This window comes from Streptomyces sp. SYSU D01066-1 (assembly GCF_054956795.1).
Genome location: NZ_JBUDHV010000031.1, coordinates 1 through 85774 on the forward strand (window position 1 = coordinate 1; position 85774 = coordinate 85774).

The following is an 85774-nucleotide window of genomic DNA, read 5'->3' on the forward strand; positions in this document are numbered from 1 at the left end:
ACCGGCGCGACCCGCGTCCGCCCGTTCCTCACAAGCCCTCCCCGCCGCTCGCCGGCGTGAGGCCGGAGCGTTCCTGTTCCGCCCGGCGCCACCGTTCCTCCAGCGACGCCCCGCGTTCCACACTCACGGCCGTCCAGCCGGACTCGCGCAGCATCCGCAGCCGCTCCTCGTGGTGGCCCGAGGGGCCGGGGGCGTCCGCCGGCTCCCGCAGCCAGGCGTCGCTGTCCAGGACGAAGGCGAGGGCCCCGCCGCGCCGGCCCATCTTGGCGGCGACCGCCGCCTGCTCCTCGTCCAGGTCGCCGAAGAACGCCACCAGCAGCCCCTCGTTGCCGCCGCGCAGCAGGTCGTAGGCCCGGGACAGGCCCGTTTCGTCGGAGTGGTCGATCACCGCGAGGGTGTCCATCATCAGCCCGGCCGCGTCCGCCGTCTCCTGGGTGACGCCCGCTGGACCGTCGGCGCCCTCGCCCGGCACCGAACGGCCGGTGTCCGTCAGCAGCCGCACGGAGAAGCCCCGTTCCACCATGTGCACCAGGACCGACGCCGCGCCCGACACCGCCCACTCGAAGGCCGAGTCGGGCCCGGCCCCCTCGTAGGCGACGCCCCGGGTGTCCAGCAGGACCGTGCAGCGGGCCCGCTGCGGCTGTTCCTCGCGGCGCACCATCAGCTCGCCGTAGCGGGCGGTGGAGCGCCAGTGCACGCGGCGCAGGTCGTCGCCGTAGCGGTACCCGCGCGGGATCACGTCGTCCTCGCCCGCCAGGGCCGGTGAGCGCTGCCGCCCGTCGCCGTACCCCTTGGCCTGACCGCCCAGGCGTACCGGGGGCAGCGGTTCCACGCACGGGGTCACGGTGAGGGTCTCCCGCGCCGTGAAGGACCGGGTCAGCTCGCACATGCCGAACGGGTCGGTCAGGCGGAGCTGGAGCGGGCCCAGGGGGTAGCGGCCGCGCAGGTCGGAACGGACCCGGTAGGAGACCTCCCGGTGGCCGCCCGCCTCGACGCGGTCGAGCACGAAGCGGGGGCGGGGGCCGAGCACGTAGGGCACGCGGTCCTGGAGCATCAGCAGGCCGGTGGGCAGCCGCGAGACGTTCTCCACGCGCAGGTGGACCCGGGCCTCGCCGGTGGCCGGTACGCGCGTGGGGGAGAGGCGGCGGCTGCCCGCGACCCGGTACCGCGTGCGGTACAGCACCGTCGCGCACACCAGCGGCAGCACCGCGAGGAGCAGCCCGACCCGGAGCAGATCGCTCTGCCCGAGGACGTACGCGCAGATCGCCGCGGCCACGCCGGCGGCCAGGAAGGAACGGCCGCGGGTGGTCAGACCGGCCAGCGCGGTCCGCAGGCCGCCCCCGTCCCCCCGCTCGCCCTCCGCCCGGTCCGTCCCCCCGGCGGTCATCACAGGCTCCGCGGCGGACGCCGGCCGTACGCCGGTCCGTAGCCGCTCGGCGCCCGGCCGTCGGAGGGCACCGGGGTGCGCTGCAGGATCTCCCGCACCACCTGCTCGGACGTACGGCGGTTGAGCTGGGCCTGGGCGGTGGGCAGCAGCCGGTGCGCCAGCACGGCGACGGCGAGCGCCTGCACGTCGTCCGGCAGCGCGTACTCCCGGCCGCCGAGGGCGGCGGTCGCCTTCGCCGCGCGCAGCAGGTGCAGGGTGGCGCGCGGCGAGGCGCCGAGTCTGAGGTCGGGGTGGCTGCGGGTGGCGGCGACCAGGTCCACGGCGTACCGCCGCACCGGCTCGGCGACGTGGACGCCGCGGACCGCCTCGATCAGCTTCAGGATCTCGTGCGCGTGCGCCACCGGCTGGAGGTCGTCCAGCGGGTTCGGCCCGCCGTGCACGTCGAGCATCCGCAACTCGGCCTCGGCGCTGGGGTAGCCGATGGAGACCCGGGCCATGAAGCGGTCGCGCTGGGCCTCGGGGAGCGGGTAGGTGCCCTCCATCTCCACCGGGTTCTGCGTGGCCACCACCATGAAGGGGGCGGGCAGTTCGTAGGTGCTGCCGTCGATGGTGACCTGCCGCTCCTCCATCGACTCCAGCAGCGCGGACTGGGTCTTGGGCGAGGCGCGGTTGATCTCGTCGCCGATCACCACCTGGGCGAAGATGGCGCCCGGCTTGAACTCGAAGTCCCGGCGCTGCTGGTCCCAGATGGACACCCCGGTGATGTCGGACGGCAGCAGGTCGGGCGTGAACTGGATGCGCCGCACCGAGCAGTCGACGGACCGGGCCAGCGCCTTGGCCAGCATGGTCTTGCCGACCCCCGGGACGTCCTCGATCAGCAGATGTCCCTCGGCGAGCAGCACGGTCAGGGAGAGCCGGACGACCTCGGGCTTGCCCTCGATCACGCTCTCCACCGACTCGCGCACCCGCTCGACCACAGCGGTCAGGTCAGTGAGACTCGCTCGGTCGTCATAGGTGGTCACCCGGTCCTCCTCGGCCTTTCCCCTTGCCCCCGTAGGAGCCCCCGGACCACGGACACCCCGCGGAAGGGGCCCCGCGCGGCACCGCTCCCCGCATTCTTGCTGCCGTTACCGATTCGTGTCACTCGCCTGTGGACAACTGCCCGCGATATGTCTGACCTTGTGGTCCTTCGGGCGTCCTGTCGGTTCGCTGTCGCCGGGGAGGGGCCGGGTCAGGCGGGGTCGATCTCCCGCAGCCGACCGGTCCGCACGTCGAATACAAAACCGCGTACGTCGTCGGTGTGCGCCAGGAACGGGGAGGTGCGCACCCGCTGGATCGACTGCCGCACGTCCTGGTCGACGTCCCGGAACGACTCCACCGCCCAGACCGGGCGCTGGCCGACCTCCGTCTCCAGCTCGGTGCGGAATTCCTCGGTGAGGGTCTCCATGCCGCAGCCGGTGTGGTGGATGAGGACCACGCTGCGGGTGCCCAGCTTGCGCTGGCTGACGGTCAGGGAGCGGATCACGTCGTCGGTGACCACACCGCCCGCGTTGCGGATGGTGTGGCAGTCGCCGAGGTTCAGCCCGAGCGCGGCGTGCAGGTCGAGCCGGGCGTCCATGCAGGCCACGACCGCCACGCGCAGGACGGGACGGGCGTCCATCCCGGGATCGGTGAAGTCGGCGGCGTAGCGCGCGTTCGCCTCGACGAGACGGTCGGTGACGGTGCCGGGAGCGGCGTCGGAACCTGCGGGAACGGATGCAGAAGTCGTCATATCCCTGACGTTACTGGTCACCCGCCCGCCCGGCCCGCTGTGAAGAGGGACAAAGAACACCAGGGAGCTTTGGTGTGAGTTAACCCACAGGAGTGGTGACCTCACCTCCGTACGGGTGAAGTGTCCCTGTTTCCCGCTTCCTCCGCCCCCGGGCCCGCGACGCGCAGGCCCGTTGATTGACCGGGAGACAGGGTGGACTAAAGTGGCGCGAAGCGGGAGGCGAGGCTCTCCCCGCTGGACTGAAACCCCGGAGACCTGGGCGCGCGGTGCCCGTTCTCCCCACGTGCGCGGCGCGTACGTACGGCTCGGCCCCCTCCCGCTCCCGGCCGGCTGACGCTTCCGGCGCCGGCCGGCCCCCCCGGCACCGGGGGTCCCCCGCCCCGCCGGGAGCGGACGGGGACCCGGCGGTGCGTGACGCCGCGCCGGATCCGAGAGGCCGACCCCCCTTGAGCCAGAGTCGACACGTCCCGGTGATGCTCCAGCGGTGCCTGGACCTGCTGGCGCCCGCCCTGGCGGAACCGGGGGCGGTGGTCGTCGACTGCACCCTCGGCCTCGGCGGGCACAGCGAGGCCCTGCTGGAGCGCTTCCCCGGGGTCCGGCTCGTCGCCCTGGACCGCGACAAGGAGGCCCTGCGCCTGTCCGGCGAGCGGCTCGCCCCCCACGGCGAGCGCGTCACCCTGGTGCACGCCGTCTACGACGAGCTGCCCGACGTGCTCGACCGGCTCGGCGTCCCCCGCGTCCAGGGTGTCCTGTTCGACCTCGGCGTCTCCTCCATGCAGCTCGACGAGGCCGGCCGCGGCTTCGCCTACGCGCAGGACGCCCCGCTGGACATGCGCATGGACCAGACCACCGGGATGAGCGCCGCCGAGGTCCTCAACACCTACCCGCCGGGCGAACTCGTCCGCATCCTGCGCGCCTACGGCGAGGAGAAGCAGGCCAAGCGGATCGTCTCCGCGATCGTCCGGGAACGGGAGAAGGAGCCGTTCACCAACAGCGCCCGGCTCGTGGAGCTGATCCGCGACGCGCTGCCGCAGGCCGCCAAGCGCACCGGCGGCAACCCGGCCAAGCGCACCTTCCAGGCGCTGCGCATCGAGGTCAACGGCGAGCTGTCGGTCCTGGAGCGGGCGATCCCGGCCGCCGTGGAGGCCCTCGCCGTCGGCGGACGGATCGCCGTGCTGTCGTACCACTCGCTGGAGGACCGGCTGGTCAAGCAGGTCCTGGCGGCGGGCGCGGCCAACACGGCCCCGCCGGGGCTGCCGGTGGTCCCCGAGCGGTACGCGCCCCGGCTCAAGCTGCTCACCCGCGGTGCCGAACTTCCCACCGAGGAGGAGATCGCCGAGAACCGGCGGGCGGCCCCGGCGCGGCTGCGCGGCGCGGAGCGGATCAGGGAGTCCACCGAGTGAACCGGGTCAGGGCCGAGCGGCGGGGACGGTGCGGGCGCGGCCCGGGCCGGGGAGGGGAGGGGCTGTGAAAGGCGCACCGGAACTGAGGGGCAGGGCCGCCCGGCTCACCCGGCTCCTCCCGGACGGCGGCGGGGGAGGGCAGGCCGCGCGCACGCCGTTCGTCGTCCTGGTCGTCCTCCTCCTCGGCGGCGGCCTCATCGGGCTGCTGATGCTGAACTCCGCGCTGAGCGAGGGGTCGTTCCAGCTCGACGACCTGGAGCAGCAGACCAAGGAGCTCACCGACGAGGAGCAGGCCCTCCAGCGGGACGTCGACGCCTACTCCGCGCCCCAGGCCCTCCAGCGCCGGGCCCGTGAGCTGGGCATGGTGCCCGGCGGCGACCCGGCCTTCCTCGCCCCCGACGGCACGGTCAAGGGCTCCCCGAGCCCCGCCTCGGGGGCGACGCCCCTGGTCCTCGCCCCCGAGGCGTTCACCCAGCCCACCCCGACGACCCCGACCCCCGGCAGGTGACGGAAGTGCCCGACGACTTCGGCAGGCGACCGACGCGCCGCCGGGTACCAGGCCCCGCCCGGCCCGCCCGCCCCGGCGGCACGCGGCAGACCGGCCCCGGCGCCCGTCCGGCCCGCCGCCCGGCCCCGCCCCGCGGCCCCGCCCCGCGGACCATCCGGCTCGGCAGCCCCCGTCCCCGGCTGCGCCTGGTCGGGTTCGCCCTGGCCCTGGTGCTGATCGCCTTCGTCGTACGCCTGCTCCAGGTGCAGGCCGTCGACGCCGGCACGTACACCGCCAAGGCCGAGCTGAACCGGTACGTCGTCCACACCCTGGCCGCCGCGCGCGGCGGCATCACCGACCGCAACGGCGTGGCCCTGGCGACCACCGTGGACGCCTACGACATCACCGCCGACCCCACGATGTTCACCCGTGAGCAGCTCGGGGTCGACGACGGGCCCGAGCAGGCGGCGGCCCTGCTCGCCCCGATCCTCGGCGAGGACCAGGACGAGCTGGCGAAGGCCCTGCGCCCGGACAACAAGCAGTTGCGCTACGTCCGCCTGGCCCGCGCCCGCACCCCGCAGGAGTGGAACCAGATCCAGGACCTGAAGACCGCCCTGGCCAAGAAGGCGGAGACGGACGGCTCCGCCGTCAACGTCCTCGCCGGCGTCTTCGCCGACCCCAGCAGCAAGCGGATCTACCCCAACGGCGACCTCGCCGCCGGGGTGATCGGCTGGGTCAACTCCGAGGGCGAGGGCAGCGGCGGCCTCGAACGCCAGCTCGACAAGGTGCTGGCCGGCCAGGACGGCGAGATCCGCTACGCCCAGTCCGGCGGCCACCAGGTCCCCACCGTCGGCCACAACGAGACGCCCGCCGTGCCCGGCAGCGACGTCGAGCTGACCATAGACCGCGACATCCAGTGGGCGGCGCAGGACGCCATCACCGAGCAGGTGGAGGAGTCCAAGGCCGACGGCGGCTACGTCATCGTCCAGGACACCCGCACCGGCGAGATCCTCGCCATGGCCAACTCGCCCGGCTTCGACCCGGGCGACCTGGCCCACGCCGACCCCGACGCGCTCGGCAACGGCGCCCTCCAGGACGCCTTCGAGCCCGGCTCCACCGCCAAGGTGATGTCGATGGCCGCCGTGCTGGAGGAGGGCGTCGCCACCGCCGGCACCCACGTCACCGTCCCCAACCGGCTGCACCGCGGGGACCGGCTCTTCAAGGACGACATCGACCACCCCACCTGGTACCTCACGCTCAACGGCGTGCTCGCCAAGTCCAGCAACATCGGCACCATCCTGGCCACCGGCGAACTCGGCGAGACCCAGGAGGAGGCCAACCGGGTCCTCTACTCCTACCTGCGCAAGTTCGGCCTCGGCGGCTACAGCGGCCTCGGCTTCCCCGGCGAGACCAAGGGCATCCTCGCCGAGCCCGGCCAGTGGTCCACCTCGCAGCAGTACACGATCCCTTTCGGCCAGGGCGTGTCCGTCAACGCGCTCCAGGCGGCCTCCGTCTACTCCACGATCGCCAACGGCGGCGTACGGATCGAACCGACGCTGGTGAAGGGGACGAAGGACGCCGAGGGCGGGTACACACCCGCCGAGAAGCCGAAGAAGACGCGGGTGATCAGTGAGAAGACCGCGAAGACCCTGTCACAGATGCTGGAGTCGGTCGTCGACGACGAGGAGGGCACCGGCACCAAGGCCCGCATCCCCGGCTACCGGGTGGCGGGCAAGACCGGTACGGCCAACCGAGTGGATCCGGCCACCGGCCAGTACAAGGGGTACACCTCGTCCTTCGCCGGGTTCGCGCCCGCCGACGAGCCCCGGGTCACCGTCTACTGCGCCATCCAGAACGCCACCGAGGGCAGCTACTTCGGCGGCCAGATCTGCGGCCCCGTCTACAAGCAGGTCATGGAGTTCGCCCTGAAGACCCTCCAGGTCCCGCCGACCGGCACCGACCCCGCGAACCTCCCGGTCACCTTCACACCCTGACCCGTTTCCGACGCAGTACCGAGCCACCAGGAACCACCCCGTGACAACGATCACCCCCGATCCCGGGAACCAGAACCGCCCCCGCCCCTCACTTCGCGGGCAGGCGGGTGCGCCCGGTACGCTCACCGCCGTGCCACAGCCTGATCAGTCCCAAACCACCCAGAAGGGCCACCCCGTGACCTACCCGGGACCGCCCCGGCCGGTGCGAGTCCCCGCCACACCCCTCGCGGAACTCGCCGGCCAGCTGGGTGTCACCGCCCCGGAGGGCGACGCCGCGGTCACGGGCATCACCCACGACTCGCGTGCCGTCCGCCCCGGTGACCTGTACGCCGCCCTGCCCGGCGCCCGTGCCCACGGCGCCGACTTCGCCGCCCAGGCCGCCGGCCTGGGCGCCGCCGCCGTGCTGACCGACCCGGCCGGTGCCGGGCGCGCCGCCGCCACCGGACTGCCGGTGCTGGTGGTCGAGGACCCGCGCGCGGAGATGGGCGAGCTGGCCGCGACGATCTACGGCCGGCCCGGCCGCGACCTGCTCCAGATCGGCATCACCGGCACCTCCGGCAAGACCACCACCGCCTACCTGGTCGAGGGCGGCCTGCGCACGGCGCGCTCCACCGGCCTGATCGGCACGGTCGAGATGCGCATCGGCGACGAGCGCATCAAGTCCGAGCGGACCACCCCCGAGGCCACCGACCTCCAGGCGCTCTTCGCGGTGATGCGCGAGCGCGGCACCGAGGCGGTCGCCATGGAGGTCTCCAGCCACGCCCTGGTGCTCGGCCGGGTCGACGGCTGCGTCTTCGACGTCGCCGTCTTCACCAACCTCAGCCCGGAGCACATGGAGTTCCACCGGGACATGGAGGACTACTTCCAGGCCAAGGCGCGGCTCTTCACCCCGGAGCGCAGCCGGCTGGGCGTGGTCAACGCCGACGACGAGTACGGCCGCCGCCTCGCCCGCGAGGCCACCGTCCCGGTCGTCACCTACTCGGCCGAGGGGCACCCCGACGCCGACTGGCGGGCCGAGGAGGTGAAGGTCGGGCCGCTGGACTCGACGTTCACCGCGGTCGGCCCCCAGGGGGAGCGGATCACCGCCCGCTCGCCGCTGGCCGGCCCGTTCAACGTGGCCAACACCCTCGCCGCGATCGTCGCGCTCGCCGTCGCCGGCCTCGACCCCCAGGACGCGGCCGACGGGGTCGCGGCGGTGCCGGGGGTGCCGGGCCGCCTGGAGCGGGTGGACGCCGGGCAGCCGTACCTCGCGGTGGTCGACTACGCGCACAAGACCGACGCGGTCGAGTCGGTCCTCAAGGCGCTGCGCAAGGTCACCGAGGGCAGGCTGCACGTCGTCCTCGGCTGCGGCGGCGACCGGGACACCACCAAGCGGATGCCGATGGGCGCCGCCGCCGCCCGGCACGCCGACACTGCCGTACTGACCTCCGACAACCCCCGCTCCGAGGACCCGCTCGCGATCCTCGCCACCATGCTCCAGGGCGCCGCCTCGGTGCCCGCCCACGAGCGCGGCGAGGTGCAGGTCTTCGAGGACCGGGCCGCCGCCGTCGCCGCCGCCGTCGCCCGGGCCGAGCCCGGCGACACGGTGCTGGTCGCGGGCAAGGGCCACGAGCAGGGGCAGGACATCGCCGGGGTGGTGCGTCCCTTCGACGACCGGCAGGTGCTTCGCGCGGCCATCCAGGAGAACCAGGCCCTCCGGCGGGACCGGGCCGCCCGGGAGGACCAGCCCCTCCGGCAGCCCCAGGCCTCCCGGCAGCCCCAGGCCCCCCAGCAGACCCAGGCCATCCAGAAGACCCAGGGATGAAATCCCGCATGATCCAGGGGATGTACTTGTGATCGCCCTCTCTCTCGCCGAGATCACAGAAGTCGTCGGCGGGCAGATGCACGACATACCGGATCCGTCGGCCGAGGTCACCGGACCGGTCGTCCGGGACTCCCGCGAGGCGGGACCCGGCAGCCTCTTCGTCGCCTTCGTCGGCGAACGAGCGGACGGCCACGACTTCGCGCCGGCGGTCGTGGAGGCGGGAGCGGTGGCCGTGCTCGGCTCCCGGCCCGTCGGCGTGCCCGCGATCGTCGTGGACGACGTCCAGGCCGCCCTCGGCGCCCTCGCCCGCCACGTCGTACGGCGCCTGGGGGCCACCCTGGTGGCGCTCACCGGCTCGGCGGGCAAGACCAGCACCAAGGACCTCATCGCGCAGGTGATCGGGCGCAAGGCGCCGACGGTGTTCACGCCGGGCTCGTTCAACAACGAGATCGGGCTGCCGCTGACCGCCCTGACCGCCACCGAGGAGACCCGTTTCCTCGTCCTGGAGATGGGTGCCCGCGGCATCGGCCACATCCGGTACCTCACCGGCCTGACCCCGCCGAAGATCGGCCTCGTCCTCAACGTCGGTTCCGCGCACATCGGCGAGTTCGGCGGCCGGGAGCAGATCGCGCAGGCCAAGGGCGAACTCGTGGAGTCGCTTCCGGAGGACGGCGCCGCGGTCCTCAACGCCGACGACCCCTACGTACGGGCCATGGCCGCCCGAACGAAGGCGAAGGTGATCCTTTTCGGAGAGTCCGGCGAAGCGGACGTTCGCGCCGAGAACGTGCGACTAACGGACACCGGACAGCCCGCGTTCAGGCTTCACACACCCTCCGGTGCAAGCGATGTGACGATGCGCCTGTACGGTGAGCATCACGTGTCGAACGCGCTCGCCGCGGCCGCCGTCGCCCACGAGCTGGGCATGTCCGCAGACGAGATCGCCACCGCGCTCTCCGAGGCGGGCTCCCTCTCCCGCTGGCGGATGGAGGTCACCGAGCGCCCGGACGGCGTGACGGTCGTCAACGACGCCTACAACGCGAACCCCGAGTCCATGAAGGCCGCGCTGCGCGCGCTGGTCGCGATGGGCAAAGCCGCACAGGCGAAGGGGGGCCGTACGTGGGCGGTGCTCGGCAAGATGGCCGAGCTCGGGGACGAGGCGCTCGCCGAGCACGACGCGGTCGGACGGCTCGCCGTCCGGCTCAACGTCAGCAAGCTCGTCGCGGTCGGGGGCAGGGAAGCCCGCTGGCTGCAACTGGGCGCATACAACGAGGGTTCGTGGGGTGAGGAGTCGGTGCACGTGTCCGACGCACAGGCGGCGATCGACCTGTTGCGCAGCGAGTTGCGCCCGGGGGACGTCGTGCTCGTGAAGGCGTCCCGTTCGGTGGGTCTGGAGAGGGTCGCCACGGCGCTCCTGGAGGCCGGCGCCGAGGGTGAGGTCGCTGCCCGATGATGAAGCAGATCCTGTTCGCGGGAGTCATCGGTCTCTTCCTGACACTGGTCGGCACCCCGTTGCTGATCAAGCTCCTCGCCCGCAAGGGCTACGGCCAGTACATCCGTGACGACGGTCCGCGCGAGCACGCCAGCAAGCGCGGTACGCCGACGATGGGCGGTATCGCCTTCATCCTGGCGACGGTCGCCGCGTACTTCCTGGCCAAGGTCATCACCAGCTACCTGGACCCGCAGGCGGACGCGGCGCCGACCTTCTCGGGCCTGCTGGTGCTCGGCCTGATGGTCGGCATGGGCCTGGTCGGCTTCCTGGACGACTACATCAAGATCGTCAAGCGGCGTTCGCTGGGTCTGCGGGCCAAGGCGAAGATGGCCGGCCAGCTGATCGTCGGCATCGCCTTCGCGGTGCTCTCGCTGCAGTTCGCGGACAACCGCGGCAACACCCCGGCCTCCACCAAGCTGTCGTTCATCAGCGACTTCGGCTGGACCATCGGCCCGGTGCTGTTCGTGGTCTGGGCGCTGTTCATGATCCTGGCGATGTCCAACGGCGTGAACCTGACCGACGGTCTGGACGGTCTGGCCACCGGCGCCTCCGTCCTGGTCTTCGGCGCCTACACGTTCATCGGCGTCTGGCAGTTCCAGGAGTCCTGCGCCAACGCCACGACGCTGACCAACCCGGGCGCCTGCTACGAGGTGCGCGACCCGCTCGACCTGGCGGTGGTGGCCTCCGCGCTGATGGGCGCCTGCCTGGGCTTCCTGTGGTGGAACACCTCGCCGGCCAAGATCTTCATGGGCGACACCGGTTCGCTCGCGCTCGGCGGTGTGCTGGCGGGGCTGGCGATCTGTTCCCGCACCGAACTGCTGATGGCCATCCTCGGCGGCCTGTTCGTCCTGATCACCATGTCGGTGGTCATCCAGGTCGGCTCGTTCAAGATGACCGGCAAGCGGGTCTTCCGGATGGCGCCGCTGCAGCACCACTTCGAACTCAAGGGCTGGTCCGAGGTCCTGGTCGTGGTCCGTTTCTGGATCATCCAGGGCATCTGTGTGATGGTCGGACTGGGCCTCTTCTACGCGGGATGGGCAGCGGACAAGTGACCGACTCGGTGTTCTCGGACTTTCAGGGCAAGCACGTCACCGTCGCCGGACTCGGCGTCTCCGGAGTACCGGCGGCCAAGGTCCTGCACGGCCTCGGCGCGCGCGTCACCGTCGTCAACGACGGCGCGGACGAGCGCGCGCGGGCGCAGGCGGCCGAACTGGAGGCGCTCGGCGTCACCGTGCGCCTCGGCGACGGCGACTCCCTGCCCGAGGGCACCGACCTGATCGTCACCGCCCCCGGCTGGAAGCCCGCCAAGCCGCTGTTCGCGGCGGCCGAGGCGGCCGGCGTCCCGGTCTGGGGCGACGTCGAACTGGCCTGGCGGCTGCGGGGCGAGAACGCCGCCCCGTGGCTCGCGGTCACCGGCACCAACGGCAAGACCACCACCGTCCGGATGCTCGCCTCGATCCTGACGGCGGCGGGCCTGCGCACCGCCGCAGTCGGCAACATCGGCGTCTCCCTGCTGGAGGCGGTCACCGGTGAGGAGGAGTACGACGTCCTGGCCGTGGAGCTGTCCAGCTACCAGCTCCACTGGGCGCCCTCGCTGCGCGCCCACTCGGCCGCCGTCCTCAACCTCGCCCCCGACCACCTCGACTGGCACGGCTCCATGGCGGCGTACGCCGCCGACAAGGGCCGCGTCTACGAGGGCAACCGGATCGCCTGCGTCTACAACGCCGCAGACAAGGCCACCGAGGACCTGGTCCGCGAGGCCGACGTCGAGGAGGGCTGCCGGGCCGTCGGCTTCACCCTGGGCACCCCGGCGCCCTCCCAGCTCGGCGTCGTCGACGGCATCCTGGTGGACCGCGCCTTCGTGGCGGACCGGCAGAAGAACGCCCAGGAACTGGCCGAGGTCACCGACGTGAACCCGCCGGCCCCGCACAACATCGCCAACGCGCTGGCCGCCGCCGCCCTCGCCCGCGCCTACGGGGTGCCCGCGGCGGCCGTCCGGGACGGGCTGCGCGCCTTCACCCCGGACGCCCACCGCATCGCGCACGTCGCCGACGTGGACCAGGTGGCCTACGTGGACGACTCCAAGGCGACCAACACCCATGCCGCCGAGGCGTCCTTGGCGGCGTACGAGTCGGTCGTGTGGATCGCCGGCGGGCTGGCCAAGGGCGCCACCTTCGACGAACTGGTCACGGGGGCGGCGAAGCGGCTGCGCGGCGTGGTGCTGATCGGCGCCGACCGCGCGCTGATCCGCGAAGCTCTCGCGCGACACGCCCCCCAGGTCCCGGTCGTCGACCTCGACCGGACCGACACTGGGGCGATGCTCGCGGCCGTCCGGGAGGCGCGGCGGCTCGCCCGGCCGGGCGACACGGTGCTGCTGGCCCCGGCCTGCGCTTCCATGGACATGTTCACCAACTACAACAAGCGCGGTGACGCGTTCGCACAGGCCGTTCGCGAACTCGGCGCCTGACCCGGCCTGCCGCGCCGGGTGACCACGGGAGGGACACGTGGGACGGTCCAGGCCGACGTACAGCGGAGGCTGCGATGCCCGTTAGTCCCGGCAGCCGTACCGGACGGCCGCCCGCACAGCGGACCGCCGGACGGCCCGCCCCCCGGCGCACGACGCCCGAGAACCCGTTCCTGCGCCTGTACAGCCGGCTGCAACGGGCCTGGGACCGGCCGCTGACCGCCTACTACCTGATCGCGGGCGGCAGCGCGCTGATCACCGTGCTCGGTCTGGTGATGGTCTACTCGGCCTCCCAGATCACCGCGCTCCAGCTCTCGCTGCCGGGCTCGTACTTCTTCCGCAAGCAGTTCCTGGCGGCGGCGATCGGCACCGCGCTGCTGTTCGCCGCCATGCGGATGCCGGTCAAGCTGCACCGGGCGCTGGCCTACCCGATCCTGGCGGGCGCGGTCTTCCTGATGGCGTTGGTGCAGGTGCCGGGGGTGGGGATGTCGGTCAACGGCAACCAGAACTGGATCTCCGTCGGCGGCCCCTTCCAGCTCCAGCCCAGCGAGTTCGGCAAGCTCGCCCTGGTGCTGTGGGGCGCCGACCTGCTCGCCCGCAAACAGGACAAGCGGCTGCTGACCCAGTGGAAGCACATGCTGGTGCCGCTGGTGCCGGTCGCCTTCCTCCTCCTCGGGCTGATCATGCTCGGGGGCGACATGGGCACCGCGATCATCCTGACCGCCATCGCCTTCGGGCTGCTGTGGCTGGCGGGGGCGCCCACCCGGATGTTCGCGGGCGTGCTCTCGGTCGCCGGGCTGCTCGGTGTGATCCTCATCCAGACCAACCCCAACCGGCTCGACCGCTTCGCCTGCATCGGCGCCACCGAGATGACCCCGGAAGGGGCCTGCTGGCAGGCCGTGCACGGCATCTACGCCCTGGCCTCCGGCGGACTGTTCGGTTCCGGACTCGGTGCCAGCGTGGAGAAATGGGGTCAACTCCCCGAAGCGCACACCGACTTCATCTTCGCCGTCACCGGTGAGGAACTGGGCCTGGCGGGGACACTGTCGGTGCTCGCCCTCTTCGCGGCTCTAGGCTATGCGGGTATCCGCGTGGCCGGACGCACGGAGGACCCCTTCGTCAGGTATGCCGCGGGAGGCGTGACCACCTGGATCACGGCCCAGGCCGTGATCAACATCGGCGCGGTCCTGGGACTGCTGCCGATCGCCGGCGTCCCGCTCCCGCTGTTCTCCTACGGGGGTTCCGCGCTGCTGCCGACCATGTTCGCCATCGGGCTGCTGATCGCCTTCGCGCGTGACGAGCCCGCTGCGCGGGCGGCGCTTGCGATGCGGCAACCTCGCTTTGGTAGAAAGCGGGGGACCGGGGGCACCGGGTCCAAGCGGAGGCCCCGGAGTTGGAACACGATGCGACGGCGTGCCTCGGCGGCACGCTCGTCCGGAGAGCGGTGAATTTCGGTGCATGTCGTACTCGCCGGCGGAGGAACCGCGGGCCACATCGAGCCCGCGCTCGCCCTCGCGGACGCCCTGCGCAGGCAGGACCCGACCGTGGGCATCACGGCCCTGGGCACGGAGCGCGGCCTGGAGACCCGTCTCGTACCCGAACGCGGGTACGAACTGGCGCTGATCCCGGCCGTACCGCTGCCGCGCAAGCCCACCCCCGAGCTGATCACCGTCCCGGGCCGGCTGCGCGGCACCATCAAGGCGACCGAGCAGATCCTGGAGCGCACCAAGGCCGACGCGGTGGTCGGCTTCGGCGGCTACGTCGCCCTGCCCGGCTACCTCGCGGCCAAGCGCCTCGGCGTGCCGATCGTCGTCCACGAGGCCAACGCCCGCCCCGGCCTGGCCAACAAGATCGGCTCCCGGTACGCCGCCCAGGTCGCCGTCTCCACCCCGGACAGCAAGCTGCGCAACTCCCGCTACATCGGCATCCCGCTGCGCCGCTCGGTGGCCACCCTGGACCGGGCCGCCGCCCGCCCCGAGGCCCGCGCCCTGTTCGGGCTCGACCCCAACCTGCCGACGCTGCTGGTCTCCGGCGGTTCACAGGGCGCCCGCCGCCTCAACGAGGTGGTCCAGCAGGTCGCGCCCTGGCTCCAGCAGGCCGGCATCCAGATCCTGCACGCGGTCGGCCCGAAGAACGAACTGCCGCAGGTGCACCAGATGCCGGGTATGCCGCCGTACATCCCGGTAAGTTATCTGGACCGGATGGACCTCGCGTACGCCGCGGCCGACATGATGCTCTGCCGCGCGGGCGCGATGACCGTCGCCGAACTCTCCGCCGTCGGGCTCCCGGCCGCCTACGTCCCGCTGCCCATCGGCAACGGCGAACAGCGGCTCAACGCCCAGCCGGTGGTCAAGGCCGGCGGCGGGCTGCTGGTCGACGACGCGGAACTCACCCCCGAGTGGGTCCAGCAGAACGTGCTGCCCGTGCTCGCCGACCCGCACCGGCTGTACGAGATGTCCCGTGCCGCCGCCGAGTTCGGCCGCCGGGACGCCGACGACCTGCTCGTCGGCATGGTGTACGAGGCGATCAGCGCCCACCGCGCACAGCACTAGCCGCATCCGACGGAGGGCAGGAAGCGTGGCCGGAGCGACCACCGCAGAACGCGGCGTGGACCGGCGGGAGCCGTCCGGCCCGCCCCGCGTCCGGCGCTTCAGGCGCCCCCGTCTCCGTACGGTCGTCATCCTGGCCGTCCTCCTCGTGACACTGGGCGGGGCGGCCGGCTGGCTGCTCTACGGGTCCTCCTGGTTCCGGGTGGCGGAGGTCTCGGTCTCCGGGACCGGGGTCCTGACCCCCGGGCAGGTGCGCGAGATCGCCGACGTCCCGGTCGGGGATCCGCTCATTTCCGTCGACATCGAGGCCATCGAAGCCCGTTTGGCAGAGAAATTGCCCCGAATTGACGTGATTGAGGCGGACCGTTCCTGGCCTGACGGAATCGACCTAAAAGTGACAGAGCGCACCCCGGTTCTGTTGGTGCAAAACGGCGGCAAGTATGTGGAAGTGGACGACGACGGCGTCCGATTCGCCACGATTTCCCGCGCGCCCAAGGGTGTTCCCCTGCTGGAATTGGCGGTCTCCCGTTCGGGGTCGTCCGCCGCGAGTCTTCGCCGCTTCGGCGAGGACCGGCTGGTGCGGGAGGCGGTCCGGGTCGTCGGCCGCCTGCCGGACCCGGTCGCGCGCGACACCCGGCTGGTCAAGGCGGGTTCCTTCGACGACATCTCGCTGGAGTTGACCGGCGGGCGGACCGTCGCGTGGGGGAGCGGTGAAAAGGGCGCTGACAAGGCGCGCGCGCTCACCGCGCTGATGAAAGCCGCGCCCGGTGCGCGGCACTTCGACGTAAGTGCTCCCACCGCCCCGGCATCCTCAGGGAGTTGACGGGCATCGACGCAGGCCAGCACCCTGGTTGGGCAGCGCTATGGCTGATCACATAGGGTGAAAAGAAAAACGGGAGGTTCGGCGTGTTCGTTGAACGCACGCCGCTTGTCGACTTAGTGTCCTGTTCGGAAGACTCCAGGGAACAGACATACTGGTAACCCTAAACTTCAGGGTCAGGGTTCGGGTCGGCGCTACGGACCGTCCCATTCGGCATCAGTCGTCGGGTCGCGGGGCAGCAGTGCTCCAGCGGCTCGACGACACGTAACTCGAGGCGAGAGGCCTTCGACGTGGCAGCACCGCAGAACTACCTCGCAGTCATCAAAGTCATCGGTGTCGGCGGCGGTGGTGTCAATGCCATCAACCGGATGATCGAGGTCGGTCTCAAGGGCGTCGAGTTCATCGCCATCAACACCGACGCGCAAGCTCTGTTGATGAGCGACGCCGACGTCAAGCTGGACGTCGGCCGCGAACTCACCCGCGGACTCGGCGCCGGAGCCAACCCGGCCGTCGGCCGCAAGGCCGCCGAGGATCACCGCGAGGAGATCGAGGAGGTCCTCAAGGGGGCCGACATGGTCTTCGTGACAGCCGGCGAGGGCGGTGGCACCGGCACCGGCGGCGCGCCCGTGGTGGCGAACATCGCCCGCTCGCTGGGTGCCCTCACCATCGGCGTGGTCACCCGCCCGTTCACCTTCGAGGGACGGCGCCGGGCCAACCAGGCCGAGGACGGCATCGCCGAACTGCGCGAAGAGGTCGACACCCTCATCGTCATCCCCAACGACCGGCTGCTGTCCATCTCGGACCGCCAGGTCAGCGTGCTGGACGCGTTCAAGTCCGCCGACCAGGTGCTGCTCTCCGGTGTGCAGGGCATCACCGACCTCATCACCACGCCCGGTCTGATCAACCTGGACTTCGCCGACGTCAAGTCGGTCATGTCCGAGGCCGGTTCGGCCCTGATGGGCATCGGCTCGGCCCGCGGCGACGACCGCGCGGTGGCCGCCGCCGAGATGGCGATCTCCTCGCCGCTCCTGGAGGCGTCCATCGACGGCGCCCGGGGCGTGCTGCTCTCCATCTCCGGTGGTTCCGACCTCGGCCTGTTCGAGATCAACGAGGCCGCCCAGCTGGTCAGCGAGGCCGCCCACCCCGAGGCCAACATCATCTTCGGCGCCGTCATCGACGACGCCCTCGGCGACGAGGTCCGGGTCACGGTCATCGCGGCCGGCTTCGACGGGGGCCAGCCGCCCGCCAAGCGGGACAACGTCCTCGGCTCGTCCTCCGCCAAGCGCGAGGAGCAGCCCGCCCCGCCGGTCCGGCAGCCCGAGAGCCGCCCGTCCTTCGGCTCGCTCGGCAGCGTCAAGCCGAAGGAGGAGCCGGAACCGGTCGCGCCGGAGCCGGTCAGCGACCTGCCGCCGGTCGCCCCGCCGCCGGTCCCGCCGTCCCGGACCTACTCGGACAGCGCGGCCGAGGAACTGGACGTGCCGGACTTCTTGAAGTGACAGGACAGCGCGACACCGCGAGCGGCGCGCACTTCGCCTTCACCGACCGGTGGGGCGGGGTGAGCGCCGTTCCGTACGAGGAGCTCAACCTCGGCGGCGCGGTCGGTGACGACCCCGACGCCGTGCGGACCAACCGGGAGAGGGCGGCCGGGGCACTGGGCCTGGACGCGGACCGGGTGGTCTGGATGAACCAGGTGCACGGGGCGGACGTCGAGGTGGTCGACGCGCCCCGGGGCGCCCGGCCGGCACCGGAGACCGACGCGATCGTCACCGCCGAGCGGGGGCTCGCCCTCGCCGTGCTCACCGCCGACTGCGTACCCGTCCTGCTCGCCGACCCCGTCGCGGGGGTCGTCGCCGCCGCCCACGCCGGCCGGCCCGGCATGGTCGCGGGGGTCGTCCCCGCCGCCGTACGCGCCATGACCGGACTCGGTGCCGACCCCGCCCGGATCGTCGCCCGCACCGGCCCCTCCGTCTGCGGCCGGTGCTACGAGGTGCCCGAGACGATGCGCGCCGAGGTGGCCGCCGTCGAACCGGCGGCGTACGCCGTGACGAGCTGGGGCACGCCGGCGGTCGACGTGGCCGCTGGGGTGCACGCCCAGCTCGAACGGCTCGGGGTGCGCGACCGGGCGCGTTCGCCGGTGTGCACGCTGGAGTCGAAGGACCACTTCTCGTACCGGCGCGACCGCACCACCGGGCGGCTCGCCGGCTATGTCTGGCTGGACTGATGGGGCATGACGGAACGTAAGGACGAACTCGCCGCCAATCTGGCGAAGGTGGAGGAGCGCATCGCCGCCGCGTGCGCCGCCGCCGGCCGGGCCCGCGAGGAGGTGACCCTGATCGTGGTCACCAAGACCTATCCGGCGAGCGATGTGCGCGCCCTGGCGGAGCTGGGGGTGCGGCACGTCGCCGAGAACCGGGACCAGGACGCGGCGCCCAAGGCCGCCGCGTGCGCGGATCTGCCGCTCACCTGGCACTTCGTAGGCCAGCTGCAGACCAACAAGGTACGATCCGTGGTCGGTTACGCGGATCTCGTGCAGTCCGTCGACCGCTCCCGGCTCGTCACCGCCCTGTCCAAGGAAGCGGTACGGGCCGGGCGCGAGCTCGGCTGCCTCGTCCAGGTCGCCTTCGACGCGGGGGCGCACGGTCGGGGCGAGCGGGGCGGCGTGGCACCCGACCGGATCGAGGAACTGGCCGGCCTCGTCGCCTCGTCGCCCGGGCTCCGGTTCGACGGGCTGATGACGGTGGCCCCCCTGACCGGGGAGTACGCGGGGCGTCAACAGGCCGTGTTCGAGCGTCTCGTGGATGTGGCGACCGGCCTGCGCCGCGCCCATCCGGCTGCGAACATGGTCTCGGCAGGGATGAGCGCGGACCTCGAACAGGCCGTGGCGGCCGGAGCGACACATGTGCGCGTCGGCACCGCGGTACTCGGTGTCCGTCCCAGGCTCGGGTAACGTCGCCAAGAAGTCGGACCACAGCAGAAAATATGGTCATTACCGCCGAAAGGTGGAAACAACGACCTCGTGGATCGCGGGCAGTTGGCAGTCGTCAGCCGATCCACCACAGAGCGGAGGACTCAGAGCATGGCCGGCGCGATGCGCAAGATGGCGGTCTACCTCGGCCTCGTGGAGGACGATGGGTACGACGGCCGGGGTTTCGACCCCGACGACGACTTCGAACCTGAACTCGACCCGGAACCCGAACGGGATCACCGCAGGCATGAACCGGCGCATCAGGGGCATGGTTCGCATCAGTCACAAAGGGACGAAGAGGTACGAGTCGTACAGCCGCCCGCGCCCCGCGAACCGGTGGCCCGGCCTGCTTCGCCACCCGCGGAATCCGGGCGACCCGCCCGGATCGCGCCCGTGGCATCCATCACACAAGAACGCGCGAGCCTGGAAAAGAGCGCACCGGTCATCATGCCCAAGGTCGTCTCCGAACGAGAGCCCTACCGGATCACCACGCTTCACCCACGGACCTACAACGAAGCCCGTACCATCGGGGAACACTTCCGTGAGGGCACTCCGGTGATCATGAATCTCACGGAGATGGACGACACGGACGCGAAGCGACTTGTCGACTTTGCCGCTGGTCTGGTCTTCGGTCTTCACGGCAGTATCGAGCGGGTGACGCAGAAGGTGTTCCTGCTGTCTCCTGCTAACGTCGATGTCACGGCGGAGGACAAGGCCCGCATCGCAGAGGGCGGGTTCTTCAACCAGAGCTGAGACGTAACACCGGTGAGTCGGGTCAGGGGAGAGGGAAGCAAGGGTCGTGAGCGTGGTCCTGGATGTCGTCTACATCGCGCTGATGTGCTTCCTCATCGTGCTGATCTTCCGGTTGGTCATGGACTACGTCTTCCAGTTCGCCCGCTCGTGGCAACCCGGCAAGGCGATGGTGGTCGTACTGGAGGCCACCTACACTGTCACCGATCCACCGCTGAAGCTTCTGCGGCGGTTCATTCCGCCGCTGCGTCTCGGGGGCGTGGCGCTCGACCTGTCCTTCTTCGTACTGATGATCATCGTCTACATCCTGATCTCGATCGTGAGCCGGCTGTGAGCGATGAGAGAGATACGGGCTTGCCGAATGCCGACGACTACGTTGAGGTGAAGAGATGCCGTTGACCCCCGAGGACGTGCGGAACAAGCAGTTCACGACCGTCCGCCTCCGAGAAGGCTATGACGAGGACGAGGTCGATGCCTTCCTCGACGAGGTCGAAGCCGAGCTGACCCGTCTGCTCCGCGAGAACGAGGACCTGCGCGCCAAGCTGGCCGCGGCCACGCGCGCGGCCGCGCAGAACCAGCAGAACATGCGCAAGCCCCCCGAGCAGCCGCAGGACGGGCAGCAGGGCGGTGGCGGCGGAGGCATGCACCAGCAGGGCGGGATGCCCCAGCAGGGTGGAATGCCGCAGCAGGGTGGAATGCCGCAGCAGGGCGGGATGCCCCAGCAGGGCATGCGCGGTCCGGGCGCTCCGGTGCCCGCTGGCATATCGGGCCCGCCGCAGCAGCAGATGGGTGGCCCCATGGGCGGTCCGCCCCAGCTGCCGAGCGGCGCCCCGCAGCTGCCCGCCGGTCCCGGCGGTCAGGGCGGCCCGCAGGGTCCCGGTCCGATGGGCCAGGGTCCGGGGCCGATGGGTCAGGGCCCGGGTCCGATGCAGGGCCAGATGGGTCCCGGCCCGATGGGCGGCCCCATGGGCGGCCCGCAGGGTCCCGGCGGCCCCGGCATGCCCGGCCAGGGCGGCCCTGGTGGCGACAGCGCCGCGCGCGTTCTGTCGCTGGCCCAGCAGACCGCCGACCAGGCGATCGCCGAGGCCCGTTCCGAAGCCAACAAGATCGTCGGCGAGGCGCGTTCGCGTGCCGAGGGCCTGGAGCGGGACGCCCGCGCCAAGGCCGACGCCCTGGAGCGGGACGCGCAGGAGAAGCACCGCGTCGCGATGGGCTCCCTGGAGTCCGCCCGCGCCACGCTGGAGCGCAAGGTCGAGGATCTGCGCGGTTTCGAGCGCGAGTACCGCACGCGGCTGAAGTCCTACCTGGAGTCCCAGCTGCGTCAGCTGGAGACCCAGGCCGACGACTCGCTGGCACCGCCGCGGACGCCCGCCGCGGCCTCGCTGCCGCCGTCCCCGGCGCCCTCGATGGCCCCGGCCGGTGCGAGCGCGCCGTCCTACGGCGGCAACCAGTCCATGGGCAGCGGGCCGGGCGCGTCGTCCGGACCGTCGTACGGCGGTCAGCAGCAGATGTCGCCGGCGATGACCCAGCCGATGGCGCCGGTGCGGCCGCAGGGACCGTCGCCGATGGGACAGGCGCCCTCGCCGATGCGCGGGTTCCTCATCGACGAGGACGACAACTGAGCGGTGTTGAACGGTAGTACGGCGCCGTAGCCGGCGGTGTTCAAGGCGGGCCCCGGGTTCTCGAACCCGGGGCCCGCCTCGCGTCGTTCCCGCGAAAGGGCGCGGACGGTACGCGAGAGGCCCGGCTCCCCGGTGCGTCGCGGGAGCCGGGCCTCTCGTGCCGTCTACGCCTTGCGGAGGCGGAACGTCAGGGACAGGCCCGCGTCCGTGAAGGCGTCCCCGTACGTGCCGTCCGCCTCGCCCTCGGCGAAGTCGGTGGCCAGCACCTCGTCGGCGATCAGGGCCGAGTGCCCGGTCAGGGCGGCGACGACCGCCGGGTCCGTGGCCGTCCAGCGCAGGGCGATGCGGTCGGCGACGTCCAGGCCGCTGTTCTTGCGGGCCTCCTGGATCAGGCGGATCGCGTCCCGGGCGAGGCCCGCGCGGCGCAGCTCCTCGGTGATCTCCAGGTCGAGGGCGACCGTGGCACCGGAGTCGGAGGCGACCGACCAGCCCTCGCGCGGGGTCTCCGTGATGATCACCTCGTCGGGAGCGAGGGTGATCGTCTCACCGTCGACCTCCACCGAGGCCGTGCCCTCCCGCAGGGCGAGGGAGAGCGCCGCCGCGTCCGCGTCCGCCACGGCCCTGGCGACGTCCTGGACGCGCTTGCCGAACCGCTTGCCCAGCGCGCGGAAGTTGGCCTTGGCGGTGGTGTCGACCAGGCTGCCGCCGACCTCGCTGAGGGAGGCGAGGGACTCGACGTTCAGCTCCTCCGTGATCTGCGCGTGCAGTTCGGGGGAGAGCGCGTCGAAGCCCGCCGCCGCGACCAGCGCACGCCGGAGCGGCTGGCGGGTCTTGACGCCGGACTCCGCGCGGGTGGCGCGGCCCAGTTCGACCAGGCGCCGGACCAGGACCATCTGCTGCGACAGCTCCGGGTCGACGGCGGTGAGGTCGGCCTCCGGCCAGGCGGACAGGTGCACGGACTCCGGGGCGCCCGGGGTGACCGGCACGATCATGTCCTGCCAGACCCGCTCGGTGATGAACGGCGTCAGCGGGGCCATCAGCTTGGTGACCGTCTCGACGACCTCGTGCAGGGTGCGCAGCGCAGCCTTGTCGCCCTGCCAGAAGCGGCGGCGGGAACGGCGTACGTACCAGTTGGACAGGTCGTCGACGAACGCGGACAGCAGCTTGCCGGCGCGCTGGGTGTCGTAGCCCTCCAGGGCCTGGGTCACCTGGTCGGTGAGGGCGTGCAGTTCGGACAGCAGCCAGCGGTCCAGGACGGGGCGGTCGGCCGGGGCCGGGTCGGCCCCGCTCGGCGCCCAGCCCGAGGTGCGGGCGTACAGGGCCTGGAAGGCGACCGTGTTCCAGTACGTGAGGAGCGTCTTGCGGACGACCTCCTGGATGGTGCCGTGGCCGACGCGGCGGGCCGCCCACGGGGAGCCGCCGGCCGCCATGAACCAACGGACCGCGTCGGCGCCGTGCTGGTCCATCAGCGGGATCGGCTGGAGGATGTTGCCCAGGTGCTTGGACATCTTGCGGCCGTCCTCGGCGAGGATGTGGCCCAGGCAGACGACGTTCTCGTAACTCGACTTGTCGAAGACCAGGGTGCCGATGGCCATGAGGGTGTAGAACCACCCTCGCGTCTGGTCGATGGCCTCGCTGATGAACTGCGCCGGGTAGCGGGACTCGAACAGTTCCTTGTTCTTGTACGGGTAGCCCCACTGCGCGAACGGCATCGAGCCCGAGTCGTACCAGGCGTCGATGACCTCCGGCACGCGCGTGGCCGTCTTGCCGCAGCCGTCGTGGCGGCAGGCGAAGGTGACCTCGTCGATGTACGGGCGGTGGGGGTCCAGGCCCGACTGGTCGGTGCCGGTCAGCTCGGTCAGCTCGGCGCGGGAGCCGACGACGGTGAGGTGGTCGTCCGCGCAGCGCCAGACGGGCAGCGGGGTGCCCCAGTAGCGGTTGCGGGAGAGCGCCCAGTCGATGTTGTTGTTCAGCCAGTCGCCGTACCGGCCGTTCTTGACCGAGTCGGGGAACCAGTTGGTCTTCTCGTTCTCCGCGAGGAGACGGTCCTTGACCGCCGTGGTGCGGATGTACCAGGACGGCTGCGCGTAGTAGAGCAGCGCGGTGTGGCAGCGCCAGCAGTGCGGGTAGCTGTGCTCGTAGGGGAGGTGCCGGAAGAGCAGGCCGCGGCGGTCGAGGTCCTCGGTGAGCTGTTCGTCGGCCTTCTTGAAGAAGACGCCGCCGACCAGGGGGAGGCCCTCCTCGAAGGTGCCGTCGGGGCGGACCGGGTTGACGATCGGCAGGCCGTAGGAGCGGCAGACCCTGAGGTCGTCCTCACCGAAGGCGGGGGACTGGTGGACCAGGCCCGTGCCGTCCTCGGTGGTGACGTAGTCGGCGTTGACGACGTAGTGGGCCGGCTCGGGGAACTCGACCAGCTCGAACGGGCGCCGGTAGGTCCAGCGCTCCATCTCGGCGCCGGTGAAGGTCTGCCCGGTGGTCTCCCAGCCCTCGCCGAGGGCCTTCGCCACGAGGGGGGCGGCGACGACGAGCTTCTCGGCGCCGTTCGTGGCGACGACGTAGGTGACCTCGGGGTGGGCCGCCACCGCCGTGTTGGAGACCAGGGTCCACGGCGTGGTCGTCCACACCAGGAGGGCGGCCTCGCCGGCCAGCGGGCCGGAGGTGAGCGGGAAGCGGACGTAGACGGAAGGGTCGACGACCGTCTCGTAGCCCTGGGCCAGCTCGTGGTCGGACAGGCCCGTGCCGCAGCGGGGGCACCAGGGGGCGACGCGGTGGTCCTGGACGAGGAGGCCCTTGTCGAAGATCTTCTTCAGGGACCACCAGACGGACTCGACGTACTCCGGGTCCATCGTGCGGTACGCGTCGTCGAGGTCGACCCAGTAGCCCATGCGGGTCGTCAGCTCGGTGAAGGCGTCGGTGTGGCGGGTCACCGACTCGCGGCACTTGGCGTTGAACTCCGCGATGCCGTACGCCTCGATGTCCGGCTTGCCGCTGAAGCCCAGCTCCTTCTCCACCGCCAGCTCCACGGGCAGACCGTGGCAGTCCCAGCCGGCCTTGCGGCCGACGTGATAGCCGCGCATGGTGCGGAAGCGGGGGAAGACGTCCTTGAAGACGCGGGCCTCGATGTGGTGGGCGCCCGGCATGCCGTTGGCGGTGGGCGGACCCTCGTAGAACACCCATTCGGGGCGGCCCGCGGACTGCTCCAGGCTCTTGGCGAAGATCTTCTGCTCGCGCCAGAAGTCGAGCACCGCGTGTTCGAGCGCGGGCAGGTCGACCTGGGCGGGTACCTGGCGGTACAGCGGCGGCGTATTCAACGCGTTTCCTCCGGCGGACGTGCTGCCTTCCGTCGGAGGGACGAGAGCGTCGTGCTCCCGCGGTACCACCCTCCTTGGCTCCCGGTGCGCCCTGTGCGCCGGTGAGCCCCCTCATTGGGGTCGCGATGCCGGGTCTACTCGCCGCGCCCGGTCCGGTGCGGCTTTCTTCCGGCGGCTCCGGGGTGATCTTCGCGTCGGGCTCGCCCCCGGGCTCACACCGTCCCCGGGTCGCTCTGGGCTGCGTACGCCGCTACTCGTCCCCATCCACGCTTTTCGCTCCGCCCAGTGTACGGCGCCCGGCGGACAGCGGCCGACCGGTTTCCGGACCGGCATACCCGGCGGGGAGCTGGGCACAACGGATGCAGGCCCGCCGAGCGGGGCGGTACGCCCCGTTGCCGCGGGACTCAAGTCGATTTATCGTCCCAGCACGATTCGCGTGCAAGATCATGGTTTGTGAAGGGGCCGCGGCATGGTGGCGAAGAAGACCGCCGTACGGCACTCGGGGTCCGGCGGACCCGCTCGTGCCCCGGCCCCCGGAACCCCCGGCTCCGCCGATGGGATGGGGGAGGGGGCGGGCGGGAAGAGGAGCACGCGGGGCGGGGGGAAGGCCGGGGTGAGGAGGACGGCGGAGGGGACGGGGGCCGGGGCGGGCGGTGAAGCGGGCGGCGGAGCGGGGGGTGCGGCGTCGGCCGGGGAGGCGGTCGCTGGGAAGGGCGCGGCGAGGAGGACGGCGGCGAGGAGAACCGCGACGAGGACGACTGCGGAGAAGACAACGGAGACGGCCGCGGAGAAGACGGCGGAGACAACGGAGACGGCTGCGGAAAAAACGGCGGAGACAGCGAAGACGGCCGCGGAGAAGACGGCGGAGACAGCGAAGACGGCCGCGGCGAAGGCCGCCGCTGCCGAGAGGACCGCCGCGGGGAGGACCGCGGCCGGGAAGACCCCGGGGAAGAAGGTCGCGGCGGCGCCGGGTGGCGTGGCGGGGAAGAGCACGGCCAAGAAGGCGGGCGCGGCCGAGGCCGCGGAGCAGACGGGAGCCACGACGGTGGTTGCGAAGAAGACCCCTGACACGGCCACGGCGGCCACGACGGCGGTACCGAAGGCGCGGGGCGGCGCGGTGGAACCCGGCGACCTCGCGGTGCGCCCCGGCGAGAACCCGTGGACCCCCGAGGAGGTCGAGGAGGCGCGCGGGGAGCTGCGGTCCGAGGAGGCCCGGCTCCGCGCCGAGCTGGACTCCTCCGAGCGGGCGCTGCAGGGCCTGATGCGGGACCCGGGGGACGGCGCGGGGCACGACGAGGCGGACACCGGCACCAAGAACATCACGCGCGAGCACGAGCTGGCGCTGGCCGCCAACGCCCGCGAGATGCTCTCCCAGACCGAGCACGCCCTGGAGCTGCTGGAGGCGGGCACCTACGGGCTGTGCGAGCACTGCGGCGAGCCGATCGGCAAGGCCCGGATGCAGGCGTTCCCCAGGGCCACCCTGTGCGTGGAGTGCAAACAGAAGCAGGAGCGCCGCTGAGGCGTGCCGTAGTCTCTTCCCCAGTCAGGTACCTAGGTCGAGGGACTCACGTGGCAGAGGCGGAGCGCATCATCGGTACGCCGGACACCCCGGACGAGACGGGGGACGGGCAGCGGGAGGCCGCCGGCGCCGAGCGGCCCCGGGGCAGGCGGCGGATCGCCGTGCTGTTCGCGGTGGCCGTGTCCGCGTACGTCCTGGACCTGGTCAGCAAGATGATCGTGGTGGCGAAGCTGGAGCACCACGAGCCGATCGAGATCGTCGGGGACTGGCTGCGGCTGGTGGCGATCCGCAACGCGGGGGCCGCCTTCGGCATCGGCGAGGCGTTCACCGTGATCTTCACGGTGATCGCGGCGACCGTGATCGTCGTGATCGCCCGGCTCGCCCGCAAGCTCCACAGCCTGCCGTGGGCCATCGCGCTGGGCCTGCTGCTCGGCGGTGCGCTCGGCAACCTCACCGACCGGATCTTCCGTTCGCCGGGCGTCTTCGAGGGTGCGGTGGTCGACTTCATCGCGCCCAAGCACTTCGCCGTCTTCAACCTCGCCGACTCGGCGATCGTGTGCGGCGGCGTCCTGATCGTGCTGCTGTCCTTCCGGGGCCTGGACCCGGACGGCACCGTCCACAAGGACTGAGCACCTGCCGGTCGGGGAGTGTCGGTGCCGTCCGGCATACTCGACCGGGTGAGCACGCTTCCCGAGATCCGTACCCTGCCCGTGCCCGACGGCCTGGAGGGCGAGCGCGTCGACGCCGCCATCTCCCGCATGTTCGGCTTCTCCCGCACCAAGGCCGCCGAGCTGGCGGCGGCGGGGAAGGTGGCGGTCGACGGCTCGGTGGTCGGCAAGTCCGAGCGGGTGCGCGGCGGGGCCTGGCTGGAGGTCGAGATGCCGCAGGCGCCCGCGCCGGTCCAGGTGGTCGCCGAACCGGTCGAGGGCATGGAGATCGTCCACGACGACGAGGACGTGGTCGTCATCGTCAAGCCGGTCGGGGTGGCCGCCCACCCGTCGCCCGGCTGGACCGGCCCGACGGTCATCGGCGGGCTCGCCGCCGCCGGGTACCGGATCTCCACCTCCGGCGCCGCCGAGCGCCAGGGCATCGTGCACCGCCTCGACGTGGGCACCTCCGGGCTGATGGCGGTCGCCAAGTCGGAGCGCGCCTACACCTCGCTCAAGCGCCAGTTCAAGGAGCGCACGGTCGACAAGCGCTACCACACGCTGGTGCAGGGCCACCCCGACCCGACCAGCGGCACCATCGACGCGCCCATCGGCCGCCACCCGCAGCACGACTACAAGTGGGCGGTCACCGCCGAGGGCAAGCCGTCGGTGACGCACTACGACCTGATCGAGGCGTTCCGCGCGGCCTCCCTGCTCGACGTGAAGCTGGAGACCGGCCGCACCCACCAGATCCGCGTCCACATGGCCGCCCACCGCCACCCCTGCGTCGGCGACCTGACCTACGGCGCCGACCCGACCCTCGCCAAGCGGCTGCGCCTGACCCGCCAGTGGCTGCACGCCGTCCGGCTCGGCTTCGAGCACCCCGGCACCGGCGACTGGGCGGAGTACGCCAGCGACTACCCGGACGACCTCCAGCAGGCCCTGGACCGGGTCCGGGAGGAGACCTACGCATGAGCGGCGGTACACCCGTGTACGCGGTGCGCGTCGCCGAGGACCCCGCCGACCGCGAGGCGTGCTTCGCGGTGCGCAAGGAGGTCTTCGTCGCCGAGCAGGGCGTCGACGAGGAGATCGAGTACGACGCCTACGACGCCGTCGCCACGCACGTCCTGGCGGTCCGCGAGGACGGCGTGCCGCTCGGGACCGGGCGGCTGCTGACCGGGGAGGCGGCGGCCGGGAAGACCGGCGGCGACCCGGGTGTGGGGTCGCTGGGGCGGCTCGCCGTGACCCGGGCGGCGCGGGGGCTGGGCGTCGGGGCCGCGCTGGTGCGGGCCATCGAGGACGCGGCACGCGCGCGGGGGCTCACGGCGGTGGACCTGCACGCGCAGACCCACGCCCTCGGTTTCTACGAGCGGCTCGGCTACACGGCGTACGGTCCGCGGTTCCCCGACGCGGGGATAGCGCACCGCGCGATGCGACGCGTGCTGTGACCCGAGGTTCTCGACGGGGCGACGGGGAAGGCGAGGTGGCAGGCTGGAAGCCTGCCGTGTGATCGCCGAGACCTCTCAGGAGCGCTGACGTGGACCAGCTGGCCCTGTTGTTCGTGCTGTTGCTCGGGGCCCTGCTGAGCGTCCCGGTCGGTGACCGGTTCGGGCTGCCGGCGCCGGTGCTGATGACGGTGTTCGGCATCGTGCTGGCGCTGCTGGAGTTCGTGCCCAACGTCGACATCCCGCCGGACCTCATCCTGCCCGCCCTGCTCCCGCCGCTGCTGTACGCCGCCGTGCGGCGCACCTCCTGGCGGCAGTTCGCGGCCAACAAACGGCCCATCTTCCTGCTGGCCGTCGCCCTGGTCCTCGTCACCATGAGCTGCGTGGCCGCGGTGGCCCACGCCATCCTGCCGGGCCTCGGCCTCGCCGCCGCCTTCGCGCTCGGGGCGCTGGTGGCGCCGCCCGACCCGGTCGCGGCCACGGCCGTCGCCGGGCAGCTCGGACTGCCCCGGCGGCTGGTGTCCATCCTGGAGGGCGAGGGGCTCTTCAACGACGTCACGGCCATCGTCCTGTACAACGTCGCCATCGCCGCCGCCGTCGGCGGGACCTTCTCGCCGTGGTCGGCCGGGCGCGACCTGGTGCTGTCCGCCGTGGTCGCCGTCGCCGTCGGCCTGATGCTCGGGTGGGCGACCAACAGGGTCCTCGGCCTGCTGGAGGACGCGACCCTCCAGATCGGGCTGACGCTGCTGGTCCCGTACGCCTCCTACGTCCTGGCCGAGGAACTGCACGGCTCCGGGGTGCTGGCCGTGCTCACCACCGCGATGTTCCTCGCCGAGTACGCCGCCGACGCCGACGACGTGCTGACCCGGCTGGCCGGGCACACCGTCTGGGACGTCGTCGACACCCTGGTCACCGGGGTCGCCTTCGGGCTGATCGGCCTGGAGCTGCACAACGCGGTGCGGACCGCGTCCGGGCACTGGTCCGAGCTGCTGAGCTGGTCGGGGGCGGTGGTGGGGGTGGTGGTCCTGGTGCGGCTGCTGTGGCTGCTGCCGGCGACCTGGCTGACGAAACGGCTGCACGCCAGGCGGGACCGGGACGAGGACATCCCGATGAGCCTGCGCGAGACCGTCGTCATGTGGTGGGCGGGGATGCGCGGGGTGGCCTCGGTGGCGCTGGCCCTGGCGATCCCGCTGGAGACGGAGGACGGGTCGCCCTTCCCGCACCGCGAGGAGATCATCTTCATCGCGTTCGGGGTGATCCTGGTGACGCTGCTGGTGCAGGGGCTCACCTTGCCCTGGCTGGTCAGGCGGCTGCGGGTGACGGCCGACACCGAGCAGGAGAAGGAGTTCGAGCGCGCCCTCGCCCGGCGCGCGGCCAAGGCGGCCCGGCAGCGGCTGCGCGAGATCGAGGCGGTCGAGGAACTGCCGGAGGAGCTGACCGAGCAGATGCTGCGGCGGGCCCTCGACATCGGCCTGCGGATCAGCCCGGAGATCGGTGACGAGGAGCGGCGCGAGGCGCACCAGCAGCGGGCGCGGCGGATCAAGCGGCTCCGCCGCATCCAGGGCGAGATGCTGAGCGCCGCCCGGCACGAGGTGCTGGCCGCGCGCAGCGAACCCGGCGCCGATCCGGAGATCGTCGACCGGGTGCTGCGGCACCTGGACGTACGCAGCCTGCGCTGATCGCCCGCGGGGCCGGCCGGGTCAGTGCGGCCGGCCGTGGGCCGGCTGGTGCGGCAGGCGGCGTGCCACGCCGTCGGGGGAGGACTTGCGCAGGGAGGCGCGGCCGGGCGGGAGGGCCGCGTCGGCCGTGTTGACGCGGGGCAGGGCGTAGGGGTGCTCGGCGGCCAGCCAGCGGATCATCTGCTCGCGCACCTCGACCCGTACCGTCCAGATGTCGTCCGCGTCCTTGGCCGTCACCAGCGCCCGCACCTGCATGGTGTTGGGGGTGGTGTCGGTGACGGTCAGGTTGTACGCGCGGCCGTCCCAGGCCGGGCACTGGCGCAGGATGTCACGGAGCCGCTCGCGCATCGCGTCCACCGGCGCCGTGTGGTCCAGGTACCAGAAGACGGTGCCGGTCATCTGCGGGGTGCCGCGCGACCAGTTCTCGAACGGCTTGGACGTGAAGTACGACACCGGCATGGTGATCCGGCGCTCGTCCCAGGTGCGCACGGTCAGGAAGGTCAGCGTGATCTCCTCGACCGTGCCCCACTCGCCGTCCACCACCACCGTGTCGCCGATGCGCACCATGTCGCCGAACGCGATCTGGAACCCGGCGAACATGTTGCTGAGCGTGGTCTGCGCGGCGATGCCGGCCACGATGCCCAGCACCCCGGCCGAGGCCAGCAGCGAGGCGCCGGCCGTGCGCATCTCCTCGAACGTCAGCAGCATCGACGCCACCGCCACCACGCCGACCACCGCGGAGACCACCCGCATGATCAGCGACACCTGGGTGCGCACCCGGCGCACCCGGGCCGGGTCGCGCTGGGCGCGGGCGTGGGCGTAGCTGGAGTACGACGTCTCCACGACCGCCGCGGCGATCCGCACCACCAGCCAGGCGGCCGAGCCGATCAGCACCAGCGTCAGTATGTGGCCGACCAGGCCGCGGTGGACGGGGAAGACCTGGGCCTCGATGTACGAGCCTCTCAGCAGCGCCGCGCAGAGCAGCAGCTGGTAGGGGATGCGGGCGCGGCGCAGCAGCCCCCACAGGGGTGTCTCGTGATGCCGCTCGTCGGCCTTGCGCAGCAGCCGGTCGGTGGCCCAGCCGATGACCAGTGTGAGCACCACCGAGCAGCCGACCACGATCAGGGGGCGGAGTATGTTCTCCATCCCAGGAACGTAACCGGCACCGGCGGACCTGAACATGCGGCCCCGGACCCGAAGGTGTGACATATGCGACGTGAGGGGCGCCCCGGGCCGCTCCGGCGGGAGCGCGGGCCGCGTCGTCGGAGCCGGCTGGCACGATGGCCCCATGAACATCGTGCTCTTTCACTCGACCTTCGGTCTCCGGCCCGCGGTGCGCCAGGCCGCCGACCGGCTGCGTGACGCCGGTCACCAGGTGTGGACGCCCGACCTCTTCGAGGGCCGGACGTTCGACACGGTGGAGGAGGGGAGGGAGCACAACGAGAGCATCGGGCGCCAGGAGCTGCTGAAGCGGGCGGTGCTGGCCGCCGCCCCGTACTCGGAGCGGGGCCTGGTCTACGCCGGGTTCTCGCTCGGCGCCTCCGTCGCGCAGACCCTCGCCCTCGGCGACCGGCGGGCCCGCGGGCTGCTGCTCCTGCACGGCACCTCGGACATCGCCCCCAACGCCTCGGTGGACGACCTGCCGGTGCAGCTGCACGTCGCCGAGCCCGACCCGTTCGAGACGGACGACTGGCTCAGCGCCTGGTACCTCCAGATGGGCCGGGCCGGCGCCGACGTGGAGGTGTACCGGTACGCCGGGGCCGGCCACCTCTACACCGACCCCGGCCTGCCCGACTACGACGCCCAGGCCGCCGAGGCCACCTGGCGGACGGCGCTCGGTTTCCTCGACACGCTCCAGCACGGGGCCCGGAGCGGGGCGTAGGGCCCGGCGGGCGCCGCCGCGCGCGTGGTGCGAGCGCGCCCGGGTGCGGGCGGCGCCGTGCGGGAAGGCGGGCGCCGCGCCGGCCGCCGCCTCGACGGCGATGCGGCGGCCGGGAGCGTTCCCGGGGGGTTCCGGCCGGCTGGCCGCGGCCGGTCGGGCCACGGGCCGGCGAGCCGGGGGAGCGGATGGACCGGCGGGGGTCCACCGGCTCCCCCGGCGTCCCTTCAGGGTGTCCCTCCAGCTTCAGGGCGTCACTTCAGGGCGGCGCCGACCACCTCGGTGAACTCGGCGGCGGTCATCGGCGCGTTGCCGCTGGAGGTCTGGAGCCGCTCGCCGTCCATCACGAGGCTCGGGGTGCCGGTGACGCCGTCCTTGTTCTTGTTGAAGGCGTCGGACATGGCCAGCGCCCAGGCGTCGTAGGTGCCCTTCTGCACGGCGTTCTGGAACTCGGCGTTGTCCTTCAGCGCCGGGACGGTGTCGGCGACCTTGATCAGGTAGTCGTCGTCCTTGAACTTGTCGTCGCTCTCCTCGGGGTGCCACTTGGCCGAGTAGAGCGCCGACTTGTACTTCAGGAACGCCTCCGGGCTCACGTTCAGCGCGGCGCCCAGGGCGCTCAGGGCGTTCTTGGAGCCCTCGCCGTTCGAGCCGACCGAGAACTCGCCGTCCTTCTCGGTGTCACCGTCGAGGAAGGTGCCGCCGACGAACTGGACCTTGTACTTGCCGGCCTCGACGTCCTTCTCCAGGGTCGAGCCGGCCGCCTGCTCGAACGCGGCGCAGATCGGGCAGCGCGGGTCCTCGTAGACCTTCAGGGTCTTCTTGGCGCTGTCCTCGCCGATGACCACGGTGGTGCCGTCCTTGCCCGTGGTGTTGGCCGGGGCGACGACCTTCGACTCGTCGGCCACCGTCTCCCAGTGGGTGGGCTTGTTGGCCTGCACGACGGCGTAGCCGATGCCGCCGGCTATCGCCAGGACGCCGACGATGGAACAGGCGACGATGATCTGCCGCTTGGCCTTGTCGCGCTTGGCCTGGCGCTCGCGCTCCAGGCGCAGCCGCTCCCGGGCCGCCGTCTTCTGCTGCTGGCTGTTTCGCTTGCTCATGGTGTCGTGGACTCCGTGGGGAGGCGCGCGCGAGCGCGCGCGGGGGTGGGCTGGGGGACTGCCGGTACCGGTGTCGGGTGGTCACCCGAAGGCGGCCGAGTACGGCGGTCCGCGCCGTCCCAGGGAGTGGGTGAGGACGCGGTCGCGGGCGGTGGCGGTGCGGCGGACCGGAGGCGCCGGGCGGCGCGGGGCGGGGACCGGGCGTACGGTGACCGCCGCGGCGGCGAGCAGCAGCGGCCGGAACGTGGTGGCGACAGCCGCCCGCAGCAGCTGGGCCAGCGCGCTCTCGCCGTGCCGCAGCCAGGCGGCGGCGAGCAGGCCGACGCCGACGTGCGCGGCCAGCAGCAGCCAGGCCGTGCCGGGGGCCGCGTCGGCGAGCAGGGCCTCCAGCCGGTCGGTGCCGGCGCCGGTCACCCGGGTCAGCGGGCTGGTGACGCCGGCGTGGACGGCGGTGCCGTCGCCGCACAGCACGTCGAGGCCGACCGAGCGCAGCGGACCCGCGACCGGGCCCCCCGCCGGGCCGTAACAGACGTGCTGGCCGGTGGTGAGGACCGTGTCGGCGGCCAGCTCCAGCGGGATGAGCAGGGCGGCGATCCCGCCGTAGGAGCGCTCGCGGCCCGCCAGGGCGTACGCGGCCAGGAACACACCGGCCGCGACCAGGGCCACGGTGGGCAGCGGCAGCGGGACCCCGGACAGCACCACGTGCGACGCGGTGCCGAGGGTCACGACGAGTGCCGTGAACAGCGCCGCGCGTACGGCTCTGAGCGGGGTCCCGGATATGTCCATGGCGTAGAGAGTGTGTCACGGGCTCCGGTAAAAGAACCCTAAAGGAGGGTGGGAAAGCCGGCTGCCGGGGACTCAGAGACCCGGGATCCGGCCGTTGCGGAACAGGTCGACGAAGATCTGGTGGTCGGCACGCGCGCGTGCCCCGTAGCCGTGCGCGAACTCCACCAGCAGGGGCGCGAAGCCGTCCTCGTCGGCCGCGATCGCCGCGTCGATGGCCCGTTCCGTGGAGAACGGCACCAGCGACTCGCCGGACTGGTCGTCGGCCGCCGCGTGCATCGCGGCCGTGGCCCGGCCGAGGTCGGCGACCACCTCGGCGATCTCCTCCGGGTCGTCGATGTCGTTCCAGTCCAGGTCGACGGCGTACGGCGAGATCTCGGCGACCAGCTGGCCCGCGCCGTCCAGCTCGGTCCAGCCCAGCCACGGGTCGGCGTGCGCCTGCAGGGCGCGCTGGGAGATCACCGTGCGGTGGCCCTCGTGCTGGAAGTAGTCGCGGATCGCCGGGTCGGTGATGTGCCGCGAGACGGCCGGGGTCTGGGCCTGCTTGACGTAGATGACGACGTCGTTCTCCAGGGCGTCGCTGTTGCCCTCCAGGAGGATGTTGTACGACGGCAGTCCGGCCGAGCCGATGCCGATGCCCCGGCGGCCCACCACGTCCTTGACCCGGTAGGAGTCCGGGCGGGTCAGCGAGGACTCCGGGAGCGTCTCCAGATAGCCGTCGAAGGCGGCCAGCACCTTGTAGCGGGTGGCCGCGTCCAGCTCGACGCTGCCGCCGCCGGGCGCGAAGCGGCGCTCGAAGTCACGGATCTCCGTCATCGAGTCCAGCAGTCCGAACCGGGTCAGCGAACGGGCGTCGCGCAGCGCGTCCAGCAGCGGCCCCTGGGCGGTGTCCAGGGTGAACGGCGGCACCTCGTCGCTCTTGGCACCGGTGGCCAGGGCGCGGATCCGCCGGCGGTAGGCGCTCGCGTACACCGTCACCAGTTCGGTGATCTGGTCGTCGCTGAGTGCCTTGGCGTACCCGATCAGCGCGATCGACGCCGCGAAGCGCTTGAGGTCCCAGGTGAAGGGGCCGACGTAGGCCTCGTCGAAGTCGTTGACGTTGAAGATCAGCCGGCCGGTGGAGTCCATGTACGTGCCGAAGTTCTCCGCGTGCAGGTCGCCGTGGATCCACACCCGGCTGGTCCGCTCGTCCAGGTACGGGCCGCGGTCGGCGCCCTCGTGGTCGGCGGCGTCCAGGTCGCGGTAGAACAGGCAGGCGGTGCCCCGGTAGAACGCGAAGGCCGACGCCGCCATCTTGCGGAACTTCACCCGGAACGCCGCCGGGTCGGCGGCCAGGAGGTCGCCGAAGGCGGTGTCGAAGACGGCGAGGATCTCCTCGTCGCGGTGCTCGTCACTGAGCTGCGGGACCGACATCGCGGGGTGCCTCCTGGTGCTGACGGTGCGTGTGCGCGCGTGGCGACTGGAAGGGATCTTCCGATCGGACCAACGTGTGACGGCGCGCGGGAGTGCCCGCGCGACGCCTCGCCCGAAGGTACGCGGACGGGGCCCCGGAGCGTCAGTGGCGAGGCATAGACTTCGACGCTGACCCCCCGGACTGCCCGCAGCCCGTCACCCCGAATTCGCCCAGGAGGCCGAACGTGTCCAAGCCGCCGTTCACGCACCTGCACGTCCACACCCAGTACTCGCTGCTGGACGGTGCCGCGCGGCTGAAGGACATGTTCGAGGCCTGCAACAACATGGGCATGACACACGTGGCCATGTCCGACCACGGCAACCTGCACGGGGCGTACGACTTCTTCCACACGGCGCAGAAGGCCGGTGTCACCCCGATCATCGGGATCGAGGCGTACGTCGCCCCCGAGTCGCGGCGCAACAAGCGCAAGATCCAGTGGGGTCAGCCGCACCAGAAGCGGGACGACGTCTCCGGTTCCGGCGGTTACACCCACAAGACGATGTGGGCGGTGAACAAGACCGGCCTGCACAACCTCTTCCGGCTCTCCTCCGACGCCTACGCCGAGGGCTGGCTGCAGAAGTGGCCCCGGATGGACAAGGAGACGATCTCCCAGTGGTCCGAGGGGATCGTCGCCTCCACCGGCTGCCCCTCCGGCGAGGTGCAGACCCGGCTGCGGCTCGGCCAGTTCGACGAGGCGCTCAAGGCCGCCGCCGACTACCAGGACATCTTCGGCAAGGACAAGTACTTCCTGGAGCTGATGGACCACGGCATCGACATCGAGCACCGGGTCCGCGACGGCCTGCTGGAGATCGGCCGCAAGCTCGGCATCCCGCCGCTGGTCACCAACGACTCGCACTACACCTACGCGCACGAGGCGACCGCCCACGACGCGCTGCTGTGCATCCAGACCGGCAAGAACCTCTCCGACCCCGACCGCTTCAAGTTCGACGGCACCGGCTACTACCTGAAGTCCACGGAGGAGATGTACGCCATCGACTCCTCCGACGCCTGGCAGGAGGGCTGCGCCAACACGCTCCTGGTCGCCGAGATGGTCGACACCACGGGCATGTTCGTCAAGCGCGACCTGATGCCCAAGTTCGACATCCCCGAGGGCTACACCGAGGTCACCTGGTTCCAGGAGGAGGTCCGCCGCGGCATGGAACGCCGCTACCCGGGCGGCGTCCCCGAGGACCGCCAGAAGCAGGCCGAGTACGAGATGGACGTCATCATCCAGATGGGGTTCCCGGGCTACTTCCTGGTCGTCGCCGACTTCATCATGTGGGCCAAGAACCAGGGCATCGCGGTCGGCCCCGGCCGGGGCTCCGCGGCCGGTTCGATCGTGGCGTACGCCATGGGCATCACCGACCTCGACCCGATCCCGCACGGCCTGATCTTCGAGCGGTTCCTCAACCCCGAGCGCGTCTCCATGCCCGACGTCGACATCGACTTCGACGAGCGCAGGCGCGTCGAGGTGATCCGGTACGTGACGGAGAAGTACGGCGCCGACAAGGTCGCCATGATCGGCACCTACGGCAAGATCAAGGCGAAGAACGCCATCAAGGACTCCGCGCGCGTGCTGGGCTACCCGTACGCGATGGGCGACCGGCTCACCAAGGCGATGCCCGCCGACGTCCTCGGCAAGGGCATCGACCTCAACGGCATCACGGACCCCTCCCACCCCCGCTACAGCGAGGCCGGCGAGATCCGCTCGATGTACGAGAACGAGCCGGACGTCAAGAAGGTCATCGACACCGCCAAGGGCGTCGAGGGCCTGGTCCGGCAGATGGGCGTGCACGCGGCCGGCGTGATCATGTCCAGCGAGCCGATCGTCGACCACGCCCCGATCTGGGTGCGGCACACCGACGGCGTGACCATCACCCAGTGGGACTACCCGCAGTGCGAGTCGCTCGGCCTGCTGAAGATGGACTTCCTCGGCCTGCGCAACCTGACGATCATGGACGACGCCGTCAAGATGGTGAAGTCCAACAAGGGCGTCGAGCTGGACCTGCTCTCCCTGCCGCTGGACGACCCCAAGACCTTCGAGCTGCTCCAGCGCGGCGACACCCTCGGCGTCTTCCAGTTCGACGGCGGACCCATGCGCTCCCTGCTGCGCCTGATGAAGCCCGACAACTTCGAGGACATCTCCGCCGTGTCGGCCCTGTACCGCCCGGGCCCGATGGGCATGGACTCGCACACCAACTACGCGCTGCGCAAGAACGGCCTCCAGGAGATCACCCCGATCCACAAGGAGCTGGAGGAGCCCCTCGAAGAGGTCCTGGCGGTCACCTACGGCCTGATCGTCTACCAGGAGCAGGTGCAGAAGGCCGCGCAGATCATCGCCGGCTACTCGCTCGGCGAGGCCGACATCCTGCGCCGCGTGATGGGCAAGAAGAAGCCCGACGAACTGGCGAAGAACTTCGTCCTCTTCCAGGCCGGCGCCCGCAAGAACGGCTACAGCGACGAGGCGATCCAGGCCCTGTGGGACGTGCTGGTCCCGTTCGCCGGCTACGCCTTCAACAAGGCGCACTCGGCCGCGTACGGCCTGGTCTCGTACTGGACCGCCTACCTGAAGGCCAACTACCCGGCCGAGTACATGGCCGCCCTGCTCACCTCGGTCAAGGACGACAAGGACAAGTCGGCCGTCTACCTGAACGAGTGCCGGCGCATGGGCATCAAGGTGCTGCCGCCCAACGTCAACGAGTCGATGGCCAACTTCGCCGCCCAGGGCGACGACGTGATCCTCTTCGGCCTCTCCGCGGTGCGCAACGTGGGCACCAACGTCGTCGAGTCGATCATCAGGACCCGCAAGGCGAAGGGGAAGTACGCCTCCTTCCCCGACTACCTGGACAAGGTCGAGGCGGTCGTCTGCAACAAGCGGACCACCGAGTCGCTGATCAAGGCCGGCGCCTTCGACGAGCTGGGCCACACCCGCAAGGGCCTCACCGCGCAGTACGAACCGATGATCGACAACGTGGTCGCGGTCAAGCGCAAGGAGGCCGAGGGCCAGTTCGACCTCTTCGGCGGCATGGGCGACGAGCAGGCCGACGAGCCCGGCTTCGGCCTGGACGTGGAGTTCTCCACCGAGGAGTGGGACAAGACCTACCTCCTCGCCCAGGAGCGGGAGATGCTCGGCCTCTACGTCTCCGACCACCCGCTCTTCGGCCTGGAGCACGTGCTGTCCGACAAGGCCGACGCGGGCATCTCCCAGCTCACCGGCGGCGACTTCGGGGACGGCGCGGTCGTCACCATCGGCGGCATCATCTCCGGCCTCCAGCGCAAGATGACCAAGCAGGGCAACGCCTGGGCGATCGCCACCGTCGAGGACCTCGCCGGTTCCCTGGAGTGCATGTTCTTCCCGGCGACCTACCAGCTGGTGTCGACCCAACTCGTCGAGGACGCCGTGGTGTTCGTCAAGGGCCGCCTTGACAAGCGCGAGGACGTGCCGCGCCTGGTGGCGATGGAGCTCCAGGTCCCCGACCTGTCCAACGCGGGCGCCAACGCGCCCGTGGTGCTCACCATCCCGGCCACCCGGGTCACCCCGCCGATGGTCAGCCGCCTCGGGGAGATCCTCACCCACCACCGGGGTGACAGCGAGGTCCGGATCAAGCTCCAGGGCCCCACGAAGACGACGGTGCTGCGCCTGGACCGGCACCGGGTCAAGCCCGACCCGGCGCTCTTCGGCGATCTGAAGGTGCTGCTGGGCCCGTCCTGTCTGGCGGGCTGAGCCGCCGGCCCGGCCGAGGGGCGCGTCCGCTGCCGGACGCGCCCCTCGGTGCCTACCGGCGCTCCGTGGCCGTCAGTTGTGACCGAAGCGCTTCTGCCGCTTGCCGCGGACGGCGGTGTCGGCGTGCGCCAGCGCCGGGGCGAGCTGCTCCTCCGAGGCCACGGCGACGGACCGGTCCGCCCGCTGAGCACGCTCGGAACGGGACTGCTTACGATCACGGTTGTTCTTGTTCTTGGCCATGACAGTGCCTCCTGTGGGGAAATCAGTGGCCAGAGCCTCGACCAGATTCACATAGGCCGATAAAGAACGCATATTGGACAATCACCGTCGGTGACCCGCTCCACCGGGACGCCCGGACCGCAAACGCCACGCCGAAGATCGAGTTCCGGCCGTTAACCCCCGCGCGGTCGGGCAGACTCGAGGCAAGCCCGAAGCAAACCTCCCGGAAAGAGGGTGGAAAGCGTGGACCGCTGCATCGTCCTGGTGGACGCCGGGTATCTGCTGGGGGCCGCCGCCAGTCTCCTCGCCGGGGAACCCTCGCGGTCCCGCATCACCGTCGACCACGCCGCCCTCATCCAGGGGCTGCGCGAACGCGCCCAGGCCGACACCCAGCAGCCCCTGCTGCGCATCTACTGGTTCGACGGCGCCCCCGACCGCGTCCCGCAGCCCGAACACCGCCGGCTGCGCGTGATGCCCCGGGTCACCGTCCGGCTCGGCGCGCTGACCCGCAGCGACGGCCGCTGGGCGCAGAAGGGCGTGGACGCCGCGATGCACGCCGAGCTGACCGAGCTGGCCCGCAACCGGGCCTGCTCCGACATCGTCCTGGTCACCGGCGACGGTGACCTGCTGCCGGGCATGATGGCCGCCAAGGAGCACGGCGTCGCCGTCCACCTGTGGGCCGTGCAGGCCGCCGACGGCGACTACAACCAGTCCGAGGACCTGGTCGCCGAGGCCGACGAGCGGCGCGTCCTGGACCGCGCCTGGATCACCCAGGCCGTGCGCGCCAAGGAACTGACCGGGGTGTGCGCGCCGCCGCCGGTGCCCCGGCCGGAGATCGCCGCGATCCTCTCCGCGCCGCTGCCCGAGTCCGCGCTCGCCGCCGCCGAGCGGCCCGCGGAGGAGCGCCCGCACCCCGCCCCGTCCGCCTCCCGCAACGGCGCGGGACCGGAGGACCGCGGCCCCGCCCCCAAGGGCGTCCCCACCCCCAAGGACCTCGCCGCCCTGCGCGCCCCCGGCCCCCAGCCCGCCCACCAGCCCCCCGGGAGCGCCACCCTGCGCTGGTCCTCCGACAAGGGCTGGGTCGACCGGCCGGCCGCCGAGCCCCCCGAGGCCGCCTCCATGCCGACGCTGGCCCAGCTCACCACCGCCGAACAGCGGTGGGCCGACCGGGAGGAGGACATCACCACGGTCGGCGGCGACCCGTACGAGGTCGGACAGGTCTTCGCCCGCCGCTGGGTGGAGCGCCTCGGCGACCAGGGGCACCTCCAGAGGCTGTCCGGCATGTACCCCCGCGTCCCGCACCGCATCGACGGCGAGCTGCTGCGCTACGCGGCCCGCTTCGGGCTGCTCGCCCACAAGGACGACCAGATCGACGAGCAGGACCGGTACGCCATCCGGGCCGGGTTCTGGCGCGAGATCGGGGTGCGGACGGCGGTGGAGCACGGTCCGGCGACCGGGTGAGAACCCCGCCGGACCCGCCCCCGTGGGCCGCCCCGGGCGCGGCCCGGGCGCGCGCACCCCGTAGGCTCGTCCCTTGTGAGTACGCGCGCGGCACAGGCACCTCGACCCGGTGGCGATGCCGTGTGCGTGGTGCGGGGGCTGACCAAGACCTATCCGGCGGTACGCGGCCGGCGCGGCACCCCCGCCACCCCCGAGGTGCGGGCCACCGACGACGTGGCGCTGGACATCGCGCGCGGCGAGATCTTCGGCCTGCTCGGTCCGAACGGGGCCGGCAAGTCCACCCTGGTGCGGCAGCTGACCGGGCTGATGCGGCCCGACTCCGGGACCGTGCGCATCCTCGGCCACGACATCGTCCGCCACCCCGAGCGGGCCGCGCGCGTCCTCGCCTACCTCGGGCAGGAGTCCACCGCCCTGGACGAACTGACGGTCTGGCTCGCCGCCGAGACCACCGGGCGGCTGCGCGGACTCGACGCCCGGCTCGCGCGCGAGCGGACCGGCGCCGTCCTCGACGAACTCGGCCTCACCCCGATCGCCTCCCGCGCCCTGAAGAAGCTCTCCGGCGGCCAGCGGCGGCTGGCCTGCTTCGCCACCGCGCTGGTGGGGGAGCGGCCGCTGCTCGTCCTGGACGAGCCGACCACCGGCATGGACCCGGTGGCCCGCCGGGCCGTCTGGGCCGCCGTCGACCGGCGCCGCGCCGAGCACGGCACGACGGTGCTGCTGGTCACCCACAACGTCATCGAGGCGGAGACGGTCCTGGACCGGGTCGCGGTCCTGGACCGGGGCCGGGTGATCGCCTGCGACTCACCGGCCGGCCTGAAGGAGAAGGTGGCCGGCGAGGTCCGGGTCGACCTGGTGTGGCGGGACGCGGCCCCGCTGCACGTCCCCGAGGTGGCCGCGCTGCGCGACCGCGTCGCCGAGTCGGGCCGCCGCTGGACGCTGCGGCTGGCGCCCGAGGAGGCCCGCGCGGTGGTCGCCACGGTCACCGGAGGAGCCGCCTTCGCCGCCCTGGACGACTTCACGCTGGCCACGCCCAGCCTGGAGGACGTCTACCTGGCGCTGGGCGGCGCGGCCCGGCAGGGGCTGGTGAGAGCGTGAACGCCAGGGCGGTGAGCACACCCGCCGCCGGATCCGTACCCGTGCGCGAACCCGTGTCCGCGCAGACCGGACAGGACGCCCGCCGGAGCGAAGAGGAGCAGCGCGACGTGAGTGTCGTACCCGCCGATGCCCTGCCGGGCGGTGTCCTGGCCGCCGGGGAGCGGGCCGCGCCCGCCGCGGCCGAGCTGGGGCCCCGGGCGCGGCTGTGGCCCTCCCTGGCGGCCGTCTACCGGGCGCAGCTGTCGCGGGCCCGCGTCGCGCGGATCCCGCTGCTGTTCGTGGCCACCTTCCAGTCCGTCGGCATCATGATCCTGATGCGCGGGGTGGTGGACGGCGGCGCGGAGGCACAGGCCGTGGTCGCCGGTTCGGCGGTCCTGGTCGTCGCGTTCGTCGCGCTGAACCTGCTGGCCCAGTACTTCGGCCAGCTCCGCGGCAGCGGCGGTCTCGACCACTACGCCACCCTGCCGGTGCCGCCGGCCGCGGTGGTGCTGGGCGCGGCGGGGGCGTACGCCTCCTTCACCGTGCCGGGGACCGTGGTCACGGCGGTGTTCGGCTGCGTGCTGTTCGGGCTGCCGCTCACCCACCTGTGGGTGCTGGTGGCCGTGATCCCGCTGGCCGGCGCCGCGCTGGCCGGGCTGGGCGCGGCGCTGGGCCTGCTCGCGCCCCGGCCGGAACTGGCCACGCTGCTGGGCCAGCTGGGCATGTCGGCGGCGCTGCTGCTCGGGGTGCTGCCCGCCGGCCGGATGCCGGAGGCGGTGCGGTTCGCCCGGGACCTGCTGCCGTCGACGTACGGCGTGGAGGCGTTCGCGCGGACGTTCGAGGGGCGGGTCGACTGGGCCCTCGTCCTCGCCGACCTCGCGGTGTGCGGGGTGGTCGGCGTGGTCTCGCTGGCCGTCGCCACCTGGGCCTACCGTCGGGCGGCCGTCCGGTGACGCGCCGCACAGACGGGCCTGGCACGATGGCGGGGTGACCGCACCGCTGACTCCTCCTCCGCCACCCCACGAACACTCGTCCGCGTCCCACCGGGGACAGCCGGTGCCGCCGCCCGCCGGGGCGTACGCGGCCGACGGCGCGTACGGCCGGCCCGGCGGGCAGGACGGTCCGGGACTGAGGACCGAAGTGCGGCAGGCCGCCGTGGCCGCGGTGGCGGTGGCGGTGTCCGGGGCGCTGCTCGGCGTGCTGTGGTGGTGGCTGGCGCCGACCGTGCCGCTCGTCGGTGACGTGGTGGACAAGAGCTGGGTGGTCTACCTCAAGGACTCCGAGGGCGAGCAGGCGGTCGGCGTCGACGGCACGTTCACGCTGCTCGCGCTGGCCTTCGGGGTGCTCAGCGCGCTGGTCGTCTTCCTGGCGCGGCGGCACGGCGGCGTACCGCTGGTCGTGGCGCTCGGCGTCGGCGGGCTGCTGGGCGCGCTGCTGGCCTGGCGGCTCGGGGTGTGGCTCGGGCCGACGCAGGACGTGATCGCGCACGCGCGCGAGGCGGGCAGGGGAGAGACGTTCCCGGCGCCGCTGAAGCTCGGGGCCAAGGGGGCGCTGCTGGCGTGGCCGCTGGCCGGGCTGCTGGCGCACCTGGGGCTGACGGCGCTGTTCACGCCTGGGGACCCGGAGCCCCACGAGGTGCCGGAGGGCTGATCGCGTCCCCGGGCGCGGCGCCGTCGCGGCCGACCGCGCCCGGACGGCGGCCCGGACCGGGCCCCGCGCCCCTTCGGGGCGCTCCCGAGCCGCCCGGCGGCCCTGACGCGGCGACGGGCGCCGGTCAGGGGCCAGGGAGGTTCTGGCGGATCTCCGCGGCGCCGCGGCGTTCGGCACGCTCCCCCAGAGGGGGTGTCCCCACTTGCCGTGCGGTGCGCAGGGCCGGGTGGCTCCGCCGCCTGACCCTGCGCACCGCACTCCCCGGGGGCCCGGAGCACGTACCGAACGCCGCTCCCTCTGCCACGGAGATCCGTCAGGAGACCCTAGGCGCGGCCCACGGGAGCGAGGACCGCGCCGGTCAGCTCGGCCAGGTCGGCGGGGGACAGTTCGATCTCCAGACCCCGGCGGCCCGCCGAGACGCAGATCGTGGGGTGGGCCGGCGCCGAGTCGTCCAGGACCGTGGGCAGCCGCCTGCGCTGGCCGAGGGGGGAGATGCCGCCCCGGACGTAGCCCGTGGTGCGCTCCGCGAGGACCGGGTCGGCCATCGCCGCCCGCTTGCCGCCCACCGCCGCGGCCAGCGCCTTCAGGTCCAGCGTGCCGGCGACCGGGACCACCGCGACCGTCAGCCGCCCGTCGACGTCCGCCACCAGCGTCTTGAAGACCCGCTCCGGCGGGACGCCCATCGCCTCGGCCGCCTCCTCGCCGTAGGACGGGTGGGCGGGGTCGTGGTCGTAGGAGTGGACCGTGTACGCCACCCCGGCCGCCGTCAGGGCCACCGTCGCCGGCGTGCCCCCCGGTTGCTGCTTCTTCGCCTTCTTCGCCATGGTCGGCAGGTACCTCGGTCGTGTGGTCAGTTCAGGCTCGTCGGGCCGCGCGTCAGCTCCGACGCGGGCAGTGACGGCAGCGTACGGATGACAGCCGTCTCGGTGCGAAGGAGTTTCAGCTCGTCACGGAGGCGGGAGGCGGTGTCGGGCGCCTGGAGCAGCCGCTGCTTGGTCGGCGTGTCCAGCATCATCGCGGCGGCCACCAGGTACGACACCACGCCCGGCTCGTCCGGCAGGTCGGCGCCGGTGGTCAGCGACCGCTCCCGCGCCCCCGCCAGCCGCTTCTGGTACTGGCGGAACGCCCGCAGCACGCCCTCCGCCAGCGCGCCGGCCTCGTCGCCGGGCTCCTCGCCCAGGTGCTCCGCCTCGGCCGTCAGGAACGGGCCGGAGGCGTCCACGGACAGCAGCCGCACCCGGCTCGTGCCGGTCGCCAGCACCTCGAAGGTGCCGTCGGGCCGCTCCCGGATCGTGGCGGCCTCGGCCACGCAGCCGACCCTGTGCAGGGCCTTGGCCGGGTCGGGGCCGAACCCCGCGGCGGCCCCGCGCTCGGGCACCGCCGTCGGATCGGGCAGGCCCGGCAGGCTCGGCGCCACCTCGTGGCCGTCGCGGATCGCCACGACGGCGAACCGGCGCGGTTCCTCCTCGGGGGTCTTCAGCAGCTCGCGCATCATGGCGCGGTAGCGCTCCTCGAAGACGTTGAGCGGAAGCACCAGCCCCGGGAACAGCACCGAGTTCAGGGGGAAGAGCGGAAGCCGGACGGTGGTCACGGTCCAGAAGCCTAATGCGCGCCGGGACCGGCGTGAGAACCGCGCCCCGCGCAGACCGCCACCGGCGCCTTCCCGGCCACCGCCGCGTGGACGCCGTCGCGCACCTGGAGGAACCGGCTGAGCGGGTCGTCGGCCTCCCGCTCCCAGGGGAAGGAGGTGGCGTAGGGGCCGGCCAGCCGCAGTTGCTCCAGGGCGTCCGGCCAGCGCTCCAGCCGGACCAGGACGTAGACGAGCAGGTTTCGCAGCTCCGCCGGCCACGGGTCGGCCGCCGGCTGGGCCGCCGACAGCGCGAGGGCGAGATCGGCCGCCGTGTCCAGCCGGGCCCGCCCCACCGCGTCCGCGCCGCCCTCGGTCAGGCACCGGAAGGCCGCCCGCAGCGGCAGCGCCCGCAGCGCCGCGCCCTCGGGGGCGTCCCGGGCCGCCGTCTCGGCGAAGTCCATGCACGCGCGGTGGGCGCCCGGCGAGGCGGCGGCCAGGTACTCGAGGGCCGCGACGTGGCAGCCGTAGTGGTGCGGGCAGCGGCGCACCGCCTCGGCCCACAGCCGCTCGAACTCGGCGTGCCCGGCGTGCCGCCCCCGCGCCGCGTCCAGCGCGACCCGCCAGGGCACCGGGTCCCGGCCGCTGTTCTCGGCGGTGTCCGTGACCATCGGGGTGATCTGCCGCAGCAGTTCCACGCGGTCCGGGGAGTCCCAGCACCGGTCCACCGCCAGCCGCACGGTGACCAGCCGGCCGTCCGGGTCCTCGGGGGCGGCGGTGTGCCAGGCCCGCAGCCACTCGGGGCGGGAGCGCGCGAAGGCCGCCAGCCGGGCCGCGTACCGGTCCCGGTGCTCCCACCGCTCCCGCGCACGGGTGCCGGCCAGCAGCGCGGCGGCGGGTCCGTGCGCACCGTGCGCCGCGGCGACCAGCGCGGGCGCCAGCCGGTCGTCGGGCACGTCGAGGAGCACCTCGTCCCCGGCCGGGGAACCGGCCGGAACACCGGTCGGGCCACCGGCCGGAACACCGGTCCGGTGGCCGGCCGCCGGGTGGAGGGAGGCACCTCGCAGCCGAGTCGTGCGGCGGAGGAACGCGCGTAGACGGGCCATGGTGTCGACCATTGAAAGTGCGCAGCTCGGAACGGCGCCAGGGGGTTCACCGAACCTGTGGAAAGTTGTATGGGAGGTGGCAAAGGGAGAGTAAAAGGTGAAGATTTCTCGCGTCTCGCGGAGCGGCCTCAGCTCCGCCGCAGGGTCCGCGTCGCCCCCGCCGCGACCGTCGTGGCCAGCACCCAGCCCAGCAGGATCAGCGCCGCCGCCAGCCACTGCCAGCCGCCGGCCAGCCGCCAGTAGCTCACCTGGCCCAGGTCGATGACGGGCACCAGCAGGTCCAGCGCGAAGAGCGCCGGGTTCCACGCCGGATGCTCGCCGCCCTTGAGCGGCGCCAGATCGGCGTACGAGAACGCCAGCGAGCCGGCCGCCCACAGCACCGCCAGCCAGGCCGCCGCCCGCCCCGGGCGGTACCCGTAGCCGACGGTCCAGTCCTGGAGGTACCCCCACAGCTTGGTGCCGAGCGGCAGGCCCTCGCGGCGCCGGCGCTGCTTGGCGAGCAGCACCTCGCGGGCCGCCTCCTCCTCGCCGCCCGCCTTGAGCACGGCCGCGAGCAGCTCGTACGGCTCCGGGTTGTACTCGGCGGTCGCGGCGACCACCCACCGCAGCCGCTCGGCCAGCGGGAACGGACCCCGCGGCACCAGGTTCTCGTAGCTGAAGCCGCTCATGTGCAGCCGGCCCGGGCCCGGCCAGCTGTCCGCCCGGTCGATCAGGTTGACGACCCGCGCCCCCGACAGCACCACCCGGCCCCGCGCCGGCCGCTCCCCGAGGAAGCGCAGCTCGGACGCCTGCACCCGGCGCAGCGACAGCTCCTGGGCCTCGGTCAGGACGAAGCGGGCCTGCTCGCAGTCGACCGCGTCGCCGAACCGCCCGTCGTCCAGCCGGATCCCGCCCTGGCACTCGAACCGCTGGATCCGGGTCCCCGCCACCGGTGTGGTGCCCATGAACAGCGGGTTGCCCGGGCTTCCCGGGGACAGGTGCAGCGAGCGCTCCACCGTCAGCTGCGGGGCGTTCAGCGCGAACCGGGCCCGGGGGTTGACCAGCCGGGCGCCGCGCAGGCTCAGCGAGACGCCTATCTGGGCGCTGCGCAGCCTCAGCTCGCCGTACGACTCCAGCAGGTCCGCCTGGAGGTCCTGCCCGATGGACAGGCCGTCCCCGGCGATCGACCGGCCGCCGCGGTCGTGGTGCACCACCGCCTGGTTGAGCAGCAGGTCGGTGCCTATCTGGGCGTCGGTCAGCCGCACCCCGCCCGGGAACCGGCAGCGCGGCAGGTGCAGGTCCCCCTCGGTCTGCAACCGGGCCGCCTCCAGCCGGGGCACACGGCAGTCCACCAGCCGGAGCGTGGTGAAACGCGCCTCCGGCAGCAGCACCTCCCGCTCGAACCGGCAGCGGCGCAGCTCCACGTAGGGCGCCACGGTGCCGCCCGCCAGGTCCATCGTGCCGCTGATCAGCACGCCGACCAGCTTCAGCGAGGAGACCCGGCCGGCCAGCGCGGGCGGCCCGTCCAGCAGCAGCCAGCACACGACGCGGGCCCGCACCGTCCGCTCCGGCCCCCAGGGCAGCCCGCCGTGCGGATCGTCGGCGGCGGCGTCACCGCTGCTCAGGTCGTACACGGAGCCGTTGCGGAACGCCTGCCACATTCCCGCCTCGGCCGCCGTCAGGTCGTCGGGCAGCTCCGCGGCGCGGAGTCCTGCCACCTCGGTCACGGTGTTTCACTTCCTCCCCTGCCGCTTACGGGTCATCACCCTCGTACAACCGTTCATGCCCGCAGAGTGAGGGTGCGAACACTCCTGGTGACGAATATCTGGGGCGGACGCGGACCGGGGTGTATCAGTGAGTGGAACGCGCGACCGGGGTCCGGCACGGGTCTGAGAGAATTGGTCGCGTGATCTCCCGAATCGATCTGCGTGGCGACGCCCTCCCCGAGGGCCCCGCCCTGCGCGACCTGCTGCCCCGAGCCGACTTCGACGTCTCGGCCGCCCTGGAGAAGGTGCGTCCGATCTGTGAGGACGTGCATCATCGGGGAGACGCGGCGCTGATCGACCTCGCCGAGCGGTTCGACGGCGTCCGCCTCGAGCGGGTGCGGGTGCCCGCCGAGGCCCTGGAGAAGGCCCTCGACGAGCTGGACCCGGCCGTGCGCGCGGCCCTGGAGGAGTCCGTCCGCCGCGCCCGCCTGGTCCACCGCGCCCAGCGCCGGACCACGCACACCACCCAGGTCGTGCCCGGCGGCACGGTCACCGAGAAGTGGGTGCCGGTGGACCGCGTGGGCCTGTACGCGCCCGGCGGACGCTCGGTCTACCCGTCCTCCGTGGTCATGAACGTGGTGCCCGCGCAGGAGGCCGGCGTCCCCTCGATCGCGCTCGCCTCCCCGGCCCAGGCCGAATTCGGCGGCCTGCCCCACCCGACCGTCCTCGCCGCCTGCGCCCTGCTCGGCGTCGACGAGGTCTACGCGGCCGGCGGCGCCACCGCCGTCGCGATGTTCGCGTACGGCACCGAGTCCTGCCCCCCGGCGAACATGGTCACCGGCCCCGGCAACATCTGGGTCGCCGCCGCCAAGCGCTACTTCACCGGGAAGATCGGCATCGACGCCGAGGCCGGCCCCACCGAGATCGCCGTCCTCGCCGACGCCACCGCCGACCCGGCGCACGTCGCGGCCGACCTGATCAGCCAGGCCGAGCACGACCCGCTGGCCGCGGCCGTCCTGGTCACCGACTCCGCCGAACTGGCCGACGCGGTGGAGCGGGAGCTGGAAACGCAGGTCGCCGCGACCAAGCACGTCGAGGACCGGATCGTCCCCGCGCTCAAGGGCGGGCAGTCCGCCGTCGTCCTGGTCGACAGCGTCGAAGCGGGGCTGAAGGTCGTCGACGCCTACGGCGCCGAGCACCTGGAGATCCAGACCGCCGACGCCGCCGAGGTGGCCGGCCGGGTGCGCAACGCGGGCGCGGTCTTCATCGGCCCCTGGGCGCCCGTCTCGCTCGGCGACTACGCCGCCGGGTCCAACCACGTCCTGCCCACCGGCGGCTGCGCCTGCCACTCCTCCGGCCTGTCCGTGCAGTCCTTCCTGCGCGGCATCCACATCGTCGACTACACGCGCGACGCGCTGGCCGAGGTCGCCCACCACGTGGTGACGCTGGCCGAGGCGGAGGACCTGCCCGCGCACGGCGCGGCGGTCAAGGCGAGGTTCGACTGGAAGGTTCCCGAGGGCAAGTGAGCACCACCCGCATCGACGATCTCCCCGTACGGGACGAACTGCGCGGCAAGTCCCCCTACGGCGCGCCCCAGCTCGACGTCCCCGTACGGCTGAACACCAACGAGAACCCCTACCCGCTCCCCGAGGAGCTGGTCGACCGCATCACCGAGCGGGTCCGCGAGGCCGCCCGGAACCTCAACCGCTACCCCGACCGGGACGCGGTCGAGCTGCGCACCAGGCTCGCCGCGTACCTCACCGAGACGTCCGGGCACCGCGTCGGCGCCGAGAACGTGTGGGCGGCCAACGGCTCCAACGAGGTCATCCAGCAGCTCCTGCAGACCTTCGGCGGCCCCGGCCGCACCGCCCTCGGCTTCGAGCCGTCGTACTCGATGCACGGCCTGATCGCGCGCGGCACGGGCACCGGCTGGATCTCCGGTCCCCGCGACGACGACTTCACCATCGACCTGGCGGCGGCCGAGCGGGCCATCGCCGAGCACCGGCCGGACGTCGTCTTCGTCACCACCCCCAACAACCCCACCGGCACCGCCGTCCCGCCGGAGACGGTCCGCGCCCTGTACGACGCCGCCCAGGCCGCCAAGCCGTCCATGGTGGTGCTGGACGAGGCGTACATCGAGTTCAGCCACGGCGACTCCCTGCTGCCGCTGCTCGACGGCCGCCCCCGCCTGGTCGTCTCCCGCACCATGTCCAAGGCGTTCGGCGCGGCGGGCCTGCGCCTGGGCTACCTCGCCGCCGACCCGGCCGTGGTCGACGCCGTCCAGCTGGTCCGGCTGCCGTACCACCTCTCCGCCGTCACCCAGGCGACCGCGCTGGCCGCCCTGGAGCACACCGGCACCCTGCTGAAGTACGTCGAACAGCTCAAGACCGAACGGGACCGGCTGGTTTCCGAACTGCTCGCCCTCGGCTACGAAGTGACCGAATCGGACGCGAACTTCGTCCAGTTCGGACGCTTCGACGACGCCCACGAGGTCTGGCGGAAGATCCTCGACCGGGGCGTCCTGGTCCGGGACAACGGCGTACCGGGATGGCTGCGGGTCACCGCCGGCACCCCGGCCGAGAACGACGCGTTCCTCGACGCGGTCCGTGAACTGAAGAAGGAGCAGAACGCATGAGCCGCGTAGGACGCGTGGAGCGCGTGACCAAGGAGACCTCGGTCCTCGTCGAGATCGACCTCGACGGCACCGGCAAGACCGACATCGCCACCGGCGTCGGCTTCTACGACCACATGCTCGACCAGCTCGGCCGGCACGGTCTGTTCGACCTCACCGTGAAGACCGAGGGCGACCTGCACATCGACTCCCACCACACCATCGAGGACACCGCCCTGGCCCTGGGCGCCGCCTTCAAGCAGGCCCTCGGCGACAAGGTGGGCATCTACCGCTTCGGCAACTGCACCGTCCCCCTGGACGAGTCCCTCGCCCAGGTCACCGTCGACCTGTCCGGCCGCCCCTACCTCGTGCACACCGAGCCCGAGACCATGGCGCCGATGATCGGCGAGTACGACGTCACCATGACCCGGCACATCCTGGAGTCCTTCGTCGCCCAGGCCCAGGTCGCCCTGCACGTCCACGTGCCCTACGGGCGCAACGCCCACCACATCGTGGAGTGCCAGTTCAAGGCGCTGGCCCGCGCCCTGCGCTACGCCTGCGAGCGCGACCCGCGCGCGGCCGGCATCCTGCCCTCCACGAAGGGCGCGCTGTGAACGGCACCTCGACCGTACTGATCGTCGTCGGCCTCTTCCTGGTCGGCGGGATCATCTCGTTCGCGAAGCAGGAGATGCCCAAGGGGCTGATCGTGCTGCTCTCCATCGGCGCCGCGATGTGCCTGCTGGCGGGCATCCTGAGGCTGGAGGTGTGGAATTGAGCACCAAGCGTGTCGTGGTCTTCGACTACGGCTTCGGCAACGTGCGCTCCGCCGAGCGCGCCCTCGCCCGCGCGGGCGCCGACGTCGAGATCACCCGTGACTTCGACCGGGCGATGAACGCCGACGGCCTGCTCGTCCCCGGCGTCGGCGCCTTCGCCGCCTGCATGAAGGGGCTCAGGGAGGCGCGCGGCGACTGGATCGTCGACCGGCGCCTGGCCGGCGGACGCCCGGTGATGGGCATCTGCGTCGGCATGCAGATCCTCTTCGCCCGCGGCATCGAGCACGGCGTCGAGGCCGAGGGCCTGGACGAGTGGCCCGGCACGGTCGGACCGCTCGAGGCCGACGTCGTCCCCCACATGGGCTGGAACACGGTCGAGGCCCCCGAGGGCTCCCGGCTCTTCGCCGGCCTGGACGCGGACGCCCGCTTCTACTTCGTGCACTCCTACGCCGTCCACGACTGGTCGCTGGAGACGCACAACCCCGCGATGACCGCCCCCAAGGTCACCTGGTCCACCCACGGCAAGCCCTTCGTGGCCGCCGTGGAGAACGGCGCCCTGTGGGCCACCCAGTTCCACCCCGAGAAGTCCGGCGACGCCGGTGCCCAGCTCCTCACCAACTGGATCGGAACCCTGTAGCGACATGGCCAAGCTCGAACTCCTCCCCGCCGTCGACGTCCGCGACGGCCAGGCCGTCCGCCTCGTGCACGGCGAGTCCGGCACCGAGACGTCCTACGGCTCCCCCCTGGAGGCCGCCCTCGCCTGGCAGCGCGCCGGCGCCGAGTGGCTGCACCTGGTCGACCTGGACGCCGCCTTCGGCACCGGGGACAACCGCGCGCTGATCGCCGAGGTCGCCGGGGCCATGGACATCAAGGTGGAGCTGTCCGGCGGCATCCGCGACGACGACACCCTCGCCGCCGCCCTCGCCACCGGCTGCACCCGCGTCAACCTGGGCACGGCCGCGCTGGAGACCCCCGAGTGGGTCGCCAAGGTCATCGCCGAGCACGGCGACAAGATCGCCGTCGGCCTCGACGTACGCGGCACCACGCTGCGCGGCCGGGGCTGGACCCGCGACGGCGGCGACCTCTACGAGACGCTGGCCCGCCTCGACAAGGAGGGCTGCGCGCGCTACGTCGTCACCGACATCGCCAAGGACGGCACCCTCCAGGGCCCCAACCTGGAGCTGCTGAAGAACGTCTGCGCGGCCACCGACCGCCCGGTCGTCGCCTCCGGCGGCGTCTCCTCCCTGGACGACCTGCGCGCGCTGGCCGGGCTGGTCCCGCTCGGTGTCGAGGGCGCCATCGTCGGGAAGGCCCTGTACGCGAAGGCGTTCACCCTGGAAGAGGCCTTGGAGGCTGTGTCGCGATGACGTTCGAAGCCGTGCGGCGTGTGCAGAGCGGAAGTCCCTGGGAAGAGTCCTTCGGTTTCGCGCGCGCCGTCGCGGCGGGCGACCGGGTCGTCGTGGCGGGCACGACGGCCTTCAAGGGCGAGGTGCTGTACGGCGAGGGCGACCCGTACGAGCAGGCCAAGGTCGCCTTCACCACCGCGCTGGAGGCGGTCGGCGAGTTCGGGCTCGGCGTCGAGTCCGTGATCCGCACCCGCGTGTACCTGGCGCATTCCCGGGACGTCGACGCGGTGGGGCGGGCCCACAAGGAGCTGTTCGGCGCCGTACGCCCGGTCACGACCCTGCTGGTCGTGCAGGGCTTCATCGACTCCCGGGTCCTGGTGTCGGTGGAAGTCGAAGCATTCACAGGACAGTGAGCACTGTCAGAAGGAGCCGTGGATTCATGACCCTGGCGGTCCGAGTCATCCCCTGCCTGGACGTGGACGGCGGCCGGGTCGTCAAGGGCGTCAACTTCCAGAACCTGCGCGACGCGGGCGACCCCGTCGAGATGGCCAAGGTGTACGACGCCGAGGGCGCCGACGAGCTGACGTTCCTGGACATCACCGCCTCCTCGGGCAACCGGGAGACCACCTACGACGTGGTGCGCCGCACCGCCGAGCAGGTCTTCATCCCGCTCACCGTCGGCGGCGGCGTGCGCACCGCCGAGGACGTCGACAAGCTGCTGCGGGCGGGCGCGGACAAGGTCGGCGTCAACACGGCGGCGATCGCCCGCCCGGACCTGATCCGCGAGATCGCCGAGCGGTTCGGCCGGCAGGTGCTGGTGCTCTCCGTGGACGCCCGCCGCACCGCGGCGGGCACCTTCGAGGTCACCACCCACGGCGGACGCGAGGGCACCGGCATCGACGCCGTCGAGTGGGCGCACCGCGCCGCCGAACTGGGCGCCGGCGAGATCCTGCTGAACAGCATGGACGCGGACGGCACCAAGGACGGCTACGACCTGGAGATGATCGCGGCCGTGCGCGAGCACGTCACCGTGCCGGTCATCGCCTCCGGCGGCGCCGGCAGGCTCACCGACTTCCCGCCGGCCGTCGCCGCGGGCGCCGACGCGGTGCTGGCCGCCTCGGTGTTCCACTTCGGCGACCTGCGGATCGGCGAGGTCAAGGAGACGCTGCGGGGCGCGGGGCACGCGGTGCGGTGACGCCGCGCCGGCGCCCCCGGGGGGACGCGCCCGCCGCACGTCCCCCCGGGAGCGCGGGAAACCGCGCACGGCCGGGTCAGAGGCCGAGCTGTTTCGTCTCGTGCACCCGGGCGACCGCCTCCTTGTCGCCGTCCAGCTCCACCGCCGCCGCGCCCTGCCGCCCGAAGGCGAACAGCAGCAGTTCGGAGGGCTCGCCGGTCACCGTCACCACCGGCGTACCGCGGTGGGCGACCGCCGTCTGCCCGTCCGGGCGGCGCAGCACCAGTCCCGTCGGGACACCGCGGCCCAGCAGCCGGGCCGTGCGCTCCAGACGGGACCACAGGGTGTCCTGGAAGACCGGGTCCAGCTCCCGCGGCGTCCAGTCCGGCCGGGCACGGCGGACGTCCTCGGCGTGGACGTAGAACTCGACCGTGTTGGCCGCCTCGTCGACCTGCTTGACGGCGAACGGGGAGAAGCGCGGCGGGCCGCCGCGCAGGAGCCGGACCAGCTCCTCGTAGGGCTTCGCGGCGTACTCCTCCATCACCCGTTCCAGCCGGGACGCCAGCGGCTTGATCACCGTGCCGCCCGCGGCGTCCGGCCGCCGCTCGCGCACCACCAGGTGCGCGGCGAGATCACGGGTGCGCCAGCCCTCGCACAGGGTGGGGGCGTTCGGGCCCGCGGTTTCCAACAGCTCGGCGAGCAGAAGGCGTTCACGCTTGGCGAAAGTCGACATGGGATCAGCCTACGGCCGCGCGCCGGGTCCGCACAGTGGACGGCGCCGGACCGCCCGCCGCCCACCCGGCACAATGGGCGGCATGACCAGCACGCCCCCCGGCGGGACCGGCGCACTCGACCCGGATCTCGCCGCCCGCCTCAAGCGCGGCCCCGACGGCCTCCTGCCCGCCATCGCCCAGCAGTACGACACCGGCGAGGTGCTGATGCTCGGCTGGATGGACGACGAGGCGCTGCGCCGCACGCTGACCACCGGCCGCTGCACCTACTGGTCGCGCAGCCGCCAGGAGTACTGGGTCAAGGGCGACACCTCCGGGCACGTCCAGTGGGTGAAGTCCGTCGCCCTGGACTGCGACGCCGACACCGTGCTGGTCAAGGTCGACCAGGTCGGCGCCGCCTGCCACACCGGCGCCCGCACCTGCTTCGACGAGGACGTGCTGCTCGAGGACGGCGACGCCGCCGCGACCGCCGGCGATCAGTAAGGTCTGCCGCCATGGACCTCGACACCTTCCGCAAGCTGGCCGCCGACCGACGGGTCGTCCCGGTCACCCGCAAGCTCCTCGCCGACGGCGACACCCCGGTCGCGCTGTACCGCAAGCTCGCCGCCGAGCGGCCCGGCACCTTCCTGCTGGAGTCCGCGGAGAACGGCCGGTCCGCGTTCCGATGGTCCCGGTACTCCTTCGTCGGCGTCCGCAGCGCCGCCACCCTCACCGAACGGGACGGCCGCACCCACTGGCTCGGCACCCCGCCCGTCGGCGTCCCCGTCGACGGCGACCCGCTCGCCGCGCTCCGCGCCACCGTCGAGACCCTGCACACCCCCCACCAGGACGGCCTGCCGCCGTTCACCGGCGGCATGGTCGGCTACCTCGGCTACGACATCGTCCGCCGCCTGGAGAAGGTCGGCCCCGGCGACCGCGACGACCTGGGGCTCCCCGAGCTGACCATGCTGCTCACCAGCGACCTCGCCGTGATGGACCACTGGGAGGGCACGGTCGTGCTGATCGCCAACGCGATCAACCACAACGACCTGGCCACCGGCGTCGACGAGGCGTACGCCGACGCGGTCGCCCGGCTGGACGCCATGGAGGCCGACCTGTCGCGCCCGGTGGCCCAGCCGCCCGCCGTGCTGCCCCCTTCCGAGCTGCCCGAGTACACCGCGCGCTGGGGCGGCCCCGACTTCCAGGAGGCCGTCGAGGACATCAAGGAGCGCATCCGCGCGGGCGAGGCCTTCCAGGTCGTCCCCTCGCAGCGCTTCGAGACGCCGTGCGCCGCGAGCGCCCTGGACGTCTACCGGGTCCTGCGGGCCACCAACCCGTCGCCGTACATGTACCTGTTCCGCTTCGACGGCTTCGACGTCGTCGGCTCGTCCCCCGAGGCCCTGGTCAAGGTCGAGGACGGCCGGGCCCTGCTGCACCCCATCGCCGGCACCCGGCCCCGCGGCGCCACCCCGCAGGAGGACCAGACCCTCGCCGAGGAGCTCCTCGCCGACCCCAAGGAGCGCGCCGAGCACCTCATGCTCGTCGACCTCGGCCGCAACGACCTGGGCCGGGTCTGCGAACCGGGCTCCGTGGAGGTCGTCGACTTCATGTCCGTCGAGCGGTACTCGCACGTCATGCACATCGTGTCGACGGTGACCGGCCGCGTCGCCCCCGGCCGCACCGCCTTCGACGTCCTCACCGCCTGCTTCCCGGCCGGCACCCTCTCCGGCGCCCCCAAGCCGCGCGCCCTGCAGATCATCGACGAACTCGAACCCTCCCGGCGCGGCCTGTACGGCGGCTGCGTCGGCTACCTCGACTTCGCCGGCGACTCCGACACCGCCATCGCCATCCGCACCGCCCTGCTGCGCGACGGCACCGCCTACGTCCAGGCGGGCGCCGGCGTCGTCGCCGACTCCGACCCGGTCGCCGAGGACACCGAGTGCCGCAACAAGGCGGCGGCGGTGCTGCGGGCGGTGCACACCGCGGGACGGCTCGGCGGAAGGGACGGGGCTCACGCGAACCCCGCCTGACCGTTTCACCGGGGTTCAGGCGATAGTGGAGTACGTGACTGCTGTTCCTCACCCCCGTACCGAAGCCGCGGGACCCGCCCGGTCCGGCCGCCGTGGCCTCGCCCTCGCGCTGCTGAGCGGTGCCCTGGGCGCGGCCGTCGCCCTGCTGGCCACCCGCCAGGAGTGGTCCCACGGCACCGCGACGGTGGCCGGCGGCGACTTCCCCCTGACCGCCCGGGGCAGCGATGTCACGGGCGTTCCCGCGGCGCTCGCCATAGTGGGGCTCGCCGCGCTCGTCGCCGTCTTCGCCGTCCGCGGCACCGGGCGGTACGTCGTCGCCGCCCTGCTCGCGCTGTGCGGCGCGGGCACCGTGGCCGCCGCCGTGACCGGCGCCTCCGACAGCGCCGCCCTCGACGACCAGGCCGCGCGGGCCGCGGGCGCCACCTCGGCCACCGTCCACGCCCTCGGCCACACCGCCTGGCCCTACGTCGCGGCGGCGGGCGGCCTGCTGCTCCTGCTGGCCGGACTGCTCGCCCTGCGCCACGGCCGGTGGTGGCCCGCGATGTCCGGCCGCCACGAGCGCTCCGGCGCCCCCCGCCCCCGCCGCACCGCCCAGGCCGCGGACCCCGACCGCCCCGAGGAGCTGTGGAAGGCCCTCGACCGCGGCGAGGACCCGACCGGGGCCTGACCCCGCCACCGCGCGCCCGGCGGCTGCCCGCGCGCCCCACGCGTCCGGCCGACGCGCCCGCGCGGGGGACGCGACCCGGCGGGGCCCGGCACCACGCGCGCGTGAGGCGCGAGGTGTCATCCCGCGCGCGTGAGGCGCGCGGTGCCGCCACGCGCGCGGGGGACGCGATTCGGACACGTGCGCCTGGGCACTCGTGCCCTCGCGCCACCCGTCCGCGAGCGTCGTGCCCGTCCGCCCCCGTCCGCGCGGGCACCGGCGTCGTCCCGGTGCGAGCGCCGCGTCACGCACCCCAGCGCTCACCGCTCGCGCGCGTGCGGGAGAATGAGCGCGAGCGTCCAGCTCGAGCGCGTAAGCGACACGTACACAGCAGCGGCACGTACACAGCAACGAGGAGCCAGCAATGTCGGACAGCAGCCACGGCCACACCCCGGCCGCCTGGACCGGTGTCATCATCGCCTTCATCGGTTTCTGCATGGCGGGCGTCTTCATGGTCGCGGCCCAGCCGGTGGGCTTCTGGGTCGGTATGGCGATCACCCTCCTCGGCGCCGTCGTCGGCGGGATCATGCGCATGATGGGCATGGGCCAGCCGAAGGACGCCCACCCGGTGCACAAGACCACCGAGCCGGGACAGCGGCAGCCCGAGGGCATCAAGGCCTGACCGGACGCCGCGCACGGACGACTCGGCGAGGGGCGGCCGGCACCTGGGTGCCGGGACCGCCCCTCACGCGCGCGGGGCACAATGCGGGCATGGACGCCGACCGCCGGGACCCGCCGCCCCCGCCCGACCGCGCCACCGCGCCTTCCGACCGGGCTACCGCGCCTTCTGACCGGGCTACCGCGCCTTCTGGCCGTGCCGCCACGCCTTCCGACCGGGCTACCGCGCCTTCTGGCCGTGCCGCCACGCCTTCCGACCGGGCTACCGCGCCTTCTGGCCGTGCCGCCACGCCTTCCGGCCGCACCACCGCGCCCTCTGGCCGCGCCGCCCCGGCCGTCCGGCTGGCCGCCCCGGCCGCCGTGCTCGCCGCCGTCGCCGGTGCCTTCGCCTACGTCGGGACGGTCGACCCCAACGAACCCGGCCACTACCCCGTCTGCCCGCTGCTGCGCTTCACCGGCGTGTACTGCCCCGGCTGCGGCGGCCTGCGCAGCGCCCACGCGCTCGTCCACGGCGACCTCGCGACGGCGCTCCAGGCCAACGCCCTGGCCGTCGTCGGCTACGCGGTCCTGGCCGTCCTGTGGACCGTCTGGACGGTGCGCGCGGCCCGCGGCCGTCCGCCCCGGACCGACCTCCGCCCCGCCCACCTGTGGACGCTGGGCGTGTGCCTGCTGGTCTTCACCGTCGTCCGGAACCTGCCGTCCGGCGGCTGGCTGCGCCCCTGACCGCGCGCCGGACGTCCGGGCGGCGGGACCGGGGCGTCAACCGGATGCGGGACCGGCGCCCTCCTGCGGATACCATCGAGGCGAAGCCGTACCCGAACCGAACCGTCCGAAAGGGGGGCCGCTCGCGTGAGTGTGCTCGACGAGATCATCGACGGAGTCCGCGCCGACCTGGCGGAGCGGCAGGCGCGCGTCAGCCTCGACGAGCTCAAGGAGCGCGCGGCCAAGGCCCCCGCCGCGAAGGACGGTGCCGCCGCGCTCAAGGGCGACGGCGTCAAGGTCATCTGCGAGGTCAAGCGCTCCAGCCCGTCCAAGGGCGCGCTGGCCGCCATCGCCGACCCCGCCGCCCTCGCCGCGGACTACGAGGCGGGCGGCGCCGCCGTCATCTCGGTCCTCACCGAGCAGCGCCGCTTCGGCGGCTCGCTGGCCGACCTGGAAGCCGTCCGCGCCCGTGTGGACATCCCCGTGCTGCGCAAGGACTTCATCGTCACCTCGTACCAGCTGTGGGAGGCCCGGGCCTACGGCGCCGACCTCGTGCTGCTGATCGTGGCCGCCCTGGACCAGCCGGCCCTGGAGTCGCTGATCGAGCGCGCCGAGTCCATCGGCCTCACCCCGCTGGTCGAGGTGCACGACGAGGACGAGGTGGACCGCGCGGTCGAGGCCGGCGCCAGGGTCATCGGGGTCAACGCCCGCGACCTGAAGACGCTCAAGGTCGACCGCGGCACGTTCGAGCGGGTCGCCCCCGAGATCCCCGAGGGCCTGGTCAAGGTCGCCGAGTCCGGCGTCCGCGGCCCGCACGACCTGATCGCCTACGCCAACGAGGGCGCCGACGCCGTCCTGGTCGGCGAGTCCCTGGTCACCGGCCGCGACCCCAAGGCCGCGGTGGCCGACCTGGTGGCGGCGGGCGAACACCCGGCACTCCGCCACGGCCGGAGCTGACCCCGGTAGGCTTGCCCCGATGTCCGTCTCCGCCGCCCCCGCCGCCCGGGACCCCTACGCCCGCCTCGCGCGCGGCTGCCGTCCCCGGGGCTGCCGCGCGCCCGCCCGGCGCGTCCACGGCCGCAGGGTGCGGTACGTCATCGGCGACGAGCCAGGGCAAGTGAACGGCATGCGATGGCCCCGGCGCCCCGTGGGGGCGCGGGGAACCGCGCGACCGGCCCCGGACGGCCGGTAGGCGCCCGACCACCCCGCCCCACGGCGACCCGTGTCTCATCGCACACTCACCGTGAGGTTCCACCATGCCCAGCACCTTCTTCGTTCCCGACCCCGAAGGCCTGCTCCCCAGCGCCGAAGGCTACTTCGGGGCGTTCGGCGGCAAGTTCATCCCGGAGGCCCTCGTCGCCGCCGTGGACGAGGTCGCCGCCGAGTACGACAAGGCCAAGCACGACCCCGAGTTCGCCCGTGAACTCGACGACCTGCTGGCGCACTACACCGGCCGCCCCAGCGCCCTCACCGAGGTCCCCCGGTTCGCCGGGCACGCCGGCGGCGCCCGCGTCTTCCTCAAGCGCGAGGACCTCAACCACACCGGCTCCCACAAGATCAACAACGTGCTCGGCCAGGCCCTGCTGACCAGGCGCATGGGCAAGACCCGGGTCATCGCCGAGACCGGCGCCGGCCAGCACGGCGTCGCCACGGCCACCGCCTGCGCCCTCTTCGGCCTCGACTGCACCATCTACATGGGCGAGATCGACACCGAGCGCCAGGCCCTCAACGTGGCCCGGATGCGGATGCTCGGCGCCGAGGTCATCGCCGTGAAGTCCGGCAGCCGCACCCTGAAGGACGCCATCAACGAGGCGTTCCGCGACTGGGTCGCCAACGTCGACCACACCCACTACCTCTTCGGCACGGTCGCCGGTCCCCACCCCTTCCCGGCGATGGTCCGCGACTTCCACCGCGTCATCGGCGTCGAGGCCCGCCGCCAGCTCCTGGAGCGGGCCGGACGGCTGCCCGACGCCGCGATCGCCTGTGTCGGCGGCGGCTCCAACGCCATCGGCCTCTTCCACGCCTTCATCCCCGACACCGGCGTCCGCCTCATCGGCTGCGAGCCCGCCGGGCACGGCATCGAGACCGGCGAGCACGCGGCCACCCTCTCGGCCGGCGAGCCCGGCGTCCTGCACGGCTCCCGCTCCTACGTCCTCCAGGACGAGGAGGGCCAGATCACCGAGCCGTACTCGATCTCGGCGGGCCTGGACTACCCGGGCATCGGCCCGGAGCACTCCTACCTCAAGGACTCCGGCCGCGGCGAGTACCGCGCGGTCACCGACGCCGCCGCGATGGAGGCCCTGCGCCTGCTGTCGCGCACCGAGGGCATCATCCCGGCCATCGAGTCCGCCCACGCCCTCGCCGGCGCCCTGGAGGTCGGCAGGGAGCTGGGCCCGGACGGGCTGATCGTCGTCAACCTCTCCGGCCGCGGCGACAAGGACATGGACACCGCCGCCCGTTACTTCGGGCTCTACGACACCGACGCCGAGGTCGCCGAGGACGCTTCCGGCACCGCCGAGATCGAGGGGGACGCCAAGTGAGCGGCAACCTGCACCTGCTGGACGACACCCTCGCCGCCGCCAGGGCCGAGGGCCGCGCCGCCCTCATCGCCTACCTGCCGGCCGGCTTCCCGACCGTGGACGGCGGCATCGAGGCGGTCAAGGCCGTCGTCGACGGCGGCGCCGACGTCGTCGAGGTCGGCCTGCCGCACAGCGACCCGGTGCTCGACGGCCCGGTCATCCAGACCGCCGACGACATCGCCCTGCGCGGCGGCGTGAGGATCGCCGACGTGCTGCGCACCGTACGGGAGGCGTACCGGGCCACCGGCAAGCCGATCCTCGTCATGACGTACTGGAACCCGATCGACCGCTACGGCGTCGAGCGGTTCACCGCGGAGCTGGCCGAGGCGGGCGGCGCCGGGTGCATCCTGCCCGACCTGCCCGTGCAGGAGTCGGCGCTGTGGCGGGAGCACGCCGCCAAGCACGGCCTCGCCACCGTCTTCGTGGTCGCTCCCAGCAGCAGGGACGAGCGGCTCGCCGCCATCACCGAGGCCGGCACCGGCTTCGTCTACGCCGCCTCCCTGATGGGCGTCACCGGCACCCGGGAGACGGTCGGCTCCCAGGCCGAGGACCTGGTCCGGCGCACCCGCGCCACCACGTCCACGCCGGTCTGCGTCGGCCTCGGCGTCTCCACCCCCGCCCAGGCCGCCGAGGTCGCCCGCTTCGCCGACGGCGTGATCGTCGGGTCGGCGTTCGTCAAGCGGATGCTGGACGCCCCCGACCACGCGGCCGGCGTCGAGGGCGTGCGCGCGCTCGCCGGGGAGCTCGCCCGGGGCGTGCGCGGTCACGCGTAACTCGTACGGGTGGACCTGTGACCGGGGAGGCGCGGTGCGCCTCCCCGGTTCGTTCTGCGGGGTGTGAGCGAGAAGAACCGTGAGGGAAAGCGCACCGCCCGCGAGCGGCTGGCGGTCGAGCGCGAGAAGCAGAAGAGCGCGGACAAGCGCCGCCGCGCGCTGACCGTGGGCGCCACCGTCGTCGGTGTCCTGGGCGTCGCCGCGGCGATCGGCGTGGTGGCGGCCGAGGCCGGCAAGGACAGCGGCGACGAGGCGGCGCCGGGTCCGGTCGTGGCCCCCTCGGGCGCCCAGGGCAAGGACGGTCTCGTGATCCCCGTCGGCAAGGAGAGCGCCGGGTCGACGCTCACCGTCTGGGAGGACTTCCGCTGCCCCGCCTGCAAGAGCTTCGAGCAGGCGTACCGTCCGGTGATCCATGAGCTGACCGCCGCCGGAAAGCTCAGGGTCGACTACCACCTGGCGACCATCATCGACGGCAACATGGGCGGCACCGGCTCCCGCACGGCGGCCAACGCCGCGGCCTGCGCCCAGGACGCCGGGAAGTTCCCGGCCTACCACGACGTGCTCTTCGACAACCAGCCCGCGGAGAGCGACGACGCCTTCGCCGGGACCGGCAAGCTGATCGAGCTGGCCGGCAAGGTCGACGGCCTCGACACCCCCGCCTTCCGCGCGTGCGTCACGAACGGCACGCACGACGGCTGGGTCGACAAGTCGGCCGCCGCCTTCCTCGGCGGCGGCTTCACCGGCACGCCCACCGTGCTGTTCGGCGGCAGGAACATCTACGCGGACCAGTCCATGACCCCGGCGAAGCTGAGGAAGGCGGTGGAGGACGCCGCCCGGTAGGCTCTCCCCGCCGGGGCGCCTGTTATGGACCCGTAGCCGGGCCGCCCGGCGCGGGCCCGGTCCGGCACGGTAGCGTCGGGCCTGTCATGGAACTTGCCTTCATTCCCAGCCCGTCGCGCGGGGTGCTGCACCTCGGCCCGATTCCGCTGCGCGGCTACGCGTTCTGCATCATCATCGGCGTCTTCGTCGCCGTCTGGCTCGGCAACAAGCGCTGGATCGCCCGCGGCGGACGGTCCGGGACGGTGGCCGACATCGCGGTCTGGGCCGTCCCCTTCGGCCTCCTCGGCGGCCGGCTCTACCACGTGATCACCGACTACGAGCTGTACTTCAGCGAGGGCCGGGACTGGGTGGACGCCTTCAAGATCTGGGAGGGCGGCCTCGGCATCTGGGGCGCGATCGCGCTGGGCGCGCTGGGCGCCTGGATCGGCTGCCGCCGCCGGGGCATCCCGATGCCCGCCTACGCCGACGCCGTGGCGCCCGGCATCGCCCTGGCGCAGGCCATCGGCCGCTGGGGCAACTGGTTCAACCAGGAGCTGTACGGACGCGAGACCGACCTCCCCTGGGCACTGCACATCACGTCCGCGGCGGACGGCCGGATCCCGGGCTACTACCACCCCACGTTCCTGTACGAGTCGCTGTGGTGCGTCGGTGTCGCGCTGCTCGTCATCTGGGCCGACCGCCGCTTCGGACTGGGGCACGGACGGGCGTTCGCGCTGTACGTCGCCGCGTACTGCGCGGGCCGGTTCTGGATCGAGTACATGCGCGTCGACGACGCCCACCACATCCTGGGCCTCAGGCTGAACAACTGGACCGCGCTGTTCGTGTTCCTGCTGGCGGTGGCGTACCTCGTGGTGTCGGCGAGGAAGCGGCCGGGCCGCGAGCCCGTGGTCGAGCCGGGCGCCGCCGACGACGACGGGGACGGCGGCACGGACGCCCCGGAGACCGCTGACGAGCTCCCGGGCGAGGAGCAGAAGGACCAGAAGGGCGACAAGGGCGGCACGGGCGAAGAGGGCACCGGGGCCGAGCAGGGCGAGCAGGGCGACGCCGTCCCGCAGGACGTGGCGGACGGGGCCGGTTCCGCGAAGAAGAGCTGACCGGCGGTCGTACGCCGCTACGCCGGCGAGGGCGCCCGGGGCCGTCTCCGGGCGCCCTCGCCGTGTCCTGCCGTGTCCCCCGTCCGGGTCAGGGCCGCCGGGACAGGGCCAGCGTCCGCCGCGCCGCCGAGACCACCGCCGCGTCGACGAACCGCCCGTCCGCCAGCGCCTGCGCGCCCCGCTCCACCGCCGCCGCCTCCAGCACCGCCTCCGCCGCCTCCAGCTCCGCCGCGCCGGGCAGGTACGCCCGCTCGATGACCGGCAGCTGACGGGGGTGGACGGCGGCGCGGCCCAGGAACCCCAGGGCCCGGCCGCGGGCGCAGGAGGCGGCGAGCCCCTCCAGGTCGCGAAGGTCGGGGTGGACCGACTGACAGGGCGGGGCCAGCCCCGCCGCCCGGGCGGCGACGACCACCCGGGAACGGCAGAAGTCGAGGCCGGCCTCGTCCCGCACGCCCAGGTCGGCGCGGAGGTCGGCCTCGCCGAGGGCGATGCCGCGCACGGCGGGGTGCGCGGCGGCGACCGCGAACGCCCGCTCCACCCCCAGCGCCGATTCCAGCAGCGCGTACAGCGGGACCCCGGCGGCCGTCCCCGCCACCCGGACGACCTGTTCGGGCGCGGTCACCTTGGGCAGCCGCAGCCCGGACAGGCCGGGCAGTCCGGCCAGCGCCGCCAGGTCGGCGGCGGCCCACGGACCGTCCAGGGCGTTGACACGGACGTGCACCGGAACCGGCTGCCGCGCGGTGAGCAGCTCGGCGGTGGCCGCGCGGGCGTACTCCTTGCGGTGCGGGGCGACCGCGTCCTCCAGGTCCACGATCACCACGTCGGCCCCGCAGGCCAGCGCCTTGGCGACGACGTGCGGCCGGTCCCCGGGGGCGTACAGCCAGGTCAGCGGGGGCGAGGCGGACGTGGTCATACGGCTCCCGCCTCGCGCAGGCGTTTCAGGTCGCCCGGGGTCAGGCCCAGCTCGCCGAGGACCTCCTCGGTGTCCGCGCCGTGCGGACGGCCCGCCCAGCGGATCGCGCCCGGTGTGGCGGACAGCCGGAACAGGACGTTCTGCATCCGGATCGGCCCCAGCTCGGGGTCGTCGACCGTGGTGACGGTGTCCAGCGCCTGGTACTGGGGGTCGGCCATCACCTCCCGTACGTCCTGGACCGGGGCGATCGCCGCCTCGGCCGCCTCGAAGGCGGCGAGGACCTCGTCGCGGGGGCGGCGGGCGATCCAGTCGCCGACCGCCGTGTCCAGGACGTCGGCGTGCCGGGCCCGGCCGGCGCCGGTCGCGAACCACGGCTCCCCGATCAGCTCCGGGCGGTCCACCAGGCGCATCACCCGCTCGGCCACCGACTGCGCGGAGGTGGAGACGGCGACCCAGGTGCCGTCGGCGGTGCGGTAGGTGTTGCGCGGGGCGTTGTTCGCGGAGCGGTTGCCGGTGCGCGGCTGGACGTGGCCGAGCTGGTCGTACCAGAGCGGCTGCGGGCCCAGCACGGTCAGGATCGGCTCGATGATCGCCAGGTCGACGACCTGGCCCTCGCCGGTGCGCTCGCGGGCGGCGAGCGCGGTCAGCACCGCGTACGCCGTGGCCAGCGCGGCGATGGAGTCGGCGAGGCCGAACGGCGGCAGGACCGGTGGCGCGTCCGGCTCGCCGGTCGTCGCGGCGAAGCCGCTCATCGCCTCGGCGAGGGTGCCGAAGCCGGGCCGGTGCGCGTACGGGCCGAACTGGCCGAAGCCGGTGACGCGGGTGAGGACCAGGCGGGGGTTGACCCCGGACAGCTCCTCCCAGCCCAGGTCCCAGCGCTCCAGGGTGCCGGGGCGGAAGTTCTCGATGACGACGTCGGCGGTGGCGGCGAGGCGGAGCAGGGTGTCGCGGCCGCCGGGTGTGGACAGGTCGAGGGTGATGGCGCGCTTGTTGCGGCCCAGGAGCTTCCACCACAGGCCGACGCCGTCCTTGGACGGGCCGTGGCCCCGGGAGGGGTCGGGCCGGGTGGGGTGCTCGACCTTGACGACCTCGGCGCCGAAGTCGCCGAGCATCGTGGCGGCGAGCGGGCCGGCGAAGAGGGTGGCGAGGTCCAGGACGCGCAGGCCGGCGAGCGGGGCGGGGGTCATGGGCGGGTGGCCTCCCGGTGGGTGAGGTGGGCGAGGGCGTCGAAGCCGGTGCCGTCGAAGCCGGCGACGGAGGTGGCGAGGCGGTTCTTGAGCGGGGCGGTGAAGTGGTGGGGGAGGGCGGCGGGGCCGTCGGTGAGGAGGGCCGCGACGCTGCCCGCCGTCGCCCCGTTGGAGTCGGTGTCCCAGCCGCCGGAGACGGCCCGGCAGACCGAGCCGGTGAAGTCGCCGTCGGCGTGGGTGAGGGCGGCGGTGATCAGGGCGGTGTTGGGGACGGCGTGCACCCAGTGGTGGGTGGGGCCGTGCCGGGCGTGGAGGCGGTCCACCACCTCGTCGAAGTCGTCGTGCGAGGCGGCCAGTTCGACGGCCTCGCGGACGGCCTTCGCCAGCCGGGAGGCGGGCGGTACGACGGTCAGACCGGTGGCGAGGCAGCCGTGCACGTCGTGGGTGCCGGCGGCGGCGGTGGCGATCACGGCCGCCGCGAACATGGCCGCGTAGACGCCGTTGGCGGTGTGGGTGAGGACCGCGTCGCGGTGTGCCTGCCCGGCCGCGGCGGCCGGGTCGCCGGGGTTGGTCCAGCCGTGCAGGTCGGCGCGGATCAGGGCGCCGATCCATTCCCGGAAGGGGTTGCGGTGGCGGGCGGTGCGCGGGGGTTCGAGGCCGGTCAGGAGGTTGCGGTAGGCGACGCGTTCGGCGGTGAAGGTGCGGCCCGCGGGGAGTTCGTCGAGCCAGACGCGGGCCACGTCGGCGGTGGTGAAGGAGCGGCCGTGACGCTGGATCAGCAGGAGGTTGAGGAGCGGGTAGTCGAGGTCGTCGTCCTCGGGCATGCCGTCGATGTTCTCGGCGAGGGAGGTGGCGGCCGAGCGGCGGTTCCAGGGGTGCGCGGCGGCGAGGTCGTCGGGGACGCCGCGGGCGGTGAAGTACGTGGCCAGGGGCCAGTTCCCGGTGGCGCGGGCCAGGCGGCGGATGGCGTCCAGGGGCAGCTTCTCCACGGGCTTGCCGAGCAGGCAGCCGACGGCCCGGCCCAGCCAGGCGGCCTCCAGGCGGGCGGGGTCCACGGCGGCCCTCGCGGCGGGGGCGGGCCAGTGGGGGCAGCGGGCCTCGATGTCCGCGAGGCCGGTCGGTTCGGCGTCGGCCGACGGGACGGGCAGCGCGGCCAGTTCGTCCAGCAGGTCCTCCGCGAGCAGCCGCAGGCAGCGGGAGGCGGGCTCGGGGGAGGCGCCCGCGCGGGCCGGCGCCTCGCAGCCGCCCGCCGCCCGCCAGCGCCCGGCGATCGCCGAGGCGTCCCGGCCGTCCTGGGCGGCCTGGCGCAGTTCGTGCCCGATCAGGTCCTCGGGCTGGACCCAGGTCAGCCGGAGCACCGCGGCCCCCCGATCCCGGCGAACGCCCGCTCGTGGGCGCGGCGGCGCCGTACGTCCCGTTCGAAGACCTCCCGCGTCACCCCGGTGAGGACCGCCGCGGGCTCCCACAGGTCCAGCCGGCTCGCCTCCGCCACCGTCTTCGCCCACTCCTGCGGCACGGCGGACCCCAGCGCACCGGTGATCGCGCCGGCCATGGTGGCGATGGAGTCGCAGTCCCGGCCGTAGTTGACCGAGCCGAGCACCGCGTGCCGGTGGTCGCCGCCGGCCACCAGCACCATGCCCAGGGCGACGGGGAGTTCCTCGATGGCGTGCAGCCGCGAGGGGCGGCGGGCGCCGAGGGAGGGGGAGCGGTAGTCGGGGCCCACCGTGTCGTACGGGGCGACCGCCGCGCGCAGCGGGGCGAGGGCCGATTCGAAGTCCGAGTACCCGGCGGCCACTTCGCAGACCTCTTCGATCGCCTCGCGGGTGCCGTCCTTGGCCAGCGACAGACAGGCGTCCACCACCGAGGCCGGGGTCGCGCCGGGCGCGCAGGCCGCCGCGACCGCCGCCGCGAAGACCCCGGCCGCCTCCCGGCCGTACGACGACTGGTGCGCGCCCGCGATGTCCAGTGCCTCGGCGTAGGCGCCCGCCGGGTGGGCCGCGTTGACCAGGCCGACCGGGGCCATGTACATCGCCGCACCGCAGTTGACGATGTTGCCGACGCCGGCTTCGCGCGGGTCGACGTGGCCGTGGTGCAGCCGGGCGACGAGCCACTTCTCCGCCAGGAAGATCCGCTGGAGGGGGAGCGCCTCGGCCTCCAGCTCCGGGATCCAGCGCGGGGTCGTCATCAGGTCCGGGACCAGGTGCTCGGCGATGGCGTGGGCGTCGAGGTGGTCGCGGACGGTGGCGTAGACCCTGATCAGGGCGTGGGTCATCAGGGTGTCGTCGGTGACGTGCCCGTCGCCCTTGTGGTACGGGGCGAGGGGGCGGGCGGTGCGCCAGGCGTCGCCGTGCCAGGGGCCGACGACGCCGTGGACGCGTCCGCCGTGCCGCTCGGTGATCTGCTCGGGGGAGTAGCCCTCGACGGGGCCGCCGAGCGCGTCGCCGACGGCCGCGCCGACGAGGGCGCCCGTGATCCGTTCCGCGAGGGCGTCTTCTGCTTCGGGCGTCATGTCCCGTCGGGTCCTTCCGCTCGGGCCGGTCGCGCCGCTTCCAGGCGTCCGGCGAGTTCCACCAGGTCCGTGCCGGTGAGGCGGGGCAGCACACAGCCGGAGAGGGTGCGGCAGCTGTCCCGCCAGGCCGCGGGGATCGCCCCGCCGCCGCCGATGGCGCCGGTCAGGGCGCCCACCAGGGCCGGGGCGGAGTCCGCGACCCGCGACAGACAGGCCGCCGCCGGCACCGCCCGGGCGAGGTGGCCGCCGGCGGCCGTGGCCAGGGCGAGGGCGACCGGGACCGTTTCGGCGGCGGCGATGCCGTAGCTGTAGACGTGGTCGACGATCTGGTGCTCCAGGAGGGGGACCAGGGCGAAGGCGCTGCCGGCGGCCCCGGCGAGGGCCAGGGCCTGGCGGGCGTTGCGGCCGATCTCCGTCTCCTCGGGCAGCTCGGCGAGCGCCGCCGCCACGCACACCCGTACACCGGCGCCGGCGAGGGCGCACGCCACCGCCGCGGCCATCGCCCGCGCGCCGTGCACGCCGTCACCGTCCTGGGTGTAGCGGGCGTCGAACTCGGCGAGGCCGGCCGCGAGCCGGGGCTCACCGGGGTGGGCGACGGCGAGGACGCAGGCCCGTACGCAGGCGGCGTCGTCGAAGTAGTGCGGATTGTCGTGCCCGGTGGCGGGCGGGCGCAGCCCGGCGGCGAGGTTGCCGAGGCCGGCCCGCACGGAGATCCGGGCGCGCAGCGGCAGTACCGCCGACTCGACCTCGGGGGCGCGCTCCTCGGCGGCGGCGACCTCGGCGGCGACCGCGCTCCAGGTCAGGTCGATGGCGGTGCGCATACGGCGCTCCCGGCTCAGGTCGCCGAGGGTGCTCGCGTCACCGGCCCGCAGCACCGCCTCGGCGGCGAACGCCGCCCACTCGGCGTCGTCGGAGGGGCCGAGGCGCAGCGGTTTTGACGGCTGGTTCAGGGCGATGGGGACGGGGAGGGTGGTGGTGGCGTTCTGCTCCGCGAACGTGTCCAGCTCCCGGGTCAGCCGCCGGGTCCACTCCGGCATCCGCGCGGCCCGGTGCCGGGCGGCGGGCCACCCGGCGGCGTCCCCGGCGGCGAGTCCGAGCAGGAGGCCCTCGACACGGCGGGCGGCGACGGGGTGCGGCACGGGAGGGGCGGGGGTGCGGGGGGTCGAGCCGGGGGTTTCGTGCGGGTGGGGGGCCGGGGCGGGGTCTTCGGTGGTGTGGGGGCTCGGGCCGGGGGTTTCGTGCGGGTGGGGGTCTGGGCCGGGGTCTTCGGTGGTGTGGGGGCTCGGGCCGGGGGTTTCGTGCAGGTGGGGGTCTGGACTGGGGTCTTCGTGCGGGTGAGGGCCTGGACGGGGGTCTTCGTGCGGGTGAGGGCCTGGACGGGGGTCTTCGTGCGGGCGGGGGCCTGGGCCGGGGGGCCCGTCCGTGTGGGGGGCCGGGCCGGGAGCCTCGTCCGTGAGCGGGGGCCGAGCGGTGCCGCGGCCGGGCCGCGGGTCATGTCCCGAACCCGCGTCCGTCCGCGTGCCGGCGCCGGTACGGTGTCCGCTCCCGGCGGCCGGAGGCGGTGCCGCCGGGAGCGGCGCCGCCGTGTCGGGTGGGGCGGCGTAGGCCGTGGCGACGGGCTCCTGGCGGCGGGAGGGGCGGCGCCGGGTCACGACACCGGCTCCGCCGCGTTGCCGCCCGGCTCCCGGGCGGGGACGACCGCGGGGGGCGGCGGTTCCGCGGGGGCGGCGGCGCGGGGGGCCGGTTCCGGGAGGGCCCGGGCGCCTCCGGGCCGGCCGGGGCCGGCGGCCGGGTGGCGGGGCCGCCGGTGCTCGGTGACCGGCGGTGTGGGCCCAGGGCGCCCGGCGTGTCCGGCGCGGTCGGCCGTCGGTCGCGGGGTCAGCAGGTCCGCCACCTCCAGGACGTGGTGGCCGGCCATGGCCGGCAGACAGCTGCCGCGGGCCGGGCCGATCGCGCCGGCCCACTCCGCCGGGATCGCGGCGACGCCCCGCGCCGCCCCGGCCAGCGCGCCCGCGACCGCCGCCGTCGTGTCGGCGTCGCGCCCCATGTTGACGGCCGTGAGCACCGCCTCCGCGAAGTCCCCGTCGGCCGCCGCGTACGCGCCGAAGGCGAGGGCGACCGCTTCGGGGGCCAGGTCGGTCCAGGGGTAGCCGCCGACGACCACCGCGGAGCGGACGGCGCGTTCGCCGCGGTGGGCCGCCGTCACCGCCCGGCGCAGTGAGCGCGCCGTCCAGGAGTCGTCGGGGACGACGGCCAGCGCGGAGGCCACCACCGCCACGGCCGGCGCCCCCGCCATCGCCGCCGCGACCCCGGCCGCCACCGCCTGGCCGCCGTAGATGCCCTCCCCGTCATGGCTGACCGAGCCGTCGATCGCCACCAGCCGGGCCGCCTCGGCGGGACGTCCGGCCGCGAACACCCCGTAGGGCGCCGCGCGCATCGCGAGTCCGTCGCTCCAGGCGTGCCGGTGCTGGGCGGAGATGGGGGCGGCCAGCCCCCGGCGCAGGTTCTCCAGGGTGCCGCGTTCACTGAAACCCGCACCCCGGAAGGGCCCCTCGTCGCGGTCGGCGATCCACTCGTGCCAGGCCGCCTCCACATGGGCGGGCGTGAGCGCGGACCCGTGCCGGGCCAGCAGCAGTCCGGAGAAGATCGCGTACTCGGTGTCGTCGGTCCCGGCGGGGCGCTCGGCGACGTACCCGGTGATGCGGCCCCAGCGGGCGCGGATCTGCGAGGGCTTCATGTTCTCGGCCGGCGCCCCGAGGGCGTCACCGACCGCCAGGCCGAGCAGTGCGCCGCGCGCCCGTTCCCGCAGGGATGCCATGCGACCGCTCCTTTCCCTCGGTGCCCCTCGCGGGGACTCTGCGGAACTGTCCCCGGTGCGCGCCGCCCCACAGCCTCATCGGCCTCAGCGTCACCCGGTCGACATGTGCGCGGGCCAGGGCACGGATGAGCGTACGACGGTAAAACCGCAGGTAAGCCCAGCCTTCCCTTGCTGGCGGACAGGGAATGACCGGCGTAACTTGGCTGTTGTCAAGAAGTGGACGAAGTCTAAAGAAGGTGGAGGGAGGCCCCCCGTGGCCCTCATCGAGACCGAAGCGACCCTGCACGAGGCGCACCGCGACAACCACACCCACCGGGACGTCAACGGCGGCTGGCTGCGCCCCGCAGTCTTCGGCGCGATGGACGGCCTGGTCTCCAACCTGGCGCTCATGACCGGCGTGGCCGGCGGTACCGCCAGCCAGCACACCGTCGTGATCAGCGGCCTCGCGGGCCTGGCTGCCGGCGCCTTCTCGATGGCCGCCGGCGAGTACACCTCCGTCGCCTCGCAGCGCGAGCTGGTCGAGGCCGAACTGGACGTCGAGCGCCGGGAGCTGCGCAAGCACCCGGCGGACGAGGAGGCCGAACTGGCCGCCCTCTACGAGGGGCGCGGTGTCGACCCGGGCCTCGCCCGCGAGGTCGCCCGGCAGCTCTCCCGCGACCCCGAGCAGGCGCTGGAGATACACGCCCGGGAGGAGCTGGGCATCGACCCCTCCGACCTGCCGTCCCCGCTGGTCGCCGCCGTGTCGTCGTTCGGCTCCTTCGCCCTGGGCGCGCTGCTCCCCGTCCTGCCCTACCTGCTCGGCGCGAGCGCGCTGTGGCCCGCGGTGGTGCTGGCGCTGGCCGGGCTGTTCCTCAGCGGCGCGGTGGTGGCCAAGGTGACCGCGCGGAGCTGGTGGTACAGCGGACTGCGGCAGCTCCTCCTGGGCGGTGCGGCGGCCGGTGTGACGTACGCCCTGGGCACATTGTTCGGAACGGCCGTAGGATGACCGGACCCCGGACTTATGCGTTGGGCCGCATAAATAGTCGGTTACATGTTGCTCAATGGTTTCGAGAGCATGACCGCCGGGCATGAGCCGTAAGCGCTGTGGGCAAAGGTGCCCGCAGCGCATCCGCGGGGCGGGTGACGAAGCCCGCCGCGCCCCCGGTCCGACGGACACCGATCTGTTCCCGCCGGACCCCCCACAGCTCCCGTCACCGGGTGTCGGTACCCCCGCTACGCACCCCCTGACGTCCGCATGTTGGAACGGAATATCCGCTTCCCGAGAGCCGTTCCATCATGTAACCTGCACGAAATTTTGCGCTCACATTGAGCCACGCAGAGGGCCAGCGTCGTCCCTCGGCACCTTCGCACTTTGCCACTGACGACGACGGGAGAGCCGATGCGTACGCCGCGCCAGCCGTCCCAGCACTCCGAGAACGGCCGGAACTGGTCGTTCATGGATGCTCGCCCTGCTGCGCAGGGTATGTACGACCCCCGCAACGAGCACGACGCCTGCGGCGTCGGCTTCGTCGCCACCCTCACCGGCGAGGCGTCCCACACGCTGGTCGACCAGGCCCTCACCGTGCTGCGCAACCTGGAGCACCGGGGTGCCACCGGCTCCGAGCCCGACTCGGGCGACGGCGCGGGCATTCTCTCGCAGGTCCCGGACGCCTTCTTCCGCGAGGTGGCCGGATTCGAACTCCCCGAGGCCGGTCACTACGCCGTCGGCATCGCCTTCCTGCCGGAGTCCGGCACGGACGACGCCGTCTCCCGCATCGAGGCGATCGCCGTCGAGGAGGGCCTGACCGTCCTCGGCTGGCGCGAGGTGCCGGTCGCCCCGCAGCTGCTGGGCGCCACCGCCCGCTCGACCATGCCGGTCTTCCGCCAGGTCTTCGTCGCCGACGGCACCTCGCGGGGCATCGCCCTGGACCGCCGCGCCTTCGCGCTGCGCAAGCGCGCCGAGCGCGAGATCGGCGTCTACTTCCCGTCGCTGTCCGCCCGGACCATCGTCTACAAGGGCATGCTCACCACGGGCCAGCTGGAGCCGTTCTTCCCGGACCTGTCCGACCGCCGCTTCGCCTCCGCGATCGCGCTCGTGCACTCCCGGTTCTCGACCAACACCTTCCCGTCCTGGCCGCTGGCCCACCCGTACCGCTTCGTCGCGCACAACGGCGAGATCAACACGGTCAAGGGCAACCGCAACTGGATGCGCGCCCGCGAGTCCCAGCTCGCCTCGGACCTGTTCGGCTCCTCCGCGGACCTGGAGCGCCTGTTCCCGATCTGCACGCCCGACGCCTCCGACTCCGCCTCCTTCGACGAGGTCCTGGAGCTGCTGCACCTGGGCGGGCGGTCGCTGCCGCACTCCGTGCTGATGATGATCCCGGAGGCGTGGGAGAACCACGACTCCATGGACCCGGCCCGCCGCGCCTTCTACCAGTACCACTCCACGATGATGGAGCCCTGGGACGGCCCGGCCTGCGTCACCTTCACCGACGGCACCCAGGTCGGCGCCGTCCTCGACCGCAACGGCCTGCGCCCCGGCCGCTACTGGGTCACCGACGACGGCCTCGTCGTCCTCGGCTCCGAGGTCGGCGTCCTCGACATCGACCCGGCGAAGGTCGTCCGCAAGGGCCGCCTCCAGCCCGGCCGGATGTTCCTGGTGGACACCGCCGAGCACCGCATCATCGAGGACGACGAGATCAAGGCGCAGCTCGCCGCCGAGAACCCGTACGCCGACTGGCTCCAGGCCGGTGAGATCGAGCTGGGCGACCTGCCCGAGCGCGAGCACATCGTCCACACCCACGCCTCGGTCACCCGCCGCCAGCAGACCTTCGGCTACACCGAGGAGGAGCTGCGGGTCATCCTCGCGCCGATGGCCAAGGCCGGCGCCGAGCCGATCGGCTCGATGGGCACCGACTCGCCGATCGCCGCGCTCTCCGACCGCCCCCGGCTGCTGTTCGACTACTTCACCCAGCTCTTCGCGCAGGTCACCAACCCGCCGCTGGACGCCATCCGCGAGGAACTGGTCACCTCCCTGCGCTCCGCGCTGGGCCCCCAGGGCAACCTGCTGGAGCCGACCGCCGCGTCCTGCCGCTCCGTCGTGCTGCCCTTCCCGGTGATCGACAACGACGAGCTGGCCAAGCTCATCCACATCAACGCCGACGGCGACATGCCGGGCATGAAGGCCGCCACCCTCTCCGGCCTGTACCGGGTCTCCGGCGGCGGCGACGCGCTCGCCGCCCGCATCGAGGAGATCTGCGCCGAGGCCGACGCCGCCATCGGCAACGGCGCCCGCCTGATCGTCCTGTCCGACCGGCACTCCGACGCCGAGCACGCGCCGATCCCCTCGCTGCTGCTCACCGCCGCCGTCCACCACCACCTCATCCGCACCAAGCAGCGCACCCAGGTGGGCCTGCTGGTGGAGGCCGGCGACGTCCGCGAGGTCCACCACGTCGCCCTGCTCATCGGCTTCGGCGCCGCCGCGGTCAACCCGTACCTGGCCATGGAGTCCGTCGAGGACCTGGTCCGCGCGGGCACCTTCCTGCCCGGCATCGAGACCGAGCAGGCCATCCGCAACCTGATCCACGCCCTGGGCAAGGGCGTCCTGAAAGTCATGTCCAAGATGGGCATCTCCACCGTCGCCTCCTACCGCGGCGCCCAGGTCTTCGAGGCCGTCGGCCTGGACCAGGCGTTCGTGGAGAAGTACTTCAACGGCACCGCCACCAAGATCGGCGGCGTCGGCATCGACGTCATCGCGGCGGAGGTCGCCGCCCGGCACGCCAAGGCGTACCCCGCCTCCGGCATCGCGCCGGCGCACCGCGCCCTCGACATCGGCGGCGAGTACCAGTGGCGCCGCGAGGGCGAGCCTCACCTGTTCGACCCGGAGACGGTCTTCCGCCTCCAGCACTCCACGCGCTCCGGCAAGTACGACATCTTCAAGAAGTACACCGAGCGGGTGAACGAGCAGTCCGAGCGGCTGATGACGCTGCGCGGCCTGTTCGGCTTCAAGTCGGACCGCCCCTCGATCCCGGTCGAGGAGGTCGAGCCGGTCAGCGAGATCGTCAAGCGGTTCTCCACCGGCGCCATGTCGTACGGCTCCATCTCCAAGGAGGCGCACGAGACCCTGGCCATCGCCATGAACCAGCTGGGCGGCAAGTCCAACACCGGCGAGGGCGGCGAGGACCCGGAGCGGCTGTACGACCCGGCCCGCCGGTCCTCCATCAAGCAGGTCGCCTCCGGCCGCTTCGGTGTGACCAGCGAGTACCTGGTCAACTCCGACGACATCCAGATCAAGATGGCCCAGGGCGCCAAGCCCGGCGAGGGCGGCCAGCTGCCCGGCCACAAGGTCTACCCGTGGGTCGCCAGGACGCGTCACTCGACGCCGGGCGTGGGCCTGATCTCCCCGCCGCCGCACCACGACATCTACTCCATCGAGGACCTCGCCCAGCTCATCCACGACCTGAAGAACGCCAACCCCAAGGCGCGCATCCACGTCAAGCTGGTCTCCGAGGTCGGCGTCGGCACCGTCGCCGCCGGTGTGTCGAAGGCGCACGCGGACGTCGTGCTGATCTCCGGCCACGACGGCGGTACGGGTGCCTCCCCCCTGACGAGTCTCAAGCACGCGGGCGGCCCCTGGGAGCTGGGCCTGGCCGAGACCCAGCAGACCCTGCTGCTCAACGGCCTGCGCGACCGGATCGTCGTCCAGACCGACGGCCAGCTCAAGACCGGCCGGGACGTGGTCATCGCCGCGCTGCTCGGCGCCGAGGAGTTCGGTTTCGCCACCGCGCCGCTCGTCGTCTCCGGCTGCGTCATGATGCGCGTCTGCCACCTGGACACCTGCCCGGTCGGCATCGCCACCCAGAACCCGGTGCTGCGCGACCGGTTCTCCGGCAAGGCCGAGTACATCGTCAACTTCTTCAAGTTCATCGCCGAAGAGGTCCGCGAGATCCTCGCCGAGCTGGGCTTCCGCTCCATCGAGGAGGCCGTCGGCCACGCCGAGGCCCTCGACGTCACCCGTGCCGTCAGCCACTGGAAGGCCCAGGGCCTGGACCTGGCGCCGCTGTTCCACGTGCCCGAGCTGCCCGAGGGCGCGGTGCGCCACCGCGTCGTCGAGCAGGACCACGGCCTGGAGAAGGCGCTCGACAACGAGCTGATCAAGCTCGCCGCCGACGCCCTGTCCGCCACCGACGCCGCCGACGCGGCCCCGGTCCGCGCCCAGGTCGCCATCCGCAACATCAACCGCACGGTCGGCACCATGCTCGGCCACGAGGTGACCCGGAAGTTCGGCGGCGCCGGCCTGCCCGACGACACCATCGACATCACCTTCACCGGCTCGGCCGGCCAGTCCTTCGGCGCCTTCGTCCCGCGCGGCGTCACGCTGCGCCTGGAGGGCGACGCCAACGACTACGTCGGCAAGGGCCTGTCCGGCGGCCGGATCATCGTCCGCCCGGACCGCGGCGCCGACCACCTCGCCGAGTACAGCGTCATCGCCGGCAACACCATCGGCTACGGCGCCACCGGCGGCGAGATGTTCCTGCGCGGCAGGACCGGCGAGCGCTTCTGCGTCCGCAACTCCGGCGCGCTGGTCGTCTCCGAGGGCGTCGGCGACCACGGCTGCGAGTACATGACCGGCGGCCAGGCCGTCGTCCTCGGCGAGACCGGACGCAACTTCGCGGCCGGCATGTCCGGCGGCACCGCCTACGTCATCGACCTCGACCGGGACAACGTCAACGCCGGCAACCTCGGCGCGATCGAGGCCCTGGACGACGCCGACAAGGAATGGCTGCACGACGTGGTGCGCCGGCACGCCGAGGAGACCGGCTCCACGGTCGCGGGCAGGCTGCTCGCCGACTGGTCCGCGTCGGTCGAGCGGTTCAGCAAGATCATCCCCAGCACGTACAAGGCAGTGCTCGCCGCCAAGGACGCCGCCGAGCGAGACGGTCTCTCCGAGTCCGAGATCACCGAGAAGATGATGGAGGCGGCGACCAATGGCTGACCCCAAGGGCTTTCTGAACCACGGCCGCGAGGTCGCCCGGTCCCGTCCGGTCGAGGAGCGGGTCAGGGACTTCAAGGAGGTCTACGTCCCCGGCTCCCTGCTGCCCATCATCAGCAAGCAGGCCAGCCGCTGCATGGACTGCGGCATCCCGTTCTGCCACAACGGCTGCCCGCTCGGGAACCTGATCCCCGAGTGGAACGACTACGCCTACCGCGAGGACTGGTCCGCCGCCTCCGAGCGGCTGCACGCCACCAACAACTTCCCGGAGTTCACCGGCCGCCTGTGCCCGGCCCCGTGCGAGTCGGCGTGCGTGCTCGGCATCAACCAGCCGCCGGTCACCATCAAGAACGTCGAGGTCTCCATCATCGACAAGGCGTGGGACAACGGCGGCGTCGCGCCGCAGATCCCCGAGCGCCTGTCCGGCAAGACCGTCGCGGTGGTCGGCTCGGGCCCGGCGGGACTGGCCGCCGCCCAGCAGCTCACCCGGGCCGGCCACACCGTCGCCGTCTACGAGCGCGCGGACCGCGTCGGGGGCCTGCTGCGGTACGGCATCCCCGAGTTCAAGATGGAGAAGCGGCACATCAACCGCCGTATCGAGCAGATGCGCGCGGAGGGCACCCGGTTCCGCACCGGCGTCGAGGTCGGCCGCGACATCCAGGCCGGCGACCTGAGGAAGCGTTACGACGCCGTCGTCCTCGCCGTCGGCGCCACCACCGCCCGCGACCTGCCGGTCCCCGGCCGCGAGCTCAAGGGCGTCCACCAGGCGATGGAGTACCTGCCCCTGTCCAACAAGGTCCAGGAGGGCGACTACGTCACCTCCCCGATCTCGGCCGAGGGCAAGCACGTCGTCGTCATCGGCGGCGGCGACACCGGCGCCGACTGCGTGGGCACCGCCCACCGCCAGGGCGCCGCCTCCGTCACCCAGCTGGAGATCATGCCCCGCCCCGGCGAGGAGCGGAACCCGCTCACCCAGCCCTGGCCGACCTTCCCGATGCTCTACAAGGTCACCTCGGCGCACGAGGAGGGCGGTGAGCGGGTCTACTCCGTCAACACCACCCACTTCGAGGGCGACGAGGACGGCAACGTCCAGTGGCTGCACCTCGTCGAGGTCGAGTTCGTCGACGGCAAGCTCACCCCGAAGCCGGGCACCGAGCGCAAGATCCCGGCCCAGCTGGTCACCCTCGCCATGGGCTTCACCGGCACCGACCGCGAGAACGGCCTGGTCGAGCAGTTCGGCCTGGAGCTGGACGCGCGCGGCAACATCGCCCGCGACGCCGACTTCCAGACCAACGTCCCCGGTGTCTTCGTCGCCGGTGACGCCGGCCGCGGCCAGTCGCTCATCGTCTGGGCCATCGCCGAGGGCCGCTCGGCCGCCAGGGGCGTCGACCGCTTCCTGACCGGCGCCAGCGAACTGCCGGCCCCGATCCGCCCGACGGACCGCGCGCTGACGGTCTGACGGCCGTCCAGGACTGTCCCGTACAACGGCGTACGGGTCACAGACGGCGCCCGCCCCCGTCCCCGACCGGACAAGGGGCGGGCGCCGTCGTACCCGCTTTGGCCGGTCCGCCGCTACGAGCTCGGGGCGACCCAGGTCACGATGACCGCGGCGGCCACGCCCAGGACACCAAAGAGGGCGAGCCACCGGGCCGCCTCCACGAGCCGCCAGATGCGGCGGGTCAGTCTCCGTTCGTGCCGCAACAGCCGTTCGGGCTCGTTCCACACCTGCTCGCCGGGCCGTCCGTGCACCGCCAGGACGCTCAGCCACGACGCCGCGATCAGGGACAGGAACCCCACTACCAGCAGCCCGACGACCGTCCAGCGAGGCCCGTCCGGCAGCTTGCTGAGGTTCTCCTGTCCTTTGAGGACGAAGACGGCTGTCAGCAGGCCGGTCAGAGTGGAGAGATAGGTCCGGTAGCCCTCCGCCTGCTGCACCGCCAGACGCAGTTGCTGGTGCGGATCGCGCATGCGCTGCGCCCGCTCGTCGGCGGCGAGCAACTGCTCGTCGGTGAAGGGCATGTCAGCCTCCGCCGACGAGGTACGAGGGCGGCGGGGCGAGGGCCAGCCAGGCCCCGCAGCCGTACCCGTCGGCCGGGCGGGGCTGGTGGTAGCCCTCGCAGCGGCAGCGTGTGTGCCAGGGCCCCGGCCCCGGGTCGGCGCGTCGGCCGCGGAATCCGCCGCCCTTGGGCACGACCGTCTGCCCCGCTCCATATCGGCAGGTCATGGGGCACGAGCACACGGGGCAGGTGCCGGAGGCGACCAGCTCCCGTTCGCCCTCGTCGTCCTCGGCGGACCAGGTGAAGTCGATGATGTGCGGATGCTTCTCGTACCGGTAGGGCCGGGAGGTGCTCATCGGATGTCCTCCTTCGACGCGGGTAGGGACAGGGCGAGGAGACCGGCGTACCCCTCCAGGCGTGCGCGCACCCGGGCCTCGGTGAGGCCGGTCTCCTCGGCGCACAGGGCGATGTGCGCTTCGGGGACCGCCCCCGTCAGGGCGGGCGGACGTCCGGTCAGGCGCTCGGTGAGCAGGATGACGTCTCGCCAGTCGGGTTCCAGGGCGGCCTCCGCGGCGGTCGGCCGGGCGACCGTGACGCGGAGTCCGAGGCAGCGGAACGGGGCGTAACGCTCGTACGCCCGCCCGAGGGTCCAGCCGAAGCGGCCCGAGACGAGGACGAGTTCGAGGGGACCGAGCAGGCCCGGGCCCAGGAGTCCTCGGTCGAAGGCCGCGTGGTCGAAGCGGTTGGGGCGGAACCCGGCCAGGCTTTCGGCGTCGGGGCCGCGGAAGTCACCGGGGGGCGTGGGGGCGCCCAGCGGAGCGAAGCGGGCCAGGTGGCGAACCGTGTCACCCAGACCCGAGCCGGTCTCGGCGGAGTGCCGCAGCACGTCGGCGATGCGCAGTTCGTCGCGGAAGCGCATGGCGGTGTTGTGCCGGTCGCCGTCCTCCGGGCCCAGGGCGCGGAGGTCCGCGCCGGTCGGCCGCAGCGAGCCGGCCTCCGCGGGCACCTGTTCCACCTTCAGCGGCAGGTGGGTGTCGAGCCGGGACAGCTCGTCGACCGCATCGTCCAGTGTGACACCGTCGTGGGCCGCGCAGGCCAGGGAGTACGCGAGGCAGGCACCGTCGGTGTCGAAGGCGCCCGAGAAATTGAGCGAGGCGTTGCCGACCAGCGTTCCGTAGAACGGCGCGGGATTGAGCAGGCGGTGTGGGGCGAGGGCCTGCCGTTCCAGCGCGTCGGCGTCGGCGTCCCCCCATGAGATCAGTTCGCAGGCGTCCAGCGCGCGGACGGCCCGTCGCAGCTCGGTGATGTCCGGCGTACTGGCGAGGTAGAAGCTGCCGACCAGGTGCCAGGGGGTGAGCCGGCCGGTGCCGGACCGGCTCATGGCGTGATAGACCCAGTCCGGCACCTTCCAGTCGTGGGCATCGGCCGGGATCACGGGGGCGAAAGCTCCGGTGGCGGGGGTCGCGGTGTTGATCACCTCCGCCACCTCACCCAGTCGGGCCAGGCTCGTACGAGATGCCTCGAACAAATGCTCGAATGATATTTCGCCTTCCAGCCATGGCGGCTCGCCGTCCAGGTCGCGGGAGAGCAGCCTTCGCACGTGGGGCGGCAGGGGGGAGGCCGGGGACGCGGATTCCGGCACGGGTGATTCCAGACCGAATCCCAGAGGAGCGAACTGCTCGATGCGCCGCCCCATGCCGCCGAGCGAGAACGGAGGCCGGGCGCGGTCGTTCAGGTCTACGGGGCCGACGAACCCCGGACGCCAGATCGCGCTGTCGGCACGCCAGGGGGTTTCGCCAGGACCGGTGAGGGCGAGACGTGCGCTCTCCTGTCTCGTCGGACGCTTCCGCGCCAGCGCGCCCAGCTCGGGGGACGGGGGCAGGTCCGGGGCCAGGCGCCGTAGGCCGTCGAGGAGTTCGACGCCCTTCGCGAGGGTCATATGGTGCAGGGCGCACACGGCCAGCAAGGGGGCGTGCACGGCCGGCTCCCGATCCGGCTCCCGGGCATTCTGGGGAGCGGCCTGTCCAGTCGCCTCGGCGTGCCGGGGGTACTGCTGCTGGAGGTCCAGGTAGGCGGAGTACAGGTCGACCGTCTGCTGCCCGACCATCAGGGCGTCCAGTGACCTGATGTCCTCCACCTCGGGGACGGTGACACCCGTCACCGCGTAGCGTCGAAGACCGCGCAGGACCTCGCGGACCGGTGCGCGCAACTGTGCGGCGCTCTGGAGTACCGGCTGCCAGTCTCTGGGAGCGTTGTCGCGGAAGAGCAGGGCGTCCGCGCCCTCGGGCGTCGGGTAGCCGGGCGGCGGGAAGCCGTCCTCGTCCTGGAGCAGCCCCAGTCGAACGGACTGCCAGTGCTCGAACAGCGCGTTCTCCGCTCCCCGTTGCGGATGGAGCGAGAGGAAGCCAGTGTACGAATTCATGGCCGCGGAGTCGCAGGGGAAGCATCCGGTCCGGGTGAGGGGATGCCGACCGCTCGTCAGACGGCTGGCGTTCTCCAGCTCCAGTACGGCCGTGGTGTCGCGGGGCAGGGCGTCGAGGACGGCCACGGCCAGGCGGGGAACCTCTCGCGCCAGGGTCCACAACCAGGGCAGTGACACTTCGGCGCAACCGTCCAGCGCGTCTCCCACCTTGCCGACCAGCTCCTCCATCACCAGTTCCGCGTCGTGGTGCAGGAGCTGGTTGCGGTCCACGCTCGGCTGCGGACTGTGGCGTTCCTTGAGGTTCACCACTCGTCCGAAGGTCTCGGGGGCACGCTGGACGACCACCCCGTCGAGGAGCAACTGGCCCGGTCCTTGAACCAGCCAGGCGTCCTCGCTGACGCGGACGGGCTCCCCGAACCAGTCGCCCCTGCCGTGCAGCCGTCCCGGTTTCCAGCGCTCCTGGAGGGCCTCGTGCCGGTCGTCCCTCAGCTCCGTCGCCGTGACGTCGTACTCCGTCAGCCACAGCACCGATCGCAGCGCCTCCACCAGCGACGGTGTCTTCTCGGCCTGCTGGGGCTCCGCCAGGTACAGGCGGACGCGGGTGCCGCCGTGCTCGGGCACCTCGGGGTCGTAGGAGTCGTTGATCTGCAGCAGTCCGGACCCGGACTGGATCTCGGCCTTGAGGGACTTCTCCGCTCCCACCTGCCCGAAGCGGTCCACCGCCCTGGTCCAGACGACAACCTCGTCGGCCAGCATGAAGTAGCTGAAGACGCCGATGCCGAAACGCGAGTTCATGGCCTGTACGTCGATGTTCGCGCGGCGCCAGTCGCGGCGTTCCTGCACGAACCCCGGATCCTGCTCGTAGCGCTTGCCGGCCCGGGCGAACATAGAGGTGAGCCGGACGCGGGTCATCCCGGAGCCGTTGTCGAGACACTCGATGTAGGGACGCCCCTCGTGCCGGCCCTGGGTGAACTCGATCGTGCCGTTCCACTTCGACCGTGTGCCGCCGTACTGGCGGCGCATGTCCCGGTAGCGGCAGGCGTCCAGCGCGTTCTGGTACAGCTCGCGGACGGCCAGCATCCGGTCGCCGTAGAGCTGGGTCCCCATGAGAAGGGGCCGGACCTCGTCCTCGGCCAGCCGGAACCGCTCCAGGGGGACCTGGTAGCGGCCAGGGAGCGGCCGCAACTCGGCCGTGGTCACCCGGTCGGGCAAGCCGCGCAGGAGCGACTGGGTGGCGGAGTCGGCGCGCAGCGACCGCAGGGCCGCGTCGGCCGTCAGCGCCAGTTCCTCCAGCGCCGCGTGGAGCGCGGGGTGGGGGCAGACGAACCGCATGGAAAGGCCGTGGGTGGTGGCGGTCCGTCCGTCCGCCGGTTCGTAGTCGAAGCCCTGCAGGGCCCCCGCGACCTGGCGGGGGACGAGCGGATCGTGAGCCCCCAGGTGGTCGACGACGACACTGGAGAGCCGGCGGGGGTCGGCGGCGAGCAGACCCGCGGTCCACAGGAGGTTGGCGAGCTGCCGGCCGCGCCACTGGTTACCCCGTACCGGCGTGTAGTCGATCCACTGATCACCGTTGGCGAGGTCGTTGATCCTCGGATTCGGGCCCGGCCGGACGGTGAGGTGGCTCACCACCTGCCGGATCTGTTTGTCGACACGGTCGCGGTCCGCGTCGGTGCGTGGTCCGGCCGAGGGGGTCGGGGCGGCGGCCTCGACCGCCTCACGGACCATGCGGACCAAGGTGTCGACCGCTTCGTAGGTCCCGGGCCGGTCCCATTCCCACAGCCGGTCCCAGTCGGCGACGAAGCGGTGGCGCAACCAGTGGTCCGCGGCGGTCGTCGCCTCCTTCAGGCTCCTGCTCCGCAGCGTCTCCGCCGTGCGCAGCACGAGCTTGTGGGCGCGGCACACGTCTCGCGCGGCATCCCGTACCTGCCGGCTGTGCACGTCGGTGGTGGTGTCCTGACTGACCGGTCCCGGGTCGATCCCCTCGGGCAGCAGGCGGCGCAGTTCGTCGAGCGCGATGGTGACGACGCCTTCGTGGACGATGGGGGCGGCGAGCAGACAGGCGGTCTCCGCCGGGGAGAGCAGCTCCCCGGTGCCGCGCAGTCCGGCCCGGTCCACCAGGTCGGCGAGGCGTTCCTCGACGCGTACCGGATAGCGCGGATCGGACCATGGATCGTCGCGGTGGGCGGCGGTGCCGGCGCTGCTGCCCACCACGCAACGGACCAGCTCCTCCAGACGGTCCTTCACCCGCTCGTGGACGGCGGGTTGCGCGGTGCTGTTCCACAGGCCGGAGGTGCGGATGACCCGGGTCCACTCCAGTGTCTCCTGCGACCCCGTGCACATCACCGGGTCGCGGTGAGCGGCGTCCCGCCCCGGCCAGGGCAACTGTTTGACGACGGTGGGGGGTTCGACCTGGCCGTGTTTGTCCGCGAGTCGCTGGAGCTCCTCGTGCGTGTACCGCACGACCTCGTGGAAGGTGGTGGGCGAGGTGCGCTGGGAGAGAGCTTCGGCGAGGGCCTGCGCGAACCAACTGCCCGTCACCGGGTCCGCGAAGGACCGCTGTCCCGCTCCGCAGCTGTAGAGCCAGTAGGCGTCGTGGCCGGAGAGCCAGCCGCCCTCCGCGGTGTCCGGGTCGCGCTCGCCGCGGGGGCTGGTGCGGCAGATGTCCAGGCAGATGATCGCGGTCACGCCCTGGGGCAGGTCGCGCAGCAGGACGCCGGGGTTGGCCTCGAGCAGCGTGCGCGGGTCGAGAGCGGCCCCGTCCTCGGGCTGGGGCCATACGGCCTGGCTGTCCGAGAGGACCAGATGGTCCCGGTCGTCGACCGTCTCGCCGTGTCCCGAGAAGTAGAGCAGCGCGGTGTCTCCGGCCGCACAGGAACCGAAGAACCGGGAGACCGCTCCGATGAGGCGGTTCTTCCCTGTGTCCTCCAGGACCTGGGGGTCCTCGTAGTCGGATTCCTTCAGCGCGGTCTCGACCAGGGAGAGATCCCTGCCTACGAAGTCCAGTCGCGGATACCGCTCCCGCAGCTCGGGGACGCCGGCGAGATCCGGTGTCTCCCGGACGCCGATGAGCAGTGCCCGTCGTCTCCCCGCTCCAACGCTGTCCAGCCCGGATCCGTCTGCCATCGCATTCCGCCCCCTCCGGCCGATGAACGGCTATGTTCCCAAAAACACTCCTGCGGAAGCGGCGACTTGAACCGACTCAGGGCACGCGGTACGTGTCCCCGTACACCCGCCACTCCAGAGGCGTCGCCAGCTCCAGGTTCCCGGCCTCCAGGAACCGCCGCTGGGCGGTGTCGACGCGGGTGGTGTCGCCGTCCCGGCCGGTGCGCAGGGCCTCGCGGCGCACGTCGAGGAAGGCGTCGAGGAACTCCTCCTCGCTGCCGCCGGCCGCCGGGGTCTCCGCCTGCCGCAGGGCCTGCTCGCGCAGCCCGTAGAAGCCGTCCTCGTCGGTGTCCGGCCCGTGGAAGATGATCGCGTCGTAGTACACGAACTGGCCCAGCGTGGACAGCCCGTCCAGCTTGGCCAGCCGCACGGACGGCTCGAAGTAGACCCGGTCGCGCTCCTCCTCCTGCGCCTCGCGGAACGCCGGGACCTTCGCCTCCGCCCGCCAGGCGTCCGTGAACCCGGGGTCCAGGCCCTCGTGCGAGTCCGTGCCGTCGACCTCGCGCAGGGCGGGCAGATAGCGGGCCAGGCCGTTGTCCGGGTGGTCGTCGGTGTACCGCTCGACCAGGGTGAGCAGATCGTGGGTGCCGGTGCAGAAACCGGCGATGCCCGCCGTGTACCCCTGCCCGTCGCCGAGGTCCTCGATGCTGCCGTAGAGGCTGCGCCAGTCCAGCGTGGAGTTGTCGGCGCTCGCCACGAGCCGCTGCGCCAGCTCCTTCTTGTCCGGGGCGGACAGCCCGGCCGGCAGGCCGGCGATCACCGCGTCGTCGCGCTCCCGCTCCCGCTCGGCCCGGTCCTTGGCCTCCTCCCGGGCCGACTGCCCGGTGGCCGCGGGCGGGGCGGACACCGTGTCGCCGGAGTCGGCCGGCGCCAGGAAGAAGACCGCCGCCGTGGCCACCACGGGCACGGCCGCGAAGAACAGCACCCCGCGCCTCACCCCGCACCGCCGCCCGCCGGCGCCGCCACCCGGGCCGGCGCGGCCACCGCCGGGGCCGCCGGCGGCGCCGGCGAGGCGCACCAGCCCGTCCAGCCAGC

72 protein-coding genes and 1 pseudogene are annotated in these 85774 nt (G+C 72.9%); 49 read left to right on the top strand and 24 right to left on the bottom strand.

Translation table 11 applies throughout. The features are described 5' to 3' along the window. Positions 1-28 precede the first annotated feature (28 nt). From ACY1JF_RS24015 to ACY1JF_RS24025, 3 genes are all read right to left on the bottom strand, one after another. Positions 29-1387, bottom strand: a complete 1359-nt coding sequence (locus ACY1JF_RS24015) for a DUF58 domain-containing protein (protein WP_462707303.1) — start codon at positions 1385-1387, stop codon at positions 29-31. Continuing rightward, positions 1387-2409, bottom strand: coding sequence for an AAA family ATPase (locus ACY1JF_RS24020; RefSeq protein ID WP_462707304.1), 1023 nt, complete (start codon positions 2407-2409; stop codon positions 1387-1389). Before ACY1JF_RS24020 ends, ACY1JF_RS24015 begins: the two co-directional genes overlap by 1 nt. Before the next feature lie 209 nt (positions 2410-2618). After that, positions 2619-3158 (bottom strand): beta-class carbonic anhydrase, encoded by a 540-nt coding sequence (locus ACY1JF_RS24025; RefSeq protein WP_462707305.1) that lies wholly within the window; start codon positions 3156-3158, stop codon positions 2619-2621. Between the two features lie 446 nt (positions 3159-3604). Between ACY1JF_RS24025 and rsmH the strand changes: the two genes are divergently transcribed. The 16 genes from rsmH (at position 3605) to ACY1JF_RS24105 (ending at position 21505) form a co-directional block, all read left to right on the top strand. Next, positions 3605-4561 (top strand): 16S rRNA (cytosine(1402)-N(4))-methyltransferase RsmH, encoded by a 957-nt coding sequence (gene rsmH / locus ACY1JF_RS24030; protein ID WP_462707306.1) that lies wholly within the window; start codon positions 3605-3607, stop codon positions 4559-4561. A gap of 64 nt (positions 4562-4625) precedes the next feature. Continuing rightward, entirely contained in the window at positions 4626-5069 is a 444-nt protein-coding gene (gene ftsL / locus ACY1JF_RS24035; RefSeq protein WP_462707307.1) for a cell division protein FtsL, read from the top strand. Then, on the top strand, positions 5066-7042 hold the full coding sequence (locus ACY1JF_RS24040; RefSeq protein WP_462707308.1) for a peptidoglycan D,D-transpeptidase FtsI family protein: 1977 nt from the start codon (positions 5066-5068) through the stop codon (positions 7040-7042). The genes ftsL and ACY1JF_RS24040 overlap by 4 nt, the downstream gene beginning before the upstream one ends. Before the next feature lie 175 nt (positions 7043-7217). Beyond that, entirely contained in the window at positions 7218-8846 is a 1629-nt protein-coding gene (locus ACY1JF_RS24045) for a UDP-N-acetylmuramoyl-L-alanyl-D-glutamate--2,6-diaminopimelate ligase (RefSeq protein ID WP_462707366.1), read from the top strand. 28 nt (positions 8847-8874) lie between these two features. After that, positions 8875-10296, top strand: a complete 1422-nt coding sequence (locus ACY1JF_RS24050; RefSeq protein ID WP_462707309.1) for a UDP-N-acetylmuramoyl-tripeptide--D-alanyl-D-alanine ligase — start codon at positions 8875-8877, stop codon at positions 10294-10296. Next, positions 10296-11387, top strand: a complete 1092-nt coding sequence (gene mraY / locus ACY1JF_RS24055; RefSeq protein ID WP_462707367.1) for a phospho-N-acetylmuramoyl-pentapeptide-transferase — start codon at positions 10296-10298, stop codon at positions 11385-11387. Before ACY1JF_RS24050 ends, mraY begins: the two co-directional genes overlap by 1 nt. Before the next feature lie 8 nt (positions 11388-11395). Beyond that, the gene (murD, locus tag ACY1JF_RS24060) at positions 11396-12802 is read left to right on the top strand and encodes a UDP-N-acetylmuramoyl-L-alanine--D-glutamate ligase (protein ID WP_462707368.1); all 1407 of its coding nucleotides are present in this window, start codon (positions 11396-11398) and stop codon (positions 12800-12802) included. A 74-nt stretch (positions 12803-12876) separates the two neighbouring features. Then, on the top strand, positions 12877-14247 hold the full coding sequence (gene ftsW / locus ACY1JF_RS24065; RefSeq protein ID WP_462707310.1) for a putative lipid II flippase FtsW: 1371 nt from the start codon (positions 12877-12879) through the stop codon (positions 14245-14247). Between the two features lie 6 nt (positions 14248-14253). After that, positions 14254-15351, top strand: coding sequence for an undecaprenyldiphospho-muramoylpentapeptide beta-N-acetylglucosaminyltransferase (gene murG, locus ACY1JF_RS24070; protein WP_462707311.1), 1098 nt, complete (start codon positions 14254-14256; stop codon positions 15349-15351). A 25-nt stretch (positions 15352-15376) separates the two neighbouring features. Further along, entirely contained in the window at positions 15377-16171 is a 795-nt protein-coding gene (locus ACY1JF_RS24075; protein WP_462707312.1) for a cell division protein FtsQ/DivIB, read from the top strand. 287 nt (positions 16172-16458) lie between these two features. Continuing rightward, positions 16459-17664: a cell division protein FtsZ gene (ftsZ, locus tag ACY1JF_RS24080; protein WP_462707313.1), complete on the top strand. Its 1206-nt coding sequence runs from the start codon at positions 16459-16461 to the stop codon at positions 17662-17664. Beyond that, the gene (gene pgeF / locus ACY1JF_RS24085) at positions 17661-18389 is read left to right on the top strand and encodes a peptidoglycan editing factor PgeF (RefSeq protein WP_462707314.1); all 729 of its coding nucleotides are present in this window, start codon (positions 17661-17663) and stop codon (positions 18387-18389) included. Before ftsZ ends, pgeF begins: the two co-directional genes overlap by 4 nt. Before the next feature lie 6 nt (positions 18390-18395). After that, complete coding sequence (locus ACY1JF_RS24090; RefSeq protein WP_462707315.1) at positions 18396-19115, top strand: YggS family pyridoxal phosphate-dependent enzyme; 720 nt, start codon at positions 18396-18398, stop codon at positions 19113-19115. Between the two features lie 129 nt (positions 19116-19244). Then, the gene (locus tag ACY1JF_RS24095) at positions 19245-19886 is read left to right on the top strand and encodes a cell division protein SepF (protein ID WP_462707316.1); all 642 of its coding nucleotides are present in this window, start codon (positions 19245-19247) and stop codon (positions 19884-19886) included. A 46-nt stretch (positions 19887-19932) separates the two neighbouring features. Beyond that, positions 19933-20217: a YggT family protein gene (locus tag ACY1JF_RS24100; RefSeq protein ID WP_007448661.1), complete on the top strand. Its 285-nt coding sequence runs from the start codon at positions 19933-19935 to the stop codon at positions 20215-20217. Between the two features lie 55 nt (positions 20218-20272). Then, positions 20273-21505 (top strand): DivIVA domain-containing protein, encoded by a 1233-nt coding sequence (locus ACY1JF_RS24105; RefSeq protein ID WP_462707317.1) that lies wholly within the window; start codon positions 20273-20275, stop codon positions 21503-21505. Between the two features lie 164 nt (positions 21506-21669). On the opposite strand, the gene ileS is transcribed toward ACY1JF_RS24105, so the two are convergent. After that, entirely contained in the window at positions 21670-24816 is a 3147-nt protein-coding gene (gene ileS, locus ACY1JF_RS24110; protein WP_462707318.1) for an isoleucine--tRNA ligase, read from the bottom strand. A gap of 976 nt (positions 24817-25792) precedes the next feature. Between ileS and ACY1JF_RS24115 the strand changes: the two genes are divergently transcribed. From ACY1JF_RS24115 to ACY1JF_RS24135, 5 genes are all read left to right on the top strand, one after another. Then, a complete protein-coding gene (locus tag ACY1JF_RS24115; RefSeq protein WP_462707319.1) occupies positions 25793-26335 on the top strand; it encodes a TraR/DksA family transcriptional regulator in 543 nt (180 codons plus the stop codon). Positions 26336-26385: 50 nt separating this feature from the next. Further along, positions 26386-26964 (top strand): signal peptidase II, encoded by a 579-nt coding sequence (gene lspA / locus ACY1JF_RS24120; protein WP_462707320.1) that lies wholly within the window; start codon positions 26386-26388, stop codon positions 26962-26964. Between the two features lie 48 nt (positions 26965-27012). Beyond that, positions 27013-27957, top strand: coding sequence for an RluA family pseudouridine synthase (locus ACY1JF_RS24125; RefSeq protein WP_462707321.1), 945 nt, complete (start codon positions 27013-27015; stop codon positions 27955-27957). Beyond that, positions 27954-28430 carry a GNAT family N-acetyltransferase gene (locus tag ACY1JF_RS24130; protein ID WP_462707322.1) on the top strand — a complete coding sequence of 159 codons (477 nt, stop codon included), beginning with the start codon at positions 27954-27956 and terminating at the stop codon, positions 28428-28430. The genes ACY1JF_RS24125 and ACY1JF_RS24130 overlap by 4 nt, the downstream gene beginning before the upstream one ends. Positions 28431-28519: 89 nt before the next feature. Next, positions 28520-30106 (top strand): Na+/H+ antiporter, encoded by a 1587-nt coding sequence (locus ACY1JF_RS24135; RefSeq protein WP_462707323.1) that lies wholly within the window; start codon positions 28520-28522, stop codon positions 30104-30106. A gap of 21 nt (positions 30107-30127) precedes the next feature. Here ACY1JF_RS24135 and ACY1JF_RS24140 read toward each other — a convergent pair whose 3' ends face one another. Next, entirely contained in the window at positions 30128-31252 is a 1125-nt protein-coding gene (locus ACY1JF_RS24140) for a mechanosensitive ion channel family protein (protein ID WP_462707324.1), read from the bottom strand. A 142-nt stretch (positions 31253-31394) separates the two neighbouring features. On the opposite strand from ACY1JF_RS24140, the gene ACY1JF_RS24145 reads away from it, so the two are divergent. Continuing rightward, on the top strand, positions 31395-31988 hold the full coding sequence (locus ACY1JF_RS24145) for a dienelactone hydrolase family protein (RefSeq protein WP_462707325.1): 594 nt from the start codon (positions 31395-31397) through the stop codon (positions 31986-31988). Between the two features lie 251 nt (positions 31989-32239). On the opposite strand, the gene ACY1JF_RS24150 is transcribed toward ACY1JF_RS24145, so the two are convergent. The 3 genes from ACY1JF_RS24150 to ACY1JF_RS24160 form a co-directional block, all read right to left on the bottom strand. Next, on the bottom strand, positions 32240-33085 hold the full coding sequence (locus tag ACY1JF_RS24150; RefSeq protein ID WP_462707326.1) for a thioredoxin domain-containing protein: 846 nt from the start codon (positions 33083-33085) through the stop codon (positions 32240-32242). An 81-nt stretch (positions 33086-33166) separates the two neighbouring features. Beyond that, positions 33167-33871 carry a hypothetical protein gene (locus tag ACY1JF_RS24155; RefSeq protein ID WP_462707327.1) on the bottom strand — a complete coding sequence of 235 codons (705 nt, stop codon included), beginning with the start codon at positions 33869-33871 and terminating at the stop codon, positions 33167-33169. Between the two features lie 72 nt (positions 33872-33943). After that, entirely contained in the window at positions 33944-35281 is a 1338-nt protein-coding gene (locus tag ACY1JF_RS24160) for a DUF2252 domain-containing protein (RefSeq protein WP_462707328.1), read from the bottom strand. A gap of 224 nt (positions 35282-35505) precedes the next feature. Here ACY1JF_RS24160 and dnaE point away from each other — a divergent pair, with 224 nt between their 5' ends. Then, a complete protein-coding gene (gene dnaE / locus ACY1JF_RS24165; protein ID WP_462707329.1) occupies positions 35506-39045 on the top strand; it encodes a DNA polymerase III subunit alpha in 3540 nt (1179 codons plus the stop codon). Positions 39046-39117: 72 nt separating this feature from the next. Here the strand turns inward: dnaE and ACY1JF_RS24170 are convergent, their stop codons facing one another. Further along, complete coding sequence (locus ACY1JF_RS24170; protein WP_462707330.1) at positions 39118-39285, bottom strand: hypothetical protein; 168 nt, start codon at positions 39283-39285, stop codon at positions 39118-39120. Between the two features lie 222 nt (positions 39286-39507). Here ACY1JF_RS24170 and ACY1JF_RS24175 point away from each other — a divergent pair, with 222 nt between their 5' ends. The 4 genes from ACY1JF_RS24175 (at position 39508) to ACY1JF_RS24190 (ending at position 43449) form a co-directional block, all read left to right on the top strand. After that, complete coding sequence (locus tag ACY1JF_RS24175; protein WP_462707331.1) at positions 39508-40725, top strand: NYN domain-containing protein; 1218 nt, start codon at positions 39508-39510, stop codon at positions 40723-40725. A gap of 120 nt (positions 40726-40845) precedes the next feature. Further along, entirely contained in the window at positions 40846-41820 is a 975-nt protein-coding gene (locus ACY1JF_RS24180; RefSeq protein WP_462707369.1) for an ABC transporter ATP-binding protein, read from the top strand. 107 nt (positions 41821-41927) lie between these two features. Further along, positions 41928-42752 carry an ABC transporter permease gene (locus tag ACY1JF_RS24185; RefSeq protein WP_462707332.1) on the top strand — a complete coding sequence of 275 codons (825 nt, stop codon included), beginning with the start codon at positions 41928-41930 and terminating at the stop codon, positions 42750-42752. A gap of 34 nt (positions 42753-42786) precedes the next feature. Then, positions 42787-43449, top strand: coding sequence for an AAA family ATPase (locus tag ACY1JF_RS24190; protein ID WP_462707333.1), 663 nt, complete (start codon positions 42787-42789; stop codon positions 43447-43449). A gap of 323 nt (positions 43450-43772) precedes the next feature. Here the strand turns inward: ACY1JF_RS24190 and ybaK are convergent, their stop codons facing one another. From ybaK to ACY1JF_RS24210, 4 genes are all read right to left on the bottom strand, one after another. Continuing rightward, complete coding sequence (gene ybaK, locus ACY1JF_RS24195; protein WP_462707334.1) at positions 43773-44273, bottom strand: Cys-tRNA(Pro) deacylase; 501 nt, start codon at positions 44271-44273, stop codon at positions 43773-43775. Between the two features lie 26 nt (positions 44274-44299). Next, positions 44300-45040 carry an LON peptidase substrate-binding domain-containing protein gene (locus ACY1JF_RS24200; RefSeq protein WP_462707335.1) on the bottom strand — a complete coding sequence of 247 codons (741 nt, stop codon included), beginning with the start codon at positions 45038-45040 and terminating at the stop codon, positions 44300-44302. A gap of 11 nt (positions 45041-45051) precedes the next feature. Beyond that, complete coding sequence (locus ACY1JF_RS24205) at positions 45052-46134, bottom strand: hypothetical protein (protein WP_462707336.1); 1083 nt, start codon at positions 46132-46134, stop codon at positions 45052-45054. 116 nt (positions 46135-46250) lie between these two features. Beyond that, complete coding sequence (locus tag ACY1JF_RS24210; protein ID WP_462707337.1) at positions 46251-47828, bottom strand: oxidoreductase; 1578 nt, start codon at positions 47826-47828, stop codon at positions 46251-46253. A gap of 179 nt (positions 47829-48007) precedes the next feature. Between ACY1JF_RS24210 and hisD the strand changes: the two genes are divergently transcribed. From hisD to hisF, 8 genes are read left to right on the top strand one after another with little or no spacing between them, the layout of a single operon-like run. Continuing rightward, positions 48008-49333 carry a histidinol dehydrogenase gene (gene hisD, locus ACY1JF_RS24215; protein WP_462707338.1) on the top strand — a complete coding sequence of 442 codons (1326 nt, stop codon included), beginning with the start codon at positions 48008-48010 and terminating at the stop codon, positions 49331-49333. Continuing rightward, the gene (locus ACY1JF_RS24220) at positions 49330-50442 is read left to right on the top strand and encodes a histidinol-phosphate transaminase (RefSeq protein ID WP_462707339.1); all 1113 of its coding nucleotides are present in this window, start codon (positions 49330-49332) and stop codon (positions 50440-50442) included. The genes hisD and ACY1JF_RS24220 overlap by 4 nt, the downstream gene beginning before the upstream one ends. Further along, the gene (gene hisB, locus ACY1JF_RS24225) at positions 50439-51032 is read left to right on the top strand and encodes an imidazoleglycerol-phosphate dehydratase HisB (protein WP_442831628.1); all 594 of its coding nucleotides are present in this window, start codon (positions 50439-50441) and stop codon (positions 51030-51032) included. Before ACY1JF_RS24220 ends, hisB begins: the two co-directional genes overlap by 4 nt. Next, the gene (locus ACY1JF_RS24230; RefSeq protein WP_462707340.1) at positions 51029-51193 is read left to right on the top strand and encodes a hypothetical protein; all 165 of its coding nucleotides are present in this window, start codon (positions 51029-51031) and stop codon (positions 51191-51193) included. The genes hisB and ACY1JF_RS24230 overlap by 4 nt, the downstream gene beginning before the upstream one ends. Then, positions 51184-51828, top strand: coding sequence for an imidazole glycerol phosphate synthase subunit HisH (gene hisH, locus ACY1JF_RS24235; RefSeq protein WP_462707341.1), 645 nt, complete (start codon positions 51184-51186; stop codon positions 51826-51828). The genes ACY1JF_RS24230 and hisH overlap by 10 nt, the downstream gene beginning before the upstream one ends. Positions 51829-51832: 4 nt before the next feature. Then, positions 51833-52558, top strand: coding sequence for a bifunctional 1-(5-phosphoribosyl)-5-((5-phosphoribosylamino)methylideneamino)imidazole-4-carboxamide isomerase/phosphoribosylanthranilate isomerase PriA (priA, locus tag ACY1JF_RS24240; RefSeq protein ID WP_462707342.1), 726 nt, complete (start codon positions 51833-51835; stop codon positions 52556-52558). Beyond that, complete coding sequence (locus ACY1JF_RS24245; protein ID WP_462707343.1) at positions 52555-52950, top strand: RidA family protein; 396 nt, start codon at positions 52555-52557, stop codon at positions 52948-52950. Before priA ends, ACY1JF_RS24245 begins: the two co-directional genes overlap by 4 nt. A gap of 26 nt (positions 52951-52976) precedes the next feature. Continuing rightward, positions 52977-53732, top strand: a complete 756-nt coding sequence (gene hisF, locus ACY1JF_RS24250; RefSeq protein ID WP_462707344.1) for an imidazole glycerol phosphate synthase subunit HisF — start codon at positions 52977-52979, stop codon at positions 53730-53732. A 76-nt stretch (positions 53733-53808) separates the two neighbouring features. On the opposite strand, the gene ACY1JF_RS24255 is transcribed toward hisF, so the two are convergent. Then, a complete protein-coding gene (locus ACY1JF_RS24255; protein ID WP_462707345.1) occupies positions 53809-54444 on the bottom strand; it encodes a TIGR03085 family metal-binding protein in 636 nt (211 codons plus the stop codon). A gap of 82 nt (positions 54445-54526) precedes the next feature. On the opposite strand from ACY1JF_RS24255, the gene hisI reads away from it, so the two are divergent. The 11 genes and pseudogenes from hisI to lgt form a co-directional block, all read left to right on the top strand. Then, positions 54527-54925, top strand: coding sequence for a phosphoribosyl-AMP cyclohydrolase (gene hisI, locus ACY1JF_RS24260; protein WP_462707346.1), 399 nt, complete (start codon positions 54527-54529; stop codon positions 54923-54925). A gap of 11 nt (positions 54926-54936) precedes the next feature. Next, positions 54937-56451 (top strand): anthranilate synthase component I, encoded by a 1515-nt coding sequence (locus tag ACY1JF_RS24265; protein WP_462707347.1) that lies wholly within the window; start codon positions 54937-54939, stop codon positions 56449-56451. 25 nt (positions 56452-56476) lie between these two features. Beyond that, complete coding sequence (locus tag ACY1JF_RS24270) at positions 56477-57118, top strand: TIGR02234 family membrane protein (RefSeq protein WP_462707348.1); 642 nt, start codon at positions 56477-56479, stop codon at positions 57116-57118. Positions 57119-57518: 400 nt separating this feature from the next. Beyond that, positions 57519-57776: an HGxxPAAW family protein gene (locus ACY1JF_RS24275; RefSeq protein WP_462707349.1), complete on the top strand. Its 258-nt coding sequence runs from the start codon at positions 57519-57521 to the stop codon at positions 57774-57776. 338 nt (positions 57777-58114) lie between these two features. Next, a complete protein-coding gene (locus ACY1JF_RS24280; protein WP_462707370.1) occupies positions 58115-58495 on the top strand; it encodes a DUF2752 domain-containing protein in 381 nt (126 codons plus the stop codon). A 126-nt stretch (positions 58496-58621) separates the two neighbouring features. Then, positions 58622-59431 carry an indole-3-glycerol phosphate synthase TrpC gene (gene trpC, locus ACY1JF_RS24285; RefSeq protein WP_462707350.1) on the top strand — a complete coding sequence of 270 codons (810 nt, stop codon included), beginning with the start codon at positions 58622-58624 and terminating at the stop codon, positions 59429-59431. A gap of 19 nt (positions 59432-59450) precedes the next feature. Further along, a complete protein-coding gene (trpM, locus tag ACY1JF_RS24290) occupies positions 59451-59666 on the top strand; it encodes a tryptophan biosynthesis modulator TrpM (protein ID WP_462707351.1) in 216 nt (71 codons plus the stop codon). A gap of 64 nt (positions 59667-59730) precedes the next feature. Beyond that, positions 59731-61014, top strand: coding sequence for a tryptophan synthase subunit beta (trpB, locus tag ACY1JF_RS24295; RefSeq protein ID WP_462707352.1), 1284 nt, complete (start codon positions 59731-59733; stop codon positions 61012-61014). After that, on the top strand, positions 61011-61826 hold the full coding sequence (trpA, locus tag ACY1JF_RS24300; RefSeq protein WP_462707353.1) for a tryptophan synthase subunit alpha: 816 nt from the start codon (positions 61011-61013) through the stop codon (positions 61824-61826). The genes trpB and trpA overlap by 4 nt, the downstream gene beginning before the upstream one ends. A 63-nt stretch (positions 61827-61889) precedes the next feature. After that, positions 61890-62666, top strand: a complete 777-nt coding sequence (locus ACY1JF_RS24305) for a DsbA family protein (protein WP_462707354.1) — start codon at positions 61890-61892, stop codon at positions 62664-62666. Between the two features lie 86 nt (positions 62667-62752). Further along, positions 62753-63578: pseudogene (gene lgt / locus ACY1JF_RS24310) on the top strand (prolipoprotein diacylglyceryl transferase); the annotation flags it as partial. Positions 63579-63848: 270 nt separating this feature from the next. On the opposite strand, the gene ACY1JF_RS24315 reads toward lgt, so the two are convergent. The 6 genes from ACY1JF_RS24315 to ACY1JF_RS24340 form a co-directional block, all read right to left on the bottom strand. Then, positions 63849-64673, bottom strand: coding sequence for an HpcH/HpaI aldolase/citrate lyase family protein (locus tag ACY1JF_RS24315; RefSeq protein WP_462707355.1), 825 nt, complete (start codon positions 64671-64673; stop codon positions 63849-63851). Next, a complete protein-coding gene (locus ACY1JF_RS24320) occupies positions 64670-65860 on the bottom strand; it encodes a CaiB/BaiF CoA transferase family protein (RefSeq protein ID WP_462707356.1) in 1191 nt (396 codons plus the stop codon). Before ACY1JF_RS24320 ends, ACY1JF_RS24315 begins: the two co-directional genes overlap by 4 nt. Beyond that, positions 65857-67218: an ADP-ribosylglycohydrolase family protein gene (locus ACY1JF_RS24325; RefSeq protein WP_462707357.1), complete on the bottom strand. Its 1362-nt coding sequence runs from the start codon at positions 67216-67218 to the stop codon at positions 65857-65859. Before ACY1JF_RS24325 ends, ACY1JF_RS24320 begins: the two co-directional genes overlap by 4 nt. Then, positions 67206-68369: an ADP-ribosylglycohydrolase family protein gene (locus ACY1JF_RS24330; RefSeq protein ID WP_462707358.1), complete on the bottom strand. Its 1164-nt coding sequence runs from the start codon at positions 68367-68369 to the stop codon at positions 67206-67208. Before ACY1JF_RS24330 ends, ACY1JF_RS24325 begins: the two co-directional genes overlap by 13 nt. Continuing rightward, on the bottom strand, positions 68366-69673 hold the full coding sequence (locus tag ACY1JF_RS24335; RefSeq protein WP_462707371.1) for an ADP-ribosylglycohydrolase family protein: 1308 nt from the start codon (positions 69671-69673) through the stop codon (positions 68366-68368). The genes ACY1JF_RS24330 and ACY1JF_RS24335 overlap by 4 nt, the downstream gene beginning before the upstream one ends. 344 nt (positions 69674-70017) lie before the next feature. Continuing rightward, entirely contained in the window at positions 70018-71187 is a 1170-nt protein-coding gene (locus ACY1JF_RS24340) for an ADP-ribosylglycohydrolase family protein (protein ID WP_462707359.1), read from the bottom strand. A gap of 253 nt (positions 71188-71440) precedes the next feature. Between ACY1JF_RS24340 and ACY1JF_RS24345 the strand changes: the two genes are divergently transcribed. From ACY1JF_RS24345 to ACY1JF_RS24355, 3 genes are all read left to right on the top strand, one after another. Then, positions 71441-72172, top strand: coding sequence for a VIT1/CCC1 transporter family protein (locus ACY1JF_RS24345; protein WP_462707360.1), 732 nt, complete (start codon positions 71441-71443; stop codon positions 72170-72172). A 393-nt stretch (positions 72173-72565) separates the two neighbouring features. Beyond that, the gene (gltB, locus tag ACY1JF_RS24350; RefSeq protein ID WP_462707361.1) at positions 72566-77161 is read left to right on the top strand and encodes a glutamate synthase large subunit; all 4596 of its coding nucleotides are present in this window, start codon (positions 72566-72568) and stop codon (positions 77159-77161) included. Next, a complete protein-coding gene (locus ACY1JF_RS24355; RefSeq protein WP_462707362.1) occupies positions 77154-78617 on the top strand; it encodes a glutamate synthase subunit beta in 1464 nt (487 codons plus the stop codon). Before gltB ends, ACY1JF_RS24355 begins: the two co-directional genes overlap by 8 nt. Before the next feature lie 113 nt (positions 78618-78730). On the opposite strand, the gene ACY1JF_RS24360 is transcribed toward ACY1JF_RS24355, so the two are convergent. From ACY1JF_RS24360 to ACY1JF_RS24375, 4 genes are all read right to left on the bottom strand, one after another. Further along, complete coding sequence (locus ACY1JF_RS24360; RefSeq protein ID WP_462707363.1) at positions 78731-79177, bottom strand: hypothetical protein; 447 nt, start codon at positions 79175-79177, stop codon at positions 78731-78733. Position 79178: 1 nt separating this feature from the next. Continuing rightward, positions 79179-79511, bottom strand: coding sequence for a hypothetical protein (locus ACY1JF_RS24365; protein WP_462707364.1), 333 nt, complete (start codon positions 79509-79511; stop codon positions 79179-79181). After that, entirely contained in the window at positions 79508-84700 is a 5193-nt protein-coding gene (locus tag ACY1JF_RS24370) for an HD domain-containing protein (protein WP_462707365.1), read from the bottom strand. The genes ACY1JF_RS24365 and ACY1JF_RS24370 overlap by 4 nt, the downstream gene beginning before the upstream one ends. 76 nt (positions 84701-84776) lie before the next feature. After that, entirely contained in the window at positions 84777-85664 is an 888-nt protein-coding gene (locus ACY1JF_RS24375; RefSeq protein WP_462707372.1) for a chitosanase, read from the bottom strand. Positions 85665-85774: the final 110 nt, after the last annotated feature.

Excerpts from the sequence above, each read along its gene's own strand:
- ACY1JF_RS24015 (WP_462707303.1), bottom strand. The coding sequence starts at position 1,387 with ATGACCGCCGGGGGGACGGACCGGGCGGAGGGCGAGCGGGGGGACGGG.
- ACY1JF_RS24025 (WP_462707305.1), bottom strand. The coding sequence starts at position 3,158 with ATGACGACTTCTGCATCCGTTCCCGCAGGTTCCGACGCCGCTCCCGGC.
- mraY (WP_462707367.1), top strand. The coding sequence starts at position 10,296 with ATGAAGCAGATCCTGTTCGCGGGAGTCATCGGTCTCTTCCTGACACTG.
- ftsW (WP_462707310.1), top strand. The coding sequence starts at position 12,877 with ATGCCCGTTAGTCCCGGCAGCCGTACCGGACGGCCGCCCGCACAGCGG.
- ACY1JF_RS24090 (WP_462707315.1), top strand. The coding sequence starts at position 18,396 with ATGACGGAACGTAAGGACGAACTCGCCGCCAATCTGGCGAAGGTGGAG.
- ACY1JF_RS24095 (WP_462707316.1), top strand. The coding sequence starts at position 19,245 with ATGGCCGGCGCGATGCGCAAGATGGCGGTCTACCTCGGCCTCGTGGAG.
- ACY1JF_RS24105 (WP_462707317.1), top strand. The coding sequence starts at position 20,273 with ATGCCGTTGACCCCCGAGGACGTGCGGAACAAGCAGTTCACGACCGTC.
- ACY1JF_RS24130 (WP_462707322.1), top strand. The coding sequence starts at position 27,954 with ATGAGCGGCGGTACACCCGTGTACGCGGTGCGCGTCGCCGAGGACCCC.
- ACY1JF_RS24140 (WP_462707324.1), bottom strand. The coding sequence starts at position 31,252 with ATGGAGAACATACTCCGCCCCCTGATCGTGGTCGGCTGCTCGGTGGTG.
- ACY1JF_RS24145 (WP_462707325.1), top strand. The coding sequence starts at position 31,395 with ATGAACATCGTGCTCTTTCACTCGACCTTCGGTCTCCGGCCCGCGGTG.
- ACY1JF_RS24150 (WP_462707326.1), bottom strand. The coding sequence starts at position 33,085 with ATGAGCAAGCGAAACAGCCAGCAGCAGAAGACGGCGGCCCGGGAGCGG.
- ACY1JF_RS24155 (WP_462707327.1), bottom strand. The coding sequence starts at position 33,871 with ATGGACATATCCGGGACCCCGCTCAGAGCCGTACGCGCGGCGCTGTTC.
- ACY1JF_RS24160 (WP_462707328.1), bottom strand. The coding sequence starts at position 35,281 with ATGTCGGTCCCGCAGCTCAGTGACGAGCACCGCGACGAGGAGATCCTC.
- ACY1JF_RS24170 (WP_462707330.1), bottom strand. The coding sequence starts at position 39,285 with ATGGCCAAGAACAAGAACAACCGTGATCGTAAGCAGTCCCGTTCCGAG.
- ybaK (WP_462707334.1), bottom strand. The coding sequence starts at position 44,273 with ATGGCGAAGAAGGCGAAGAAGCAGCAACCGGGGGGCACGCCGGCGACG.
- ACY1JF_RS24205 (WP_462707336.1), bottom strand. The coding sequence starts at position 46,134 with ATGGTCGACACCATGGCCCGTCTACGCGCGTTCCTCCGCCGCACGACT.
- hisB (WP_442831628.1), top strand. The coding sequence starts at position 50,439 with ATGAGCCGCGTAGGACGCGTGGAGCGCGTGACCAAGGAGACCTCGGTC.
- priA (WP_462707342.1), top strand. The coding sequence starts at position 51,833 with ATGGCCAAGCTCGAACTCCTCCCCGCCGTCGACGTCCGCGACGGCCAG.
- ACY1JF_RS24245 (WP_462707343.1), top strand. The coding sequence starts at position 52,555 with ATGACGTTCGAAGCCGTGCGGCGTGTGCAGAGCGGAAGTCCCTGGGAA.
- hisF (WP_462707344.1), top strand. The coding sequence starts at position 52,977 with ATGACCCTGGCGGTCCGAGTCATCCCCTGCCTGGACGTGGACGGCGGC.
- ACY1JF_RS24255 (WP_462707345.1), bottom strand. The coding sequence starts at position 54,444 with ATGTCGACTTTCGCCAAGCGTGAACGCCTTCTGCTCGCCGAGCTGTTG.
- hisI (WP_462707346.1), top strand. The coding sequence starts at position 54,527 with ATGACCAGCACGCCCCCCGGCGGGACCGGCGCACTCGACCCGGATCTC.
- ACY1JF_RS24265 (WP_462707347.1), top strand. The coding sequence starts at position 54,937 with ATGGACCTCGACACCTTCCGCAAGCTGGCCGCCGACCGACGGGTCGTC.
- ACY1JF_RS24275 (WP_462707349.1), top strand. The coding sequence starts at position 57,519 with ATGTCGGACAGCAGCCACGGCCACACCCCGGCCGCCTGGACCGGTGTC.
- trpM (WP_462707351.1), top strand. The coding sequence starts at position 59,451 with ATGTCCGTCTCCGCCGCCCCCGCCGCCCGGGACCCCTACGCCCGCCTC.
- trpB (WP_462707352.1), top strand. The coding sequence starts at position 59,731 with ATGCCCAGCACCTTCTTCGTTCCCGACCCCGAAGGCCTGCTCCCCAGC.
- ACY1JF_RS24315 (WP_462707355.1), bottom strand. The coding sequence starts at position 64,673 with ATGACCACGTCCGCCTCGCCCCCGCTGACCTGGCTGTACGCCCCCGGG.
- ACY1JF_RS24320 (WP_462707356.1), bottom strand. The coding sequence starts at position 65,860 with ATGACCCCCGCCCCGCTCGCCGGCCTGCGCGTCCTGGACCTCGCCACC.
- ACY1JF_RS24330 (WP_462707358.1), bottom strand. The coding sequence starts at position 68,369 with ATGACGCCCGAAGCAGAAGACGCCCTCGCGGAACGGATCACGGGCGCC.
- ACY1JF_RS24340 (WP_462707359.1), bottom strand. The coding sequence starts at position 71,187 with ATGGCATCCCTGCGGGAACGGGCGCGCGGCGCACTGCTCGGCCTGGCG.
- gltB (WP_462707361.1), top strand. The coding sequence starts at position 72,566 with ATGCGTACGCCGCGCCAGCCGTCCCAGCACTCCGAGAACGGCCGGAAC.
- ACY1JF_RS24355 (WP_462707362.1), top strand. The coding sequence starts at position 77,154 with ATGGCTGACCCCAAGGGCTTTCTGAACCACGGCCGCGAGGTCGCCCGG.
- ACY1JF_RS24360 (WP_462707363.1), bottom strand. The coding sequence starts at position 79,177 with ATGCCCTTCACCGACGAGCAGTTGCTCGCCGCCGACGAGCGGGCGCAG.
- ACY1JF_RS24365 (WP_462707364.1), bottom strand. The coding sequence starts at position 79,511 with ATGAGCACCTCCCGGCCCTACCGGTACGAGAAGCATCCGCACATCATC.
- ACY1JF_RS24370 (WP_462707365.1), bottom strand. The coding sequence starts at position 84,700 with ATGGCAGACGGATCCGGGCTGGACAGCGTTGGAGCGGGGAGACGACGG.